We start from the raw sequence: 110118 nt of genomic DNA, 5'->3' as shown, positions 1-110118 counted from the left end.
TCGCCGATCTTCATCAAGCCCTGGACCAGCAACGGCAAGTTGCGGCCTGCGGCGATGTCGTCCGCGTGCAGCGAATGCCCGAACTGCGCCTGCAGCGTGGTCCACAGCGGCGTAGCGACCAGCAGCACCGGCAACAGGGTGGCCAGGATCCACAGCAGCAGCAGGCGCCACTGCAGGGCGGACTTCAGGGCGGCGAGGGCGGCGCCGAAGCCGCCGCGGCGGGGGGTGCGGTTCATAGGCTCACCAGCAAGGAGAAGAGGGTCTGCAGGGCGGACGCGAACTGGCCGGAGAGCCGGCGCGCGACCGAACCATTGCCTTCCAGCGTGCGGCTGTCGTCGAACTTGCTGGCGTCCAGGTACACCTTGTGGTCCGGATCCAGTTGTACCGACACCGCCTTGCCGGGCTTCGTCCAGGTGAAGCGTTGCCACGGACGCGTGCCGTCGAAGCGTGCGGTTTCGCTGCTGCCATCGGCGAATTTCACCAGCAGCGCCTGCGGCACGTCGGCGCCGGCGCGGCGCACCAGCACGACCGTGCGGTACGGGAACGGGCCTTCGCTGTCCTTCGCCCCGGGATGCGCCTTCTTCCAGGCTTCGCGCTTGTCGGCGACCGCCTTGTCGATCGCCTTGCTGGTCAATTCGACGCGCTTGCCCTTGTACTGCACGTAGCCGGCCTGCGGCAGCACTTCGCTGCTTGAGAACGAGGCGATGCTGTCATCGACCGGATGCACGCCGTACACCTGGCTGGCGAAGATGCGCTCCACCGTCGATCGTTGGCCGGTGCCCTCGATGAGCGCCTCGCGCAGGTCGGCGATGCTGGGATGGCGGAACTTCCAGCGCGCGTAGTAGAGCTTGAACGCGCGCTCCAGCGCCGGCGTGCCGACCGCCGCCTCGAGGTCGCGCATGGTGGTGGCGGTGCGCGAGTACACGGTGCCGTAGCTGCCGCCGGACATGCGGTTCCACGAGTTCTGGCCGAGTGGATCGGCCGGATGCTCGGTCATCGCGCCCAGGCGTTCGTAGTCGAACACCGGCAGGCGCAGGTCGATGCCCAGCTTCTTCATGAGTGGCGTGCCGAGGTGGATGTCGCGCTTGGCGGCGCGCAGCATGCGCTGGTCCCAGTACTCGTTGAGGCCTTCGTCGAGCATCGGCTCCTCGAACTCGTTGGAACCGAGGATGCCGTAGAAGTAGCCGTGGCCGAATTCGTGGATGGTGACGAAGTCGAGGAGGTCGCGGGTGGTGGAGCCGGGCGGGACCTCGTCGAAGCTCGATGCGGTGAAGAACGTCGGGTATTCCATGCCCCCGGCTTCGTCGGCGTTGTGCGGCGGGATCACCACCGTCACGGTGCGGTACGGATACGGGCCGAGCGTGCGCGAGAAGTACTCGAGCGACTCGATGGTGGCGTCCAGCGCCGGCTTGGCGTTGTTCTCGTATTCGGGCGTGTACAACACCCGGACCGTCACCTTGGGGCTGCCGGCACCGGTGTAGTAGCCGACCAGCGGCTTGGCGTAGCGCTTGTCGGCAGTCCAGGCAAAGTCGTGCACGTCGCCCTGGACGAAGCGGTGGGTGACCTTGCCGTCCTTCTCGACCCGCGCGCCGGTCTGTTCGCCGGTGGCGCCGACCGTGTAGCCCTTGGGCACGGTGATGCGCACGTCGTATTCGCCGTAGTCGGCGTAGAACTCGCTGTGGGCGTGGAACTCGTGCGCGTTCCAGCGTGGCGCGGTGGCGCCGCGTTCGCCCGGCAGCTCGAGCACGCCGATCTTCGGGAACCACTGGCCGACGAGGTGGAAGCTGCCGTAATAACCGGTGCGCGCGATCACCCGCGGCAACTGGTCGAAGAACTCGATGTCCAGGGTGGTACTGGCACCGGGCGCGACCGCCTGCGGCAGGTCCAGCCGCACCACGGTGCGGTCGGTCCCCGGACCGCCGTCGGGTTGCACGAAGCTCCATTTCACCGGCGCGCCATCCTGGGCGACGTCCTGCAGCTTGACGTAGCCCCAGTTGCCGTCCTTGACGTCGACGCCGCTGCGGAACTTGTCGTTGCCCTCGCGCAGTTCGGTCATGAAGGTGCTGCCCGGGCCCTCGAACGCATTGAGGTACAGGTGCAGGTACACGCTGCACACCGGCTGCGCGCTGCGATTGCGCCAGGTCAGTTGCTGCTTGCCGGCCACGGTGTGCTTGACCGGGTCCAGGGCGGCGTCGATCGAGTAGCGGACCACGCGGTCGGACAGGGTGGCCTCGTTGCCGCTGCGCGGCCCGCCCCAGGCATCGGCCGCGCTGGGGGTAGCAACGGCGGCGGCATCGCGTCCGGCCAGCGGGATTGCCGCACAGGCGGCGGGCCCTGCGGCAGGCTCCGCGGCCCGCGCGGACAGTGGCAGCCCGGCGACCAGCGCCAAGGCCAGGAGCATTCGCACATGCGGCATCGATCGTTCCCCCGGAGACACGAAACCGCAAGCGTGCGGCAATCGCCGCGACACGGCAATCCGGACCCGTGGCCGATGCGCGCGAGGCCGCGACGCGGTATGGTCGGCGGTCGATCCAGCCCGGAGACCGCCATGACCCATTCCGGCAGCTGCCACTGCGGCAGGATTGCCTTCACCCTGGAGGGCGAGGTCAAGCAGGTGATCGACTGCAACTGCTCGATGTGCCGCCGGCGTGGCGGGCTGCTGGCGTTCTTCCCGCGCGAGGCGCTGGTGCTGGCGTCGAAGGAAGGCGACTACGGCACCTACCGCTTCAACAAGGAACACATCGCGCACCACTTCTGCCCGACCTGCGGGATTTCGCCCTTCAGCGAGGCGACCGATCCGAAGACCGGCCGGGCGATGGCGGCGGTCAACCTGCGTTGCCTGCCGGACGTGGACCTGGCGGCCCTCGAGATCAGGCAGGTGGACGGCGCGAGCTTCTGAGGTGCGCGCCGCCGTCGTGGCGGCAATCGCCGCTCAGTCTTCCTCTTCCTCGAATTCGACCAGCGCGTCGAGGTCGAAGGCCAGTGCTTCGACCGCCTCGCGCACCTTGCGGGCGGTGGATTCGTTGGGCGCCTCGATCTCCAGTTCGTGCGCATCCGGGCCACGGATGTCGCTCAGCCCGGCGGAACTGGAATCCGAATCGTCCATGCGATCCATCATGTCGGCGACTTCCTCGACGTGTTCGATCCCGTCCAGGCTCTGCAGCAGGTTGATCACGGCACGGGCGTCGTCTTCGCTCCCGGTCAGGCGCAGTCGCAGGGTCGGCATCGGGGCTTCTCGCTGTGGGGTGCGAGGAGCCTAGGCAGGCGCAAGCTAATGCGGCGTGACGGGCGGGCCGGGCATGTGCAGGTCCGCGGAAGCGCGCGCTCCTTAGCGATGGCGGGCCGCGGCCGGGGTTGCTATTCCGCGGGTTGCGCCGGCGGTGGCGCGCGCACCGGCAGCGGTACGTTGCACAGGTCGATGTGGCCGGCCGGGACCTTGTACCAGGCATCCTTGCGGTTGCGGCGCGATTCGACCACCTGGGCGAACACGGGCGTGTCGGTACGCAGCAACTGCAGCGGGGTGCGTTCGGCCTCGGGCAGGTCGGCCGCCAGCGCGATCGACCTGATCGGCGTGCGCAACCCGGGCTCGTCGTAGAACCCCATCGGTTGCGGCCCCCGCGGGGTCACGCTCAACAGTTCCATTCCCTGCACGACGCGGCCGACGACGGTGATGTTGCGGTCGAGCTGGCGCGGCGACTGGCCGTCTACCACGTACAGCTCGGTGCCGTTGCTGGAATCGGCGGCGACGTCGCGGCCGGCGCCCAGCGTGCCGTAGCAGTGCGCGAGCCAGGCCTGGCCGGACTTCGGGTCGCGCGCGACGGGAAAGCCGCCGGAGAAACCGATCTCCGGCGCCCAGCCATCGCTGTCGGGCAGGCGGTCGAAGGCCAGGCCTTCGGATTCCCGGGTGAATTCTGCCGGCAGCTGCGCCTTCGCGTTGCCGATCGGCTTGCGCGCCTTTTCGTCTTCGGTCGGATCGCCGAACTGGACCACGAAGTTGTCCTGCGAGCGGTAGATGCTGAGGCCGTCCCAGTAATGCTCGTGCGCCAGCGTGCGGATGTTGGCGACGTGCGCCGGCGCGAACGCGGGCGCCAGTTCGATCACCACGCGGCCGCCGGCAAGCTCCATGTACAGCGTGTTGGCCGGATCCAGCGCGCGCCAGTCGGACGGGCTCGAGCCATCCAGCAGTTCCTGCATCGACTTGGGCGGTGGCACGACCGCCGCCGCCCCGGGCGATTGCGCCGATGCCGCGGGCAGCACGATCGACAACGACGCCCACAGGGCGAACAGCAGGGCGGACGACAGCGGGCGCAGGTTCGACACGGGCGGCTCCTTCGGCGGCGATGCGCCGATTCTGGCGCAGCGCCGCCGATGCCGCCATGCGGCGCGGACCCTCAGTGCCGGGTATGCGTCTTGTCGCTGTCCGGTTTGCGCCCGGAACCGGACTTGTTGCCGCCGCCGTCCTGCTTGTTGACCGTGGCCCAGGCAATCCGCTCGGCATCTTCCTTCGAGCGGCCTTCCTTCTTCTCGCTTTGTTCGATGTGCTGGGCCTGGCGCTTCTGCTTGTCGGTGTAGCTGGATTTGTCGCCGCGTGGCATGGGGTTCTCCTGCGGTCGCGAGGGGGTGCGACATCGGCACCGTAGGTGGCCGACCGTCAAGCGCGGGAGAGGAATCCGTAAAGACGGCGTAGGCCAGTGTTGGCGTGGCATGACTATGGGCACATTCGCTATACCGAAGTCCGTAATAGCATTGCCTGCAACCTAGCTGGAGGCCGCCATGGCCACATCTCCTCCCTCGCCAGCCGCACCTCCGGACGACGACCTGGCCGTGCAGCAGCTGCGCAAGTTCCAGAAGGAACTCAGCGCCGGTACCGTCTCGCTGGCCTTATTGGCAGTGCTGGCCGCGGCAAGCGAGCCGATGTACGGCTACCAGATCGCCAAGCGACTCGAGCAGGTGGGCGAGGGCGTGCTCGCCGGCAAGCAGAGCGCGCTGTACCCGGTGCTGCGCAACCTCCAGGGCGCCGGCCTGCTCGACAGCTTCGTCGAGCCGTCCGTGGCCGGCCCGCCGCGCCGCTACTACCGCATCACCGACACCGGACGGGAGGTCCTGCGCGCCTGGACCGACGCCTGGTGCGCCACCCGCGATTCCGTCGATTCCGTCCTCCAGGGGCCCCGCGCATGAACGCCACGCACCATTCGTCGTTGCCGACTTCCATTCCCCAGTACCTCGCGCAGTTGCGCGCCGCCCTGGCCGGCGCCGATCCGGCGCTGGTGCAGGACGCGCTGTACGACGCCGAGGAATACCTGCGTTCGGAACTCGCCGAGCATCCCGACCAGTCCGAAGCCGACGTCATCGCCGCGGTCGCGGGCAGCTACGGCGCGCCCGGGGAGGTCGCCGACATCTACCGCGACACCGAGGTCCGGGTGCAAACCGCGCTGCGTGCGCCGCCGCCGCCGCCGCGGCACTCCGCGCTTGGCCGCTTCTTCGGCGTCGCCGCGGATCCGCGTACCTACGGCGCGCTGTTCTATTCGATCCTGGCGCTGGCCACCGGGACCTTCTACTTCACCTGGGTGGTGACCGGGATCTCGCTGTCGCTCGGCTTGTCGGTCATCATCATCGGCATCCCGTTCGTGATCCTGTTCCTGGGTTCGGTGCGGCTGCTGGCGCTGGTCGAAGGCAGGATCGTCGAAGTGATGCTGGGCGAGCGGATGCCGCGGCGGCCGGTGTACGCCGCGCGCGAGCGGCCGGTGCTGGCGCGCATCGGCGAGATGTTCACCGACCCGCGCACCTGGACGACCCTGCTGTACATGCTGGCGATGCTGCCGCTGGGCGTCGTGTACTTCACCCTGGCGGTGACCTTGCTGGCGACCTCGCTGGGCCTGGTGATCGCGCCGCCGCTGGTCTTGCTTGGCGCATTCGACGGCTGGTCCCTGTCCGGCGGCTGGCTCGGCTACTGGGAACCGGCCACCACGCTGGGCGCGTGGGAACTGCCGATCGCCTTCGCCTGCGGCGTGGTGCTGCTGTTCGCCACGCTGCACCTGCTGCGGGGCATCGGCCGCCTGCACGGGCAACTGGCCAAGCACCTGCTGGTGCAGTCGGCATAGCGGATGGATGCCCGGCGGGTGCGATCCCGCCGGGCTGCTCCGCCTTACTCCGGGTGCCACTCCATGCCGAGGTACAGCGCGCGCCCATCGCCGGGCAGGAAGTTCGTCGCATCCAGTCCGTGCGCGTCGGCGACGACGTTGCTGCTGGCGACCCAACGGCGGTCGGCGAGGTTGCGGGCATCGGCGAACCAGGACCAGCGCGTCCCGACCCTGCCGCCAATGCGCACCCCGTAGAGCGCGTATCCCGGGGCCTGGAAGGTGTTGGCGTGGTCGACGAAATAGTCTTGCGGCGCCCACTCCAGGTTGGGCGCGAGGTAGAAGCGTTCTCCCGGCGACCAGCGCAGGGTGGCGCGCAACTGTTGCGGTGGAATGCCGGCCAGCCGGTTGTCGCCATGCACGGGGTCGCCGTCGAAGCGGAAATCGTTGCGCAGGTAATTCAGCGATAGCGTCCATGCCGGCAGCGGCGTCCAGGCCAGGCCCAGTTCCAGCCCCTGGTGGCGGGTGCGGCCGGCATTGACGGTGCCCAGCGGATTGCCGTCGGCGTCGTCGAGGGCGAGCAGCTCGCCGTCGATCCGGGCGCGGTACAACGCGGCATCGAGCGACAGCGCGCGGCGGCGCACGCGCAGGCCGACTTCGGCGGTGGTGGCGCGTTGCGCGTCGACCTGGGTCACGCCCGGCCCGCCGCTGAGCTCGCCGAAGCTGGGCGGCTCCAGGCTGCGGCTGGCGTTTGCGAACAGTTGCATGTCGTCGTCCAGCAGCCAGCGCACGCCCAGTTTCGGGCTGGCGCCGGAGTAGGACACGTCGAAGCCCTCGTCGCACAGTGGTAGCCCGCAGCTGCCGGCGGTCAGCAGCATGTCCCGGGAGCGGCGCCGCGACTGCAGCGCCTGCGCGCCGATCGCCAGCACCCAGCGCGGCGCCAGCCACCACTGGTTCTCGACATAGGCCGCGGCGTTGCCGGCGCGCTGGTCGAAGCGGTTGCGGGGCGCACCGGCCTGGCCGCCATCGTTGGCGAAGCGCTGGTCGTCGATGTCGCCGCGCGCCAGCGAGACGCCCGCGACCAGCACGTTGCGGTGCCCGCCGAGGCTGCCTTCTCCGCGCCATCGGAGATCGACGCCGGCGTCCCGCGAATCCTGCTCCAGGACCTGGAAGATCGGATGGTGCAGGGACTTGTCGGCGTACCAGGCCGACAGCGACAGCGATCGCGTCGCCGAAGGCGTCCAGGCGAGCCTGGCCGCGACGCGATCGAGGCGGTAGTCGCGACGCTGGTCGAGCGCCACGCTGCCGGCGTTGGCGGCGTCCGGTTCGTCCATGGCCTGCGCAAGCGTCAGGTTGCCCGGCAGTTCCGAGCGCGTGTCGACATGGGTGACGTACGCGCGGCCCTCGATCGTCTCGCCGAACCGATAGCCGGCATTGCCGAACAGGCGCACGTTCTGCTGGCGCGCATGCTCGCGCGCGCCGTCCTGCGACAAGCCGCTGAGGCTGAGGTAGCCATCGGTGCGATCGCCGGCCCCGGCGAAAGCCGCCTGCGCGCGCCGGTAGCCGAAGCTGCCGCCTTCGATGCGCAGGGTCGTCGCCGGCGCGTCGTAGCCGGTCGGCGAAACGAAGTCGATCGCGCCGCCGAGCATCGCGGCGCCGTGTTCCAGCGCGTTCGCGCCGCGGTACACCTCGATGTAGCGCGCCGCCAGCGGCTCGATCGCCTGGAAGTCGAAGCTGCCATCGGCGAGGTTGAGCGGCACGCCGTCCTGCAGCAGCGCGATGCCGCGGCCGTGGAAGGTGCGCTGCAGGCCGGAGCCGCGGATCGACAGCCGTGCTTCCTCGGCACCGAAGCGCGGCTGCACGAACACCCCGGGTGCCTGGCCAAGCGCATCGGCAAGGGTACTGACGCGACCGTAGCGATAGGCTTCGCCATCGACCAGCGCGGTGCCGCCCGCGCGCTCGTCCAGGCGGCGCCGTGCCTGCGCGATGCTGTCCACGGTAATCGGATGCGGGGGTTCGGCGCGGACTTCGACCCGCTCCAGGGTGGTGACCTGGTCATCGGTCTCGGTGGCAAGCGCCAGCGAGGCGGGCAGGCAGGCCGCGGCGACGACGGCCACGACCCGCAGCGACGCACGCGGCGTCGCGAAACTGGGATTCGACATGGGAACTCCGGAATGCAATGCGCGCGGCATCGCCGCGCGTGGGAACGACGCGAGGTCGGACGTTTGCGGTTCTAGAGCGCCAGGGGCGGGCCGCGGGATCCGAGGCCGCAAGGATGCAGGGTGGTACGAACCGCCGGGCGATGCCATGTGCAAAGACACGGCGGCAGGCGTTGCGGAAGGAAAAACGCGACCAGCGCGAGCGCGGCCACCACTGCCGCAAGCAGCGGGCAATAGGCGCAATCCTCGCCGTGCCCCGGAGGGGTCGGCGTTCCACCGTCGTTGCCAGCGACGGGCTGCCCGATCGCCGGCGGCGCGACATCCCGAAGCCCCGCGGTCGTGCACATCGCGGCCCATGCCGATTGCGCGGCTGCGCCTGCCGAGTCGGCGCGGGCGCCCTGCAGGCGGCCGAGCGTCGGCAACGTCGCCAGCAGCAGCATGGCGACGAGCGCCAGCCGCGCCATCGGGCGCTGCAGTGCGGGGGAGCGGATCACGCCGCCATTGTAATCGGCGCGCCGGCGGGGGTGCGCGCGGTGCCGGGTCAGCCGGCGTGCCGGGCGATGAAGTCGCGCACCTGCGGGTACACCTGCGTGCGCCAGCGGCGGCCGCTGAAGATGCCGTAGTGGCCGGCGCCTTCGACCGTCAGGTGTTCGCGGTCCTGCTGCGCGATGCCGCTGCACAGCGCGTGCGCGGCGCGGGTCTGGCCCTGGCCGGAGATGTCGTCGAGTTCGCCCTCGATCGTCAGCAGCGCGGTGCCGCCGCCCTCGCGGGAGCGGATCGCCGCCGGGTTGACGCGTTCGCCACCGACCTCCCACAGCCCGCGCGGCAGCAGGTGCTGCTGGAACACGATGCGGATGGTGTCGAGGTAATACTTCGCCGGCATGTCCAGCACCGCGTTGTACTCGTCGTAGAACCGGCGGTGCGCGGCGGCATCCTCGAGGTCGCCCTTGACCAGGTCCTGGTAGAAGTCCCAGTGCGACATCGCGTGGCGCTCCGGGTTCATCGCCATGAAGCCCGTGTGCTGCAGGAAGCCCGGATACACGCGGCGGCCGCGGCCGGGGAAATTGGCCGGCACGATCTGGATGACGTTGCTTTCGAACCACCACAATGGCTTCTGGGTGGCGAGGTTGTTGACCGCGGTCGGCGATTGCCGCGCGTCGATCGGCCCGCCCATCAGCACCAGCGAACGCGGCGTGGCTTCGCCGCGCGCGGCCATCAGCGAGACCGCGGCCAGCACCGGCACCGTCGGCTGGCAGACGCCGATCACGTGCAGTTTATCGGCACCTATATGGCGGATGAATTCCTCGATGTAGCCGACGTAGTCGTCCAGCGAGAAGGTGCCGTCCTCGGCCGGCACCATGCGCGCGTCGACCCAGTCTGTGACGTAGACCTTGTGGTCGCGCAGCAGGGTGCGCACGGTGTCGCGCAGCAGGGTGGCGTGGTGGCCGGACAGCGGCGCGACCACCAGCACCGGCGGATCGTCCTTGAGCTCGCGCAGGTTGCCGGCGTCGTCGGTGTAGCGCTTGAAGCGCAGCAGCCGGCAGAACGGCTTGCGCACGACCTCCTTCTCGATCACCGGGCAAGACTGGCCGTCGATCTCGACGGCATGGATGCCGAACTCGGGCTTCTCGTAGTCCTTGCCGATCCGGTACAGCAGCTCGTAGCCGGCGGCGATCCGGGGCGCCTCCGGTACGGTCGCCAGCCAGCTGCCGGAGGCGGAGAACATCTTGGCGCCGGCTTCGGCCCAGAAGGTGTAGGGCGCCATGCCGGCGCGCCAGAGTTCATGGAATTGGTAGAGGAGCATGGGCGGTCCGGAGGGTGCTGCGCCGCAGCATAACGCATGCCATCGGCCGGATTCGTGATCCCTGCCGCCGCGGGCGGGTCAGCCCGGCAGCTCCAGCGCCGTGGCCCGGTGGCGCAGGACCGGTGCCAGCCAGCAGTGCGAGCCGAGCGCGGCGAAGCCCAGCGCCTGCAGCCGGCTGCGGTAGAAGCGCGCCGGGCGCGACTGGAACTCGTGCTCGTCGCCTTCGGCACCGTCTTCGCGGGTGAAGGTCTCGAGGAAGGCGATGCCGCCGCACAGTTCCGCCAGGCCAGGCAGGCCGCGATCGAGTTCGCGGGCGGGGAGGTAGTGCAGCACGTCGCTGCAGACCAGCAGGTCCACCGGCGGGCAGGGCCGCAGCAGGGCGAAGTCGCCGAAGCGCGCCAGGTGCAGGTTGCGGCGGCTGCCGTAGCGCGCAATCGCGTATTCGCTGGCATCGAACCCGAGGTAGCGCGCCTTCGGCCGAAGTTTCAGCAAGGGCGTGCGCCAGGCGCCTTCGCCGCAGCCGATGTCGAGCACGCTGCGCACGGGACGCTCGAGGTGGTACTCGGCGGTGGCCACGGCCAGCGCGACCTTGCGCGCCAGCCGCTGCGCGCCGCCGATGCCGCCGCGCCGGTACCAGTGGTCGAAATACTCGCGGTCGTAGTGCTTGTCCATGCCGCCATTGTAGGAGCGCCTTGCGGGCGCCGGCCCGTTCCGCGCACGCTCGGCCGCGCCTCCACCGCGCCCTCGCCGCCGGCCGATCGGGCAACATATGCCGGATTCCCCGCAACGGAGCACGCCGCATGGCCTACCTGTGGACCAAGACCGCGCACCTGGTGTTCGTGATCGCATGGATGTCGTGCGTGTTCTACCTGCCACGGATCCTGGTCAACCTGGCCGAAGCCGGCGACGACGCGGCGGTGCGCGCGCGGTTGCTGCTGATGGGGCGGCGGCTGTATCGCTTCGGCCACAACATGTTCGGGCTCGCGGTGCTGCTGGGGCTCGTGCTGTGGTTGCACTTCGGCATCACTGGCGGTTGGCTGCACGCCAAGCTGGCACTGGTGGCGGCGCTGCTGGCCCATTTCATCGTCGCCGGGCGCTGGCTCAAGGGCGTGGGCGCCGGGCGCGGCCTGCCGTCCGCGACCGCGTTGCGCTGGTTCAACGAGGTGCCGGTGGTGGTGCTGGTGGCTGTCGTGTACCTGGTCCTGGCCAAGCCCTTCTGATTCGCCTGGCCGTTTCCGGCGGCGCGTCGGGCCGGCAGCCGGGGCAGCCAGCCCGGGCAAGCTCCGTTGTCGCAGCACGCATTTACCTGGATGGGGGCTTGCCGCGGTCCGTCGTGGGTGCCATCCCTGTCGCGACAGCGTTGCGTATACGCGCTCGCGCGTGCTGCCGACCTCGGCTATCTTCCCGTGATCCTGCGATGAGGTGCCGATGAAGCTGGTCTCCCTGTGGTTCCGGATCCCGTTCTGGCAGCGCGTGCTCGCCGGCTTCGTGCTGGGCGCGCTGGCCGGGTGGCTGTTCGGGCCGGATGCGGAGACCTGGTTCGGGCCGCTGGGCGACCTCTATGTCACCCTGATCATGATGATCGCGGTGCCGCTGGTGTTCTTCGCGGTGATCAACGCGGTATCGCGGCTGCATGGTCAGAAGTCGATCGCGGCGCTGGCCGGGCGCACCTTCGCCTGGTTCGCGCTGACCGCGGTGCTGGCCGTCGGGGTCGGTCTGGCCTTCGGCCTGGTGCTCAAGCCGGGCATCGGCGTCGGCGTGCTGCAGGTGGCATCCGATTACCAGCCCAGGGAAATCCCCGGCGCGCTCGACGTCATCCTCAATCTGGTGCCGTCCAATCCATTCCAGGCGCTGTCCGGCGCGGCCCCGGCCAAGACCGTCGACGGCATGAAGGTGCTGGTACCGCGCAGCGGGACGGTGCTGCAGGTGATCTTCTTCGCCGGGCTGGTGGGCTTTGCGATGGTGAGGCTGGGTGAGCGCGTGGCCGCCACGCGCAAGCTGGTCGGAGAGGCCAGCGACATCATGATCCAGGTCACCCGCTTCGTGCTGGAGTTCACCCCGTTGGGCACGTTCGGGTTGATAGCGGCGCTGGTCGGTGGCTACGGCTTCGAGCAACTGCGGCCGCTGCTGAGCTTCGTCGTCGCGTTGTACCTGGCATGCGCCTTCCACATCGTGTTCGTGTACGGCGGCCTGCTGCTGGCGCACGGCCTGAATCCGCTGAAGTTCTTCCGCGGCGCCGCCCCCGGGATGCAGGTGGCGTTCGTCGCCTCCAGCAGCTACGCGGCGTTGCCGGCGTCGCTGCGCAGCGCGACCCACAACCTCGGCGTGGACCGGGACTACGCCGCGTTCGCGGTGCCCCTGGGCGCGACAATCAAGATGGACGGCTGCGGCGCGGTCTATCCGGCGCTGGCGGCGGTGTTCATTTCGCAGTACGCCGGCATCGACCTGTCGTTGTCGCAGTACCTGATCATCGCGCTGGCCTCGGTGCTGGGCAGCTTCGGCACCGCCGGCGTCCCGGGCACCGCGGTGATCATGGCAACCGTCGTACTGAGCGCCGCCGGCTTGCCGCTGCAGGCCATCGGCTACCTGTACGCCATCGACCGGGTGCTGGACATGATGCGCACCATGACCAACGTGACCGGGCAGATGCTGGTGCCGGTGCTGGTGGCGCGCGAGACCGGGTTGCTGGATCGCGGGATCTACGAAGCCGCATCGAGCAACCTGGGGATCGCGGAGGGCGAGGTGGCCGAACCGCACCCGGTGCGCGACGCGGCTTGAGGCACCGGTCGCAAAGCGAGCTTCACGCCGGCAGCCGCGGCCGCGCCAGCCCCGCCGCCAGCAACGCGGCGGGCAGCGGCAACAGCAAGCCGAGCACGGCCATCCAGCGTGGGTGCAGCGGCATCTGCATGATCATCCCGACCACGCCCGCCATGACCAGCAGTGCGACCAGCGTCGCCGCGATGCGCGGATGCGCGCGCGCGATCCGGGCCGCGACCCAGCCGCCGAGGAACGCGCCCAGCACCCACGCCACCACCACCAGCGCCAGCGCGGCAGCTGGTTGCGTGGCCATGATCCGTTCGAGCTGCTGGGGCACCATCGGGTCCAGCCCGGGGGGCGGCGGATACAGCACGTGGCCGAGGACCTCGATGCCCATGATCGCGAGAAAGGTCACCACCATGCCGGCCAGGGCGCCAAGCAGCGTGCGCAGCATCGGTCTCTCCAGCGAAAGCCCGCGCCGAGCATCGCGCGGCGGGGCGGCCACCGCAAGCGCCCGGCCTGCGCATAATCGCCGCAACTCCAACGGAGCACGGCCATGAGCGGACGCCAGCGCGAACTCGAGTTCCGGTTCCTCGCCGAGCCGGCCGACGTCAACTACGGCGGCAAGGTCCATGGCGGCGTGGTGATGAAGTGGATCGACCAGGTCGGTTACGCCGCGGCGGTCGGCTGGAGCGGCAAGTACAGCGTGACGGTCGCGGTGGGCGGCATCCGCTTCGTCGCGCCGGTGCGGATCAGCGACGTGGTGACGGTGTCGGCCAAGCTGGTCCATACCGGCACCAGCAGCATGCATTTCGCGGTCGACGTCAGCGCGCGCGACCCCGGCGTGGACGGCGGCGAGGACAGCGAGCGGCTTTGCACGCATTGCGTGATCGTATTCGTCGCGCTCGATGGCGTCGAAGGCAGGCCGACCCCGGTGCCGGCGTGGACGCCGCAGTCGGACGACGACAGGCGACTGGCGGAGTACGCGACCCAGGTGATGGCCCTGAGCAAGGGCATCGAGCAGACGGTCGCGCGCTATCGCGAACCGGAAGGCTGAGTCCGACAGCGCGCCGGCGTCCGGCGCGTTGGTCCGCGGGCCTGTCCGATGGCGGCAGGGACCAGCGTTGGCGGAAGGGCGGGCGCCACTGCCCGGCGGAGGCAGGACGATGGCCAGGCGGAGACTTTGGGCATTGGGGCTGGTGGCCGTGCCGTTGCTGGCGGGTGCGCAGGCTACCGACGCGATCGGCGCCGGCGAACGCGCTGCGATTTTCAAGGCCGCCGGCGCCGTCCAGCGCGGTGATGCATGGGTTATCTGCGTGGAGGACCCCCGCGGCGACGGCGCCAGCATCGACCAGGTGAGCGACCTCAATGGCGATGGCCGCCCCGAGGCCGTGGTCAGCGAAGGCGGCAGCTTCTGCTACGGCGCCGCCGGGACCGGCTTCCAGCTGGTGGGCAAACAGGCCGATGGCAGCTGGAAGCACATCACCGGGGACAACGGCATTCCGGAATTCCTCGAATCCCGCGGCACCGACGGATGGCCGGACATCTCCATCGGCGGCCCCGGTTTCTGCTTTCCGGTACAACGCTGGAACGGAAAGGAGTACGCCGTCGACCGCCACGAATACGAGGGCAAGCCCTGCGAGCCCGGTTGACTGGCTCATGCACGGCCCTGCAACGAAGAAGGCCGCCTCGCGGCGGCCTCACTGATGGCGAATCAGTACAGCCCTCAGATTCCGGCGACGCGACGGGCTTCCATGTACTTGCCGCTCCAGTAGCCGGTGTCCAGGCGCGAAACGGTGACATCGCGGCCGGTGCGCGGCGCATGCACGAACTGGCCTTCACCGACGTAGATGCCGACGTGGTCGACGCGACCGCGGCGGCCGAAGAACACCAGGTCGCCCGGCGAGAGCTTGGCGCGCTCGACCATTTCGCCGCTCTTGGCCATGTCGCGGGAAACGCGCGGCAGCTCGATGCCCAGGGTGCTGCGGAACACGTAGCCGACCAGCCCGCTGCAATCGAAGCCTTCGGTGCCGGTGCCGCCCCAGCGGTACGGCGTACCCAGCAGCGCCAGCGCGCGCTTGAGCACGCTCTGGATGCGGCCGCCGGTAGACGGCTCGGAAGCGGTCGCGGCCAGCGGGCGCGAACCGATCAGGCGGTTGATGTCGCCGGCGAACATCATCGCGCGCTCGGGCATCGGCATGGCGTCGCTGACCACCGGCGCGGCCAGGATCGACGACGCGGCGGTCTCGGCCATGGCGGCCGTCCCGGTGGCGCTGGCGGCGGTGGCGGCGGGGACGGACGCAGCTTCCTGCGCGAACGCCGGCAGGGCGGCGGCGCAAAGCAGGCTGCAACAAAGGAGTCGGGTCAGGCCCGCGGAACGGCGGGTGGCGGCAGGGCGGCCAGGCAGGTCGGATGTCGTCACGCGTTTTTCACTGGTGTCATCGTGGCGTGATGGTGCCGCACGAATCCGCCCGGCAGGTTCAAATTTCGTTAGTGGAACGTGAAAACCGCCGTGATTGCGCGCACAGATTCAGGCACGCGGCCTGTTCAGTTCAGTGCAGGACGCGTTTGGCACCACTGTAGTGATCGCGCCAGTAGGGACCATCCAGCCGGTCCAGCCGCACCGTGCCGCCGCTGCTGGGCGCGTGCACGAAGCGTCCTTCGCCGACATAGATGCCGACATGGCTCACTTGGCTGCCACTGCCGAAAAACACCAGGTCGGCAGCGGTCAGGCGTTCGGGCGCGATCCGCGGGCCTTGCCAGGCGGCGAGGTCGCGCGAAGTGCGCGGCAGGCGCAGGTCGAGCATGTCGCGATAGACATAGTTGACCAGCCCGCTGCAATCAAAGCCGCCTTCGGGCGTGTTGCCGCCATAGCGGTAGGGCGTGCCGACCAGGCTGATCGCCCGCATCAGCACGGCGTTGCTGGCGGCCGGATCGGCCGGGGCGTTGCTGGCCCAGTGGCGCGAAGGGGCGGGCGCCCCGGTGCGGACCGCGTCGTGACCGCCGCAGGCGGCGAGGCTGCCGACAAGCGTCGCCAGCAACAGCGCAGGCCACCGGTGCGCTGGCAAGCAGGCGGGCTTGCCGGGATAATGCGCGGCCCCTTCGGGCCTGGTCGGGACGGGTCTGCTCACGGCGCCAGCTTGGCGTCATCACGCCGTAACGACAAGTCCCCGGCCGCCGGCGCCGTCCCGCGACGCCGCGCCTCGCCCCTTGCCGCATCGCGGCGCCCCTCGGAGTCCTGCCGCAATGAAGATCGAGAAAGACCGCGTCGTGCGTTTCCACTACAGCGTCGCCGAACAGGGCGCAGAGCCGACCGAAAGCTCCGAGGGCCGCGAGCCGCTGGCGATCCTCGCCGGCCACGGCAACATCATCCCGGGCCTGGAGAAGGCAATGGACGGGCATGAAGCCGGCGACAGGTTCGCCGTCGACGTGCCCGCGGCCGAGGCCTACGGCGAGCGGCGCGACGGCCTGTCGCAGCGCGTGCCGAAGAAGCATTTCGGCGGCCAGCGGCTGGAGCCGGGCATGCAGGTGGTGCTCAATACCAACTTCGGGCCGCGCGCGGTCACGATCGAGAAGGTCGGCATGAGCGTGGTCGATGTCGACCTCAACCATCCAATGGCCGGCAAGGACCTGCATTTCGACATCGAGGTGGTCGAGGTGCGCGAAGCGACGGCCGAGGAACTCGAGCACGGCCACGTCCATGGCGACGGCGGCCACGCGCACTGATCGCGGACGCCGGTTTCCCGTGTCCCACGGACGGCCCGCATCGCGGGCCGTTCGCGTTGTGGCCACCAGGTCGCCGTGCCGGAGGCGCCGGTGACTTCCGGCCCTGACCGCGGCACCGCCACGGCAGTTCAAATGTCGCATCGCAGCGGGGGAAACGGCATGCAGGCGGCAGCGCAGGGCTTCGAGGAACAGGCTGCTTCGCAGGCGGGAACGCCGCCGGGTGCGCGGTTGGCGCCGGTGGCCGCCGGCGAACGCATCGTGGCGCTCGACGTGGTCCGCGGTTTCGCGCTGCTCGGCATCTTCCTGATGAATGTCGAGTTCTTCAACCGGCCGATCGCCGACCTGGATGCCGGGCTGCCGCTCGCCGTCGCACCGGGCCTGGATTATTGGGCCGGCTGGTTCGTGCACGTGTTCGTGCGGGGCAAGTTCTGGACCATGTTCTCGCTGCTGTTCGGCATGGGTTTTGCCGTGATGCTGACCCGCGCCGAGCGCGCCGGTGCCGCGTTCACCGCGCCCTACCTGCGTCGCACGCTGGCGCTGGGCGTGATCGGGGCGTTGCACTTCGTTTTCCTGTGGGCCGGCGACATCCTCTTCAGCTATGCGCTGGGCGCGTTGCTGCTGATGGTGGTGTTCAACGCGCGCCCGCAGGTCCTGTTGTCGCTGGCGGCGGCGTGCGCGGTGCTGGCGACGGGCTCCGCGCTGGGGTCGAAGCTGGTCCATGCGCCCATGCCCTGGCAGCTGTTCGTGGCGATCGGCGGGCCGTTGCTGATGCTGGGCACGGTTGCGGCCGTCCTGCGGCGATGGCCGCTCGCGGGCATGCGCAATGCCGGCCTGGCGCTGTACCTGCTGCCGTTCCTGGCGATGGCGACCGCTGGTGCGGTGATGGTGATGCACCCGCCGCAGGCGCGGCTGCAGGCGGCAGAACAGGCGTCGGTGACGCCGGCGCACAGGGCGGAACTGGCAAAGGCGGAGCAGGAGCGCAGGGAAAACCTGCGCAGGCACGCCGCCAGGGTGGCCGAGGAAACGCGGGTCATGCGCGATGGCAGCTATGGCGAGGCGGTGGCGCTGCGCGCGCGCGGTTTCGGCGGGCAGGCTGCGCAGGATGCGGCATTCGCCGTGATCGTGATCGGCATGTTCCTGCTCGGGGCGTGGTTCGTGCGTTCGGGGGTGATGCTCGATCCGGCCGCGCACCTGCCCTTGTTCCGCAGGCTGGCATGGATCGGGATACCGCTTGGGGTCGGCGCGAGCCTGGTCGCCGCGGCGATCGCCACCCACCACGTGCGTGGCCAGAACGATGGCGCGTTCCAGCTGGCGACGGGGCTGGCGATGCTGGGCAACCTGCCGGCGAGCCTGGGTTACATCGCGGCAGTGGTGCTGGCGTTCCATGGTCGTTGCCGGCGCATCGTCGCGATGCTGGCGCCTGCCGGCCGCATGGCGCTCACCAACTACCTGCTGCAGTCGCTCGTCGGCACCCTGTTCTTCTACGGTTACGGGCTCGGCCACTGGGGCATGGGGCGCGCCGGCCAGCTGCTGTTCGTGTGCATCGTGTTCGCCGTGCAGGTGCTGCTGTCGCACTGGTGGCTGTTGCGCTACCGCTACGGGCCGATGGAATGGCTGTGGCGCGGCTTCACGTACTTGCGCTGGCCGCCGCTGCGGCAACCGGCCGCGGCATGAACGGTGCCGGCGGTGGCTTGCGCGCAGCGGCCTGCGCATGTACGAAAACGGCCCGCTTGCGCGGGCCGTTCCGTATTGCGGTACCGCCGTGGATCAGTTGACGCCAACCGCGCTCCAGGCCGAGGCGACGCCGTTGTACTGCGCCGAACCGGTGCCGTAGAGGTCGCGTGCCGCATTGAGCGTGGCGGTGCGGGCGCCGGCGTAGTTGGTGTTGGAGGTCATGTAGCCGGTCAGTGCCAGGTACCAGATCTTCTCCGCGGCGGCGCGGCCGATGCCGCCGGCGGACGTGTTGCCGTTGCACACCAGCTGGGCCGGGGTCACGTTGAAGCCGGCCGGCGTGGTAGCACCCTCGGCGAGCAGGTAGAAGAAGTGGTTGCCGATGCCGGACGAGTAATGCACGTCCATCGAACCCACGTTGGGGCTGTAGCAGTCCGGCGACGCCCCGTCCAGGCTCGGCTTGAACATGTAGCGCAGGGCGGCCGTTCCGGACGGATTGTTGACGTAGATCTCCTCGCCGATCATGTAGTCCGGGGTGTCGTTGGCATTGTTCGAGTAGTACTCGACCATCGTGCCGAAGATGTCGGAGGTGGACTCGTTGAGGCCGCCGGATTCGCCGGAATAGGTCAGGTTGGCTGAACGCGAGGTCACGCCGTGCGACATCTCGTGGCCGGCGACGTCGATGTTGACCAGCGGGTAGTACGAACCGCCGCCATCGCCGAAGGTCATGCAGAAGCAGCTGTCGGACCAGAACGCGTTGACGTAGTTGCGGCCGTAGTGGACGCGGCTCAACGCACCCTTGCCGTCGTTGGCGATGCCGTTGCGACCGTGCACGTTCTTGTAATAGTCCCAGGTCTCGGCGACGCCGTAGTGCGCGTCGGCGCCGACGGTGGCGCGATCGGCGGTAGTGTTGCTGCCCCAGCTGTTGTCGGCATCGGCGAAGGTCGTGCCGCTGCCGCTGGTGCGGTTCTTGAGGTCCGTGGTGTAGCCGCCGCCACGGGTCAGGTCCTTCATCTGGTAGGTGCCGTCGCTGCACTTGGCGGTATTGATGCCCACATTGCCCGAGAACAGCGACTTGCCGGTGCCGCTGGCGCTGGTGTTGCAGGTGGTGCCTCCACCGCCCGGCTTGCCCTTGCGGGTAACGCGATTGGCGGTGTGGATGGCGTCATAACGGTCGAGGACGCGGCCATTGCCGGCATCGACGAAGAAATGCATCTCGGTCGGCGTCTGGTCGGCGCGGATGCCGCGCATCGTCACTTCCCAGGCCAGGACCGGGCTGGCGCCGCGGGCGTAGATGACCTTGCGCGCGCTCGGCGTGCCCTCGAAGCCAAGGCCGAAGGCCGCGCCGGCCTCGGTGATCGCCTGCGCCTTGCCCAGCCGGCCCGTGACGCCCGGACGCATGCTGGTCTTCAGGGTCTGGCTGGCGCCCTTGAACTGGCCATTGCGCGAATGCACGACCACGTCGCCGCCGATCACCGGCAGGCCGCGGAAGGTGCGGTCGAAGCGCGCGTGCTCCGTGCCGTCCTTGCCGACGACGACCGTGCGGGCAACGAAGCCGTCGGCATCAGCGCGGTGCAGGACCGCGGCATGGGCATCGATCAGGCCGAGCGCGCGGCCCGCGGCCTGGGAGTTGATCGGCTGCGCGGCGAGCGCGGAAGCAGGAACGGCCAGCGCGGCGACGATCGCCACGCTGAGGAGACGGTTTTGCAGATGCATTCGAAGAACCCCTGGAGTCTGGCGGATGAGCCGGCGGAGCCGGCGGCGACATGCACGCTCCGGTCCGCGGCAGCGGCGCCGGAGCGACCTTTCGGCCGGTCCGGTGCAGGACTGCTGCACGGAGGCGTTGGGGCAGGCGAAAATAGGCGGGATTTCGAACCCGTGTCATGCTGCATTGCAGCGAGATGGGTATGTAAACGCATACATCTGGTCGCATTCCCCCGGAATCGGGAAGCGGTGGCGCTATCGCGAGGAGGGTTTGCTGCAATGCACAATCGTGCAGGGGAGGTGCTCGTGGTGGGCGGCGGGGTGGTCGGCCTGGCGTGCGGACTGGCATTGCTGGAAAGCGGGCGGGGCGTGCGCATCCTGGAAGCCGGTACCGTGGGCTGCGGCAGTTCGCACGGCAACTGCGGCACGCTGACCCCAAGCCACTCGCTGCCGCTGGCGGCACCGGGTACCGTCGGCCGGGCGTTGCGCTGGATGCTGGCGCCGGATGCACCGCTGTACCTGAAGCCGCGCTTCGATCCGGCCCTGTGGTCGTGGCTGCTGCGCTTCGCCGCGCGATGCAACCCGCGCGACTGGATGCGTGCCGGCGCGGCCAAGGCGGCACTGCTGCAGGCTTCGCGCGCTGCGTTCCCCGGCTGGCTCGCGCGGCACGGCATCGACTGCGAATTCGAGGAGTTGGGGACGGACCACGTGTTCCGCGACGGCGCGGCGCTGGAGCTGTTCACCCATGAACTGCAGGCGCTGGCCGAGCTCGGCATCGCCAGCGAGGTCATCGACGGCTCCGCCTACCTGCGCGACGAGCCTGCGCTGCGCGACGGTGTCGTCGGCGTGGTCCGCTTCCCCAGCGACGCCAGCCTGCGGCCGGACCGATACGTCGCCGGCCTGGCGCAGGCGTTGCGCGCCGCCGGGGGCGAGATCGTGGAGCGGAGCGCAGTGACCGGGCTGGTCGCGGACGACGGAGGCTGGCGTGTTGCGACCGCGGCAGGCGAACACCGCGGCCGCGACGTGGTGCTGGCCACCGGCGCCTGGTCGCCGCGACTGGCGCGGCTGCTACCGGAGGCGTTGTCGCCGTTGCGGCGGGCGATGCAGCCGGGCAAGGGCTATTCGATCACCTACGACCGCCCGGCAATCGCGCCCCGGCGTCCGCTGGTGCTGCACGAACGCAGTGTCTGCGTCACCACCTGGGGCAGCGGCTATCGCCTCGGCAGCACGATGGAATTCTCCGGTTACGACGACGCGCTCAACCCGCGACGCCTGGCTGCGCTGGAACGCGGCGCGCGCGAATACCTGCACGAAGGCGTCGGCCCGGTGAAGCATGAACAGTGGTACGGCTGGCGTCCGATGACGGTCGACGACCTGCCGATCCTCGGGGCGGTGCCGGGCAGCCCCGGCCTGTGGCTGGCAACCGGCCATGGCATGCTCGGGGTCAGCATGAGCACCGGCACCGCCCGCATGATTGCCGACCTCGTCACCGGGCGCGCGCCGGAGATCGATCCTGCGCCCTATCGACTGGAGCGCTTTGCGTGAGCACGACGCCCGCGCACGGCGCCGACTTCGACCTGGTCGTCCTGGGCGGCGGCTCCGGCGGCCTGGCGGCTGCGTTCCGCGCGGCGGAGCACGGCGCGCGGGTCGCGCTGCTCGAGCCCGGCGCGCTCGGCGGCACCTGCGTCAACGTCGGCTGCGTGCCGAAGAAGGCGATGTGGCTGGCCGCGGACCTGGCGCAGAAGCTGGTGCTGGCGCGGCAACTGGGATTCACGCTTGCCGACGCCACGCCGGTGCTCGATTGGCCGGCCTTCATTGCCCACCGCCAGCGCTACATCGGCAACATCCACGCCAGTTACCAGCAGCGGCTGGACGCAGCCGGAATCGCGCTGTTGGCCACGCGTGGCCGCCTGGTCGCCAGCGACACGGTGGCCTGCGCCGATGGCGTACGGCTGCGTGCACCGCAGATCCTGGTCGCCACTGGCGGGCGCCCGCAACGCCCGGATATTCCCGGCGCGGACCTGGGCATGGATTCGGACGGGTTCTTCCGCCTGGTGGCCGCGCCCGGGCGCGTCGCGATCATTGGCGGCGGCTACATCGCGGTGGAGCTCGCCGGCGTGCTGCAGTCCCTGGGCAGCCGGGTCGGCCTGTTCGTCCGCGGTCGCGGCTTGCTGCGCGGCTTCGATGACGACCTCACCACGCAACTGGTCGAGGACTACCGGCAACATGGCGTCCGTGCGCACTTTGGCAGCGAAGTCCTGTCGGTGCGCGCGCAGGGCAATGCGCGGGTGCTGCGCGACGCCGACGGCAACGACAGCGATGCCTTCGACGCGCTGGTCTTCGCCACCGGCCGGCGCCCCAACAGCGACGGCATCGGCCTGGAGGAGGTCGGCGTCGCGCTGGGCCCGCGCGGCCATGTCGTGGTCGACGATTTCCAGCGCACCGGCGTCGCCGGCATCCACGCGCTGGGCGACGTGACCGACCGGATCGAACTGACTCCGGTCGCGATCGCGGCGGCCCGCCGGCTCATGGATCGGCTGTTCGGCGGCCAGCCCGGCGCCCGGCTGGACTACGCCGACATCGCCACGGTGCTGTTCTCGCATCCACCGCTGGGCAAGGTCGGCATGACCGAGGCCGAAGCGCGCCAGGTTCACGGCGACGCGGTGCGCGTGCATCGGGCCGGATTCCGGCCGATGCTGCACGCGCTGGCCGATTCGCCGCAACGCAGCCTGTTCAAGCTGGTTTGCGTGCCTGAAGGCGGCGGCGAGGCTGCGCGCAACCAGCGCGTGGTCGGCATCCACCTGCTGGGCGAGGGCGCCGACGAGATCCTGCAGGGCTTCGCGGTGGCGCTGAAGCGCGGCATCACCCTGGCCGACCTGCACGACACGGTCGCGATCCACCCGACCGCGGCCGAAGAAGTGGTGCTGATGCGATGAACGATCGCTTGCCGACGCCGCCGCCGCCGGGCGACGTCTTCATCCTGCATCGGGGCAGCGTGCCGTTGCTGGTGAGCCTGCCGCACGACGGCAGCGCGATCCCGGACGCGATTGCCGCGCGGATGACGGGTTCCGCGCGGCTTGCGCCGGACACCGACTGGCACGTGGCGCGCCTGTATGCGGTCGCGCGCGAGCTCGGCGCCTCGGTGCTGGTGCCGCGCCATTCGCGCTACGTGGTCGATCTCAACCGCCCGCCCGACGATGTCTCGCTGTACCCGGGGCAGAACACCACGGGTTTGTGCCCGATCGTGCAGTTCTCCGGCGAGCCGGTTTATCGCGACGGCCAGGCGCCGGACGCCGGGGAGATCGCCGCGCGCGTCGATGCGTACTGGCGTCCGTACCACGCGGCGCTGCAGGCCGAGATCGCGCGGATCCGGGCCGCGCATGGCCGCGTGGTGCTGTGGGAAGGGCATTCGATCCGTGGCGAGGTGCCGTTCCTGTTCGAAGGCCGCCTGCCGGACCTCAACCTCGGCACCGCGTCCGGCGCGAGCTGCTCGCCGGGGCTGCAGGCCCGGCTCGAGGCCGTTCTTGCCGCGCAGTCGCGTTACGACTGGGTGGCGAACGGCCGCTTCAAGGGCGGCTACATCACCCGCCACTACGGCGCACCGGCCGACGGAATCGACGCGGTGCAGCTGGAGATCAGCCAGCGCATCTACATGGACGAGTCGAGCTTCGCCTGGGACGAGGCGCTGGCTAGCCAAACGCAACGCACCCTCCGCGCCCTGCTGGAAGCCACGACATGACACGCGACGAAGACCTGCCCCGCAGAAAGCGGCAGCCGATGGGCATCGGCCAACGCCTGTTCGCGCTGTTCGTGTTCGCGTTCCTGGCCTATCTGGTCTGGCTCGCGCTCACCGGCCAGTACGACACCGAGGTCAACCGCTTCGCGGCCTGGCTGCACCGGCGGTTCGACGCACTGCAGCGCCTGTTCTGACCCAACCTCCCTGGCCCCAGGTCCGGGTACGGCGTGCGCCGCACCCGGACCAGTGGTCAGTTGCCCGCGACCTGCTTCGCGTCCGGGCCGATGTACTTGTCGAGGAAGGCGGCGAGACGCGTGTACATCGTCTCGCGATGCTCGGGCTTGTAGAAGCCGTGGCCCTCGCCATCGACCACCAGGGTTTCCACCGGCGTGCCGGCGGCGGCGAATGCGTTCGCCTGCGCATCGAACTGTTCCATCGGCACGCGGCGATCGTCCTTGCCCGCGATCAGGAACACCGGCACCTTGATCCTGTCGACCAGGCGCGCCGGGGAATTGGCCAGCAGCACCGCCTGGTCGTCTCCCAGCACGCGCGACAGGTAGCGCCGGCCGGACTTGCTGTCCGGGATGTCGCCGGCCTCCTGCATCACGGTCAGGTCATACACGCCGACGTAGCCGACCGCGCACTTGTACAGATCGGGATAGCGGATCGGGTTCATCAACGCCGCATAGCCGCCGAAGCTGGCGCCGAAGCTGCAGATGCGCTGCGGATCGGCGAGCTTGTGGTCGATCGCCCAACGCACGCCGTCAGCGATGTCGTCCATCATCTTGCCGCCCCATTCGCGGTAGCCGGCCTCCTCGAAGTCGTTGCCGCGACCGCCCGAACCGCGGAAGTTCACCTGCAGCACGGCGTAACCGCGGCTGGCCAGGAACTGCGCATCCGGGTCGTAACCCCACCGGTCATACGGCCCATGCGGGCCGCCGTGCGGCATCACCACCAGCGGGTGCGGGCCGGCGCCCTTCGCGGTCACCAGGCCGAACAGCGTCTTGCCGTCGCGCGTGGTGAACTCGATGGGACGGGTGGACGCCATTTGCGCCGGCTTGATCCACGGTTCGATCTCGGCGATCAGCTGCGCCTTCACCGCGGTGCGGTCGAACACGTAGTAGGCGCCGGGATTGCGATCCGACCAGACGCTGAACAGCACCTTCTTCCCGTCGCGGCTGGCATCGGTGATGGTCAGCATCTCGCCGGGAAACTGCTTGAGCAGGGCCAGGTGCAGCTGCGCCCATTCCGACTTCGGGTCCAGGTACTGGATCGACGGGGCCGCGGCGTCGAAGACCGCGGCGAACGGCGGACCGTCATGGCCTTCGTACATCAGGTAGGCGATGTCGACGTCGTCGCGGCCCGCCAGTTTGGTGCGGGTCCCGGCCGCCAGGTCCAGCTTGTACAGCTGGCCGGGTTCGCCATGGTCGGACACCACCGCGTACACCGTGTTGTTGTCGGGCGCGAACCAGGTCGTGCCGACGGAACGGCCGGCCAGCGACTTGGGCATGGGCTGCCATTGGGCGTCGGCGCCAGGGCGGTAATGCAGCACCGGTTCGTCGTTGTCGTCGCTGGTGGTCATGATCCGGGCGCGACCGCTCTGGTCGAAATCGAACCCTGCCGGCTCGCCGTAGCGCTCGACTTCCTCGCGGTGGCCGGTCCGGGTGTCGACCTTGTAGGTCACCGAAGGGCCTTCCTCGCCGCAGACATATTGCCAGCACGTGAAGTCGACGAGGACCTTGCCGGGCTCACTGTCCAGCACCTTGACGACACTGGCGAAGCCCTGGTCCTTGCGCCGTCCGCGGACGGAGCCGGAATCGGGCACGTAGGCAAACAGGGTTTCCTGGTCCTTGCCGCGGATGTCGGTCGACATCAGTTCGCCATAGCTGACCGGCTGCGCCTTGAGCGGCTGCATCCGCGCGCGCGACACCACCAGTTGCGTGTCGTCGCTCCACAACACGTCCGAGACATGCTGCTGGCTGCCGAAGCGCAGGACCTGGGTCTTGCCGCTGCCGTCCAGGTCGACCACCTGCAGCTGCGTTTCCGTGCCCTCGGCGTTCGGCACGGCAAGTGCCACGCGATCGCCGGCTGGCGACAGCGTTACCGAGTAGATCTCGGCATGGCGGGCGAAATCCTTTACTGGCAATGCCTGTGCATGCGCGCCGTTGGCGGACAGCACAAACAACGCACCAGCCGCGGCCGCGGCAGTCCATCGATTCATTGGATCCCCATTGGTGATGCCCGCTCCCCGGGCGCGACCAGAGTAACGGCTGATGCGGGGGGCGCCAAATGGCCTGCCGTCCACGAGGTGCGCGGCTTCGGTCTTGCAGTGTCATCTGGCCGCCCTTGGCTTCGAGCCGCGTCAGGCAGTCTTGTCCGACGCGATGATGCCCGTGCCGTCGCCACGGCCGATGAGTCCTGACAGCCACCACTGCAGGGTTCTCAGACTTCGAGCGTGGCCAGGTCGCCCTTGGCTTCGAGCCGCGCCAGGCAGTCTTGTCCGACGCGATGTTGCCCGTGCCGTCGCCACGGCCGATGAGTCCTGACAGCCACCACTGCAGGGTTCTCAGACTTCGAGCGTGGCCAGGTCGCCCTTGGCTTCGAGCCACGCCTTGCGATCCCCTGCGCGCTTCTTCGCCAGCAGCATGTCCATCAGCGAACGGGTCCCGGCGTCGTCGTCGACGGTGAGCTGGACCAGGCGCCGGGTATCGGGGTGGATGGTGGATTCGCGCAGCTGCGACGGGTTCATCTCGCCCAGGCCCTTGAAACGGGTGACATGGACGGTGCCCTTGAGCTTCTCGCGTTCGATTCGCTCCAGCAGCAGGCGCTTCTCCTCCTCGTCGAGCGCGTAGAACACCTGCTTGCCGACGTCGACGCGGAACAGCGGCGGCATCGCCACGAAAACGTTGCCAGCGGCGACCAGCGCCGGGAAATGCCGCAGGAACAGTGCGCTCAGCAGGGTCGCGATGTGCAGGCCGTCGGAGTCGGCGTCGGCCAGGATGATGACCTTGCCGTAGCGCAGGCCGGAGACGTCGTCCTTGCCCGGGTCGCAGCCGATGGCCACGGCGAGGTCATGCACTTCGGTCGATGCCAGCACGCTGCCGGACGCGACTTCCCAGGTGTTGAGGATCTTGCCGCGCAGCGGCAGGATCGCCTGGAAGTCCTTGTCGCGCGCCTGCCGCGCCGAGCCCCCGGCCGAGTCGCCCTCGACCAGGAACAGCTCGGTTCGCGAGAGATCCTGGGAGATGCAGTCGGCGAGCTTGCCGGGCAGGGCTGGGCCCTGGGTGACCTTCTTGCGGGTGACCTGCTTTTCCGTCTTCAGGCGCGCCGACGCGCGCTCGATCGCCAGTTGCGCGATCCTGCCGCCCAGTTCGACGTGCTGGTTGAGCCACAGCGAAAACGCGTCGTGGGCCGCGCCCTCGACGAAGCCGGCCGCCTGCCGCGACGACAGCCGCTCCTTGGTCTGGCCGCTGAACTGCGGCTCGGTCATCTTCAGCGACAGCACGAATGCCACCCGGTCCCACACATCCTCCGGCGCCAGCTTGACCCCGCGCGGCAGCAGGTTGCGGAAGTCGCAGAACTCGCGCAACGCGTCGGTGAAACCGGTGCGCAGTCCGTTGACGTGGGTGCCGTGCTGCGGCGTCGGGATCAGGTTGACGTAGCTTTCCTGCAGCAGTTCGCCGTCGGGTACCCAGGCCACCGCCCAGTCCACGATTTCGGTATTCCGGTCCAGCCGCCCGACGAACAGCTCCGGCGGCAGCAGCTCGATGCCGGCCAGTTCGCCCTTCAGGTAATCGCGCAGGCCGTCCTCGTAGCGCCACTGGCTGCGCTCGCCGGTGGCGACGTCGTGCAGGCGCACGGTGAGCCCCGGGCAAAGCACGGCCTTGGCGCGCAGCAGGTGCTTGAGCGCGCGCAGGTTGAACTTGACGGTATCGAAGTACTTCGGGTCCGGCCAGAAGCGCAGGCGGGTGCCGGTGTTCCTGCGGCCGACGCTGCCGATGGTTTCCAGCGCGCTGGCGCGCTCGCCGTCGGCGAAGCGCATCCGGTACTCGTTGCCGTCGCGCCTGATGAAGACCTCGACCTGCGTGGACAGCGCATTGACCACGCTGACGCCGACGCCGTGCAGGCCGCCGGAGAACGTGTAGTTGCGGTTGCTGAACTTGCCGCCGGCATGCAGCCGGGTGAGGATCAGTTCGACGCCGGGGATCTTCTCCTCGGGATGGATGTCCACCGGCATGCCGCGGCCGTCATCGGCGACTTCGCAACTGCCGTCGGCGTGCAGCACCACCTCGAGTTCGCGCGCATGGCCGGCCAGCGCCTCGTCGACCGCGTTGTCGATCACTTCCTGCGCCAGGTGGTTGGGGCGGGTCGTGTCCGTGTACATGCCGGGCCGGCGCCGGACCGGGTCCAGCCCCGACAGCACTTCGATGTCGGCGGCGTCGTAACGGCTGTTCATGCGATCGAACCCATGCGGTTGCGGGCAACCCTGGCAAGGCGGGAGGCGCATTGTCGCGTATCGGCGGCGGGCGCGTTAAGACTCCGTTGTTCAGTTGCGAGCAGGCTGGCGGTCGCTAGGGTCGCCACGTCGTCGAGGGGCGCGACGGTGACCGCAGGGGCCAGCGCAACCGGAATTCCGGTGCCATCCGTGCGCGATCCCTGAAGTTCGATACAAGCACTCGTTGAACCAATCATCCTCGCGTCCGATGACGCTCGATCCAATGACCTCATGGAGATCCCGCCGATGACCCAGCGCAAATTCCTCATCCCGACCCTGCTCGCCACCGCCCTGGCCACGCCGTTCGCGTTCGCCCAGAGCGCCGGCACCCAGGCGCAGGCCGACGCCAATGCGCAGGCCGACGCAGTGCAACAGGCAACCGCGGACGCCAAGGCCGCCGGTGAGAACGTCGGCGACGCCGCCAGCCAGGCCGCGACGACCGGCGCCAGGGCGGCCGACCAGGCCAGCGACCAGGCCGGCGCGGCCGTCTCCGGCAATGCCAGCGCCAGCGCCAACGCGGCCGTCACCGCCGGCAGCGACGACGATGCCACCGCGACCGAGCCCGAAGAGGAGGAAGACGGTTCGCAGTAAAGCCATCCGCGGGCCCGCCGGCAGGTTTGGCGGCCACCCGTGCCACGATGCCCCGGGAATCCCGGGGCATCGTCTTTTTCGTCGCAGGAACAATGGTTTGCACGGCAAGCGAGTCCACGACGACGGGCACGAATGCCCGGCTTGCCTGTAGAATGGGGCTTTCCAGCGAGCCGCTGCCGCCATGACCGCCTCCAGCCCCGTCACCCCGCTCATCTTCGTCACCGGTGGCGTGGTTTCCTCGCTCGGCAAGGGCATCGCCGCCTCCTCGCTGGCGGCCATCCTCGAAGCGCGCGGGCTGCGCGTGACGATGATGAAGCTCGACCCCTACATCAACGTCGATCCGGGCACGATGAGCCCGTTCCAGCACGGCGAGGTCTACGTCACCGACGATGGCGCCGAGACCGACCTGGACCTGGGCCACTACGAGCGCTTCGTCAACACCCGCCTGTCCGGCCGCAACTCGATCAGCACCGGCAAGATCTACGAGGCGGTGATCCGCAAGGAGCGCCGCGGCGATTACCTCGGCGGCACCGTGCAGGTGATCCCGCACGTCACCGACGAGATCAAACGCTGCATCGATGCGGCCACCGCGGGCTTCGACGTGGCGCTGGTGGAGATCGGCGGCACCGTCGGCGACATCGAATCGCTGCCGTTCCTCGAGGCGATCCGCCAGATCCGCACCGAGCGTGGCCCGGACATGGCGCTGTTCATGCACCTGACGCTGGTGCCCTTCATCGCCGCCGCCGGCGAGCTCAAGACCAAGCCGACCCAGCACTCGGTCAAGGAACTGCGATCGATCGGCATCCAGCCCGACGTGCTCGTGTGCCGCAGCGAGCAACCGCTGCCCGACGGCGAACGCCGCAAGATCGCGCTGTTCACCAACGTGCCGGAGAAGGCGGTCATCTCCGCCGTCGACCTGGACAACATCTACAAGATCCCGATGTGGCTGCATTCGCAGCACCTGGACCAGATCGTGGTCGAGCGCCTGCACCTTGGCGACAAGGCCGCCGCCGACGCCGACCTTTCGCAGTGGGAGGCGGTGGTGGATGCGGCCGAGCATCCAGTCGATGCGGTCACGATCGCGGTGGTCGGCAAGTACGTGGACCACCAGGACGCCTACAAGTCGCTGTCCGAGGCCCTCAAGCACGGCGGCCTGCGCCAGCGCACGAAGGTGACGCTGAAGTGGCTGGAATCCAGCGAGATCGAGCGCGACGGCGCCGGCGTGTTGCAGGGCGTGGATGGCATCCTCGTCCCCGGCGGGTTCGGCGATCGCGGGTTCGAGGGCAAGGTGCTGGCGGCCCAGTTCGCGCGCGAATCCGGGACGCCCTATTTCGGCATCTGCTACGGCATGCAGGCGGCGGTGGTGGACTACGCGCGCCACGTGCTCGGCCTGGCAGACGCCAACAGCACCGAAAACGACCGGCAGACGCAGCACCCGGTGATCGGCCTGATCACCGAATGGCGCACCGCCAGCGGCGACGTCGAGCGTCGCAACGAGGACAGCGACCTGGGCGGCACCATGCGCCTGGGCCTGCAGGAGCAGCGGATCCGCCCCGGGACCCTGGCGCACGCGCTGTACGGCGCCGACGTGGTCGGCGAGCGCCATCGCCACCGCTACGAATTCAACAACCGTTACCGCACCCAGCTCGAGGACGCCGGCCTGGTCATCAGCGCCAAGTCGATGGACGACACCCTGGTGGAAATGATCGAGCTGCCGCAGTCGCGGCACCCGTGGTTCCTGGCCTGCCAGGCGCATCCGGAATTCCTGTCGACGCCTCGCTCGGGCCACCCGCTGTTCATCGGCTTCATCCGCGCCGCGCGCGAGCACAAGGCACAGGCCGGCGGCAGGCTGCTGAAGGAGGCGAGCGCGTGACTGTCCTTGCCCATTGTGGGAGCGGCTTCGGCCGCGAGTTCCTGACACTTCTTTTCCGGGCCGAAAGGCTCGCGGCTGAAGCCGCTCCCACAGGAAACCCGGCATGAACCTGTGTGGATTCGAGGTCGGCCTCGAGCATCCGTTCTTCCTGATCGCCGGTCCCTGCGTGATCGAGTCGATGCAGCTGCAACTCGACACCGCCGGCACCCTGAAGGAAATCACCGGTTCGCTCGGCATCCCCTTCATCTTCAAGTCCAGCTTCGACAAGGCCAACCGCACCTCCGGCACCAGCTTCCGCGGCCCCGGGCTCGAGGAAGGCCTGAAGGTGCTGGCGGAGGTGAAGAAGCAGGTCGGCGTTCCGGTGCTCACCGACGTGCACGAATACACGCCGATGGACGAGGTCGCGGCGGTCGTCGACGTGCTGCAGACGCCCGCGTTCCTCTGCCGGCAGACCGATTTCATCCAGAAGGTCGCCAGCGCCGGGCGCCCGGTCAACATCAAGAAGGGCCAGTTCCTGTCGCCGTGGGAAATGAAGCACGTCACCGACAAGGCCAAGGCCACCGGCAACCAGGAGATCATGGCCTGCGAGCGCGGCGTGAGCTTCGGCTACAACAACCTGGTCAGCGACATGCGTTCGCTCAGCGTGATGCGCGACACCGGTTGCCCGGTGGTGTTCGATGCCACGCATAGCGTGCAGTTGCCCGGGGGCGCGGGTGGCAAGTCCGGCGGCCAGCGGGAATTCGTGCCGGTGTTGTCGCGCGCCGCGATGGCGGTCGGCATCGCCGGCATCTTCATGGAGACCCACCCGGATCCGGACAAGGCGCTGAGCGACGGCCCCAATGCGTGGCCGCTGGGCAGGATGCGCGCGCTGCTGGAAACGCTGCTCGAGATCGATCGCATCACCAAGCGCAACGGTTTCCTCGAGGCATCCGCGTAACGCGTCGTGCCCGCATGCATCCGGCGTCCCCGGCTGGCGAAGGACCCGCCGGTCCCGGGGTTGGCGGGCCAGCCGGCCCCCGGGGACCACGGAACTACAACTTCCCTCCATCAAATCGACACCATGACCACCATCGCAAAAGTCCACGCCCGCGAAATCCTCGACAGCCGCGGCAACCCGACGCTGGAAGCCGAAGTCACCCTCGGTGACGGCAGCTTCGGCCGCGCGCTGGTGCCCTCCGGCGCCTCCACCGGCAGCAAGGAAGCGGTGGAACTGCGCGACGGCGACCGGACCCGCTACGGTGGCAAGGGCGTGCGCAAGGCGGTGGCCAACGTCAACACCGCGATCGCGCAGGCGCTGGCCGGCTTCGACGGCGACCAGGCCGCTCTGGACCGGCGCCTGGTCGATCTCGACGGCACCGAGAACAAGGGTCGCCTCGGCGCCAATGCGCTGCTGGGCGTGTCGCTGGCCAATGCCCATGCGGTGGCGGCCTCGCGCAGGTTGCCGTTGTGGCAGCACCTGGCCAATGGCCGCGACGTGTCGTTGCCGGTGCCGATGATGAACATCATCAACGGCGGCGCGCACGCCGACAACAACGTCGACCTGCAGGAGTTCATGGTGTTGCCGGTCGGCTTCGACTCCTTCTCGGAGGCCTTGCGGTCGGGCACCGAGATCTTCCATGCGCTGAAGTCGGTGCTGAAGGGCAGGGGCCTGTCGACCGCGGTCGGCGACGAGGGTGGTTTCGCGCCCGACCTGCGCAGCAACGAGGAAGCGCTGGAAACGATCCTGGAAGCGATCGGCAAGGCCGGCTACAAGGCCGGCGAGGACGTGATGCTGGGGCTGGATGTCGCCTCCAGCGAATTCTTCGACAACGGCAAGTACAACCTCACCGGCGAAGGCAAGCGCCTGACCGGCGAGCAGTTCGTCGAGTTCCTGGCCAACTGGGCGGCGCAGTACCCGATCGTCACCATCGAGGACGGCATGGACGAGGGCGACTGGGCCGGCTGGAAGCTGCTGACGCAGCGGCTGGGCGACAAGGTGCAGCTGGTCGGCGACGACCTGTTCGTGACCAATCCGAAGATCTTCAGGGACGGCATCGAGCAGGGCGTGGGCAACGCCATCCTCATCAAGGTCAACCAGATCGGCACGCTCACCGAGACCCTTGAAGCGATCGCGATGGCCGATGCCGCGCGCTACGCCTCCGTGGTTTCGCACCGCTCCGGCGAGACCGAGGACACCACCATCGCCGACATCGCCGTCGCCACCACCGCGACCCAGATCAAGACCGGCTCGCTGTGCCGCAGCGACCGCGTGGCCAAGTACAACCAGCTGCTGCGGATCGAAGAAGCGCTGGGCAGCGCCGCGAAGTACGCCGGGCGCGGCGCGTTCGTCTCGCTCAAGCGCTGACCACGAAGCCGATGCGCGGGCTGCGGATCGTCCTGCTGCTGTTGCTGGTGCTGCTGGCGTGGCTGCAGTACCGGCTGTGGTTCGGCGGCGGCGGCCAGCGCGAGGTCCAGGTGCTGCAGCACCGGGTGCAGCAGCAGGCGCGCGACAACGCCGGCCTGCAGCAGCGCAACGATGCGCTCGCCGCCGAGGTCGAGGACCTCAAGTCCGGCGAAGCCGCGGTCGAGGAGCGCGCGCGCAACGAACTGGGCATGATCAAGCCGGGCGAGACCTTCTATCGCGTCGTCGAGCCGCAGCCGGCGACGGCCGAACCGGCGCCCGCGGAACCGGCGCAATGACCCTGGACCAGGCCCGCGGCGGGCTCTGGGCGATCGTGCCTGCGGCCGGCGCGGGCACGCGTTTCGGCGCCGCGCTGCCGAAACAGTACCTGGAGGTGGAAGGCGAACCGCTGGTCGCGCACGCCCTGCGCGCGCTGCTCTCGCATCCGGCGATCGAGGGCGCGGTCGTCGCGCTGGCGGACGGCGATCCGCACTGGCCCGGCTGGACCGAGCTGGAGGGCAAGCCCATCGTCGCCTGCCTCGGCGGCGCGACCCGTGCCGATTCGGTGCTGGCGGCGCTTGCCGCGCTGCCGGCGAGCGTGCGCCCCGACGATTTCGTGCTGGTCCACGACGCGGCGCGCCCCAACCTGTCGCAGGCCGACCTGCAGCAACTGCTCGAGCGCGGCCGCGCCGATCCGGTGGGCGCGATCCTCGCCGCGCCGGTGCGCGACACCCTCAAGCGCGCCGGCGACGACGGCGGCATCGACGCCACCCAGCCACGCGAGCACCTGTGGCGCGCGCTCACGCCGCAGCTGTTCCGGCGCCTGCAGCTGACGCGCGCGCTGGAAGCCGCGCAGCGCGACGCCGTGGTCGTCACCGACGAGTCGATGGCGATGGAGCGCCAGGGCCACCGGCCGCTGCTGGTCGAGGGCAGCGAGGACAACCTGAAGGTCACCACTCGCGCGGACCTGGCGCTGGTGGCGTTCCTGCTGCGCAGCGCCGCCGCCGGGGAGGACTGACGCATGTTCCTGGGGCACTTCGCGGTCGCGCTGGCCGCCAAGCGCGCGGTCCCGGCGACTTCACTGGGTACGCTGGTGCTGGCGGCGCAGCTTGCGGACCTGGCCTGGCCGGCGCTGCTGCTCGCGGGCGTGGAAACCGTTCGGATCCAGGTCGGTGCGACCACGGTGACGCCGTTGCTGTTCGACCACTATCCCTGGTCGCACAGCCTGGCCACGCTGGTGCTGGCGGGCCTCGTCCTGGGCGGCTGCCATTTCCTGTGGCGTCGACGCCCGCGCGATGCCTTCGTGCTGGCATTGCTGGTTCCGAGCCATTGGCTGCTGGATTGGGTGGTGCACGTGCCCGACCTGCCGTGGACGCCCGCCCCAGGGTCGCCACTGGCCGGGCTCGGCCTGTGGAATTCGATGCCCGCGAGCCTGGCGATCGAATTGGGCTTGCTCGCGCTGGGCGCACTGATGTACCTGCGGATTTCCCGGGCGCGTGACCGGATCGGGAACTGGTCCATGGCGGTGCTGCTGGCGTTCCTCGTGCTGGTGTACGCGGGCAACGTGCTTGGCCCGCCACCGCCGGGCATCGGCGCGCTCGCCGCGGTGGGACTGGCGCAGTGGCTGCTGGTGGCATGGGCGGCGTGGGCGGACGCGCATCGGCGTGTGCGAGGATCGGCGCTATGAACGGCATCCGCATCGGCCAGGGATTCGACGTGCATGCCTTCGGCGACGGCGACCACGTCATGCTGGGCGGAGTGCGCGTGCCGCACGATCGCGGGCTGCTCGCGCACAGCGACGGCGACGTCGTCGTCCACGCCTTGTGCGACGCCCTGCTCGGTGCGCTTGCGCTGGGCGACATCGGCCGGCACTTCCCGCCTTCGGATCCGCAATGGAAAGGCGCCGACAGCCTGGCGTTCCTGCACCATTGCGACGGGCTGGCGCGCGCGCGCGGCTGGCGCGTGGGCAATGCCGACGTCACCGTGGTCTGCGAGCGGCCCAGGGTCGGGCCGCACGTCGAGGCGATGCGCACCACGCTGGCGGCTGCGCTGGGGATCGCGCTGGATGCCGTGAGCGTCAAGGCCACGACCACCGAGGCGCTCGGCTTCACTGGTCGCGGCGAAGGCATCGCGGCACAGGCGATCTGCCTGCTCGTGCGCGCGTGAGCAGCGAGGCGGGTCCACGCGACGCATGGCCGCAGGCGCTGGGGCCGCCGGTATTGTCGGCACGGATCCGCGCCACGCCCGAGGATTTCCTGGTGGAGGAACTGGACGCATTCGCGCCCAGCGGCAGCGGCGAGCACCTGTTGCTCGACATCCAGAAGCGCGGCATGAACACCGCCTTCGCCGCGAAGCGGATCGCGGAGTGGGCCGGGATCGCCGAGGCCGGGGTCGGTTACGCCGGGCTGAAGGACCGCCACGCCGTGACCCGACAGCGCTTCAGCGTGCACCTGCCCAGGAAGGTCGCGCCCGACATCGCCGCGCTGGAAGGCGAGGGGTTGCGGGTGCTCGGCCACGCCTGGCATGCGAAGAAGCTGCCGCGCGGGGCCCTCGCCGGCAATCGCTTCGAACTGGTGCTGCGCCAGGTCGACGGCAACCGCGATGCCATCGATGCAAGGCTGCACGCCATTGCCGCGCGCGGCGTGCCCAACTACTTCGGCGTGCAGCGCTTCGGCCGCGGCGGCGACAACGTCGGCAATGCGCTGGCGATGTTCGGTGGACGCCGGATGGCGCGCGCGCAACGCACGCACCTGCTGTCGGCTGCGCGTTCGCAGCTGTTCAACCGGGTGCTCGCGGCGCGAGTGGCCGCCTGCAACTGGGACCAGGCGCTGGAGGGCGAAGCGTGGATGCTCGACGGCAGCCGCAGCGTGTTCGGACCGGAATCGTTCAACGAGACGCTCGCGCGGCGCCTGGCGGAATTCGACATTCATCCGAGCGCGCCGTTGTGGGGGCGGGGCGGGTTGCGCACGGCCGCCGCCGCGCTGGAACTGGAAACCAGGGCGCTGGCCGATGCGCAATCGCTGGCGTTGCGCGCCGGCCTGGAAGCTGCGGGGCTGAAGCAGGAGCGCCGCGCCACCCGCCTGCTGCCGCAGGCGCTGGAATGGGCATGGCAAGGGGCGGCAATCCTGCAACTGCGTTTTTCGTTGCCGCCGGGCGCCTACGCGACCACCGTCCTGGGCGAACTTGGCGCGATCACCGACGCCGCGGGGCAGGCCGCGCAAGACGCCTGAACCCGGCGGGTGTCAGCGCTTCAGCAGCACCAGCACCGCACCATTTCCGCCCTGCGCGGGTGGGGTCGAATGGAAGGCCAGCACGTCGGCACGCTGGCGCAGGACGCGATCCACGAGGTTCTTCAGCACCGGCACGCCACTGTCCGAATGCAGGCCCTTGCCGTGGATGACGCGCACGCAACCCAGGCCGGCATGCAGCGAGGCCTTGATGAAATCGCGCAACAGTGCCTCGGCGCGAAGGGCGTCGGCATGGTGCAGGTCCAGTTCGTCCTGCGCCGCGTACAGGCCGCGGCGCAGCCGCTGCAGCAAGCGCGGCGGGATTTCGGCGCGGCGGTAACTGAGTGCATCCCCGGCCTCCAGCACGTCGGCCTGCAGCGCCCGCCGGAATTCGCCCAACGCCTGGGCGTCGTCGCGCGCGGCCATGCGAGGCAGGGCGCGTGGTGGCGGCTTGCGCGGGAGCGCCGCCCGGGGCGGCAGTTCGCGCACCGGGCCGATGGCATCGCGGAACAGCGACGCGTCGTCCTGCGGTGGCGCCGGCGGCGGTTCCCCGGGCGATGGCATGCGGCGTTTTCCCATGGCGCCAGCCTAGCGTGGCGCGGCTGCGACTGCATGGTGCCGACGGCCGGCGCGCATCCGCTATCATGGACGCTCACGCTCACGCCTTCATGGTTCCACGTCCGGGGGCAAGTCAGGATTTCATGCGCGTACTGGTCAGCAACGACGACGGTGTCGACGCACCCGGCATCCGGATCCTCGCCCGGGGACTGCGCGAGGCGGGGCACGAAGTACTGGTCGTCGCCCCGGACCGGGATCGTTCCGGCGCCAGCAATTCCCTGACCCTGGATGCGCCTGTGCGGGTGCTCCAGCGCGACGAACACACCTGGTGCGTCTACGGCACGCCTACCGACTGCGTGCACGTGGCCATTACCGGCATGCTGGAACTGGAACCGGACATGGTCGTGTCGGGAATCAACAACACCGCCAACCTCGGCGACGACGTGATCTACTCGGGCACCGTCGCCGCGGCGATGGAAGGGCGATTCCTCGGGCTGCCGGCGGTTGCGATGTCGCTCGCCACCCGCGGCCACCGCGGCGAGCACTACGAAACCGCCGCGCGCGCCGCGGTCGAGATCATCGCCCGGCTGCAAAAGGATCCGCTGCCGGCCGACACCATCCTCAACGTCAACGTGCCGGATGTTCCGTGGTCGGAAGTGCGCGGCTTCGAGGTCTCGCGCCTGGGCAACCGCCACAAGTCCGAGCCCTGCGTGCAGCAGGCGGATCCGCGCGGCCGCACCTGGTGGTGGATCGGCGCGGCCGGCCCCGAGCAGGACGCCGGTCCGGGGACCGACTTCAACGCGGTGCGCAGCGGCCATATCGCGATCACGCCGATCAACGTCGACCTGACCCGCTACCAGGCGCTCGAACAGGTTTCCAGTTGGGTCGAAGGCCTGGGAACCGAACTCGGCGAGGCCGCGGAATGACCGCGCGCCTGCGCCTGCAACCCGAAGCGGTCGGCCTGGGCATGACCAGCCAGCGCGTGCGCGATCGCCTGATCGAACGGCTGCGGGCCGGTTCCCATCCCGGCGGGGGCATCCGCGACGAGCGCGTGCTCAACGCGATCCGCACCGTGCCGCGGCACCTGTTCATGGACGAAGCCCTGGCCACCCGCGCGTACGAGGACACGGCGTTGCCGATCGGGCACGGCCAGACCATTTCCCAGCCGTGGGTGGTGGCGAAGATGACCGAAGCCCTGTTCGCCGATGGCGCGCAACCGAAAAAGGTGCTGGAAGTCGGTACCGGCTCCGGCTACCAGGGCGCGATCCTCGCCGCGCTCGGATTGGAGGTCTACACGGTCGAGCGCATCGGCGAGCTGCTCCGCACTGCGCGCAAGCGCTTCCGTACGCTTGGCCTCAACGTGCGCAGCAAGCACGACGACGGCCGCATCGGCTGGCCGGAATGCGCGCCGTTCGATGCCATCGTGGTCACCGCCGCGGCCCCGGCGCTGGTCGAGGCGCTGACCGCGCAACTCGCGCCGGGCGGCACGCTGGTCGCGCCGGTCGGCGCCGGCAGCGGGCAGTCGCTGCTGCGGCTGCGAAAGGATGCCGACGGCGCGGTCAGCCAGGACAACCTCGGTGCGGTGGTGTTCGTGCCGCTGCTCTCCGGGATGATCGATTGATGCCGCGCAACGCCTGCGCCGGGGGCCGACGATGAAATTGTTCGGCCCGATCTACGAGCGCGCGCTGGCCTGGGCGCGCCACCCGCGCGCGCCGGCGTTGCTGACCGGCCTCAGCTTCGCCGAGGCGGTGTTCTTCCCGGTGCCCCCGGAAGTGATGCTGGCGCCGATGGCGCTGTCGCAGCCGAAACGTGCGTTCCGCTTTGCATCGTTGAGCCTGCTGGGTTCGCTGGCTGGCGCGGTGCTCGGCTATGCGCTCGGCCATTACGCCTACGAGCTGGTCAAGCCGCTGCTGGTGTCCCTGGGCTGGATCGATCGGATCGACGAACAGGTCGAGTACCTGCGCGGGATCGCCGCCGATTCGCCCTGGAAGACCTTCTGGATCCTGGTCCTGGCCGGATTCACGCCGATCCCGCTGAAGTTCTTCACCTGGGCATCGGGTATCGTCGGGGTGCCGTTGCTGCCGTTCATGGCCAGCATGGCGGTCGGGCGCGGCAAGCGCGTGTACCTGATCGCGGCCGCGATCCGCCTTGGCGGCGCGCGTGCCGAAGCGGCACTGCATCGCTGGATCGAGCCACTGGGATGGATCGCCACCGCACTGCTGGTGTCGGGCATCGGTTACCTGGCATGGAGGGCGCAGACGGGATGAGGTCGACGGGACGAGTGCTGGTGCGGATGGCTGCCCTGCTGGCGTCGGCGGCGTTGCTCGCGGCCTGCGGCAGCAGCCATGTGGTGCGCAGGACGGGGGGCGATCGCGGCCCGGTGCAGGTGTCGAAGCCGAAATACGGCGTCACCACCACCGTGCGTCGTGGCCAGACGCTCTATCGCATCGCCACCGACAACGGCATCAGCGCGCGTGACCTGGCGGCCTGGAACGGCATCGCGCCGCCGTACACGATCTATCCCGGGCAGCGCCTGCGGCTGTATCCCGGCGGGAGTTCGCGCCAGCACGCTGCCGGCAACGCGACGGTTTCGCGTCCCCCCGCCAGCGCGCCGCGCCCGGCGGCGCCGGTGGCGCCACCGCCTTCCAGTCCTTTCTCGTGGCGCTGGCCGGTCGAAGGCACCCTGCTGGCCCGCTATGCCGCGGGCGAGCCGACCCGGCAGGGCATCGACATCGGCGGCACCGCCGGTGCGGCGGTGCGCGCGGCGGCAGACGGCGTGGTCGTGTATTCGGGATCGGGCCTGGTCGGCTACGGCGAGTTGGTCATCATCAAGCACGACGAACAATGGTTGTCGGCCTACGGTCACAACCGCGCGCGCCTCGTCAACGAGGGCCAGGTGGTCAAGGCCGGGCAACAGATCGCCGAGCTCGGCCACAGCGGCGCACCCCGCGACATGCTGCATTTCGAGATCCGCTACAACGGCAAGCCGGTGGATCCGTTGTCCTACCTGCCAAGGCAATAGCCGGCCCCGGCACTATTACTACGCGCGGATCCGCCCCCCATGCGCGGCGCGCAGGCAGCTCCAGGCGCAACGTCCTGCAGCTTGCAGGCGCATCGGTCTTGCTGTTGCACAAGTGCGACGAGTCCGTCGAGGCTCCTGCGCAAGCTGGCCGCAAGTCACGCCGAGGGCGCGTCAGTGTCCGCCCTGCGGAAAGACGAAAGCGGCCACGACCCGCCGGCCCTCGCCGGCGAGCACGCTATAGGTGCGGGCCGCGGCGGCGTTCGTCATCGCCTCCAGGCCGACGCCGCGCTGCAGGCAGGCCGCAAGCGTGGCAGGGGGCGGAAACGCCTGGGCGGTGCCGGTGCCCAGCACGATCAGTTCGGGCCGCAGGGCGAGCAGCGGCTCCAGCGCCACGGGCGGCAGCGTCGCGACATCGCGGTAGGGCCAGTCCTCGACCAGCGTATCGGGCGCGATGATGAAGCTGCGCCGCAGGGTGCGTTCATTGACCAGCGCGGACCTTCCGTCCGCGGCACGCAGGAAGAACGGGTAGTCCGGGCGTTCCAGGTTGAGCTGCATGCAGGCGCTTCTCCTGCCGTGGCCGCCGTCAGGGACGCGGCAGCACGATCCGGCGGTGATCCTTCGATGGCCGGTACAGGATCGCGGTGTGGCCGATGCGCTGCACCAGCACGGCATCGGTGCGACGGGCCAGCTCGGCGATCATCGCGTCGCGGGCGTCGCGCTCGCTGCCCGCGATCTTCACCTTGATCAGTTCGTGGTGTTCCAGCGCGCCATCGACCTCGGCCACCAGCGCCTCGCTGATGCCCTTGCCGCCGACCTGCAACAGGGCTTTCAGGTCGTGCGCCTGGCCGCGCAGGAAGCGGGTCTGGGCGGCGGTCAGGGGGATGGACATCGGGTCACGCAAAAGAGGGGAATACGGCGCGCAGGGTATCATGGCGGCCCCCATCGCCCGGCGTTCCGCGCAGCCGCATGGCCACCCGCAGCAAGTCCAGCCAGCGCTGGCTCAAGGAACATTTCTCCGACCCCTACGTGAAGAAGGCGCAGGCCGAAGGCCTGCGCTCGCGCGCCGCCTACAAGCTGGAGGAGCTGGTCGCGCGCGACCGCCTGTTGAAGCCGGGCATGGTCGTGGTCGACCTTGGCGCGGCGCCGGGCGGTTGGTCGCAGTGGGTGCGGCAAGCGCTCGGGGACGGCGGACGCGGCGATCCGGGCCGGGTCATCGCGCTGGACATCCTGGAGATGCCGGCGCTGGCCGGGGTCGAGTTCCTTCATGGGGATTTCAGGGAGGATGTGGTCCTGTCGCAGCTGGAAGCCATGCTCGGCGGCCAGCCGGTCGACCTTGTTCTGTCCGACATGGCCCCCAATAAGAGCGGTATGGACGCGGTCGACCAGCCGCGGATGATGCACCTGGCGGAGCTGGCAATGGACTTCGCCGACAACCACCTTCGTCCGGACGGCACCTTCCTGATCAAGCTGTTCCAGGGCACCGGGTTCGACCAGTACGTCCGCGAGCTGCGACGGCGCTATGCCAAAGTGGCGATCCGGAAGCCGGCGGCGTCGCGCAAGCGCTCGCCGGAAGTCTATGCCCTGGCACAGGGCAAGCTTGCGCAGACCAAGACCGCCTAGCCGACAGGACTACCGCAATTCATGAACGACCTGGCCAAGAATCTGATGCTGTGGGTAGTCGTCGCCGTCGTGCTGATGGTGGTGTTCCAGAGCTTCAGCCCGAAGAGCGCCGCCACCCAGGCTCTGACCTACGACCAGTTCGTGCAGGAGGTGCAGGGCGATCGCGTCGCCAAGGTCAACATCGCCGAGGACCGCACCACGATCGCCGGCGAGCGCAAGGACGGCAGCAAGTTCACCACCTATGCGCCGGGTGACAAGGACCTGGTGAACGACCTGCTCAACCACGACGTCACCACCGTGCAGACGCCGCCGTCCAGCGGCCTGTCGCTGGGCATGATCCTGGTCAACGTGCTGCCGTGGCTGCTGTTCATCGGCATCTGGGTGTACTTCATGCGCCAGATGCAGCAGGGCGGGGGCAAGGGCGCGATGTCGTTCGGGCGCTCGCGCGCCAAGCTGCTCAACGAGGATCAGACCAAGATCACCTTCGCCGACGTCGCCGGTTGCGACGAGGCCAAGGAGGAAGTTTCCGAACTGGTCGAGTTCCTGCGCGATCCGGGACGCTTCCAGAAGCTGGGCGGCAAGATCCCGCGCGGCGTGCTGATGGTCGGCCCGCCAGGCACCGGCAAGACGCTGCTTGCCAAGGCGATCGCCGGCGAGGCCAAGGTGCCGTTCTTCTCGATTTCCGGCTCCGACTTCGTCGAGATGTTCGTGGGCGTCGGCGCCTCGCGCGTGCGCGACATGTTCGAGCAGGCCAAGAAGCACGCGCCATGCATCATCTTCATCGACGAGATCGACGCGGTCGGCCGCCACCGCGGCGCCGGACTGGGTGGCGGACATGACGAGCGCGAGCAGACCCTGAACCAGTTGCTGGTGGAGATGGACGGCTTCGAGGGCGGCGAGGGCGTGATCGTGGTCGCGGCGACCAACCGCCCTGACGTGCTCGATCCGGCGTTGCTGCGCCCGGGCCGCTTCGACCGCCAGGTGGTCGTCGGCTTGCCCGACGTGCGCGGCCGCGAGCAGATCCTGAAGGTACACATGCGCAAGGTGCCGCTGGCCGACGACGTCGTGCCGATGGTGATCGCGCGCGGTACGCCGGGCTTCAGCGGCGCGGACCTGGCCAACCTCGTGAACGAAGCGGCGCTGTTCGCCGCGCGCGAGAATGCCAAGGACGTGCGCATGGAGCACTTCGACAAGGCCCGCGACAAGATCATGATGGGCACGGAGAACCGCTCGATGGCGATGAGCGAGCAGGAGAAGACGCTCACCGCCTACCACGAGGCCGGCCATGCCATCGTCGGTCGGCTGGTGCCCGAGCACGACCCGGTCTACAAGGTCACCATCATCCCGCGTGGCCGCGCGCTGGGCGTGACCATGTACCTGCCCGAGGGCGACAAGTACTCGTACAACCGCACCGCGATCGAATCGCAGCTGTGCTCGCTGTACGGCGGGCGCGTGGCCGAGGAGCTGATCTTCGGCGACGACAAGGTCACCACCGGCGCCTCCAACGACATCGAGCGCGCGACCAAGATGGCGCGCAACATGGCGACCAAATGGGGCCTATCCGAACTCGGCCCGATCACCTACGGCGAGGAGGAGGACGAAGTCTTCCTCGGCCGCTCGGTGACCCAGCACAAGAACGTCTCCGACGAGACTGCGCGCCGGATCGACGAGGTCGTGCGCGGCATCCTCGACCGCGCCTACGACCGCACCAGGACGATCCTCACCGAGAACCTGGACAAGCTGCACACGATGGCCAAGCTGCTGCTCGAGTACGAGACCATCGACGCACCGCAGGTCGATGCGATCATGGAAGGCCGCGAACCGCCGCCGCCGATGGGCTGGACCAGGGGCGGCCCGGCGCGCGACGAGCCCAAGCCGATCATCATCGGCGGCCCGGCCGCGCAGACCTGAGGGTTGCCAGCCTGCCCTGGAGAGGCCAGAGTCCGCTCTGGCCTTTTTCGTTGATGCGAACACGATGTTCGATACCAGTCCGCAACTCGACTGCGCCGGCCGCATCCTGAAACTCGATCGCCCGCGGGTAATGGGCATCGTCAACGCGACTCCGGATTCGTTCTCCGACGGCGGCGAGCATGCGACGGTCGAGGCCGCCATCGCGCACGGGCTGGCGCTGGCGGGGGAGGGCGCCGACATCCTCGACATCGGCGGGGAATCGACCCGCCCCGGCGCCGCGGAGGTATCGCCCGAGGAAGAACTGCGGCGGGTCATCCCGGTGATCGAGGCGCTGGCGCGGCAGACATCGCTACCGCTCAGCATCGACACCTCGAAACCGGAGGTGATGCGCGCCGCGATCGCGGCCGGTGCCGGCATGCTCAACGACGTGCATGCCTTGCGCCGCGAAGGCGCGCTGGAAGCCGCGGCCGCGCTAGGCGTGCCGGTGGTGCTGATGCACATGCTCGGCGAGCCGCGCTCGATGCAGGAGGCGCCGCGTTACGACGACGTGGTGGCCGAGGTGCACCGCTTCCTCGCCGAACGCATCTTCGCCGCGGAGATGGCGGGAATCGCGAAGAAGAACATCGTCGTCGATCCCGGTTTCGGCTTCGGCAAGACCGGCGAGCACAACCTGCTGCTGCTGGCACAGCTCGGGAGGTTCCGGGAACTGGGGGTACCGATCCTTGCCGGGCTGTCACGCAAGAAGACCATTGGCGACATCACCGGCCGCGACGACCCGCGCCAGCGCGTTTCCGGTTCGGTCGCCGCGCACCTGGTCGCCGCCCAGCGCGGGGCGCTGCTGCTGCGCGTGCACGACGTCGCCGCCACCGTCGACGCGTTGAAGGTGTGGAATGCGGTGGCTGCGGTGGCGATGCCCGGTACCCGGGCGGCCGCGCCCCCGATCCGCTGGCCGGACGACGAATAACCCCTGCTTGCGGCGCCAACCCGGCGGTCGTACGCTCGGCCAAGCAACCGGGGAACTGAATGGGCCAGGTGTCCGCCGAGTCGAAGGCCAGCGTCGAAGGCGCCCTGCGCCATGCGGTGGCCGACCCGGTCCTGCTCGAGGCCGGCCGCGCCCTGGTCGACAACGACATCCCCCACGCCGAAACGCTGTTGCGCGAGCGGCTGCGGCGCTCGCCCACCGATGTCGCCGCGATCCGCATGCTGGCCGAGGTGGCGGCGCGGATCGGGCGCTACGAGGACGCCACCCACCTCCTGGAGCGCTGCCTGGAGCTCGCGCCTGGCTTCGCCGCGGCGCGCCAGAACTACGCCATGGTCCTGCATCGCAGCAACCGCCCGCAGGAGGCGCTGGCGGAGGTCGAACGGCTGCTGGCCAGCGACCCGGACAACCCCGGCTACCGCAACCTCAGGGCAGTGGTGCTGTGCCGCACCGGCGACTTCGACGAAGCGATCGAGCTGTACGAAGGGATCCTCGCCGACCATCCCGGGCAGAGCCGGGTCTGGCTCAGCCAGGGACATGCGCTGAAGACCGCGGGCCAGGCCGGGCGCGCGATCGCCGCCTACCGCCGCTGCATCGACATCGAGCCGGGCTTCGGCGATGCCTGGTGGAGCCTCGCCAACCTCAAGACCTTCCGCTTCGACGACGCCGACCTCGCCACGATGCGCGCCCAGCTGGGGCGGACGGACCTCGGCGACGAGGATCGCCTGCACCTGGATTTCGCGCTCGGCAAGGCGCTCGAGGACCGCGGCGAATACGCGGACGCCTTTGCGCACTATTCCCGCGGCAACGCGCTGCGGCTGGTGCGGACGCCGTACTCGGCCGACGCCAACAGCGCCCGCCTGCAGCGCGCCACGGAGATCTATACATCCGACTTCTTCCAGGCGCGCGCCGGATACGGCGTCGCCGCGGCGGATCCGATCTTCATCGTCGGCATGCCGCGCGCGGGCTCGACCCTGGTCGAGCAGATCCTGTCGAGCCACCCGCTGGTCGAGGGCACGATGGAACTGCCCGAGCTCACCTCGCTGACGCGGGTGCTGCGCCTGCAGGGCGCCGGGGACGGCCCCGCCCGCTACCACGAGGTGCTGGCGGGGCTGGACGCCGATGCGGTGCGCGAACTCGGCGAGCGCTACCTGGAGCGCACCCGCATCCAGCGCAAGTCCGGGGCGCCTTTCTTCATCGACAAGATGCCGAACAATTTCGCGCATATCGGCCTGATCCGGCTGGCATTGCCCGACGCGAAGGTCATCGACGTGCGCCGGCACCCGCTGGCCTGCGGCTTCTCGCTGTTCAAGCAGCAGTTCGCGCGCGGCCAGGACTTCAGCTACAGCCTTGGCGACATCGGCCGCTACTACCGCGACTACGTCGGCCTGATGGCGCACTTCGACCAGGCCTTGCCCGGCTACGTCCATCGCGTCGCCTACGAAGCGCTGGTCGAGGACACCGAAACCGAGGTGCGGCGCCTGCTCGACCATTGCGGCCTGCCATTCGCGCCGCAATGCCTGCGCTTCTTCGAAAACGATCGTCCCGTGCGCACCGCCAGCTCCGAACAGGTGCGGCAGCCGATCTATCGCGCCGGCGTCGATCACTGGACGCATTTCGAACCATGGCTGGAACCGCTGAAGGCGGCGTTGGGCCCCGTGCTCGACGCGTGGCCTGCGGCACCTGTCCCGGACCGGGACACGACACCTTGATGCACCAACCTTGATGCACCACCAGGAGGAAGGGGAGATGGGGATTTCGAAGGGGATGGGTTCCACGAGGCCGGGTTCGACCAGGACCAGGACGCTGGCGCGCCTGCCGCTGGCCGTCGCGATCTGCATGGGGGTGCAGTCGATGGCGTTCGCGCAGGACACGCAGGATGCGGCAGCGCAGGATGCGCCGGCCGACCAGGCCGCGGCGCCGGGGGCGCAGAAGGACCAGCCACGCACGCTCGGCACGGTGACGGTGACCGCGCAGAAGCGCGAGGAGAACCTGCAGGAAGTCCCGATCAGCATCCAGGCGATCGGCCAGCAGCAGCTCGAGCAGCAGGACGTGGCGTCGTTCAACGACTACGCCAAGATGATCCCGAGCCTGTCGTTCGGCACCGCCGGTGGCGGCGTGTTCTCCGGCCCGGGCTTCGCCCAGGTGTACATGCGCGGCGTCGCCAGTGGCGGCGACGGCAATCATTCGGGTTCGCGCCCGAGCGTCGGCGTGTACCTGGACGAGCAGCCGATCACCACCATCACCGGCGCGCTCGACATCCACATGTACGACATCACCCGCGTCGAGGCGCTCGCAGGGCCGCAGGGCACGCTGTACGGCGCCAGTTCGCAGGCCGGCACCCTGCGCATCATCACCAACAAGCCCGACCCGTCCGGCTTCGCTGCCAGCGCCGCGGCCGAGGTCAACGTCGTCAACGGCGGCGGCGTCGGCCACGTGCTCGAGGGCATGGTCAACCTGCCGATGAACGATCGCACCGCGCTGCGCATGGTCGGCTGGCAGAAGCACGACGCCGGTTACGTCGACAACGTGCGCAGCACCATCACCTTCCCGACCTCCGGGATCGTGGCCGACAACACCGCCTTCGTCGAGGACGACTACAACGACGCCGATACGGTCGGCGCGCGCGCGGCGCTGCGGATCGACCTCAACGACAACTGGACCATCACCCCTGCGATCATGGGCCAGCACCAGGACGCGCACGGCAGCAGCGGCTACGACCCGAGCGTCGGCGAGTTCAAGGTCATGCACGGCTACCCTGAATTCTCCAAGGACAAGTGGTACCAGGCCGCGCTCACCGTCCAGGGCAGGATCGGCAACTTCGACCTGACCTACACCTATGCGCACCTCAAGCGCGACGTCGATTCGGCGGCCGACTACACCGATTACGGCTTCTGGTACGACACCCTGGCCGGTTACGGCGCCTACATGTGCACGGACTTCGATCCGGTGTCGTTCACATGCGACCCGGCGACCTACATCAACCCATCCCAGCACATCTTCGCCACCGACGGTTACCGTACCGACAGCCACGAGCTGCGCCTGGCGTCGCCGGCGGACAACCGCGTGCGCGTGGTCGGCGGCCTGTTCTGGCAGCGGCAGTCGCACGACATCCTGCAGGACTACAGGGTCGACGGGCTTTCCGCAGTGCAGGAAGTCCCGGGCTGGCCGGACACGATCTGGCTGACCGCGCAGCAGCGCGTGGACCGCGACAAGGCGGTGTTCGGCGAGGTCTCGTTCGACATCACCCCGCGGCTCACCGCCACCGCCGGAATGCGCTGGTTCCGCGCCGACAACAGCCTGTACGGCTTCTTCGGCTATGGCGACTGGGGCTGGAGCAGTTCCTCGGGCGTGGTCATCTGCACCGTCGACCAGCAGTTCCTCGGCGCGCCCTGCGTCAACCTGGACAAGCGGGTCAAGGAAAGCGACCACATCGGCCGCTTCAACCTGAGCTGGAAGTTCGACGACGACAAGATGCTGTACGCCACATGGTCGGAAGGCTATCGCCCGGGCGGCATCAACCGCCGCGGCACGGTGCCGCCGTACACCTCGGATTTCCTCACCAACTACGAGGCGGGCTGGAAGACGGCGTGGCTGGACAATCGCGTGATCTTCAACGGCGCGGTGTTCCGCGAGGACTGGAAGGACTTCCAGTTCTCCTACCTCGGGCTCAACGGCCTGACCGAGATCCGCAATGCCAACAAGGCGCGGATCGAAGGCATGGAGCTGGAACTGCAGTGGCAGGCCAGCTACAACTTCCTGCTGTCCGGCGGTTTCGCCTGGTACGACGCCAAGCTGATGGAGGACTACTGCGGCTTCAACGGCGCCGACGGCAACCCCACCAGCGTCTGCCCGCCCGGCACCATCAATCCGGCCACCGGCGATCCCGTCGACGGACCCCAGGCAGCGGAAGGGACGCGCCTGCCGATCACCGCCAGGTTCAAGGGCAACGTCACCGGGCGCTACACATGGGACGTCGGCGCCGACGAAGCGTACGTGCAGGGGGCGGTGTTCCACCAGGGCAGCCGCCGCACCGACCTGCGCGATGCGGAGAACGCGTTGCTGGGCAACCTCGATGCCTACACGCTGTTCGACCTCTCGGGCGGGATCGCCCACGGGAACTGGAACTTCGACCTGTTCGTCAAGAACCTGTTCGACAAGCGCACGGAGCTGAGCAAGTTCGCAGAGTGCGCGACCCTGACTTGCGGCTACACGCCCTACATCCTCAGCACCCCGCCGCGGACGATCGGCGTGCGCGTGTCCAGGGCGTTCTGATCGGTAACCCCCGCGGGCCCGGCGATCGTGCCTGGCCCGCGGCGGCGGCGTTCGAATTCCGGAGACTCCTGCCCGCGGCGTCCACGGCTGCTCGATCTCCCGGGCATCCGGTACCGCGCGAGCTGGCGAGGCGATACCGGTAGGCTCCGAGAAGGTCGGGCGCGCACCGGGCCGCAAGGCACAGGCTAAGCTTGGCCACGGCGGCCCGCGTCCGGGCCGGGGAAAGCCGCATGACCGCCAGCACGCCGCTGCTCGCCACCTTCGCCGCCTACCTGTTGCTGATGGTCGGCATCGGATTCGCGGCGTGGCGTTCCACGCGCAGTTTCGACGACTACATCCTCGGCGGACGCTCGCTGGGCAGCTACGTCACCGCGCTGTCGGCAGGCGCCTCGGACATGAGCGGGTGGCTGCTGCTCGGACTGCCCGGGGCGCTGTATGCCAGCGGCCTGTCGGAGGCATGGATCGCCATCGGCCTCACCCTGGGAGCCTGGTGCAACTGGAAATTCGTCGCCGGGCCGCTGCGCGTCTACACCGAACGCTCCCATAACGCGCTGACCCTGCCGGACTACTTCACCCATCGCTTCGCCGACGACAGCCGGCTGCTGCGGATCTTCTCGGCGCTGGTGATCCTGCTGTTCTTCGCGGTGTACTGCGCCAGCGGGATCGTGGCCGGCGCGCGCCTGTTCGAGAGCGTGTTCGGGCTGCCGTACGCGCAAGCGCTGTGGTGGGGCGCGGCGGCGACGATCCTGTACACCCTGGTCGGCGGATTCCTGGCGGTCAGCTGGACAGACACCGTGCAGGGGACGTTGATGATCTTCGCGCTGCTGCTGGCGCCGATGTTCGTGCTGATCGGCAATGGTGGCTGGCACGAGACCCGCATCCTGATCGAACGGGTCGATCCGGCGCGCCTGCAGTGGATCGGCGCTGGCGGCGGGATCGCGGTGGTGTCGGCGCTGGCCTGGGGCCTGGGCTATTTCGGCCAGCCGCACATCCTCGCCCGTTTCATGGCCGCCGACGATTTGGGGACGATCCCGAAGGCGCGTCGCATCGGCATGGCCTGGATGATCGCGTGCCTGCTCGGCGCGGTCGCGGTGGGCCTGTTGGGCATCGGCTATTTCGCCGGGCACCCGGGCCAGGCCGCGGACATGGTGCGCGAGAACCCCGAGCGCGTGTTCATCGCGCTGGCGCAGGCGCTGTTCAACCCTTGGGTCGCCGGCGTGCTGCTGTCGGCGATCCTGGCCGCGATCATGAGCACGCTGTCGTGCCAGTTGCTGGTGTGTTCCAGTGCGCTCACCGAGGACCTTTACCGCGGCTTCCTGCGTCCGCGCGCCAGCCAGCGCGAGCTGGTGTGGTTCGGCCGGGCGATGGTGCTGGCGGTGGCGTTGCTTGCGATCTGGATCGCGCGCGATCCGGACAGCCGCGTGCTCGGCCTGGTCAGCTACGCCTGGGCCGGGTTCGGCGCCGCGTTCGGCCCGGTGGTGCTGTTCTCGCTGTCGTGGAAGCGGATGACCCGCAACGGCGCGCTGGCCGGGATGCTGGTCGGCGCGGTCACCGTGATCGCCTGGAAGCTGGTCGCCGTGGAACGGATGGGCAGCGCGCTGTACGAAATCGTGCCGGGATTCATCGCCGCATCGCTGGCGATCGTGGTCGCCAGCCTGCTCGATCGCGCGCCGCCGGCGCCAGTGCAGGCGACCCACGATGCCGTTCGCGCGGAGCTCGACGCGAGCGGATACTGACCCTCGTCATTTCGAGCGTGGCGCGGAACCCCCGCGGCAGCACCGACCGTTCGCGCTCGCAGCGTGCCCTCGCGCCGACCGCGGGACATCCGGAAGCAACGCACTCTCCGACACGATGACCATCGACACCCGTCCCCGCGCCATCGCCTTGATGGGCCCGACCGCCTCGGGCAAGAGCGCGCTCGCGCTGGAGTGGGCGCAGCGGCTGGGCGGCGAGATCGTCAGCGTCGATTCCGCGCTGGTATATCGCGGCCTCGACATCGGCGCGGCCAAGCCGAGCCCGGCAGAGCGCGCCCGCGTGCCGCACCACCTGCTCGACCTGCGTGATCCCTGGCAGGCGTATTCGGCGGCCGAGTTCGCGCGGGACGCGCGCGTTGTGATCGAAGGCATCGTCGCACGCGGCCGGCTGCCGGTCCTGGCGGGCGGAACCGGGCTGTACTTCCGCGCGCTGCTGCACGGGCTGGCGGAGATGCCGGCCGCCGACCCGGATGTGCGTGCCCGGATCTCGCGTGAAGCCGGCACGCGCGGCTGGGCGGCACTGCATGCCGAGTTGGCGACGATCGACCCGGTCGCCGCGGCGCGCATCCACGAGACCGACGCGCAGCGTATCCAGCGCGCACTGGAAGTGCACCGCATCAGCGGCCGCACGATCAGCGACTGGCAGCGGGACGCCAGCCGGAGCCGGTTGCCGTTGCGGGTACTGCCGTTGGTGCTGGCGCCGGACGATCGCGCCGTGCTGCACGCCAGGATCGAACGGCGCTTCGACGCGATGCTGGCGCAGGGCTTCCTCGACGAAGTCCGTGCCCTGCGCGCGCTGCCGCAGTTGCGCGCGCACCCGGCGCCGCTGCAACTGCCGGCTCTCCGCGCGGTCGGCTACCGCCAGGCCTGGGAATACCTCGACGGGGCCACCGATGCGGGCGGATTCCGCGACCGCGCCATCTTCGCCACCCGCCAGCTCGCCAAGCGCCAGCTCACCTGGCTGCGCGGCGAGTTGGGTGCGCGCTGGTTCGATCCGGAGGCCGGGCGGACGGGCCTGGAGCGCGCGCTCGACGCGTTCCTGGAGTGCGCCGGCAAAGGCTGAACGGGACGCGGTTCGCACCCCGCGCGGCAGGGCATGCGTTACCATCGGGCCGTTGCCGCCACGGGGAGTGGGTCGGGCGATGCGGCCTCGGCACAAGATCGGGCCGGAATAACAAATATAGAAAATCGGGGAAAAACGATATGTCCAAGGGGCAATCCTTGCAGGACCCGTTCCTGAACGCACTGCGGCGCGAGCGCGTGCCGGTCTCGATCTACCTCGTCAACGGCATCAAGCTGCAGGGCACGGTCGAATCCTTCGACCAGTTCGTGGTGCTGCTGCGCAATACCGTCAGCCAGATGGTCTACAAGCACGCGATCTCGACCGTGGTGCCGGCGCGCAACGTGCGCGTGGGCCCGACCGGCCCGGCCTCCACCGGCGAGGCGGACGAGGACGCCGGGGGCGGCGACGAAGCCGAATAGGCGGCGGTCCCCCGAGCACGGGCGCCGGTCGAGGGGAACCGCCCGCAGCCCTTGATTCATCGGGCCTGGCACCGCATCTAGTGATGCCAGGCCGCAGCGGAGATTCCCGCCCTTGTTCGAACGTTCCCGCAAGGGTGAAAACGCGCTGCTGATCCAGCCGCATGCCGGCGGCCCGCCGGACGAAGGCGCGGTGGAGGAGTTCGCCGACCTGGCGCGCTCGGCCGGCGCCACCGTCGCCGCGCTGGTCAATGCACGCATCGACCGCCCGAATCCGTCGACCCTGATCGGCAGCGGCAAGCTCGAGGAGGTCAGGGCCGCCTGCGACGCCACCGGCGCCGACCTGGTGCTGGTCAACCATGCGTTGTCGCCTGGCCAGGAGCGCAACCTCGAGAAGGCACTGGAGCGTCGCGTCGTCGACCGCACCGGGTTGATCCTGGACATCTTCTCGCAACGCGCGCGCAGCGCCGAAGGCAAGCTCCAGGTCGAACTGGCCCAGCTCAGCCACATGGCCACCCGCCTGGTCCGCGGCTGGACCCACCTGGAGCGCCAGCGCGGCGGTTCGATCGGCCTGCGCGGCCCCGGCGAAACCCAGCTGGAAACCGACCGCCGCCTGCTGCAGAAGCGCGTCGAACAGCTGCAGAAGCGGCTCGACAAGGTCGAGGTGCAGCGCACCCAGATGCGGCGCGCGCGCGTGCGCAGCGAATTGCCGCGCGTCGCGCTGGTCGGCTACACCAATGCCGGCAAGTCGACCCTGTTCAACGCCCTCAGCGGCGCCGACGCCTACGCCGACGACCGCCTGTTCGCCACCCTGGACCCGACCGTGCGCCGGATCGCATTGCCCACCGGCAACGTGGTGCTGGCCGACACCGTCGGCTTCGTCCGCGACCTGCCGCACGAACTGGTGGCCGCGTTCCGCTCGACCCTCAGCGAGGCGCGCGAAGCCGACCTGCTGCTGCACGTGATCGACGCCGCCGATCCTCTGCGCGATGAACGCATCGCGCAGGTCGATGCGGTATTGGCGGAGATCGGCGCCGGCGAGATCCCGCAATTGCTGGTCTACAACAAGATCGACAGGATCGACGGCGGCGAGGGCGCGCGCCACGACCTGCCCGGCGGCATGCCGGGCCACGGCGTGCGCGAGCGCGTCTGGATTTCCGCGCGCGAGGGGTTGGGGCTCGACGTGCTGCGCAACGCCCTGGGCCAGCGCCTGGGCCTGCGCCGCATCCATGGCGAAGTGCAGCTGCCGCCGGAGGCTGGCCGCCTGCGCGCGCGCCTGCACGCCCTCGGCGCGGTGCGCGGCGAAACCCATGACGAACAGGGCTGGCGGCTGAGCCTGGACCTTGCCCACGCCGACGCCATGCGCATCGCCGCGCATGCCGATGGCGCGCCGCTGCGGGCGCTTTTGCTTGAGGCTGGCGGTAGCCCCCCCTAGAATCATCACGGGATCCAAGGGATCCAGTTGCGGCCCAGGGAGGGACCGCGCGGCGACCGGCGTTGATGCCGGTTGTCGGGACCGGCCCGGATGATTGCCGGGCCGCACGCGGAGGTCGGGCACGATGCCCGGTTTCCCGCCTCAACCACGGAGCAGGCATGGCCTGGAACATTCCCGGCGGGTCCGGCAAGGACGGCCGCAACCCGCGCCAGCGCGGCAATGGCGGCAACGCCGTCGAACGCCTGCTCGAGCCGCTGCGCGGCCTGTTCGGCGGCGGTGCCGGCGCCGGCCGCTGGATCGCGATCGCGCTGGTGCTGTGGCTGGCCTTCAACTGCTTCGTGCTGGTGGCCGAGCAGCAGCGCGGCGTGGTGTTGCGCTTCGGTCAGATGGCGCGGGTGATGCAGCCCGGGCCGCATTTCAAGTGGCCGTGGCCGGTGGAGCGCGTGTTCAAGGTCAACGCGACCCAGATCAAGACCTTCAGCGACACGCTGCCGGTGCTGACCAGCGACGAGAACATCGTCAGCGTCGAGGTCAACGTGCAGTACCGGGTCGCCGATCCGGAGCTGTACCTGTTCGGCACCCGCGATGCCGACCAGATGTTGCAGCAGGCCACCCTCAGCGCGGTGCGCGAGCAGGTCGGCCGCTCCGACCTGGACACCGTGCTCAGTGCCCGCGCCGCGCTGTCGGTATCGGCCAAGCAGCGCCTGGAAGCGGCGCTCAAGGCCTACAAGACCGGCCTGGCGGTGACCGAGTTGAACCTGCCCAACGCGCGTCCGCCGGAAGAGGTCAAGCCGGCCTTCGACGACGTCAACAGCGCGCAGCAGGACAAGGACCGGCTGACCAGCGAGGCGGAAGCCTACGCCGCCAAGATCGTGCCCGAGGCGCGCGGCCAGGCTGCGCGCGTGCGCACCGTCGCCGAGGGCTACAAGGCGGCGTCGATCGACCGCGCCACCGGTGACGCCACCCGCTTCTCGCTGCTGCTGGACCAGTACCAGGCCGCCCCCGAGGTCACCCGCAAGCGGTTGTGGCTGGAGACGGTGCAGCAGGTCCTGTCCGAGAACCGCAAGGTGGTCGGCGGAGACGGCAGGCAGTTGATCTACGTGCCGATGCCGTCGGGTGCGGGTGGGTCGACCGCCACCGCGCCACCGCTGCTGCCGGCCGACGTCGTCGCGCCGGCGGTGGATGCCGCCGGCAACCAGCGCCCCGCGCGCAGTCCGCGCCCGAACGGCCGCGAGGAGTCAATGCCATGAAGTTTTCCGTCTGGGTCCCGGTCGTCGTCGCCGCGCTGCTGGCGCTGCTGGGCTCGGTCTACGTTGTCAACGAAGGCCACACCGCGATCGTCCTGAACCTCGGGCGCCTGGCGCGGACCGACATCGGCCCCGGCCTGCATTTCAAGGTGCCGCTGGTGGAAAGCGTGCGCGTCTTCGACCGTCGCCTGCAGGTGCTCGATGCCGAGCCCGAGCGCTACCTGACCTCGGAGAAGAAGGACGTCAGCGTCGACTTTTTCGCCATCGGCTACATCGACGACGTGCGAGCGTTCTACCGCGCCACCGGCGGCGACGAATCGATCGCCGTGCAACGGCTGGCCCCGATCATCAAGGACGCCCTGCGCAACGAGATCAATGCGCGCACGCTCAAGCAGGCGGTCTCCGGCGATCGGTCCGCGATCGTCGATGCGCAACTGGCGGCGATCAACCGCGGCGCGGCCAACCTGGGCATCCGCATCGACGATCTGCGGATCAAGCGCATCGACCTGCCCGAGGGCGGCGACGTGATCCGCGACGTCTACAGGCGCATGAGCGCGCAACGCCAGCAGGTCGCCAGCAAGCTGCGCGCCGAGGGCGACGAGGCGTCGCAGAAGATCCGGTCCGAAGCCGACCGCCAGCAGGCAGTGATCATCGCCGAAGCCGAGCGCGATGCGCAGAAGCTGCGCGGCGAAGGCGACGCGGAGGCCGCCCGCATCTATGCCAGGGCCTACGAGCGCGACCCCGCCTTCTACGCCTTCCACCGCAGCCTGGAGGCGTATCGCAAGTCGTTCGCCGACGGCAACGCGGTGATGGTGCTGGAGCGCAACGACCCGTTCCTGCAATACCTGCGCAGCGACCGCTGACCCTTGGCCGCTGCAGGCACGCCGGATCACGTCCCGGCACGAATCTCCCGGAGCCGCCGATGAGCGACCTGTGGTCGGCGTTGTGCCTGGTGGCGGTGCTGGAAGGGCTGTTCCTGTTCGCGGCGCCAGCGGCCTGGAAGCGCGCCGCCGAACAATTGCATGCCTTGCCCAACCGTCACGTCCGCGCCATCGGCGGCATCGTCGTGGGCGCCGGCCTGCTGGCGCTGTTCCTGGTCCGCGGCGCCTAGCCGTCCGGCCCGGCGGCCCCCTGGCAGCGCGGGCCGCGGCGGGATTGCCGACGCGGCTGGCCCCGTCGGCCCAAAACCCGGATAATGCGCAAAAGCCGGCCGGGGACCGCCCCGCCGGCTTTTTCCGTGTCTGTCCATTGGTGTGGGAGCGGCTCCAGCCGCGGGCTTTACCGACATCCGGCGGCACGGAAGCGCTCGCGGCTGAAGCCGCCCCACACAGTGCAATGCAGCCGGAGTCGTGCCATGGGTCAGTCAGTCGTCGTTCTCGGTGCCCAGTGGGGCGATGAAGGCAAGGGCAAGATCGTCGACCTGCTGACGCAGGACATCGGCGCGGTCGTGCGCTTCCAGGGCGGCCACAACGCCGGCCACACGCTGGTGATCGGCGGCAAGAAGACCGTGCTGCACCTGATCCCGTCCGGCATCCTGCGCGACGATGCGCTGTGCCTGATCGGCAACGGCGTGGTGTTGCACCCCGGCGCGCTGAAGAAGGAAATCGGCGAGCTCGAGGCCAACGGCGTCGAAGTGCGTTCGCGGCTCAGGATCAGCCCGGCCACGCCGATCATCATGCCGTACCACATTGCCCTCGACCAGGCACGCGAGAAGGCCGCCGGCGGCGCCGCCATCGGCACCACCGGGCGCGGCATCGGGCCCGCCTACGAAGACAAGGTCGCGCGTCGCGGCATCCGCGTGGCCGACCTGAGCTATCCGAAGGAACTCGCCGAGAAACTGCGCGCCACGCTCGACTACCACAACTTCGTGCTGACCCAGTACCTCAAGGTCGAGCCGGTCGACTTCCAGCAGACGCTGGACGAAGCGCTGGCCTTCGGCGAATACATCGAGCCGATGAAGTCCGATGTCGCCGGCACCCTGCACGAACTGCGCAAGCAGGGCAAGCGGGTGCTGTTCGAAGGCGCGCAGGGCTCGCTGCTGGACATCGACCACGGCACCTATCCGTACGTCACCTCGTCCAATACCACCATCGGCGGCGCGCTCGCCGGCGCCGGCGTCGGTGCGGACGCGATCGACTACGTGCTCGGCATCGCCAAGGCCTACGCCACCCGCGTCGGCGGCGGCCCGTTCCCGACCGAGCTCGACGACGCCGTCGGCCAGGGCCTGCGCGATCGCGGAGCCGAATACGGCGCCACCACCGGCCGCCCGCGCCGCTGCGGCTGGATGGACATCGTCGCGCTCAAGCGCGCGGTGGCGATCAACGGCATCAGCGGCCTGTGCATCACCAAGCTCGACGTGCTCGACGGCATGGACAAGCTGAAGATCTGCATCGCCTACGAATACCGCGGCAAGCGCACCGAGTACGCGCCGCTCGACGCTGCCGGCTGGGACGAATGCACGCCGGTGTACCTCGAGTTCCCCGGCTGGCAGGAAAGCACCCACGGCATCACCGAGTGGGACAAGCTGCCGCCCGCCGCGCGCGCCTACCTGCGCGCGCTGGAAGAACTCGCGGGCAGCCCGCTTGCGATCGTCAGCACCGGTCCCGACCGCGACGCCAACATCGTGCTGCGCGATCCCTGGGGCTGAACGGTTCAGCCGGCAGGCGAGGCACGACTGGCTGTTTCGTGTTGCAGGCCGGTGCCGCTCGGCCCCGAGTCGATCGCCGCGGGCCGCGCGGCGGCCGGGGCGGTTGAAGGGATGGTTACTTGCCCCCTGACTTGCGCTAGCGTGGGCAACCGCACGCGGCCGCCAGACCACACCCGAATGAACGAGCTCGATCGCCGGCCTTCCACGCTCGCACCCATTGCCGATGCGGACTACCGGCTGATGGTGGAAACGGTCAGCGACTACGCGATCTTCATGCTCGACCCGGCGGGCCTGATCCGCTCCTGGAACATCGGTGCGCGGCGGCTTACGGGCTACGCCGCCGACGAGGTGATCGGCCACAGCTTCGAGATGTTCTATCCGCAGGACCAGCTCGACATCGGCTTGCCACGACACGAACTCGAGGGTGCGCTGCGACTGGGACGGATCGAGGACGAAGGCTGGCGCTTGCGCAAGGACGGAAGCCGCTTCTGGGCCAATGTCGTGATCACCGCGCTGCGCGACGGCGAGGGCGGCCACCGGGGTTTCGCCAAGGTCACCCGCGACCTCAGCGCGCGGCGCGAACACGAGGAGCTGTTGCGCCAGAGCGAGGAGATGTTCCGGCTGATGGTCGAAGGCGTGCGCGACTACGCAATCTTCATGCTCGATCCGCAAGGCCACATCATCAGCTGGAACCTCGGCGCGCAGATCACCAAGGGATACACGGCCGAGGAAATCATCGGCCAGCATTTCTCGGTGTTCTATCCGCAGGAGCAGCGCGATCGCGATTGGCCGGGGCAGGAACTGGTGCTGGCCCTGCGCGACGGTCGCCTCGAGGACGAAGGCTGGCGCCTGCGCAAGGATGGCAGCCGCTTCTGGGCCAACGTCGTGATCACCGCGCTGTACGACGGCAATGGCCGGCACCGGGGTTTCGCCAAGGTCACGCGCGACCTCACGCGGCAACGGCGCATCGACATACTGGAACACGAGGGCCGCCACCTGCAGCAATTCATCGCGATGCTCGGCCACGAGCTGCGCAACCCGCTGGCCGCGATCGCCAACGCCACCGCCCTGCTGCAGGCGGTGGAACCGCCGCCGCCCCGGTTGCGCGACCTGCGCGCGCTGATGTCGCGACAGGTCGCGCACCTGCGACGGCTGATCGACGACCTGCTCGATGTCGGCCGCATCGTCAGCGGCAAGGTGCACCTGGAACGCACGCCGCTGCGCCTGCAGCAGGTGGTCGAGGAGTCCGTGGAAGCCAGCGCGCCGGAACTGGACAAGCGCGGGCAGCAGCTTGTGATCGACGTGGAACCCGAGCCGCTATGGGTGCTGGGCGACAAGGTGCGGCTGGTCCAGGTGCTCAACAACCTGCTGCACAACGCCGGCAAGTTCACTCCCGAAGGCGGGCTCGTGCGGATCGCGTTGCGACGCGAGGGCGGCAACCAGGCCGCGCTGCATGTCAGCGACACCGGTTGCGGCATCCCGCCGCAGGAGCTGAACCGCGTGTTCGAACTGTTCCGGCAGGGGGAGCAGGCCGCGACGCCGGGCCATGGCGGGTTCGGCATCGGCCTCAACCTGGTACACCAGGTGGCGCTGCTGCACGACGGCGACGTCAGTGCTTTCAGCACCGGAAGGCCCGGCGAGGGCGCCGAGTTCATCGTCCGCCTGCCGCTGGTCGACGCGCCTGCGGAAGCGGGTTCCTGACCGATCCCCGCGCCTATGCGTCGTTGCGGTGCAGCGAAGGGGTTTTCGCACGCGACCAGCCGCGAAGGCAAAGATGCCAGCCAGCTGAACGGTTCACCGGCAGCGCCGGCGGTTTCACGTGATTGACATGCCCGTTGGTCCACTTTGGTCCGTGGCGACTCTGCCAAGGAACATTTCCCCCACCACGGAGACACAGCAATGACGGATATCAAGAAGGACCACAGCATTGGTGAAGGCACTGGCGCCGGTGCGGGCGCGATCACGGGTGCGGCCGTGGGTTCGGTCGCGGGACCGGTGGGTACGGCAGTCGGCGCGGTGGTCGGCGCGGTGGTCGGCGCGAAGGCCGGCGGCGCGGTCGCCGAGGCGGTCAACCCGACCGAATACACCGAGCATTTCCGCAGCACCTACGAGACGGCCCCGTACTACAGCGCCAATCGCACCTGGAATGATTACGAGCCGGCCTACAAGTACGGCTACGATCGTTACGGCGAGTTCCGCGGCCAAAAGTTCGACGACATCGAATCGAACCTGGAGCGCGACTGGGATGCCACCCGCGGCCGGTCGCAGTTGGCCTGGAACGAAGCGCGTGGCGCCGTGCGCGATGGCTGGCATTACATCGAGCGTGCGATGCCGGGCGATGCCGATCGCGACGGCCGTTGATCGCCAGCATGCAATGACGCAAAGCCCCGCTTCGGCGGGGCTTTTCCTTGCGCTGACGGGAAACCCCGGGCCGCAACGCCGTCCGGCACCGGGCCGGGCACCTCAAATCCCGGCGGAATTCGTCACCTCGACCTCCATCGTCCTCATCACCGCGATCGCGTTGCGGTTGCGCCTGGCGGTGTTGGATGCGGTGCAGTCCTGCGGCACGACCGCAGCGAAGCCACGCATCCTGGCGTCGAACGCGCTGGCCAGCACGCAGGAATCGCCGGCGATGCCGGTAAGGATCACGCGGCCCACGCCAAGCTGGCGCAACAGCACCTCCAGCGGCGTGTTGTAGAACGCCGAATGCTGCGGCTTGAGGATCGCGTAGTCGTCTTCCTCGGGTGGCAACGTGCGTGCCAGCGGCGCGCCCAGGACGTTGTCCTGCGAACAGATTGCGACGAGCTGGCCGAAGTCCTCGCGCCATTGGGTGAAGTTGTCGTTGACGTAGATCGCGGGGATGGCCTTTGCCTTGAGGCGGCGCTTGAGGCGGGCGATGCGGCGGGCGGCCGGCAGCGCCTGGCGCAGCAGGCCGGCACCGCCGGGAAAATCCAGCGCATTGATCATGTCGATGATGATCAGTGCGCTATCGGGCTTGCGGCGCCTGGGCATGGGCGACGCCGCGTCAACCCAGTTCGGCCTTGCGTTGCGCCATGCGCTCGCCGAGCTGCTGCAGTTGCGCCTTGTCCATGAGCTCGCGTGCGCGCGGGAACATTTCCTTTTCCTCCTCGTCGGCGTGATGCTCGACAAGTTCCTTCAGCACCTTCGCCCTGCCCCCGAACTGGTCGGACTGCACGTCGGTGTCCAGCAGGTCGGGCAGCACCAGGTCACCGGCGGCGCGGTGTTCCTCCAACGCCTCGAAGAACATCTTGCCGTCGTCGGCCTTGTCGCTGGCGGCCTTGAATGCCGGATAGAAAATTTCCTCCTCGATCGTGGTGTGCACCCTGATCTCGGTGGCGATCTTCTGCAGCAGCTCGGTACGGGTCTTGAGGGCGCGGTTGGTGGTATCGGCCAGTTCGGTGAGCAGCGCCTTGACCGTCTTGTGGTCCTGCTTCAGCAATGCGATTGCATCCATCGGGAATCTCCATGGGGGGAGTGCCGAATCCTCGCGTCACGCTTCGCAAAGCAACGTGAACATGTCCATGCGGACGGTGCGTCGCCCGCAACGGGATCCGGTGCGTGGATGTAGCTCCCGTGGCGGTGCCGGCCGAGCGGAGCCGGCGCCAGCCCGTTGCCGGCAAGCCCCGGTCCGCCCCATTCACCGCGCCACCACCTGCGCGCGTACACGCTGGGCGCCTGTCCCGAAAGCAGGAGGCCCCATGAACCGCCTCGTTCCAGTCGCCATCGTCGCCCTGGCGACGGCAGGCTGCGCCAGTATTCCCGCGGTCCAGACCGACCACGATCCGGCCGCCGACTTCTCCCGTTACCACAGCTATGCCTGGCGCGAAAAGCCCAGCGGCGGCACTGCCCTGGCGATGCAGCGGATCGTCTCGCGCATCGACGAGCAACTGCAGTCCAAGGGCTGGCGCGAAGTGGACGCGGCCACTGCCGACGTCGCGGTCGCCGCGCACGTCGCCACCCACCAGGAACACCGCCTCGACACGTTCTACGACGGCCCGATGTGGAACGGCTGGGGCTGGTACGGACCGTGGGCCTGGGGCCCGCCGATGGCCTACCAGCGCACCCGCGTGACCAGCTACACCGTGGGCACGCTGGTGGTCGACATGTTCGACGCCCGCAGCAAGCGCGCAGTGTGGAGCGGCATGGCCGAGGACACCATTCCCGGTACCCCGCAGGGGATCAACGCGGACATCGACGCCGCGGTGGCGAAGATGTTCGCCGGCTTCCCGCCGGGTTCGGCCCCGCCGCGATAACGGAGAAGATGATGTCCGAGGAAGCCAGGACCCCGCTGGACCATGTCAACCAGACGGTGTCGCAGCTCAAGGAGATGCGCCACTACTCCAAGAACAACGTCGAGTTGCTGACGGCGCAATGGCTGAAGTTCGACGGCGAGCTGAAGAAGCTCGGGGAAGCCGGCACCATCGAGAACCTGATGACGCGGCAGGGCGAGTTCCACGATGCCCTGGAGGCCGCGATCAAGGAACTGGAGGAACTCGGGGAGAAGTTGCAGCCGCCACCGGCCGAGTAGGCGTTCGGCTGCCCGCGCGGGCGATCGCCGCCCGGGCGCGAGTGGTCCATACGGAGACGCGGAAACGAAGAGGCCCCGCACGCGCGGGGCCTCCTGGTGGTGCCGGACCCGGTCAGGACACGTTCGGCTCGCTGAACGCCTCGATCTCGCCGGCAAAGGCCTCGATCGGCACGCAGCTGCAGAACACGTTCTTGTCGCCGTAGACGTTGTCCACGCGCGCGACCGGCGGCCAGTACTTCTGCTGCTTCAGCGTCGGCAGCGGGAACGCGGCCAGTTCCCGCGGGTAGGCGTGCGACCAGTCGGAGGCCGAAACCTGGGTCGCGGTGTGCGGTGCGTGCTTGAGCGGATTGTCCTCGCGATCCATGCGCCCGTCCTCGATCGCACGGATCTCGTCGCGGATCTGGATCATGGCGTCGCAGAAGCGGTCGAGTTCGTGCAGCGATTCGGATTCCGTCGGTTCGACCATCAGCGTGCCGGCGACCGGGAAGCTCAGCGTCGGCGCGTGGAAGCCAAAGTCGATCAGGCGCTTGGCCACGTCCTCGGCGCTGATGCCGGTGGCGTCCTTGAGCGGGCGCAGGTCGAGGATGCACTCGTGGGCGACCAGTCCGTTGCGCCCGGTATAGAGCGTCTCGTAATGCGGCGCCAGCTTCTTCGCGATGTAGTTGGCGTTGAGCAGCGCGACCTGGGTGGCCTTGCGCAGGCCGGTATCGCCCATCATGGCGATGTACATCCAGCTGATCGGCAGGATCGAGGCGCTGCCGAAGCTCGCGGCCGACACCATCGCACCCTGGCCCACGCCCTGCGTGCGCACGCTGCCTTCCGATGCCCTGGGCAGGAACGGCGCCAGGTGCGCCTTCACCGCGCACGGACCAACGCCCGGGCCGCCGCCGCCGTGCGGGATGCAGAAGGTCTTGTGCAGGTTGAGGTGCGAGACGTCCGAACCCCACTTGCCGGGCCTGGCGACGCCCACCAGGGCATTCATGTTGGCGCCGTCGGTGTACACCTGGCCGCCATGTGCGTGCACGATCTCGCAGATCTCGACCACGTCCTCCTCGAACACGCCGTGGGTGGACGGGTAGGTCATCATGATCGCGGCGAGGCGGTCGGAATACTTTTCCGCCTTGGCGCGGATGTCGGCGACGTCGACATTGCCGTTCGCATCGCACTTGGTGACCACCACGCTCATGCCGCACAACTGCGCAGAGGCGGGGTTGGTGCCGTGCGCGGATTCCGGGATCAGGCAGACGTCGCGCTGCGGCTCGCCGCGCGAACGGTGGTAGGCGCGGATCGCCAGCAGCCCGGCGTATTCGCCCTGCGCGCCGGAGTTGGGCTGCAGGCTGACCGCATCGTAGCCGGTGCATTCCACCAGCATCGCTTCCAGCCCGTCGATCAGGTCCTTGTAGCCCTGCGCCTGCTCGGCCGGGGCCATCGGATGGATGTTGCCGAACTCCGGCCACGTGACCGGGATCATCTCGGCGGTGGCGTTGAGCTTCATCGTGCACGAACCCAGCGGGATCATGGTGCGATCCATCGCCAGGTCCTTGTCGGCAAGCGCACGCATGTAGCGCAGCAGTTCGTGCTCGCTGTGGTGGGTGTTGAACACCGGATGGGCGAGGAAGCCGCTGGTGCGGCGCAGCGCGTCCGGGACCAGCGACGGCGCGCCGGCATCCAGCGCCTCGATCGAGGGCAGCCGGGCATCGTCGGCGCCGAACACGCGCCACAGCAGGATCAGGTCGTCGCGGGTGGTGGTTTCATCCAGCGAGATGCACAACGTGCCGTTGCCGCGCACCCGCAGGTTGGCGCGCAACCGTTGCGCGCGCGCCAGGATCGCGTCGCTGTGGTCGCCCGGGTCGATGCACAGGGTGTCGAACGCGCTGTCGTGGACCACCGCATGGCCGAGCTGGCGCAGGCCGGCGGCCAGGATCGCGGTGTAGCGCTCGACCCGCCGGGCGATGCGGGTGATGCCTTCGGGGCCGTGGTAGACGGCGTACATCGACGCCATCACCGCCAGCAGCACCTGCGCGGTGCAGATGTTGGAGGTGGCCTTCTCGCGGCGGATGTGCTGCTCGCGGGTCTGCAGGGTCAGGCGGTAGGCGGGCTTGCCTTCGGCGTCGATCGACACGCCGATGAGGCGACCGGGCATCGAGCGCTTGTAGGCGTCGCGGCAGGCCATGAAGCCGGCATGCGGGCCGCCGAAGCCGAACGGCACGCCGAAACGCTGGGTGTTGCCGACCACGATGTCGGCGCCCATCTCGCCCGGCGGCTTGAGCAGCGCCAGCGCGAGCAGGTCGGTGGCGACCACGAACAGCGCGCCGTGCGCATGGATGGCTTCGGCATCGCGGGTCCAGTCGGCGATCCAGCCGCTGGACGCCGGGTACTGCACCAGCACGCCGAAATAGTCGCCGGCGGCGAGCGCGGCGTGGAAGGCGTCGGTCGAACGCACCACGTTGACGGTGAAGCCGAGCGGCTCGGCGCGGGTGGCCAGCACTTCGAGGGTCTGCGGGTGGGTGTCGCCGGCGACCAGGAACACGTTCGACCTGGACTTCGCGGAGCGCCTGGCCAGGGTCATCGCCTCGGCCGCGGCGGTCGCCTCGTCGAGCAGCGAGGCGCTGGCGATTTCCATGCCGGTGAGGTCGGCGCACATGGTCTGGAAGTTGATCAGCGCTTCCATGCGCCCCTGCGAGATCTCCGCCTGGTACGGCGTGTACGCCGTGTACCACGCCGGGTTCTCGAGGATGTTGCGCAGGATGACGTTGGGCACGTGGGTGCCGTAATAGCCCTGGCCGATGAAACTGCGGAACACCTGGTTGCGGTCGGCGATCGCGCGGATCTTCGCCAGCGCCTCGACTTCGCTCATCGGCGACGGCAACGCCAGCTTTGCCGCGGACTTGATCGACGCCGGGACGATGGCATCGGTCATCGCGTCCAGCGAGTCGTGGCCGATCGCGGCGAGCATCCGCGCGATCTCGGCGTCATTGGGGCCGATGTGGCGCGCGATGAAGGCGTCGTGGTCTTCCAGCGAAAGCAGGCTGGGGGCGCTGGACGAAGCGGGCTGGGTCATGTCGGGCGTCTCTGGGGCCGCGGGCGCGGCGGGGCGTGAGCGTTGGAAACCGGCGCCCCTCTGTCCTTTTGCCTGAGAGTTTGGAAGCGGCCGGGTGGGGAGGGAAGGCCCCGGCGCACGCTTCTTGCCCCTTCGGCGCCGGATCCCGCCAATCGGCGGTCCGGTCTCTCCAGAGTGTGTGCACGCGGCGGTCGTGGGGCCTGAGCGATTACGGGCGTTTGCGCCTTCGGCAGCGGGGATGCCCCCGCTTCTCCCACCGCGTGCTGCGGGCGAATTATACCCGCGGCATGCTGCCGCGCCCCGCGCGCCTGGGGGGAACGGCCGGTTCCGGGCATCGGCCGGGTAGCCGCCCCTGCACATGGCCGTCGCTGGGGACCGGGCGTGAAGCGGGGCGCCGGTTGATCGGAGTATCGGGCCGGGGCGCGAGGCGTCTGGGGCGGCCTCTCGAGCCGTTCCGCGGCCCGGACACGCCGGATGCCGGTCTTTGCGGGGCGCGCGAAGCATTCGGCTTAACATGGCGGTCGATGGATCGCCCTCCCTTCCAGCTCCGGCAGATCGACCATGTCGTCCTGCGGGTCCGGGACCTCGCGGCGATGCAGGCCTTCTACTGCAATGTCCTGGGCTGCCGGGTCGAGCGCCGGCAGGACGCGATCGGACTGGTGCAACTGCGCGCGGGGGCTTCGCTCATCGACCTGGTCGACGTGGAAGGAACCCTCGGTCGGTTGGGGGGTGCGGCACCCGGGCCGGAGGGCCGCAACATGGACCACCTGTGCCTGCGCGTGGATCCGTTCGACCGCGCGGCGATCGCCGCACACCTGCGCATGCACGGCGCGCGCATCGGCGACTTCGGCTCGCGCTACGGCGCCGACGGCGAGGGGCCGTCGCAGTACCTGTTCGACCCGGAGGGCAATCTGGTCGAGTTGAAGGGGCCGCCCGATCCCCCGGACATGGCCGCCACCTGATGCCCAGGGCAACGGCGCCGTTGTCGATCCGCCGCCTGGCGATCCTGCTCGGTGGCCTGGCGATGTTCGGGCCATTCTCGATCGACACGATCTTCCCGGCCTTCCCGCAGATCGGCGCGCAGCTGGGCGCCGACAAACTGGCGATGCAGCAGACGATCAGCGTGTACCTGGTCGCCTATGCGCTGATGAGCGTGGTGCACGGGCCGTTGTCGGATGCGATCGGGCGGCGGCGGGTGATCATGGGGGGGCTGGCGGTGTTCGCGCTGGCGTCGGCAGGCTGCGCGCTGGCCACCAGTTTCCAGATGCTGCTGGCGTTTCGCGCGCTGCAGGGGTTGTCGGCGGGCGTCGGCATCATCGTCGGCCGCGCGGTGATCCGCGACGTGCTGCACGGCGACGACGCGCAGCGGCTGATGAGCCAGGTGTCGATGATCTTCGGCATCGCACCCGCGATCGCGCCGATGATCGGCGGCTGGGTGCTGGGCTGGAGCCGCTGGCCGATGATCTTCTGGTTCCTGGTGGCGTTTTCGCTGGCGCTGCTGCTGGCCACCTGGCTGGGACTGCCGGAAACGCATCCGCCCGCGGACCGGCTCGCGCCGAAGCCGCGCCTGCTGCTGCGCGATTACCTGGCGATCTTCGTCAACCCGCGCTTCCAGCGGCTGGCCGCGGCCGGCACCTTCAACTTCGGCGCGCTGTTCCTGTACATCGCCTCGGCGCCGGCGTTCGTGCTCGACCTGATGGGCCTGGACGAGCGCGGCTTCGGCTGGTTCTTCGTGCCGATGATCGGCGGCATGACGCTGGGCGCCTTCGTCTCCGGGCGCATCGCCGGCAAGGTCAGCGGGCTGGTGCAGACGCGCATCGGATTCGCCTGCTGCGGCGTCGCGACGCTCTGCAACCTCGGTTACAACATGGCCGTGGTGGAACCGTCGGTGCCGCTGGCGGTGTTGCCGATGATGCTCAATGCGTTCGGGATCGCGCTGGTGTTCCCGATCCTGACGCTGGCGATCCTCGACATGTACCCACGCCAGCGCGGCAGCGCGTCCTCGTTGCAGGCCTTCACCGGGCTGGTCGCCAATGCGCTGATCGCCGGCGTGCTGTCGCCGCTGCTCAGCCACGGCGGCATGCCGCTGGCGCTGGGGGCGGCGGTGTTCACGTTGCTGGGATGGGCGGTCTGGCGCTGGGAAATCCAGGTCGGCGCGCGCATGCCGCCGGGCGATCCCGAATACGCCGCCGCGCTGGAACCTACCGAGCGGATGTGAGCCCGGACGTTAGCGACTGGCGAAGCGCCGCATCCACAGGTACACGGGCAAACCTGCCAGCAGCAGCACCGCCCCCCAGGCCTGTGCCTCGAGGCCGATGCCGACCAGCGCATACAGGCTGTACGCCAGCGCGAACGCGGCGACCGACCGGCCCTTGCCCCCGCCCTTGGCCAGCCACGCGGCGGTACCGACGCAATACGGCAACAGCGTCCCGGCGGTCGCCAGCAGGATCGAGAACGTGAACAGCTGGACCAGCGAACGGCTGAAGTTGGCCGCGACCAGCAGCGATGCCAGCGACGCGCCGACCACGACGCCGAATACCGGCGTACCGCCCTTGTCGAGCCGGGCGAAGGGTTTCGGCATCAGCCCGTCGCGTGCGGCGGCGAAGGGGATCTGCGCGGTGATGAGCAACCAGCCATTGAGCGCGCCGAGGCAGGACACCGCGGCGACCAGGGCGATGCCGGCGCCGGCCCAGGGCCCCCACAACAGGCTCGCGGCATCCGCCATCGGCGCGGTCGACGCCTCGAGCTGCGCTGCGGGGACGATGCCGATCACCGCGGTCACTGCCAGCACGGTGGCGATGCCCGCCAGCAACGTGCCGAGCAGGGTGGCGCGCGGGATCGTGCGTTCGGCGTCCGCGATCGCGCCGGCAGGCACGGTTGCGGCCTCGAGGCCGAGCAGCGCCCACAGGGCCAGCGCCACGGTGGCGTTCACTGCCGACGGCATGGATTCGCCGCTCGGGTTGAACGGCACGAAGCGCACGGGATCGACGTACCAGACCGCGACGCCGGCGAACAGCAGCAGCGGGACGAACTTCAGCACGGTGAGCAGCAATTGCGCCCGGCCTGCCTCGCGCATGCCCAAGAGGTTGATGCCGGCGCACAGCCACAGCGCGCCGAGCGCGAGCATGGCCGAGCGCAGCGGAGTGGCGATCGTCGCCGGCCACAGCGCGCCGACGCTGCCAGCGAAGGCCACGGCGAGCGCGGCGATCCCGCACCAGTTGGAAACCCAGTAGCTCCAGGCCACCACGAAACCCGGCAACTCGCCGAAGGCATTGCGCGCGAACACGTAGGGGCCGCCGGTCTGTGGCCAGCGCATCGCCAGCCGGGCGAACGTCCAGGCCAGTGCCAGTGCACCCGCCAGGGTGATCGCCCAGCCGCCCAGGCTGACGCCACCGTATTGCGCCATCGCTGCCGGCAACAGGAACACGCCGCTGCCGATGATGCAGCCAACCACCAGCGCGGTGGCGGACCAGAGGCCGAATGGGCGGGGGTGGGGCATGGTGCTGGCCGGGGGCTGGTGCGGCAGCTCAGGCATGCGGAGATCCCCCGGTTTCCGGCAAAGACGTCACGCGCGCCCGGCTGCGGCCATGCGATAGGCGGCGCGCAGTATTTCGTGGAACAGGTGGACGCCGGTTTCGCGCAGCGGGTTGAGCCGGCCCGGCACGTAGCTGCCCGAGGCGAAGCCGCGTTGCACGTCCTCGCAGATGCCGATGTCCTCGTGCTGGACGTCGTCGCTGAAGGCGAGGTCCGCCTCGCGCCTGGCGCCGTCCGCGGCGTCGGCGTAATAGCTGTCGAACACCACCCGGCAGCGGTCCACGCCCAGCGGCACCACGATGTTGGTCTGCAGCCGGCCGGGCAGGATGTTGAGCATGGTGTTGGGCCAGAGCCAGTAGTACAGCGCGTCGCCGTTGCCGTACAGGCCGGGGGCGCTGCCGTTGTCTGGCACGACCAGCGGGCTCCACTGCAGGCAGTGCCAGCGCGACAACTCGGTGCGGTAGCTGCGGTAGTCGAGCAGGCGGTTCAGCCCGGGATGCACGAACGGGACGTGGTAACCCTCGAGATAGTTGTCGACGTAGACCTTCCAGTTGCAGCCGATGTCGTAGGCGACGCGATGGTGCCCGCCGTAGTGGTCGAGCCCGCGATCGGCCCCAAGCCGCGCGCCGATGCCGGCGACGAAGGCCTCGAAGTCGGGCGCATGGGCTTCGTCCACCGCGGCGAACACCAGGCCCTGCCAGACCCTTACCGCGAGTTGCGGCAGGCGCACGTCGGCGACGTCGAAGCCGGCCGCGTCCTTCATTTCCGGCGCCGAGCGCAGCTGGCCTTCCAGGGTGTAGGTCCAGCCGTGGTAGCGGCAGCGCAATGCTTTCGCACCTTGGCCGTCGCACTGCGCGATCGGTCCGGCGCGGTGGCGGCAGACGTTGTGCATCACCCGGATTCCGCCATCGGTGCCGCGCACCGCGATCACCGGCAAGCCCGCGAGGTCGGCCACCACGTGGTCGCCGGCGTCGCGCAGCTGCGAGGCGTGCGCGACCAGTTGCCAGGCACGGTCGAAAATCGCATGGCGGTCGATGCCGGCCATCGCCGGTTCGGTGTAGAACCGCGCGGGCAGTGCGGTGGCGGTTTCCGGCGGCTGCGGCGCGAGGTCGTCCATGGACGGAGTATGGACTGCCTGGTGCCCGAAGGAAGGCCGGTCCGGCATCGGCTTCCGCGGCGGATCGCCCGCCAGCCCGTCGCCTGGCCCGCCGGGGTCGGCGCGATACGGACAGCGTGTTGCAGGCATGGTTTCTGCCGATGCCTGATTGCCGCCAGATCTATGGCGCTATTGCACGCGTGCCGTGCTGCCAATCTGCACGACCAAGGTCTGCGCCGTGCCGGCGGTACCGTCCGCGCGGAGCCTGACCACCGTGTAGGTTCCGGTCGGGATGCGGCGGATGGTGAATTTTCCATCCTCGTTGATCTTCACTTCGCGATGGAACCCGGTGTCATCGCCGCGGACGACGATCGTTTCGCCGGCAACCGCGGTGCCGACAATGTTGCCGGAGCTCGATTGCGCCTGCGCGGTGGACAGCAGGCCAAGCCCGAGGGCAAGGCCAAGGAGCACGGATTTCGGCTTGCCAGGGAGCATTGCGTGACCTTCCATTCCAGGGGAGGGCGAGGTTGGCGGGCTTCGAAACCTCCCGCAAGTGACTTTTGTCCCGGCAACGAAAAGGCCGGCTTGCGCCGGCCTCGGGGGGAGCGGGATCGCGCCGCCTATTTGACCCGTGCGGTGACTCCCACGTGGACTTCGACCCGCTGCGGGGTGCCCGCGCTGCCGTCGGCCGCGTTCCGGGTGACCACGTAGATACCGACGGGGACGCGACGAATCGCGTATTTGCCGTCCTTGTCGATCTTGAGTTCGCGGTGGAATCCGTTGCCGACGCCATCAACGACGATGGTTTCGCCGGCGACGGCAGAACCGGCGATGTGGCCGGAAGAGGACTGGGCCTGGGCAACGGCGGTGGCGCCGAGCAGCAGGCTCGCGGCAATGGCGAGGGCACGGGATTTCGTGTTCATGGCATGCACCGGAGTACTGGAGATGCAGCCACTATATCGCCGCCACCGCCACCCGCGCCGCGGCACGGCGAACGCCTTTAGCGGGCGGTCATGCGATCGCCACCGGCCGGAACGGCGCGCTCCTGGCGCGGCTCAGGCCTTTCCGGGAACGGGTTTGTCCGGGGTTGCGGCCGGCGGGAGGTTGACCGGCGTCCCGGTCCATCCGCAGCTGCGTCCCTCGTTCTGCTGTTCCAGCCATTCCTGCAGCGGGGCAAAGTATTCCAGCACCGCCGAGGCGTCCATCTGCTCGCCCCCGGTAAGCTCCTTCAGCGTCTGCTGCCATGGCTGGCTGGCCCCCTTCTCCAGCATCGCCAGGTACTTCTCGCCGGCGGCCTTGTTGCCGTAGAAGCTGCACTCGTACAACGGTCCCTTGTAACCGGCCGCGTCGCACAGTGCCTTGTAGAACTGGAACTGCAGGATGTCCGCCAGGAAATAGCGGGTGTAGGGCGTGTTGCCCGGTACGTGGTACTTGGCGCCCGGGTCGAAGAATTCCTCGCCGCGCGACTGCACCGGGGCCACGCCCTGGTACTTGGCCTTAAGGTCCCACCACGCCTTGTTGTACTGGTCCGGCTTGATCGAGCCATCGAACACGCCCCAGCGCCAGCGGTCGATCATCAGCCCGAACGGCAGGAACGCCACCTTGGCCAGCGCCATCCGCATCTGCGCGTTGATCAGGGCTTCGTGCGACTGCTGCTGTTCGCCGACCAGGCCGATCGAGCGCAGGTAGTCGGGCGTCATGGCCAGCACGATGGTGTCGCCGATCGCCTCGTGGAAGCCGTCGTGCGCGCCGGCCTGGAAGATCGGCGGCAGCTTGTTGTAGGCCAGGTAGTAATAGACGTGGCCCAGCTCGTGGTAGATGGTGGTGAAGTCTTCCTCGTTGGGCTTCATGCACATCTTGGTGCGCACGTCGCCGGCCATGTTCATGTCCCATGCGCTGGCGTGGCAGACCACGTCGCGGTCCCGGGGCTTGATGAACTGGGTCTTCTCCCAGTAGCTGTCCGGCAGCTTCTGCATGCCCAGCGACGCGTAGAAGTCCTGCGCACGGGTCGCCATCTGCCGGGCGCTGTCCAGTTGCGCGCTGCGTTCGATCTCGACGAGGTCGTCGGTGTCGGGGATGCCGGCGTGCCTGGCCAGTTCGTCGGTATAGTCCTGGCGATACTGCTGCTGCAGCGCGCCGGTGATGTCCAGGCTGCCTGCGTTCTGGTACGGCTGCAGCAGGTCCCACAGGTTGCTCCAGTCCTGCTGCCACATGTTGCCCATCAGGTGCGCGGGGAGCATTCCGCCGCCGACTTCGCCCTGGTCCTTGCCGTATTTCGCGTCGAGCCGGGTGCGCGCGTAGCAATGCAGCTGCTCGTACAGCGGCTTGACCTGGCCCCAGAGGCGGTCGGTTTCGGCGGCGATCTGCGCCGGCGGCATGTCATAGCCCGAGCGCCACACCTCTCCGGCATCGGCGAAGCCCATGTCCTTGGCGCCTTCGTTCACCAGCTCGACGAAGCGGGTGTAGTCCTTGCGCATTGGCTGGGCGATGGTGTGCCAGCCGCGCCAGGCGTCGAGCTGGGTGGCGTAATCGCGGCTGCTGCGCAGCACGTCCTCGAGTTCGCCGAGCTGGCGGCACTCCTTCGCGGCGCCCTCGCCGGTGCAGTACTCACCCGAGCCGTACATGCCTTCCATCCTGGTGGCGATGCGGGTGAGCTCGGCCAGCTTGGCCGGATCGCGCGGCGCCGGCATCGCCGTCATCAGCTTCAGCAGCATGATCGAGCGCGCGGTCTCGGGCGACATCGACTGGCCCTCGAACCTGCGTGCCTGCTCGATCCAGCCGTTGAGCTGGGTCAGCCAGCGTTCGTTGGCCTTGGCTGCCAGCAGTTCGCTGTCGTCGTTGATGTAGGTCGAGGAGATCCATTGCGCCGCGCTGAGCTCGGCGTAGGTGTCGCGCATCTCCTGGTTGACCCGGGCGATGAACTGGTCCGCGGTCTCGTTGGCCGGCGCGGTGCTGGCGGCCGCCGAGGGCGCCTCGCCGGCCGGCGAGGGCGTGCGCTTGCAGGCGGTGAACGACAACGTGGCGACGATCGCCAGCGCGAGCGTGCTGGCGAGCATCGGGGCGCGGCGGGACTTCACGGGCCAGTGCTTCATGTGGCGATCCTCTGCGGTGGCCGCGACGACGCAGCGGGCGGCGGAACCGGCAGGCTAGTGCCGCGCCCGCGATGACGCAAGCACGATCCATGCCGCGGCGTCGATGGCCGGTGCGTTCAGCGCTGGGCCTTGGGCGGACGCAACCGGCGTCGATCATCGACCAGGCCGCGCCCCGCCAACCATGCCCACGCGCCATCGGCATCGTGCTCGAAGTAGGCGCGGGCCGAGCCAAGGCGGAAGGTGTAGCCCCACGCGTCCATGTCCTCGAGGATGCGGTTGCGACCGGCGCCGGGGATTTCGTCGGCGAGCAGGGCCTGCAGCACCAGCACGGCGTCTTCTTCCTCGATCGAATCGGTGGCGTCGGTGTGCACCGCGGCGCGGCGTTCTGGCGGGAGCACGATCAGGTGCGCGGCTTCGTGCAGCAGCGAGTGCACGGGCGTGTCGCCGCGCGCGTGCACGACGTTGCCGACGATCCCGGCCTCCGGCTCGCCCCAGTAGCTGCCGGGGATCGGGGCGCCGTCGGCGGCATGCGCGAGCCGAAGGCCGTAGCGGGCGAGCAGGGCGGCGGCATCGGCGAAGGCGATGTCGCGCAGCAGTAGGACGGCGCCTGCAGTTGCAGGAGCGCCTGTGTGAGGGGCCGTTGTGGGAGCGGCTTTAGCCGCGAGCTTTTCCTTGGTCATGCAAAAAGCTCGCGGCTGAAGCCGCTCCTACAAAAGACGGGGAACGCTCAGGCGGTCGCGGCGCGGCCTTCGGGCAAGGACACCGAGATGTCGAGCACGTCGTGTTCGCCGTCCTTGACCAGGTCGACCTTGACCGCGTCGACATCGACGTTGACGTACTTGCGGATCACCTCGAGCAGTTCGCGGCGCAGCAGCGGCAGGTAATCCGGGCCGCCGTGGGTGCTGCGCTCCTGCGCGATGATGATGCGCAGGCGATCCTTCGCGATCGAGGCGGTGTTCTTCTTCGCCTTGAGGAAATCGAACATGCCCATGCCTCAACCCCCGAAGAGCTTGCTGAAGAAGCCCTTCTTCTCCGATTGGGTGAAGCGCATGGGGCGCTCCTCGCCCATCAGGCGCGCGACCGCGTCGTCGTAGGCCTGGCCGGCCGGCGATTCCATGTCCAGGATCACGGGTTCTCCCTTGTTGGAGGCGTTGAGCACGTCGCCGGATTCCGGGATGACGCCGATGGTCTTCAGGCCGAGCACTTCCTCGACGTCGCCGATGGAGAGCATCTCGCCGGTCTCCACGCGCGTTGGGCTGTAGCGGGTCAGCAGCAGGTGTTCCTTGACCCGCTCGCCGGCCTCGGCGCGGCGGGTCTTGGACGCGAGCAGGCCGAGGATGCGGTCGGAGTCGCGCACCGACGAGACTTCCGGGTTGACCACGACCACCGCCTGGTCGGCGAAGTACATCGCCAGGAAAGCGCCTTTCTCGATCCCGGCCGGCGAGTCGCAGACGATGTAGTCGAAACCGTCGGCGGCGAGGTCGTCGAGCACCTTCTGCACGCCTTCGGTGGTCAGGGCGTCCTTGTCGCGGGTCTGCGAGGCGGCCAGCACGAACAGGTTGTCGAAGCGCTTGTCCTTGATCAGCGCCTGCTTCAGCGAAGCCTCGCCGTGGATCACGTTGACGAAGTCGTATACCACCCGGCGCTCGCAGCCCATGATCAGGTCGAGGTTGCGCAGGCCCACGTCGAAATCGATCACGGCCACCTTCTTGCCATGGCGGGCGAGGCCGCAGGCGAGGCTGGCGCTGGTGGTGGTCTTGCCGACGCCGCCCTTGCCGGAGGTGACTACGATGATTTCTGCCAAAACACTTCTCCTTGGTGTTGGTGCCCAGTCTGCCGGCTCAGTCGAACGCGGCGATCCTGAGTTCTTCGTTGTCCAGCCAGATCTGCACGGGTTTTCCGCGCAGTTCCATGGGGATGTCTTCCAGCACCTTGTAGTGGCCGGCGACGGCGACCAGTTCGGCGTGGAACTCGCGGCAGAAGATACGTGCCTTTTCGTTGCCTTGCGCGCCGGCCAGGGCGCGGCCGCGCAACGCGCCGTAGACGTGGATCGAGCCGTCGGCGATCACCTCGGCGCCGGCGCCGACGGTCCCCAGCACGCTGAGATCGCGGTTCTCGGCATACAGTTGCTGGCCCGAGCGCACCGGCGTGAGCTGCACGAGGCCGGGCTCGCCGCCCGGATGCTGGGCCCGGGCCGGCGCGTTGGCGGTAATCGCGGCCTTGGCCGGGGCGGCTTCCGCCGTGATCTCCCTGGCCGCGGGCTTCGCCGCGGGCGCAGGTGCGCTGGGCGTTCCAGCCGCTGGTTCGTACTGGGCGCGGAACTTGGCCAGCAGCGGCAGGCCGAGCTGCTGGGCGAGGGCGTCGTTCTCGCTGGTGCCGTAGGCCAGCGCCACCGGCAGCACGCCGGCCTCGCGCAGGCCGTCGAGCAGGGTCCGCGCGGTCGCCAGGTCGGGGGTGCGGGCAAGGCCGCCGAAATCCACCACCACGGCGGCACGCGCGAACAGCTTGGGTGCCCGGGCCACGCGGTCGCGCATCTCGGTCGCCAGCCGTTCGACATCGAGCGTGCGCACGCGCAGGTTGGCGATGCCGACCTGGCCGATCTTCAGCTCGCCGGCCGGTTCGTAGTCGCCCTTGGCTGCCGCCATGTCAGGTACCCGTGGCGCGATGGGCGGACGCGCGATGGGCGCGCGGCGCGGCGATCCACGGAACGTCGGGCAGGTGCCCGCCGTAGGTGTCATGGACCCAGGGATAGCTGCACAGGTCCTTCAGCAGCATCGCGGCGCGATGGCCGGGGGCGTCGCCGGTCGTGGCCATCACGTGCTGGCCGACCTCGCGGAAACCGAAGCTGCCATGGAACAACAACGCCGGGTCGTTGCCGTCGTCGAGGAAAACCTCGCAGGCCAGCTGCGGGTAACGCAGTTCGGCATGGCTCTGCACGTCGGCGTAGAACGCGCGGCCGACGCCGCCACCGCGGCGGCGGCTGGCGACCACGATCCGGTCGATGTAGAAGAAATCCGGATAGTGCTCGCGGAACCAGCGGAAATTGTCGCTGTCGTGGTTGGCCGTGGAGGAGAACCCGACCAGGAACCCGGCCAGCGTGCCGTCGCGCTCGGCGACGCGGAAATAGTCGGCGTCGGTGTAGAAGCGGCGGAGTCGGGCCGCGTCGAGCGGCAAGATGGCGGGGCCGGCAGCGTTGTTGAGGGCAAGGACGGAATCCAGCTCGTGCTCGCGCACGTCGCGGATGACGATCGACATTCCTGACTCCGGCTTGGGAACGGTCTGCAAAAAAATTCTGGTCCGGCGGGTGGCCCAGCGGTGGCGACCCGCCAGCGTGCTGCGCCGGCGTGGATTATCGCATGGCCCGGTGCGCCGGGGCGACCGCGCGGGCATCGGCGGCATGACTTTCGTGGGACTGCGCAGGCCGCGCATTGCGCCTAAGATGCCGCATGTTCGCGCACCTGAACCATAGCCGCCTGCTGCGCTATGCCGGCCTGTTCACCTGGGCCGTGATCGGCATGCCCCTGTTGCTGTTGTCGCTGCTGCCGAGCGACCAGGCCGGCGGGCTGGACGGGGATGCCGTCGCCGTCGCCCACATCGGCTGGCAGGCCTGGGCCGCCTACGCCGCATTCGGCCTGTGCTACGGCTGGCTGACGCGGGCGTTGGGCAGCCGTCGCGTGGGCGCCTTCGATTACCTGCTGTTGCTGGTGCTGACCGCCAGCGCGGTGGCGATCAGCTACTACAGCGCCAGCGGCCTGGGCAGCATCCTGCTCATGGTCGCCGCCTGCGTGTTGCCGTGGCTGCTGCCGCTGCCGCTGGGCGTGGCCTGGCTGGTGCTCAGCGAATTCCTGGTGGTGCCGGTGTACGTGCGCTGGCTCGACATGTCCTGGGTCGAGGCGTTGATGCAGTCGCTGCTGTACGCGGGCTTCTCCGGCTTCGTGTTCGTCACCAGCCTGGTGGCGCGGCAGCAGGCGCAGGCGCGCGAAGACCAGCGCCGGCTCAATGCGGAACTGCGCGCGACCCGCGCTTTGCTGGCCGAAAGCGCGCGGATCAACGAACGCACGCGCATTTCCCGGGAACTGCACGACCTGCTGGGCCACCACCTCACCGCGCTGAGCCTCAACCTCGAGGTCGCCGGCCACCTGGTCCAGGGCAAGGCGCAGGAACACGTGAGCCAGGCCCACACCCTGGCGCGGCTGCTGCTCAGCGACGTGCGCGAGGCGGTCAGCCGGCTGCGCGAGGGTGATGCGATCGACATGTCGGCGACGCTGCGACCGCTGGCCGACAACGTCGCCGGGCTGCAGATCACGATGGAGATGCCGCAGCCGTTCCTGCTCGAAGACCCCGAGCGCGCGCACGTGCTGCTGCGCTGCACCCAGGAAATCATCACCAATGCCGTGCGCCATGCCCAGGCCGGCGAATTGCGTCTGGATTACCGTTACGATGGCCGCATGGTGCGGCTGCACGCACGCGACAACGGTCGCGGCGCCGAGGCACCGGTCGCGGGCAACGGCCTGCGCGGGATGCGCGAGCGGCTGGCCGCCTACGGTGGCCGGGTCGACATCGACACCCGGCCGGGCCGCGGCTTCGCGGTCGACCTGCGGTTGCCGCTGGAGGAGGGCGTCGCCGTCCCCGCGCCGGTACCCGCCATGGGGCCGGCCGAGGCCGCGGTGGCGCTGAAATGAACCATCCGGGCCATCCCGGGACAACGCCCCCCGGGGGAGAGGCTGCATGATCCGCATCTGCCTGGTCGACGATCAAACCCTGGTACGCCAGGGCATCCGCTCGCTGCTCGCCCTGGCCGAGGGCATCGAGGTCGTGGCCGAGGCCGGCGACGGCAAGCAGGCGGTCGAGCTGATCCCGCAGGTCAAGCCGGACGTGGTGCTGATGGACATGCGCATGCCGGTGATGTCCGGACTCGAGGCGCTGCAGGCGCTGGCCCGGATCGACGCGCTGCCGCCGACCATCATCCTCACCACCTTCGACGACGACCAGCTGGTGCTGGCCGGGCTCAAGGCCGGGGCCAAGGGTTACCTGCTCAAGGACGTCTCGCTGGAGCAACTGGTGGGCGCGATCCAGGCGGTGGCCGCGGGCGGCTCGCTGGTGCAGCCGGCGGTGACCCAGCGCCTGCTGTCGGGGCTGGAGCACATGCGCAACGATTTCGTCAGCCTCGACCGGCCCGACCCGCTGACCGACCGCGAGACCGAGATCCTGCGGCTGATGGCATCGGGCTTCTCCAACAAGGAAATCGCCAATTCGCTGGGCGTGGCCGAGGGCACGATCAAGAACCACGTCTCCAACATCCTGAGCAAGCTCGGCGTCCGCGACCGCACCCGGGCGGTCCTCAAGGCCTTCGAGCTGCAACTGGTCTGAGCTTGTCCGTGAGCTGGCCTTCTCCGGCGCCGAACCGCGCCGGGAGGCTTTGACGGCGGATGTCACGCACCGGGATCGCTCTGGCAGGATTGCGACGTTCCGCGGGTGCGATGGTCGAAAAAGCCCTGCAAGCCAGTCTCGACGCGCGCGGCGGCGCGCTGGAAACCCTCGGTGGACGACTTCCTCGCAGCGCGGCGGCGCGCTACGATTAGAGGTCTGCGCCCCCGGCTACCGGGCCGGGCCGGGCCGGCCCTGGAGAATCCTGAATGACCCGTTTGATCGAAGTGCTGATTTCGCTGGCGATCGTCGCCGTGCTGTTCCTGCTGGTGGCGCTGGTGCTGCCGTCCAGCCGTCATCTGACCGAGAAGGTCGAGACCAACCGCAAGATGACGATCGTGTACGACACGCTCAACAGCCTGCGCCGCTTCCGCGACTGGAATCCCCTGGTGCTGCGCGATCCGCGCATGAAGCTGCAGCTGTCCGGCCCGGATTCGGGCGTCGGCGCGCGCCTGGATTACACCTCCAGCAACCCCCAGCTCGGCACCGGCAGCTGGGAGATCACCGCGACCGAGCCCAACGCCAGCGTCAGCTACGCGATCGTCAATCCGCAGCGCGGGCACGACAAGCGCAGCGTCTTCACGCTCAAGCCGACCGGCCGCGCCGGCCGCAACGTCGAGATCACCCAGAGCTACGACGTCCAGTACGGCTGGGACCTCCTCGGCCGCTACGCCGGCATGTATGTCAGCCGCCATGTCGGTGACGACATGCAGCTGGGCCTGGAGCGCCTGTCGAACATGCTGGCGCAGGTGCCCAACGTCGATTACCGGATGCAGGGCAGCAAGCTCGCCGACCTGAAGATGGTCGACGTGCCGGCCGAGGACCTGCTGCTGGTCAGTGCCGGTTCGATCGAGCGCAACAACCAGAAGATCAAAGATTCGATGAAGGCCAACATGGAGTGGATCAACCGCACCATGGCCGCCAGTGGCCTGGTCGCCGCCGGCCCGATGCGGATCATTTCCACCGAACTGGGCCGCGAGACCTATACGTTCGACGTCGTCCAGCCGGTGCGCAGGGGCGCCGCCGCCAAGGCCGACGCGGACACGACCGAAAGCGACGACGGCGAGGCCGCTGCTGCGCCGGCGCCCGTCGCCAGCACCGGCCCGCTCAGCGGCATCAAGCTGCAAGGCCCGGTGAAGTACGAGCACACCGAAGGCGGTCGCGCCGCCACCGGTTCCTACACCGGCTACATGGCCGAGCTGGAGGCCGTCCGCAACGCCGTTCGCGCCTGGGCGCTGACCCAGGGCGAGGAAGCCATCGGCCGTCCGTACGAGGTCTACAAGAACGGCATCGACAATGCGTTCACCGCCGACGGCCAGTACCAGGTCTACTGGATGCTGAAGCCGTAAGTCGCGGGCTTCGCGCCACCGCGTGACCGCCGCGCGCCGCGTCCCTGACGCGGCGCGTTGCGTTTCAGCCCGCCCCGCCCGCGATCCCGCGATGGAGCGCGGGCGCACCCGACAGGAGGATCACAGCGCATGCATGCAACCTCGTCCGCTCCGGGGGTACCGCGCCCGCAACGCTGGCTCGCCGCCGCCGGGGCCGTGTGCGCCGCCGCGGCCGTGGCGTTGTCGGCGTACGCGGCGCATGCCAGCGAAGGCCCGGCGCAGACGCGCCTCCAGACCGCGGCGGTGTTCGCATTCGGCCACGGCCTGGCACTGGTGCTGCTGGCGCCCGCGACCTGCCGGCGCCTGGGGCGCTGCGCGTTGCTGGCCTTGTCGCTGGGCGTGCTGCTGTTCTGCGGCAGCGTGGTGTCCGGGGTGTTGGCGCAATGGCCGACCACGCTGGCGCCGCTCGGCGGAATGCTGCTGATCGGCGGCTGGCTGCTACTGGCACTCGACCTGTCGCGGCGCTGACGCCATGCCCCGGCACGCACGTGGATTCGATACCGAAGCGGCGTTCGCGCACCTGGCGCGGCGCGACCGCAAGCTCGGCGGCTGGATGCGGAAGCTCGGCCCGATCGCGGCCGATCCACGCTGGCGCAAGCCGTTCGACCCGGTCGATGCGCTGGCGCGCGCGATCCTCTACCAGCAGCTCAGCGGCAAGGCCGCGGCGACGATCGTGGGCCGGGTCGAAACCGCCATCGGCAGCGATCGTTTCCACTGCGACACGCTCGCGCGCTGCGACGACGCCACGATCCGCGGTTGCGGCGTTTCCGGCAACAAGCTGCTGGCGTTGCGCGACCTGGCGCTGCGTGAATCGCGTGGCGAGATCCCCGACCTGCGGCGGATGTCGACCATGGACAACGACGACATCGTCGCGGCGCTGGTGCCGGTCCGCGGCATCGGCCGCTGGACGGTGGAGATGATGCTGATGTTCCGGCTCGGCCGCCCGGACGTGCTGCCGGTGGACGACCTCGGCATCCGCAAGGGGGCGCAGGCCGTGGACAAGGCCGAGACCCTGCCGGCGCCCAGGGCCCTGGCCGAACGCGGCGAGCGCTGGGGTCCCTACCGCACCTACGCCAGCCTGTACCTGTGGCGGATCGCCGATGCCGGCGCCGCCGCCAAGGCGACGACCAGGCGTTCGCAGGACTGACGCTTCGACCGGCACCGGGCGTCCGGCCTGGGTCCGCTGCGGGACCGACGCCACGCAATGCACGACGCCCCGCAGTCGCGCCGTCCCGTTGACAACGCAATCGCCGCAACGCAACATACGCGCCCACCCGCCCGGGTGGCGGAATTGGTAGACGCACTAGCTTCAGGTGCTAGCGGGGGCAACTCCGTGGAGGTTCGAGTCCTCTCCCGGGCACCATCTTGTTTCGATTCGCCTCGGCGGTCGATGGATGACACGGAACCCCGCCAGCGGCGGGGTTTTTTGTTGGCGCGCGTTGCGCGCGACACAAGTCCTGCCGGTTGCGGGGCGCGCACGCAGGCGGCGGCCGACACGGGCCATCGACAGCCGCGGTGTACCATCGCCGCGATGACCAAGCCACCCAGCAAGCGCGGTAGCGGCCGCGGCGGCAAGACGCCGCGCAAATCCACCGGCGGCAAGTCGCCCTCGCCTGGACACGGCCGTAAACCCCACGCCAAACCGTCGCATCCGTCCTGGTTGCCCGATCCCGGGCTGGCGCGGGCCATGGGCCCCGGGCCCGGCAGGACCACGGCGGAGGACGACGGCGGGATGCGTGACCCGCAGGCCGGGCGCGAGGCTGCACGCTACCAACAACCGATCGCCAGCCGCGAGATGATCCTGCAGGTGCTGGCGGCGCATGACGGGCCGATGGATGCGCAGGCGCTGGCGGAAAGACTCGCGCTTACCGCGCCCGATCGCTTCGATGCCCTGAACAAGCGCCTGGGGGCGATGCTGCGCGACGGCCAGTTGCTGCAGAACCGGCGCGGTGGCTTCGTCCCCGCGGAACGCGCGGACCTGATTTCCGGAACGATCATCGCCAACCCCGACGGCTTCGGTTTCCTGCGCCCGGATACCGGCGCCGGCAAGGGCGACGACCTGTTCCTGCCGCCGTTCGAGATGCGCAAGGCGATGCACGGCGACCGCGTCCTCGCCAGCGTCACCGGCGTCGACCACCGTGGCCGCCGTGAAGGCGCGATCGTCGAGGTGCTGGAGCGCCGCATCACCCGCCTGATCGGCCGCTACACGCTCGAAGCCGGCATCAGCTACGTGGTGCCCGACGACCGCCGTATCCAGCGCAACCTGATGATCCCGCCGGACGCGCGCCTGGATGCGCGCCACGGCCAGCTGGTGGTCGCCGAAATCGTGCAGCCGGCCGACGCGCAGCGCCCGCCGATCGGCAAGGTGCTGGCGGTCCTGGGCGACAAGCTCACCGCGTCGCTGGCGGTGGAAGCGGCGATCCACGGCCACGAGATCCCGCACGAGTTCCCGCCGGAGGTAATGGCGCAGGCGACCGCGGTGCCGTTGCAGGTGCAGGATGCCGACGTCCACGGCCGCGTCGACCTGCGCACGATGCCGCTCCTCACCATCGACGGCGAGGACGCCAAGGATTTCGACGACGCGGTCTGGTGCGAGCCCAACCGCGACGGCTTCCGCCTGGTCGTCGCGATCGCCGACGTCTCGCATTACGTGCGCCCGGGCACGCCGCTGGACGACGAGGCGCAATTGCGCGCGACCTCCGTCTACTTCCCCGGGTTCGTGGTGCCGATGCTCCCGGAAACGCTGTCCAACGGCATCTGCTCGCTGATGCCGGAAGTCGAGCGGCTGTGCTTCGTCTGCGACATGCAGGTCGGCCGCGACGGCACCGTCAGCGGGGCCAGGTTCTACGAAGCGGTGATGAACTCGCATGCGCGCCTTACCTACACCCAGGTCTGGAATGCGGTCGGGGACGGCATCCCCGGGGAGGATCGCGACGCGGCGCTGGCGAGGATCGGCCCGCTGCTGCCGCAGGTGCAGCGCCTGCACCAGCTGTACCAGCTCCTCGACAAGGCGCGGGCCCGGCGTGGCGCGATCGAGTTCGAGACGTCCGAGGTGCGCTTCGTGCTCGGTCCGCAGGGCGAGGTGACCCAGGCCGGAATGCTCCAGCGCAACGACGCGCACAAGCTGATCGAGGAATGCATGATCGCGGCCAACGTGCAGGCCGCCGAATTCCTGCTGGAAACGCGCATCCCGGCGCCTTACCGCGACCACGACAAGCCGCCGGAAGCCAAGTACGCCGACCTGGAGGAGTTCCTCAAGGAATTCAAGCTGCGGCTGCCGCCCTGGGGCAAGCTGCAGCCGCGCGACTTCCGCGCGCTGCTGGAAAAGATCCGCGAGCGCCCGGAGGCGGCGCTGCTGGAATCCGTGATCCTGCGCAGCCAGTCGCTGGCGGTGTACGCGCCGGACAACATCGGCCACTTCGGGCTGGCGCTGGCGGCGTACGCGCACTTCACTTCGCCGATCCGGCGCTATCCCGACCTGCTGGTGCACCGCGCGATCAAGCACGCGCTGGCCGAGCGCAAGCCCGACCAGTTCGCCTACACCCCGCATGCGATGTCGGCGTTGTCGCTGCAGTGCTCGGAACGCTCGCGCCGGGCCGACGAGGCTTCGCGGGAAGTCGACGAGCGCTATCGGGCCGCCTGGATGGAGCAGCACGTCGGCGGCCAGTTCGACGGCACCATCAGCGGCGTCACCAGCTTCGGCCTGTTCGTGGAGCTTGACGATTCCAAGGTCAACGGCCTGGTGCACGTGACCCAGCTGCCGAACGACTTCTACCACTTCGACCCGATCCGCAAGACCCTTACCGGCGAGCGCCGCGGGCGCGAGTTCCGGCTCGGCGACCGCGTGCGGATCGTGGTGCTCAAGGCCAGCCTCGAGGAACGCAAGATCGATTTCCGGCTGGTGGAGGACGGTGGCGTCGGGCAGCGCGAAAGCGCGTCGCCACCGCCACGCGGCCAACCGGCGAAACGGAAGAAGGCGAGGTAATGATGCCGCCGGTTGTCGCCGCGGCGCGGGGGTGGCGCGTGCTTCCCCGCTAGCGGCTGCAAGCTGCGGGGCGCGGGCGAGGAGCTGGCGAGCGACACAAGCCACGCCGCCTGGCCCGCTGCAAGCTGGTCCATCGGACCGTTGGGCCGGGCTGGACGGCGCAGGCCCGCGCACATCCGGAGCGGGCACTAGGGCAAAATGGCCCCATGAGCAAGGACAGCCAATGGATCGCCGGGATCAACGCAGTCGCTTCGGCGATCGAGCACGATGCCGACAACGTGCGCGAGGTGCTGCTTGAAGCGGGGGCGAAAAACCCGCGTATCACCGAGATCGAGGGCAATGCCCGACGCCTTGGCATCGACGTGCGGCGGGTCGCGCAGCAGGCACTGGATGGTGTCGCCGGCGGCCTGCGCCACCAGGGCGCGGTCGCGCGCTACGCCGCGGCCCGGACCTGGGACGAACACGAGTTGCCGGGCCTGGTTGAAACCGCGCAGGGCAGGGCGCTGGTGCTCGTCCTCGACGGCGTGCAGGATCCGCACAACCTCGGCGCCTGCCTGCGCAGCGCAGCCGCTGCCGGCGTCACCGCGGTCGTCATTCCCAAGGACAAGGCGGTGCAGGTCAACGCCACCGTGCGCAAGACGTCCGCCGGCGCCGCCGACAGCATCCCGGTGATCCGCGCCACCAACCTGGCGCGTTGCCTGCGCGAGCTGCAGCAGCTGGGCGTGTGGATCTACGGCCTGGCCGGCGAGGCGTCCGCATCGCTATATGCGATCGATCTCAGGGGCAACGTCGCGCTGGTACTGGGCGGCGAGGCCGACGGCCTGCGCCGGCTGACGCGCGAACATTGCGACCAGCTGGTGAAAATCCCGATGCCGGGCCAGACCGAAAGCCTCAACGTCTCGGTGGCCACCGGCGTGGCGCTGTTCGAAGCGGTGCGGCAACGGCAGGCCTGATCGGCGTCGCCAACGGACAACGCAGGGAGGGGACGGCAATGGCATTGAACCTGGCGTGGTACGACTGGGTCGGCATCGCCGGCACGCTGATGGTGCTGGGTGCATTCGCGTTGTTGCAGGCTGGCCGCGTGTCCGGCACCGGCATCGTCTACCAGTTGCTCAACCTGTTCGGCGCCGGCGGCGTGCTGCTGTCGCTGCTGGGCACGTTCAACGTGTCGGTGTTCCTGCTCGAGGCCACGTGGGTACTGATCAGCGGCTACGGCATCGCGCGTTCGGTCAAGGCGCGACGCGGATCGGCCCGCGACTGACCGGCGGCGGCTTCATCCGCGGGAGCAGCTTCCAAGGCCGCGGCGGAAGGTCAGCCCGCCAGCCAATGGGGGCCGCTATGTCGCCTGGTCGCCGGCCGGCGTGATCACGGTGCCGCCGTCGCCAGCGGGCATCCGTGTGCCCGGCGCTGGCCGCGACCACGTATTGGCGACCTTGCAGAACAGTTCGGCGGTGCGTTCGGCGTCGTAAACGGCAGAGTGCGCCTCGTCGCTGTTCCAGTGGAAGCCCGCGGCCTGGACGGCGCGCGCCAGCACCGTCTGCCCGTAGGCGACGCCGCCAAGCGTCACCGTATCGAACACGCTGAAAGGGTGGAACGGATTGCGCTTGTGCTGCACGCGCGCCACCGCGGCGTTGAGGAAGTTGAGGTCGAAGTGGGCGTTGTGCCCGACCAGGATCGCACGCTGGCAGCCGTGCCTGCGCACCGCGGCGCGCACCGCGGCGAAGACATGGTCGAGGGCTTCCTTTTCCGGCTTGGCCATGCGGAACGGGTGGTCGAGGATGATGCCGGTGACTTCCAGCGACTTGGGGTCGATCTCGGTGCCCGGGGCGGGCTGCAGGTGCGCGCAGGCGACCTCGCCCGGGACGAAATTGCCCGCGTCGTCGAGTTCGACCGGGATCGCGGCGATTTCCAGCAACGCGTGCCGGTTCCAGTCGAAACCGCCGGTCTCCACGTCCACCACCACCGGCAGGTAGCCACGGAAGCGTTCGGCCATGGGCCTGAACGGCGGCGCGGAGGGGATGGGGGCATCGGCATCGGTCATCGCGCAAGCGTAGCAGGCCCCTGTGGGAGCGGCTTCAGCCGCGAGCTTTCCGGGTGACGCAGCCACCACGCAGGGCTCGCGGCTGAAGCCGCTCCCACAAGGGCCGGGTTGCGGCGAGCCTGGCCGCAGGCGTCAGGTCGCCGTATTGGTCTCGTCGCGCTTGTCGCGCGGCGGCAATGCGTCGTCGCCGTGGACCAGGAACCAGACGTTCTCGGCGATGTTGGTGGCGTGGTCGCCGATGCGCTCGATGTTCTTGGCCATGAACAAGAGGTGCGTGCACGGGGTGATGCTGCGCGCGTCCTCCATCATGTAGGTCAGCAGTTCTCGGAACAAGCCGGTGTACTGGGCGTCGAGGTCCGCGTCGCGGGCGCGCACCCGTTGCGCCGCGACGGCATCGTCGTCCCGGTAGGCGACGAATACGTCGCGCGCCTGCTGCACCGCCAACGCCCCCAGGGCGGACAGGCCGCGCGTGTGCGGAAGCGGGGGCGAGAGGTTCAGCGCCATCGAGCGCTTCGCGACGTTGGCGGCGTAGTCCCCGATGCGCTCGATGTCTGCGGCGATCCGCAGCGCGGCCAGGATCTCGCGCAGGTCGCGCGCCATCGGCCCGCGCAGCGCGAGCTTCATCACGTCCTGGCTGATCTCGTGTTCCAGCGCGTCGATCGCCTCGTCGTTGCCGACGATGCGTTCCGCGGCCTTGTCGTCGCGGCGTTCGACCACGTCCAGCGCGGCCTCCAGTTGCGCCGCGGCCATTTCGCCCATGCGCAGCAGTTCGCCCTTCAGCCGCTGCCGCTCGTCGTCGTGGCTCTTGACGATGTGGTCGTGGGGTTGCGTGATCATGTTTGCGGTTCCTTACCCGAAGCGGCCGGTGATGTAATCCTCGGTCTGCTGCTTCGAGGGGTTGGAGAAGATCGTTTCGGTGCTGTCGTGCTCGACCAGGTCGCCCAGGTACATGAAAGCGGTGTAGTCGGACACGCGCGCGGCCTGCTGCATGTTGTGGGTCACGATCAGGATCGTGTAGTCGCGCTTGAGCTCCTCGACCAGCTGCTCGATGCGGCTGGTGGAAATCGGGTCCAGCGCCGAGGTGGGCTCGTCGAGCAGCAGCACGTCGGGTTTCAGCGCAACCGCGCGCGCGATGCACAGGCGTTGCTGCTGGCCTCCGGACAGGCCCAGCGCGTTCTGGCCGAGCTTGTCCTTGACCTCGTCCCACAACGCGGCCTGGCGCAGCGCCGACTCCACGCGCGCGTCCATGTCGGCCTTGGACAGCCGCTCGTGGTGGCGGATGCCGTAGGCCACGTTCTCGTGGATGGTCATGGGGAACGGCACCGGCTTCTGGAACACCATGCCAACCTTGCTGCGCAGCCGGTTGATCGGGTACTTGGGGTCGAGCACGTTGTCGCCGTCCAGCAGCACCTCGCCGGTCGCGCGTTGCTTCGGGTACAGCGCGTAGATCCGGTTGAACACGCGCAGCAGGGTGGACTTGCCGCAACCCGAAGGCCCGATCAGCGCGGTCACGCGCTTCTCCGGGATGTCCAGGGAGATGTCCTTGACCGCGCGGAAGTCGCCGTACCAGAAGTCCAGGCCGCGCGCGGCCAGCTTCACCGGCAGGGCAGCCGCGGTAGCGGGGTCGCGCGCGGGAGTCGCGAGGTTGAGGCGGGCGTCATGCATGGCCGGCGTCCGGAATGCGGGGGAAGAAGGGGCGGGGGTGGCGACGGCGTCAGTCATGGGACACCCGGTTGCGGGACACGATCGCGCGCGCGGCCAGGCTGACCAGCAGCACGAACAGCGTCAGGATGAAGGCGCCCGCCCATGCGAGCGTGTGCCAGCTCTCGTACGGGCTCATCGCGTACTGGAAGATGACCACCGGCACGTTGGCCATCGGCGCGGTGATGTCGGTGGTCCAGTACTGGTTGTTGAGCGCGGTGAACAGCAGCGGCGCCGTCTCGCCGGAAATCCGGGCAAGGGCGAGCAGGATGCCGGTGACGATGCCCGGCAGCGAGGAGCGGTACAGCACCTGCACCGTCACCTTCCATTGCGGCACGCCCAGCGACAGCGCGGCCTCGCGCATCTGCACGGGGACCAGTTGCAGCATCTCGTCGGTGGTGCGCACCACCACCGGGAGCACGATGAAGGCCAGCGCGATCGCGCCGGCCAGCGCCGAGAAATGACCCATCTGCGCGACCACCAGCGTATACACGAACAGGCCGAGCACGATCGACGGCGCCGACAGCAGGATGTCGTTGACGAAGCGCACGGTCTCCCCGACCCACGACTTGCGCGAATACTCGGCCAGGAAGGTGCCGGCGAGCACGCCGACCGGCGCGCCGATCAGGATCCCGAGCAGGCTCATCACCGCGCTGCCGAAGAACGCGTTGAGCAGGCCGCCTTCCTCGCCCGGCGGCGGCGTCATCTGGGTGAACAATGCCAGGTTGAGCGATGCCAGTCCGTTGCTGAAGGTGGTCCACACGATCCACACCAGCCAGAACAGGCCGAAGACCGCGGCCAGGATCGCCAGCACCTGCGCCAGCGCGTTCTTGACGCGACGGATGCCGTACAGGGACGCGTCCATCCTCAGTTGCCCTCGCGCCTGGACAATTGCCGCAGCATCAGCCGCGCCGCGGACAGCACCACGAAGGTGACCAGGAACAGCACGAAGCCCAGCGCGATCAGCGAGGAGCGGTACATTTCCGAATCGGCTTCGGCGAACTCGTTGGCGATGGTGGCGGCGATCGAGTTGCCCGGCATCAGCAACGACGCGGTGAGCTCGTGCGCGTTGCCGAGCACGAAGGTCACCGCCATGGTCTCGCCGAGCGCGCGGCCCAGGCCGAGGAAGATGCCGCCGATCACCGCCGAGCGCGTGTACGGCAGGACCACGTCCCAGACGACTTCCCACTTGGTCGAGCCGAGCGCGTAGGCCGATTCCTTCAGCCGCCCCGGCACGGTCAGGAACACTTCGCGCATCACCGAGGCGATGAACGGGATCACCATGATCGCCAGCACCAGCCCGGCGGTGCCCATGCCCAGCCCGAGCGGCGGACCGGCGAAGAACCGCCCGACCAGCGGCCACTGGCCCAGGTGCGCATCGACCCACGGATAGACGTGTTCGGCCAGCACCGGCACCAGCACGAACAGGCCCCACATGCCGTAGATGATCGAGGGAATGCCGGCGAGCAGTTCGATCGCCGCGCCCACCGTGCCGCGCATCCACTTGGGCGCGATCTCGGTCAGGAACATGGCGATGCCGAAGCTCACCGGCACCGCGATCACCATCGCGATCAGCGCGGTAACGACGGTGCCGTAGATCGGCACCAGCGCGCCGAACTGCTGCCCGACCGGATCCCAGGTGTTGGACCAGAGGAAACCGATGCCGAACTTCGCGAAAGCCTCGCGGCCGCCCCACAGCATCGACAGCGCGGCGGCGCCGAGCGCGAGCAGCACCAGGAGGCCGGCGGCGGTCACCAGCCAGCGGAAGCCGCGGTCGGCGAGTGCGTCGCGCGAGTTGCGCGCGTCGGCCAGGGGCAGGGCGGTGGCGTTCATGCGCAGCTGGTTCCGCCGTTACTGCTGGAACTCGGCCGACCAGTAAGCCTCGACCTGCTGCACCAGCGACGGCGGCAGTGGCACGTAATCCAGCGCCTGTGCCTGCGCCTGGCCGTTCTCCAGCGCCCACTTGAAGAACGCGAGCGCGTCGGCCGAGCGCTTCGCGTCTTTCGGCTGCTTGTACATCAGGATGAAGTTGGTGGCGCTGATCGGCCACGCGTCCGCGCCCGGCGCATTGGTGATCACCAGGCTGAAGTCGCGGGCGTTGGCCCAGTCCGCGGTCGCGGCCGCGGCCTGGAAGCTGCTGGCGCTGGGCTGGATCCAGTTGCCGGCGGCGTTCTGCAGGGCGGTCGCCGCCATGCCGTTCTGCGCCGCGTAGGCCAGTTCGACGTAACCGATCGAACCCTTGATCTGCTTGACGTAGGCGGCGACGCCCTCGTTGCCCTTGCCGCCGATCCCGCCCGGCCATTGCACCGAAGTGCCTTCGCCGACCCTGGCCTTCCACTGGGGGCTGACCTTGGACAGGTAGTTGACGAAGTTGAACGTGGTGCCCGAACCATCGGAGCGGTGCACGACGTTGATCTTGCCCGAGGGCAGCGGCACGCCGGGGTTGAGGGCCGCGATCTTCGGATCGTTCCAGGCGGTGACCGTGCCCAGGAAAATGTCGGCCAGCAGCGGACCGCTCAGGCGCAGTTGGCCGCTCTCGACGCCGTCCAGGTTGACCACCGGCACCACGCCGCCGATCGCCGACGGGAACTGGCCGAGGCCGGCCGCGGACAGTTCCTCGCTCGACAGCGGCTTGTCCGAGGACCCGAAGTCCACCGTCGCCGCCTTGATCTGGGCGATGCCGCCACCGGAACCGATCGACTGGTAGTTGATCTTGTGGCCGGTGGCCTTGTTGTAGTCGTCCGACCACTTCGACAGCAGCGGATAGATGAACGTGGCCCCGGCCCCCGTGATCTGCGCAGCGACGCGGTCGCCGGCCTGGCTGGCGGCGGACGCCGGCGAGGCATCGGTGTTGGCGGGAGTCGTGCTGCCGTCGGCGGCCGGCTTGCAGGCGGCGACGGCCAGGGCAACGGCGAGCGAGAGGACGGCAAGGCGGATCGGCGATTTCATGCGCAACTCCATGGCGGGCGTAGGCCGGGCAGGTCGGCGGACCCGGCCATGAAATGATGTTTTTGTTACACGCCGATGACACAGGCACCGCGAAGCGCGCAGGGCGGCTGAGGTTGTTCAGCTTGCAATCACGGCGCGAGTGAGTCCGGGACGATCCAGCACTCCACTCAGGGCGTCGACGAGTTTCACGGGCGGGACTTCCCGGAGTTCTGGCGGAAATCCGCCCTTCGCCGTGCGGAAACTTGCGTGGGGAAGCAGGTGGCCCGCTGTTCGCGGGACACGCCGCAAGTACGTCCATGTAGGCTCATCGGCGGCATCCATGTCGCCGAAGGTCCCGCGAACAGCGGGCCACCTGCTTCAGCACAGTTGCTGGGCGCCGAGGAGCAAGAGCAGCCAAAACCCTGAACATCCAACCCTGCGAAGTCGCCGTCCGGCGGGCTGGGGGTGCGGAGAGCAGGCCATGGATGGCCTGCGACCCGACTTAGAGACAGGATGTCGTCAGGAGGGCGAAGCACCCCCAGCCCGTCGGGCGGCGACTCTGGCCGAAGCTGCTCGACCAAGCTCATGTGTTGTCGCGATTTGAAAGCAGGATGCCGTCAGGAGGGCGCAGCACCCCCAGCCCGGCGGGCGGCGACTCCGGCCGAAGCCGCCCCGGATTGCCGGACGGGCATTCCGAGCGAATCCCGCGAATAAAAAAGCGCGGGCCCGAAGGCCCGCGCAATGGCTTCCATCACGGGGGTTGGCTGGCTCAGTACTGCATGTTCTGCGACCAGTAGGCCTCGATCTGCTGCACCAGCGCGTCCGGCAGCGGCACGTAGTCGAGCGCCTTGGCCTGCGCGTCGCCGTTGGCATACACCCACTGGAAGAATTCGCGCGCCTGCCTGGCACTGGCGGCGTTCCTGGGCTGCTTGTACATCAGGATGAAGTTGGTGGCGGTGATCGGCCACGATTCCGCACCCGGTGCATTGGTCATGACCAGGTAGAAGTCCTTCGAATCGCCCCATTGCGCACTGGCCGCCGCCGCCGAGAAGGTCTCGTCGGAGGGAACCACGTAGTTGCCGGCGGCATTCTTCAGGCGTGCGTAGGCCATCTTGTTCTGCAACGCGTAGGACAGCTCGACGTAGCCGATGCCGCCATTGATCTGCTTGACGTAGGCGGCCACGCCCTCGTTGCCCTTGCCGCCGATGCCGGTCGGCCACTGCACCGAAGTGCCTTCGCCGACCTTGGCCTTCCAGTCGCCGCTGACCTTTGACAGGTAGTTGACGAAATTGAAGGTGGTGCCGGAACCGTCGGAACGGTGGACCACGGTGATCTTCTTCGACGGCAGCTTGACGCCGCCATTGAGCGCGACGATGCGCGGATCGTCCCACTTCTTGATCTTGCCGAGGAAGATGTCGGCGAGCAGGTCGCCATCGAGCTTCATTGCCCCGGCCGGCACGCCGGGAACGTTGATCACCGGCACCACGCCGCCGATCACCGAGGGGAACTGGGCCAGGCCGAACTTTGCCAACTCTTCCGGCTTGAGCGGGGCGTCCGAGGAACCGAAGTCCACCGTGCCGGCCTTGATCTGGGCGATGCCGCCGCCCGAACCGATCGACTGGTAGTTGACCTGTTTGCCGGAGGCCTTGGCGTAATCGGCCGACCACTTGGACATCACCGGATAGATGAAGGATGCCCCGGCGCCGGTGACATCGGCGGCCTGGGCATTGGCGGCGAAGCCGATCGCGAGGGCGATGGCGACGGCGCGGAACTTGCGGGATTCGAACACGGGGTGGCTCCTGGGTGGGATGCGTGCATTGCATCGCGACCCGATGACCGCGGCATGTCGTTCCGGTTGCAGCACCGTGACAGCGTCGCTGCGCGCCGGCGTGCGGGGCGTGCTTCATCGTCCGATAACCGCTTGCGGGTCCATGCTGCCGCCTGCCACCCCGGCCCAGGAGCAAACATGACGACCTACAAGATCGGATATTTCGTCGGCAGCCTCGCCAAGGGCTCGATCAACCGCCTGCTGTCCAAGGCGCTGGTGCGCCTGGCTCCGGGGCAACTGGACATGGTCGAGATCCCGATCCGCGACCTGCCGCTCTACAGCTACGATTACGACGCCGACTATCCGCCGGTGGCGCGCGACTTCAAGCAGGCGATCGCGGCGGTCGACGGGGTGCTGTTCGTCACCCCGGAATACAACCGCTCCATCCCCGGCGGCCTGAAGAACGCCATCGACTGGGCGAGCAGGCCGTGGGGGCAGAACTCCTTCACCCGCAAGCCCAGCGGGGTGATCGGTACTTCGCCCGGCGCGATCGGCACCGCGGTCGCGCAGCAGGACCTGCGCAGCGTGCTGTGCTTCTGCAACTCGCCGCTGATGAACACCGTGGAAGCCTACATCCAGTTCAAGCCGGGGTTGATCGAGGAGGATGGCGCCGTGACCAACCCGTCGACCGAGGAGTTCCTGCGCAAGTACATGCAGGAGTTCCACCTGTTCGTCGAGCGGGTGCTGACGGTCCTGCCGCGCGAAGGCTGAGCGGATCCCGCGGAACGACAACGGGCGCGACTCTCGTCGCGCCCGTCGCTGGACCCGCGTGGGCGGGATGCCTACCAGAAGAACTGCGCGCGCGCCTCCAGGATGCCGGGATCGTCGCTGATGCCAGCGCGGTCGCTGTTGACCTTGACATAGTTGAGCATGAACTTGAAGTTCGAGCGCAGGTACCAGTTCACGCCGGCGGTGAGCGTGTCCATCTTGCCGCCGAGCACGCCGGCATCGTTGAGGTCCATGGTGTCGTAGCGCAGGCCGAGCTGCCACATGCCCGAGCCCGGATTGTCCGGAAGCGGCGTGGTCGGGGTCCCGGCCTTGTAGCCCCAGGTTTCGCCGGTCACGTTCCATACGCCGCTGACGTAGCCGCTGGTACCGGTGAAGTCGTCCGAGCCGGTGCCATAGCGCGAGACCTTGGAGGACATGTATTCCGCCTGCAGCTTGAGCGGGCCATTCACCCACAGCCCTTCCACGCCCAGGGTAGCGATGCGGTCGGTGTCCCGCATGCTGCCGGTATCGATCAGGCGGGCGGACATGTCGGCGTCGGGTCGGGCGCGATAGCGCAGGGTGTCGGCGTCGGTGTCGTAATCCACGTACGACAGGCCCAGGTGCAGGATGCTGCCCTTCTCGTTGATCGGCGCCCAGAAGCCGCGCGCGCCGTAACCGCTGCCGTGGGCGCGGTTGCGGGTCAGTTCGTGGCCGAACACGCTGCCGGTGATGCCCCAGTTGCCCGCGCCGTAACCGGCGCCCACGCCGAGACGACGTGATACCGCGAAAGTGTTGGTCACCATCGCCTTGGAGATGAAGTCGTTGTTCTTCGTCGAGGACAATTCTTCGAGGCTGTTGGGCTGCTTGAACTGGCCAACCTGGATGAAATGGCTGCTGTTGCCGCCGAGCTTGTACTTGGCGAATGCGTCGAGGAACTTGCCGTCGCCGGAGGCGTCGTAGCCCAGCGCCCATTCGAAGTTGCCCGGCCCCTTGCCCTTGAGCCCGAGCTCGGCGCGGCGCAGGCCGAAGTCGGCATCGAGGCCGTCGCCGGGGTCGCCATCGAGGTCGAGGACGTCGCTGTCGTACCAGTAAGCGTCGGTCTGGAGCAGGCCTTCGAAGCTGACATCGGAATCGGCGATGTTGTCGATCGCGATTTCGGCGTGGGCCGCCGGGGCCGCCAGTGCGGCCAGCAGCGCGAGGGAGAGGGTATGCGCGGAGAGTTTCATTGGATTGCCCTGGGGCGATTGGGAGGGACGCCGCGCAGCGTAGGGCGTGAATCTTTCGTTATTGTGACAGGGCTGTCTTGTGGCGCCGCGGTTGCATGCCGATGACAGTCAGGGATCGTCGGTCTTGTCCGGCCAGCGGCACAGGTCGCGGATCGGGCAACGCGGGCATTCAGGCTTGCGCGCCTTGCAGGTGTAGCGACCGTGCAGGATCAGCCAGTGGTGTGCGTCGCGGCGGTATTCGTCGGGCACCACGTCGAGCAGCGCGTCCTCGACCGCGCGTACGGTCTTGCCCGGCGCAAGCCCGGTGCGGTTGGCGACGCGGAAGATGTGGGTATCGACCGCGATGGTGGCTTCGCCGAACGCGGTATTGAGCACCACGTTGGCGGTCTTGCGGCCGACGCCCGGCAAGGCCTCGAGCGCTTCGCGGGTGCGCGGTACTTCGCCGTGGTGGCGTTCCAGCAATTGCCGGCACATCGCGATCACGTTCGCGGCCTTGGCGTTGTACAGGCCGATGGTCGAGATCTGGCGCTTGAGGCCTTCCTCGCCCAGCGCCAGCAGCCGCTCGGGCGTGTTGGCGAGCGGGAACAGCCGCTTCGTGGCCTTGTTGACGCCGACATCGGTGGCCTGCGCCGACAGGATCACCGCGACCAGCAACTCGAACGGCGTCGAGTACGCCAGCTCCGTGGTCGGCTTCGGGTCCAGTTCGGCCAGGCGCGCGAACAGTTCCCGGACCTCGTCGGGGCGCAGCTTGCCCGGGCGTCGCTTGATGGTGCGCTTGCGGTGCGGCGCGGCCTTCATTGGCCGCGTGGTCCCGCGGCCCTGGCCTTGGCGCGGGCCAGCGCGGCCGCCGCCGCGGGGGGCAGGGACGGGGATTCCGCGGGCACCTTGCCATCGCCGGCGGCGCCCGTAACGGGTCTGCGGCGTTCGGCGCGTTCGCCCAGCCTGCGTGCGAGTCGCGCTTCGCGGGCGCGGAAGCGTTCGCGCGCAGCCAGTGCACGTTGGCGCTGGATGCGCGCGCCCTGCAGCTCTGCGCCGCAGCTGGTGCTGCAGTGCCCGCAGGCGATGCCGGCGTCGAGCAGCCCCAGCGCGATCGCCGCATCGACGTCGTCCCTGCGCAACGCGGCCTGCACGGCATGCGCCCGTGCGCCGGAGGCAACATCGCAACCGCAGGCGGCACAGGACATCGCGGTGTCAGCGCCCGACGAAGGTGGGCTTGCGCCGTTCCAGGAAGGCGGTGGTGCCTTCGCGCATGTCGTCGGTGGCGAACATCAGGCCGAATTGCGCGGCTTCGTAGGCGAGGCCTTCCTCGATGCCGCACTCGCCGCCGTAGTTGACGCAGTCGAGCACACCGCGCAACGCCAGTGGCGCGGCGGCGGCGAGCTGCTGCGCCAGCGCCATGGTCTGGGTTTCGAGGTCGGCCGCCGCGACCACGCGGTTGACGATGGCCAGTTGCAGCGCGCGGGCCGCATCGATCGGCGCGCCGGACAGGCAGAGCTCCAGCGTCGCCGCGCGGCCGGCCAGGCGCAGCAAACGCTGGCTGCCACCGAAGCCCGGGATCAGGCCGAGGTTGACCTCGGGCTGGCCGACCTTGGCCGTGTCGGATGCGATCCGCAGGTGGCAGCACATCGCCAGTTCCAGTCCGCCGCCCAGGGCGAAGCCGTTGACCATCGCGACCACCGGCTTGGACAGGGTTTCGACCGCCCGCATCATCCGTTGGCCACGCAGCGAGAAATCGCGACCCTGCACCGGGGTCAGCGCCGCCATCTCGGCGATGTCCGCGCCGGCGACGAAGGCCTTGGGGCCGGCGCCGGTCAGGACCACCGCGCGGACGCCCGGATCGCCCGCGGCGGCGTCGAAGGCGGCATGCAGCGCGTCGAGCGTGGCGCCATTCAACGCGTTCAGCTTGTCGGGTCGGTTGACGGTCAGGAGGCGCACTGCGCCGTGGTCGCTGCTCAACAAGGGTGAATCGATCATGAGTGCTCGCCGGATTCGTGGAAACGACTGCGCGCGGCGCGGAACTCGGCGCTGCGACAGCTGGTCGGAGGGGGGTCGTCAGTGGCGGTTAAGCCCTGCGGCCGCTATCCTAGCGCGTCACTGTGTCTGGTTCTCCAAGGGGCGGCCGAGGCCGCCCCGTCCATGACCCGGTCCTGGTTTTCCATGACCAGATCCCTGCAAGCTCCAACCGGAGGTCTCACCGAATGAAGTTGCGTTTGCTCGCCGCCACCCTGGCGGCCCTGACCCTGACCTCTGGCCTGGCCATTGCGCAGGACACCACTTCCGCCAAGGGCAAGCTCAGCTACGCCCTGGGCTATCAGCTCGGCCGCGAAGCGATCGAAAGCGGCGAGGCGCTCGACCTCAACACCATGACCAAGGCGCTGCAGGACGGCTACGCGAAGAAGGATCCCGCCGTGCCGGTGGACCAGATGCGCACCGCCTACCAGGACATGCAGAAGCGCATGCAGGCCAAGGCCAAGGCCGCATTCGACAAGGCCGCCGCCGAGAACAAGACCAAGAGCGACAGCTTCATCGCGCAGAACAAGGCCAAGGCCGGCGTGAAGGTCATGCCCAGCGGCGTGCAGTACCGGATCATCGAAACCGGCAACGGCGCCAAGCCGACCCAGGCCAGCACCGTCAGCCTGGAAGTCGCCGGCCCGTTCCCGTGGGGCCAGCGCCCGACCCCGGCGCAGCCGGCACAGAAGATGCCGTCGACCAAGGTCAGCGAGATCGAGATGCCCGCGATCCGCGAAGTGCTGACGCAGATGCCGGCCGGCTCCAAGTGGGAAGTCACGCTGCCGTCGGACAAGGCCTTTGGGGCCGATCCGCGCAGCCCGTTCCCGCCGAATGTCGCGGTGGTGTTCGAAGTCAAGCTGGTCAGCGTGAACTAAGCGGCACACCGCTTTCCGAGGACCTAGGACCCGGCCGGTACAATGGCCGGGTTTTTTGTTGCCGCCGTTTTCCGCGGCGACCCCGCGCAACCCAGGGCAGGACCGTTCGATGAACCATGCTTTCCGTGCCGTGCTCAGCCCCTGCATCGGCATCTGCAGCCTGGATGATGCCGGCCTGTGCCTGGGTTGCCATCGCAGCGCACCGGAAATCGCGGCGTGGACGCGGATGGACGACGAGCAGCGGCTGCGCTTGATGGAACTGCTGCCGTTGCGCGCGGCCGGCGCGCTTCCCGGAGGCGTGTGATCTCCTTGCCGCCCGCGCTGGAGCGTCTGCAGGCCGCGCTGCACCCGCTGGCTGCGATCCCGCAGGGCGCGGCCTGGAACCTCGACGAAGTTGTCGACCTGCTGCCCGCCGCCGGCGCGGTGCCGGCCGCCGTGCTGGTGGGGCTGGTGCCGCGCGAGCGCGACGTGGGCGTACTGCTGACGCGGCGCACCGAGGCTTTGCGCCACCACGCCGGGCAGGTCAGCTTCCCCGGCGGGCGGATCGAGCTTTCCGATGCCGATGCGCGCGCTGCGGCGGTCCGTGAAACCAGCGAGGAGATCGGCCTGGCGCCGTCGCAGTTGCTGCCGCTGGGCTGGCTGGATCCGCTGGCCACCGTTACCGGATTCACGGTACTGCCGCTGGTTGCCGCCGTCACGCCGGATTACGTCGCGCGCCCGGATCCTCGCGAGGTCGCCGAGGTGTTCGAGGTGCCGCTGGACTACCTGATGTCTGCCGCCAACCTGCGCAGCGTGCAGCTGGACTGGCGCGGCCGGCCGCGCACGGTACTGGAATTCGTGGACAGGGGAGTGCCGGGCCAACGCATCTGGGGCGCGACGGCTTCGATCCTGTTCAACCTGCGGCAACGGATGGAGGGTTTGTGACGGCCGGATGGACGACGCTGGTGCAGGCGGAGACCCTGTCGATCGCGCTCGGGCGCGCGGACCTGGCGATCATCGATTGCCGGTTCTCGCTGGTGAATCCGGCGGCCGGCGAACTGGCTTACCAGCAGGGCCACCTGCCCGGGGCCGTGTATGCCCACCTGGATCGCGACCTCTCCGACCATCGCAAGCATGGGCAGGGCCGCCATCCGTGGCCCGATGCCGCCGACTTCACCGCGAAACTGGGTACCTGGGGCATCACGCCCCGCCACCAGGTCGCGGTCTACGACGATGGCGATGGCGCGCATGCGGCGCGCGCCTGGTTCATGCTGCGCGAACTGGGCCATGAAAAGGTCGCCGTGCTCGATGGGGGCTGGGCGCGCTGGACCGCGCTCGGCTTGCCGGTGGACAGCCGCATCCCGGCGCCGCTGGCGGTGAAATACCCGGCGCAGTTCGATGTCGGCCGGCTGCTCGACGCCACGCACGTACAGGAGCGGCTGGCGCAGGGCGACCTGCTGATCGACGCCCGCGCGGCCGATCGCTTCCGCGGCGAGAACGAGCACATGGATCGCATCGCCGGCCACGTGCCGGGCGCGCGCAATCGCCCTTATGCCACCAACCTGGTCGATGGGCGCTTCAAGCCACCGATGCAGCTGGCGGACGAATTCCGCGAACTGCTGGGCGAACATGCGCCGGCGCAGACCATCGTGATGTGCGGCAGCGGGGTCACTGCCTGCCACCACCTGCTGGCGCTGGAACGCGCCGGGATCCGCGGCGCCAGGCTGTTCACCGGCTCGTGGAGCGGCTGGATCGCCGATCCGTCGCGGCCGGTCGCCACCGGGCCGGCCTGAGGACTTCCCGTGGGAGCGGCTTTAGCCGCGAGCTCTTGCCGGCAGCCATGGCCCGCCTGCAAAAGCTCGCGGCTGAAGCCGCTCCCACGGTTCTATGTTGACGCGGGCAGCGCCTTGGTTACTTGCCCAGCTTCGCCATCAGCTCGCGCAGCGCGGCCTGGGTGTCGGGCGCGAACCAGGCGTCCACGAAGCGCTGCAGCCCGATGCGTTCGGGTGCCAGCGCGGCGACGAGGTCGGCGCGTGCAATCCGCCGGGTCATCAACATCGGCTGCCGCGGCAGCGCCAGCAGCTGTTCCAGCCAGACGCGCGCGCGCACCGCGACATGCTCGATCTCCACCAGCTCGTCGACCAGGCCCAGCGCCAGCGCACGCTCTGATTCGACCAGGTCGCCGGCGACCAGCAGCCGTTCGGCGCGATGCTGCCCCACCACGCGTGCCAGCAGGTGCTGGATGCCTTCCGGCGCGACCAGTCCGACCTGGGTTTCGTTCAGGCCGATGGCGAACGGACCGCTCGCCATCACCCGGTAATCGCAGCACAGCGCCAGCACGCAACCGCCGGCGGGTGCGTGGCCACCGAGCGCGGCCACCACCGGCACCGGCGACTGCGCAAGCGCGCGCGCTGCCTCGAAAAAGGCCTCCCACGCGGCACGCAGCGCTGCCCGGTCGTCGCCGAGCGAGACCAGGAAAGGCACGTCGAGGCCGGCCGAAAACACCTTTGGCCCGCCCGACAGCACCAGGCCCTGCACCCCCTCGGCGATCGCCTCGGCGATGGCGGCAGAAAGCCCGGCGCACAGTTGCGGGTCCAGGGCGTTGACTGGCGGGCGCGCCAGCCTGAGTTCGCGCACCGCGCCGTGGTCGATGCATTCGACCAGGTGCCCGCCAGCGGGCATGTTCAAGGCTTCATCCCCTCGGGCCAGCGGTAGCGCACGGTGTAGCCCAGCACCGCCTCGCCACCGGCCGGGACCGGCACCGCGAATTCCGCGTGCTGGGCGTCGCGCCTCGTCGCGGGCACGCTGCTGGCGATGATTTCCCAGTCGCTCCAGCGCGGCAGCGGTTCGACCACGCTGACGGTGGCGTCGGTCTTCTTCGCATTGCGCAGCGTGACGGCGAACGATTCGGTCATGTTGCGACCGCCGCGATCGACCTGGAAGGCCTTGCGCACGCGTTCGGCGGAGAGGTCGAAGGCAGTGCCGACCTGCAGGTGGATCTCGGCGCCGTCGGGCGTATGCGCGAGCTGCGACTCGCCGAGGAAGTCGCCGCCGTCGAACACGCGCACGCGCCCGGCCGGCAACGGGCGGCCGAGGCCGGAGGCCCTGGTGTTGGCGAACGACACCGTCGCCTTCACCGGTTGCGGGCCGACGTCGTTGTTGTAGCCGGGATCGAGCAGGGGCTGCGGCGGTTGCCAGACATCGGCCTGCGGCGTGGTCTCGTAGGCGCGCTCGCAAGCCACCGCGGGCAGGCGTGCGAACAGCGGCACGCGCTCGATCGCGCCGTCGGCCAGCGTGGTCTTCGCCGGGATCGGATAGGCGTAGTACTCGCCGGAAACGCGCGGCTGCGGCATCGGCGGCGCCGATGCCACGCGCGCAAACGTGGCGGAATCGGCGGCGGCCTCGAACATTTCCGGCGCTTGCCCGCGCACGCGCTCGGGTTCGCCGGCCACCAGCGTCAGCGCCGCGTCGCGGAAGCCGACACCGGAGCGGTTGGCCACCAGGGCCGCGCCGTCCAGCGCCAGCCTGCAGTCCTTGCCAGGCGCCAGCACCGCGAGGTATTCGGCGCGCCAGGCCAGGCCGCCGGTGGGGTAGGACAACGCGAAGTCCGCGGCGCCGGCGCGTTGCGCCTGCAATTGCCAGCGTAGCGTGGGTTGCGCTGGCGGCTGCCGGTCGGCTTCCAGCAGGCTGAAGTTGTCGTACTCGCGGATCACCTTGGTGCGGCCGTCGGCCAGCGCAAGCGTGAGGCCGTTGCCGGCCGCAACCAGGATCCCGCTGTCGCTCTGCTTGGCACCACCGGAGGTGTGCTCGACCGCCACCCGCTGCCCGAGCGCGGTCGCCAGCACCGCGGCGGCGTTGGCGGGCGCCGCCAGGTAGCGCTGGCCACGGATCGCGATCCCGGGATCGGCCGGCCGCAGCGACACGGCGGCAATGTCCAGCGCCCGCGGCAAGTGGCCCAGGGTGATGGTGTTGGCGCCGGCCTCGAGGTCGTAGCGCAGCGTGTTGGCGACCAGGGCATAGCCGGGCATGTCGCTTGCCGGCGTGCCGCCGCGCGCGGCGAGGGCGTCGTAATCGCCGCTGTACACGGTCAGCCGGAGCGCGCCATTGGCCACGACGCTGCCGGCCTGGTCGGCCTTGGCCGCAGCCGCGGGCTTCGTGGCGACGGCGGCCGGTGCGGCGCTGTCGGGCGCGCGCGACGGCGAACAGGCTGCGATCGCGCAGGCCAGCAGGGCCAGCGGCAATGGGCGCGTTGTCAGGGGCAGTGGCATCGGCGACTCCGGCAATGGCTTGTCGCTATCATAGGCCGATGAAGATGACTCGCACGCCGTTGCCGTGGTTGCTGCTGTCGTTGTGCCTGCTGTCGGTGGCGGCCTGCGCCCGCGACCGTGATTGCATGCCGCAGGTGCGCGATGGCTGGGTGCGCATGCCGCCCGGGCCGATGGCGGGGGCGATGCCGATGATGGCCGGGTTCGGCCGGATCGAGAACCGCTGCCCGATGCCGGCGACGATCGTGTCGGCCAGCAGTCCCGCATTCGGTGACATCTCGGTGCACGAAACCCGGATCGTCGACGGCGTCAGCCGCATGCGCCCGGTGCCCGACCTGCGCATCGCGCCCGACGACGCGGCCGTGCTCAAGCCCGGCGGCCTGCACCTGATGCTGATGCAGCCTCGCGCGCCGCTGAAGGCGGGCAGCAGGGTCGCCGTCGCGTTCAAGCTGCAGGACGGCCGCACCGTGCTGGGCGAATTCGTGGTGCGCGGCGCCAGCGCGCCGGAGTAATTGCCGACGAGCCCGCGCCTGATCGGCAAAAGGGTCGGAGCGAAGATTCGTGGCCCGGTTACGCGCCCGGGTGCCGCTGGCCCGGGGCGAAATTCGCGCAAAGGGGTCAGCGCAAAGGGGTCAGAGCGAAGTTTCGCGACCCGTGGGTTCGCCCGTGGGCCAGTTGCCTGGCGCGAAATTCACTCTGACCCCTTTGCGCCCGCGATTTCGCGCACGGCCGCGGGCAGCGCCACCGGCTTGCCGCTGGCGCGATCGACCCAGACCATCACCACGTGCCCATCGGCATGCAGCGCCGCGCCGTCGACCGAGACGATGCGATGGCCGATGGTCACGCTGCTGTTGCCGATGCGTTGCGCGAACAACTCCACCACGACCTGCGCCGGATAGGCGATCGGCAGCCGGTAGTTGATCTGCACCGCGGCCAGCAGCGGCGCCATGGTGTCGCTCATCCAAGGTTTGCCCAGGCTGACGAACCACTGGATCCGCGCTTCCTCGAGGTAGGTGAGGAAGTTCGAGTTGTTGACGTGGTCGAAGGCGTCCAGGTCGCGCCAGCGTGGGGCGATGGGCAGCCGGAACAGGACCGGCCCGGGCGTTGCGCCGGCGTCGACGCCGCTCATGCCGCGGATTTCCGCTTCGCCGGCCTGGCCTCGGCGCCCAGCGACTTTGCCAGGAACTGGCCGGTCCACGATCGCGGCATCTTCGCCAGTTCCTCCGGTGTGCCCTGGGCGATGACCTGGCCGCCGCGATGGCCGCCTTCCGGGCCCAGGTCGACGACCCAGTCCGCGGTCTTGATCACGTCCAGGTTGTGCTCGATCACCACGATGGTGTTGCCGTCGTCGCGCAGCTTGTGCAGCACCGCGAGCAGGTGTTCGATGTCGTGGAAGTGCAGGCCCGTGGTCGGTTCGTCGAGGATGTACAGGGTGCGGCCGGTGTCGCGGCGCGAGAGCTCCTTCGACAGCTTGACCCGTTGCGCCTCGCCGCCGGAAAGCGTGGTCGCCGGCTGCCCGAGCTTGACGTAACTCAGGCCGACGTCGAGCAGGGTCTCGAGCTTGCGCGCGATCGAGGGCACCGGCTCGAACAGTTTCAGCGCATCCTCGACGGTCATCTCCAGCACGTCGTGGATGCTGAAGCCCTTGTACAGGATCTCCAGCGTCTCGCGGTTGTAGCGCTTGCCGTGGCAGACGTCGCAGGGCACGTACACGTCCGGGAGGAAATGCATCTCCACCTTGATCAGGCCGTCGCCCTGGCAGGCCTCGCAGCGGCCGCCGCGCACGTTGAAGCTGAAGCGCCCGGGCGCGTAGCCGCGCGCGCGCGCCTCCGGCACCTGCGCGAACAGTTCGCGCAGCGGCGTGAACAGCCCGGTGTAGGTGGCGGGGTTGGAACGCGGCGTGCGACCGATCGGCGACTGGTCGATGTCGACCACCTTGTCGAACAGGTCCAGGCCCTCGATGCCGCGGTGCGGCGCCGGCTTGTGCGAGGCGCCATTGATCTCGTTGGCGGCCAGCGCGTACAGCGTGTCGTTGACCAGCGTCGACTTGCCGGAACCGGAAACGCCGGTGATCGCGGTGAACAGCCCGGCCGGGATCTCCAGGTCCACGTCCTTGAGGTTGTTGCCGGTCGCGCCTTCGAGCCTGAGCAGCATCTTCGGGTTCGGCTTGTGGCGCGTGCGCGGGACTTCGATCCGGCGCTTGCCCGACAGGAACTGCCCGGTGACCGAGCGCGGCGCCTTCAGGACGTCGGCGTAACTGCCCTGGGCGACGACTTCGCCGCCGTGCACGCCGGCGCCCGGGCCGATGTCGACGATGTGGTCGGCCAGCCGGATCGCGTCCTCGTCGTGCTCGACCACGATCACGGTGTTGCCGAGGTCGCGCAGGCGGGTGAGGGTGCCGAGCAGGCGCTCGTTGTCGCGTTGGTGCAGGCCGATCGAAGGTTCGTCGAGCACGTACATCACCCCTACCAGGCCGGCGCCGATCTGCGAGGCCAGGCGGATGCGCTGCGCTTCGCCGCCGGAAAGCGTGTCGGCCTTGCGTTCCAGGGTCAGGTAATCGAGGCCGACGTCGACCAGGAAGGTCAGGCGTTCGCGGATTTCCTTGACGATCTTGCCCGCGATCTCGCCGCGCCAGCCGGGCAGCTGCAGCTGGCCGAAGAACGACAGCGCCTGGTCGATGGGCAGCACCACGATCCGCGGCAGCGGGGTATCGCCGACGAATACGTTGCGCGCACTGCGGTTGAGCCGCGCGCCATCGCATTCGGTGCAGGCGCGCTCGCTGATGTACTTGGCCAGCTCCTCGCGTACCGCCGCCGATTCGGTCTCGCGATAGCGGCGCTCCAGGTTCGGCAGGATGCCCTCGAACTTGTGCCGGCGCTGGCTGCGGCCGCCGGCATCGGTGAGGTAGGTGAAGCCGATCAGCTCGCCCTTGCTGCCGTGCAGGATCGCCTCGCGCACGTATTCGTCGAGTTCCTGCCACGGGGTGTCGACGCTGAACGCATAGTGCCGCGCCAGCGACTGGATCAGCTGGAAGTAATAGGCGTTGCGCCGGTCCCAGCCGCGCACCGCGCCCGCGGCCAGCGACAGTTCCGGGTGCACCACCACGCGCGCCGGATCGAAGAACTGCGACACGCCCAGGCCGTCGCAGGTCGGGCAGGCGCCGACCGGCGAGTTGAACGAGAACAGCCGCGGTTCCAGCTCCGGCAGCGAGTAGTCGCAGACCGGGCAGCTGTACTTGGACGAGAACAGCAGCGGCGCAATGTCGGCGTGATCCAGCGACTGCACCTGGGCCATGCCGTCGCCGAGCTTGAGCGCGGTCTCGAAGCTTTCGCTCAGCCGCTGACGGATGTCCTCGCGGACCTTGAAGCGGTCGATCACCGCCTCGATCGTGTGCTTCTGCCGCAGCGCCAGCGGCGGCACCGCGTCGATCTCGTGCAGCACGCCGTCCACGCGCACGCGCACGAATCCCTGCGCGCGCAGCTGCTCGAACACCTGCGCATGCTCGCCCTTGCGGTCGCGCACCACCGGTGCCAGCAGCATCCAGCGCTGCCCGGCTTTCGCCGGGTCCTGCTCCAGCGCCAGCACCTGGTCGACCATCTGGCTGATGGTCTGCGCCTCGAGCGGGTAGCCGTGGTCGGGGCAGCGCGGGACACCGACGCGCGCATACAGGAGGCGCAGGTAGTCGTAGATCTCGGTGATGGTGCCGACGGTGGAGCGCGGGTTGTGCGAGGTGGATTTCTGCTCGATCGAGATCGCCGGCGACAGCCCTTCGATGTGGTCGACGTCCGGCTTTTCCATCACGCTCAGGAACTGCCGGGCGTAGGCCGACAGCGATTCGACGTAGCGGCGCTGGCCCTCGGCGTAGATCGTGTCGAAGGCGAGCGATGACTTGCCGGAGCCCGACAGGCCGGTGATCACGATCAGCTTCTCGCGCGGCAGGTCGAGGTCGATGTTCTTGAGGTTGTGCGTCCGCGCGCCGCGGATGCGGATGAAATCCATCGCCATCGTGGGATGTGGCCTCGGCTGCGGGGAAGGGTGGGGAGGGCCGCCGGCTGGGCCGGGACCGAACAAGTGAGCGTAGCGAGCCACCGATCTGGGGGCAAACCCGGCCGTATGCCAGTCTGCCCGCACCGCGTCGCAGGGGGTGCGACCGCCCGTTGTTCAGTTCCGGGTTTCCTGGCCTCGGGCGGTGCGGCCTGCAGCCTTGGGGCTTCCTGCCCTGCCTGCCGCCTTTCGGGCGCTTCGTGGGGTGCGGCCTGCGGCCGTTCGGGGCTTCGTGGGCGCGGCCTCCCGCCCTGCGGGCCTGGGGACATTCGTACCCGGGCCCGCGCCACCGTCGTCCCGGTGCAGGCCGGGGCTGGCGGCCATTCGAATACCAGGGTCTCCGTACTCGTCGCGTCCGGTGGTCTGCCTCGGCTGGCCTTCGCCCGGTCCCGGTAGTTGCTCCAACCCACTGAAACCCCTACAATTCCGCTTCTGTCCGCCCTCGATGGCGTGGCAGCAAAGAAGAACTACAGAAGATCCAGGCCCTCGAAGGCCGCGAAATCAGGAAACACCAACATGTACGCAGTACTGGTCACCGGCGGTAAGCAATACCGCGTGATGGAAGGCGAGACGCTCCGCGTCGAGCTGCTGGGCGAGCACGAGGCCGGCAATGAGATCACGTTCGACGACGTGCTCATGCTCGGCGACGGCAACGGCATCAAGCTCGGCGACGCGCTCAAGGGCGCCAGCGTGACCGCGAAGGTCGTCGGCCACGGCCGCGCCGACAAGGTCCGCATCGTCAAGTTCCGACGCCGCAAGCACCATCGCAAGCAGATGGGCCATCGGCAGCACTACACCGAAATCCAGATCACCGGGATCTCCGATTCCGGCGACAAGAAGTAAGGAGAAGCCGTCATGGCACACAAGAAGGCTGGTGGTTCTACCCGCAATGGCCGCGACTCCAATCCCAAGTACCTCGGCGTGAAGATGTACGGTGGCCAGGCGATCGATGCCGGCAACATCATCGTCCGCCAGCGCGGCACCCAGTTCCATCCGGGCATGGGCGTCGGCCTGGGCCGCGACCACACGCTGTTTGCGCTGGTCGACGGCAAGGTCGAGTTCTCGGTCAAGGGTCCCAAGAAGCGTCGCACCGTGAGCGTGGTTGCAGTCGACTGACCGCGCGCGGCGTTTCTACGAAAGCCCCGCCGCGTGCGGGGCTTTTCGTTGGTGGCGCCGAATCCCGATAGACTCGCCAACCGGCGCTGTGCAGCAGTCCGAACCACCCACCTCCCTTTACGGCTCCCCATGAAACTCGTCGACGAAGCAGAAATCACCGTCATCGCCGGCAACGGCGGCAACGGCTGCGTGGGCTTCCGCCGAGAGAAGTTCATCCCGCTCGGCGGGCCGGACGGCGGCGACGGCGGCAATGGCGGTGACGTCTGGCTGCAGGCCGACGAGAACCTCAACACCCTGGTCGACTTCCGCCACCAGCGCCAGTTCAAGGCGCAGCGCGGCGAGAACGGCATGGGCAGCCAGATGTACGGCAAGGGCGGCGAGGACAAGGTCATCACCGTCCCGGTCGGCACGGTCGTGGTCAACGTCGACACCGACGAGGTGATCGGCGACCTCACCGCGCATGGCGATCGCCTGCTGGTCGCGCGCGGTGGCAAGGGCGGCCTCGGCAACATGCATTTCAAGAGTTCGACCAACCGGTCGCCGCGGCAGTCCACGCCGGGCGCGGAGGGCGAGCAGCGCACGCTCAAGCTTGAACTGAAGCTGCTGGCCGATGTCGGCCTGCTCGGCTTTCCCAACGCCGGCAAGAGCACCTTCATCCGCGCGGTCTCGGCGGCGACGCCGAAGGTCGCGGATTATCCGTTCACCACCCTGTACCCGAACCTGGGCGTGGTCAGCGTCGAGCCGCACCGCAGCTTCGTGATCGCCGACATCCCCGGCCTGATCGAGGGGGCGGCCGATGGCGCCGGCCTGGGCGCGCAGTTCCTGCGCCACCTGCAGCGCACGCGCCTGCTGCTGCACCTGGTCGACATCGCGCCGATGGAAGGCGGCGTCGAAGGCATCAGCGCGATCGAGCAGGTGCGCGCGATCGAACGCGAACTGGGCAGGCACGATCCGGAACTGCTGCGCAAGCCTCGCTGGCTGGTGCTCAACAAGGCCGACCTGATGTTCGAGGACGAGGCCCGCGCGGCCGCGCAGGCGATCGTCGCGGAGCTGGGCTGGACCCAGCCGTGGTACCTGGTGTCGGCGATCGCGCGCGAAGGCACCTGGCCGATCATGCTCGACGTGCAGGCGTTCTTCGACCGCTTGCGCGAAGAGCAGGCGGAGCAGGCGCGGGCCGGCGGTGCCGGTGAGGGCTGAACCGATGCGCCTGCAAGCCGGGGGCCGGGCAACAAAAAACCCGGCGGTGGCCGGGTTTTTCGGTGTTGCGCCAGCGGCTGCCGGATCAGGCGGCCTTGAGCGCCTTGATGCGTGCGCTCAGGCGGCTCTTGTGGCGGGCGGCCTTGTTCTTGTGGATCAGGCCACGCGCGCTGAAGCGGTCCAGGATCGGCTGGGCGACGGCGAACGCGGCCTGCGCGCCCGCGGCATCGTTGGCGTCGAGCGCCTTGAGCACCTTCTTGACGGCGGTGCGCAGCATCGAACGCTGGCCGGCGTTGCGGGCATTGCGCACGACGGTCTGCTTGGCGCGCTTCTTGGCGGACTTGATGTTGGCCACTTGGAATCCTGGAAACTGGGTGAGGTGAAGGGGAAAGCCGCGGGTTTCGCCCCGGGCAGACAGGAAAGTATGGGCGATTCATGGACTTGCGTCAACAAGGTGGCCGCTGCCGGAGCCCGGGCGTGAGCGCTCGCCGGCCCGGCCCGGAATCGGGCCTGGATCCGACGGCGGCGGTCCCGCGCCGGGTCGGCCTGCTGCGCTCGACCGCCGTGTTCAGCACCATGACCTTCTTCTCGCGCGTCTCCGGCCTGGTCCGCGACCAGGTCTACGCGGCGGTCTTCGGCGCCAGCCCGATGATGGACGCGTTCGTGGTCGCCTTCCGGATCCCGAACTTCATGCGACGGCTGTCCGCCGAGGGCTCGTTCTCGATGGCGTTCGTGCCGGTGCTGGCCGAATACAAGGCGCGGGGCGACCATGCCGCGGTCAAGCTGCTGGTGGATCGCGTTGCCGGCACCCTGGCCGCCTTCCTGCTGGTGCTGACGGCGGTGGCGGTGCTGGCCGCGCCCTGGATCATGCCGGTGTTCGCGCCGGGTTTCGGCGCCGGGACCGAGCAAGGCCGGTTGGCGGCGCAGATGCTGCGGATCACCTTCCCGTACGCACTGTTCATCTCGCTGGCGTCGCTGGCCGGTGGCATCCTCAACAGCTACCAGCGCTTCGCCGTGCCGGCGTTGTCGCCGGTGCTGATGAACCTGTCGATGATCGCCGCCGCGCTGTGCCTGGCGCCGTACATGCGCGAGCCGGTGCTGGCGCTGGCCTGGGGCGTGTTCGCAGCAGGCATCCTGCAACTGGCGTTCCAGCTGCCGTCGCTGGCCAGGCTCGGCCTGCTGCCGCGGCCGCGCTGGGGGGTCAGGGCCCCGGGCGTGCGCAAGATCATGAAGCTGATGGTGCCGACCCTGTTCGGCGCCTCGGTGGCGCAGGTCAACCTGCTGCTCAACACCATCGTGGCTTCGTTCCTGGTCGGCGGCAGCGTGACCTGGCTGTACTACACCGACCGGCTGCTGGAATTCCCGCTGGGCATGTTCGGCGTTGCGATCGGCACTGTGATCCTGCCGCACCTGTCCGGACGCCATGCCTCGACCGACCCGCAGGGGTTCTCGAAGGCGCTGGACTGGGGTTTCCGCCTGTGCCTGCTGATCGGCGTGCCCGCTTGCCTGGGCCTGATCCTGTGCGCCGAGCCACTCATCGCCACCTTGTTCCAGCACGGCAACTTCTCGGCGCACGACACCGCGATGGCGCGCATGAGCCTGGTGGCGCAGGCGACCGCGGTGCCCGCGTTCCTGCTGGTGAAGGTGCTGGCGCCGGCGTTCTACTCGCGCCAGGACACGAAGACGCCGGTCAAGGCGGCGGTGGTGGCGGTGGCGGGGAACGCGTTGTTCACCGCGGCCTTGCTGTTCGGGCTGCTGGTGCTGACCCAGCGCGGTGCGGCGGCGCTGGCGGCGTCCGGTGGGCAGGTCTTCGAAGCGCTCGGCCGCGTCTCCGGCGCGCATGCCTGCCTGGCGCTGGCGATCGCGCTGGCCGGCTGGCTCAACGCGATCCAGTTGTGGTGGTACCTGCGGCGCGCGGCGGTGTATGAGGTGCAGCCGGGCTGGCGCCATTTCCTGCGGCAACTGGCGGTGGCAGCGATCGGCATGCTCGCGGTGGTGCTGGCCCTGCTGTGGCTGTGGCCGGACTGGACGACGTGGCCGTGGTGGCAGCGGATCTGGCGGCTGGCGGTCGTGGTCGGGGCTGGCGCCATCGCCTACGGCGCGTTGCTGTGGTTGCAGGGCATCCGCGCGCGCGACCTGCGTCATTGAGCAGCCAGGCGCCGCCGGACTGCCGGGCGCCCGGCCTGCGGCCCCGGCTTGGAGGAGGCGGCGCGCGGCTATACTTTTCGGTCATTCCCAACGAAAGACCGGCCTGCGACGGCAGGGCCGACCAACTCCCGCACGCATGAACCTGTTGTTCCGCGACGTCGACGGCGGGCCGCTGTGCCCGCAGGGCAGCGTGGCCTGCATCGGTGCCTTCGACGGCCTGCACCTGGGCCACCAGGCGTTGCTGCGCCATGCGGCCGCGCGCGCTCGCGCGCTCGGCGTGCCGACGGTCGCGGTGACTTTCGAGCCGCTGCCGCGCGAGTACTTCGCCCGGCCGGTGCCGCCGCGCCTGATGCTGGCGCGGGCGAAGGTGCTCGGCCTGCGCGCGCTGGGCGCGGACGCCGTGGGCCTGCTGCGCTTCGGTCCGCACCTGACGGAGATGAGCGCGGAAGCCTTCGTGCACGAACTCCTGGTCCGGCGCCTGGGGGTGCGCGAGACGTGGGTCGGGCCCGGCTTCCGCTTCGGCCAGCATCGCGGCGGCAACCTGGTGACGCTGCAGCGGCAGGGCGGGCGCCACGGTTTCGACGCGGGCGCGATCGCCCCGGTGCTATTGGACGGGGAAGCCGTCTCCAGCACCCGCATCCGCGCGGCGTTGCAGGCGGGGGACTTCACCGCTGCGGCCCGCCTGCTGGGGCGTCCCTACGCGATCGGCGGCCACGTCGTGCGCGGCCGCCAGCTGGGCCGCACGCTCGGTTTCCCGACCGCCAATCTGCGCTTTGGCGGCAAGGTGCCGCCG

At 69.2% G+C, this 110118-nt stretch carries 106 protein-coding genes, 1 tRNA gene, 4 pseudogenes and 1 riboswitch (2 of these 112 running past the window's edge); of the genes and pseudogenes, 64 read left to right on the top strand and 47 right to left on the bottom strand.

Going from position 1 to position 110118, the window contains the following annotated elements; translation table 11 throughout:
- Window positions 1-236, bottom strand: the beginning of a protein-coding gene (locus MQC88_RS04490; RefSeq protein WP_243319407.1) for a hypothetical protein. 715 nt of this gene lie to the left of the window's left edge; only the first 236 of its 951 coding nucleotides appear in the window; the start codon lies at window positions 234-236; its stop codon lies beyond the left edge, outside the window.
- Window positions 233-2401 (bottom strand): M1 family metallopeptidase, encoded by a 2169-nt coding sequence (locus MQC88_RS04485; RefSeq protein WP_243319406.1) that lies wholly within the window; start codon window positions 2399-2401, stop codon window positions 233-235. The genes MQC88_RS04490 and MQC88_RS04485 overlap by 4 nt, the downstream gene beginning before the upstream one ends.
- Before the next feature lie 147 nt (window positions 2402-2548).
- Here MQC88_RS04485 and MQC88_RS04480 point away from each other — a divergent pair, with 147 nt between their 5' ends.
- Window positions 2549-2899, top strand: coding sequence for a GFA family protein (locus tag MQC88_RS04480; RefSeq protein ID WP_425491547.1), 351 nt, complete (start codon window positions 2549-2551; stop codon window positions 2897-2899).
- A gap of 33 nt (window positions 2900-2932) precedes the next feature.
- Here the strand turns inward: MQC88_RS04480 and MQC88_RS04475 are convergent, their stop codons facing one another.
- The 3 genes and pseudogenes from MQC88_RS04475 to MQC88_RS04465 form a co-directional block, all read right to left on the bottom strand.
- Window positions 2933-3226, bottom strand: coding sequence for a hypothetical protein (locus tag MQC88_RS04475; RefSeq protein WP_243319405.1), 294 nt, complete (start codon window positions 3224-3226; stop codon window positions 2933-2935).
- A 131-nt stretch (window positions 3227-3357) separates the two neighbouring features.
- Window positions 3358-4320 carry a peptidylprolyl isomerase gene (locus MQC88_RS04470; protein ID WP_425491546.1) on the bottom strand — a complete coding sequence of 321 codons (963 nt, stop codon included), beginning with the start codon at window positions 4318-4320 and terminating at the stop codon, window positions 3358-3360.
- Between the two features lie 104 nt (window positions 4321-4424).
- Window positions 4425-4595, bottom strand: a pseudogene (locus MQC88_RS04465) (HupB); the annotation flags it as partial.
- A gap of 178 nt (window positions 4596-4773) precedes the next feature.
- On the opposite strand from MQC88_RS04465, the gene MQC88_RS04460 reads away from it, so the two are divergent.
- Window positions 4774-5178 (top strand): PadR family transcriptional regulator, encoded by a 405-nt coding sequence (locus MQC88_RS04460; RefSeq protein ID WP_243319403.1) that lies wholly within the window; start codon window positions 4774-4776, stop codon window positions 5176-5178.
- Entirely contained in the window at window positions 5175-6101 is a 927-nt protein-coding gene (locus tag MQC88_RS04455; RefSeq protein ID WP_243319402.1) for a sensor domain-containing protein, read from the top strand. Before MQC88_RS04460 ends, MQC88_RS04455 begins: the two co-directional genes overlap by 4 nt.
- A 44-nt stretch (window positions 6102-6145) precedes the next feature.
- Here MQC88_RS04455 and MQC88_RS04450 read toward each other — a convergent pair whose 3' ends face one another.
- From MQC88_RS04450 to MQC88_RS04435, 4 genes are all read right to left on the bottom strand, one after another.
- Entirely contained in the window at window positions 6146-8239 is a 2094-nt protein-coding gene (locus MQC88_RS04450) for a TonB-dependent receptor family protein (protein ID WP_243319401.1), read from the bottom strand.
- Window positions 8240-8310: 71 nt separating this feature from the next.
- Window positions 8311-8730, bottom strand: a complete 420-nt coding sequence (locus tag MQC88_RS04445; RefSeq protein ID WP_243319400.1) for a DUF2946 family protein — start codon at window positions 8728-8730, stop codon at window positions 8311-8313.
- Window positions 8731-8777: 47 nt separating this feature from the next.
- Window positions 8778-10040: a polyhydroxyalkanoate depolymerase gene (locus MQC88_RS04440; protein WP_243319399.1), complete on the bottom strand. Its 1263-nt coding sequence runs from the start codon at window positions 10038-10040 to the stop codon at window positions 8778-8780.
- Between the two features lie 78 nt (window positions 10041-10118).
- Window positions 10119-10712 (bottom strand): class I SAM-dependent DNA methyltransferase, encoded by a 594-nt coding sequence (locus MQC88_RS04435; RefSeq protein ID WP_243319398.1) that lies wholly within the window; start codon window positions 10710-10712, stop codon window positions 10119-10121.
- Between the two features lie 128 nt (window positions 10713-10840).
- Between MQC88_RS04435 and MQC88_RS04430 the strand changes: the two genes are divergently transcribed.
- Both MQC88_RS04430 and MQC88_RS04425 read left to right on the top strand, forming a co-directional pair.
- Window positions 10841-11260 (top strand): CopD family protein, encoded by a 420-nt coding sequence (locus MQC88_RS04430; RefSeq protein WP_243319397.1) that lies wholly within the window; start codon window positions 10841-10843, stop codon window positions 11258-11260.
- A gap of 208 nt (window positions 11261-11468) precedes the next feature.
- Window positions 11469-12818 (top strand): dicarboxylate/amino acid:cation symporter, encoded by a 1350-nt coding sequence (locus MQC88_RS04425; protein WP_243319396.1) that lies wholly within the window; start codon window positions 11469-11471, stop codon window positions 12816-12818.
- A gap of 22 nt (window positions 12819-12840) precedes the next feature.
- Here MQC88_RS04425 and MQC88_RS04420 read toward each other — a convergent pair whose 3' ends face one another.
- A complete protein-coding gene (locus MQC88_RS04420) occupies window positions 12841-13251 on the bottom strand; it encodes a hypothetical protein (protein WP_243319395.1) in 411 nt (136 codons plus the stop codon).
- Window positions 13252-13353: 102 nt separating this feature from the next.
- Between MQC88_RS04420 and MQC88_RS04415 the strand changes: the two genes are divergently transcribed.
- Both MQC88_RS04415 and MQC88_RS04410 read left to right on the top strand, forming a co-directional pair.
- Window positions 13354-13854, top strand: coding sequence for an acyl-CoA thioesterase (locus MQC88_RS04415; protein WP_243319394.1), 501 nt, complete (start codon window positions 13354-13356; stop codon window positions 13852-13854).
- Window positions 13855-13963: 109 nt separating this feature from the next.
- Window positions 13964-14449 carry a hypothetical protein gene (locus tag MQC88_RS04410; RefSeq protein WP_243319393.1) on the top strand — a complete coding sequence of 162 codons (486 nt, stop codon included), beginning with the start codon at window positions 13964-13966 and terminating at the stop codon, window positions 14447-14449.
- 74 nt (window positions 14450-14523) lie between these two features.
- On the opposite strand, the gene MQC88_RS04405 is transcribed toward MQC88_RS04410, so the two are convergent.
- Both MQC88_RS04405 and MQC88_RS04400 read right to left on the bottom strand, forming a co-directional pair.
- Window positions 14524-15219 carry a C40 family peptidase gene (locus MQC88_RS04405; RefSeq protein WP_425491545.1) on the bottom strand — a complete coding sequence of 232 codons (696 nt, stop codon included), beginning with the start codon at window positions 15217-15219 and terminating at the stop codon, window positions 14524-14526.
- A 130-nt stretch (window positions 15220-15349) separates the two neighbouring features.
- A complete protein-coding gene (locus tag MQC88_RS04400) occupies window positions 15350-15838 on the bottom strand; it encodes a C40 family peptidase (RefSeq protein WP_425491544.1) in 489 nt (162 codons plus the stop codon).
- A 205-nt stretch (window positions 15839-16043) separates the two neighbouring features.
- Here MQC88_RS04400 and MQC88_RS04395 point away from each other — a divergent pair, with 205 nt between their 5' ends.
- Window positions 16044-16523 carry an FKBP-type peptidyl-prolyl cis-trans isomerase gene (locus MQC88_RS04395; protein ID WP_243319392.1) on the top strand — a complete coding sequence of 160 codons (480 nt, stop codon included), beginning with the start codon at window positions 16044-16046 and terminating at the stop codon, window positions 16521-16523.
- A 159-nt stretch (window positions 16524-16682) separates the two neighbouring features.
- Window positions 16683-18197 carry a DUF418 domain-containing protein gene (locus MQC88_RS04390; RefSeq protein WP_243319391.1) on the top strand — a complete coding sequence of 505 codons (1515 nt, stop codon included), beginning with the start codon at window positions 16683-16685 and terminating at the stop codon, window positions 18195-18197.
- A 93-nt stretch (window positions 18198-18290) separates the two neighbouring features.
- Here the strand turns inward: MQC88_RS04390 and MQC88_RS04385 are convergent, their stop codons facing one another.
- Window positions 18291-19904 carry a M4 family metallopeptidase gene (locus MQC88_RS04385; RefSeq protein WP_243320275.1) on the bottom strand — a complete coding sequence of 538 codons (1614 nt, stop codon included), beginning with the start codon at window positions 19902-19904 and terminating at the stop codon, window positions 18291-18293.
- A 243-nt stretch (window positions 19905-20147) separates the two neighbouring features.
- On the opposite strand from MQC88_RS04385, the gene MQC88_RS04380 reads away from it, so the two are divergent.
- The 4 genes from MQC88_RS04380 to MQC88_RS04365 are packed head-to-tail and all read left to right on the top strand — an operon-like array spanning window position 20148 to window position 23828.
- Entirely contained in the window at window positions 20148-21443 is a 1296-nt protein-coding gene (locus MQC88_RS04380) for an NAD(P)/FAD-dependent oxidoreductase (RefSeq protein WP_425491543.1), read from the top strand.
- Entirely contained in the window at window positions 21440-22834 is a 1395-nt protein-coding gene (gorA, locus tag MQC88_RS04375) for a glutathione-disulfide reductase (protein WP_243319389.1), read from the top strand. Before MQC88_RS04380 ends, gorA begins: the two co-directional genes overlap by 4 nt.
- Entirely contained in the window at window positions 22831-23637 is an 807-nt protein-coding gene (gene hutG, locus MQC88_RS04370) for an N-formylglutamate deformylase (protein WP_243319388.1), read from the top strand. Before gorA ends, hutG begins: the two co-directional genes overlap by 4 nt.
- Window positions 23634-23828, top strand: a complete 195-nt coding sequence (locus MQC88_RS04365; RefSeq protein ID WP_243319387.1) for a hypothetical protein — start codon at window positions 23634-23636, stop codon at window positions 23826-23828. The genes hutG and MQC88_RS04365 overlap by 4 nt, the downstream gene beginning before the upstream one ends.
- Before the next feature lie 56 nt (window positions 23829-23884).
- Here MQC88_RS04365 and MQC88_RS04360 read toward each other — a convergent pair whose 3' ends face one another.
- Together MQC88_RS04360 and parE are read right to left on the bottom strand one after the other, a co-directional pair.
- Window positions 23885-25855 (bottom strand): alpha/beta hydrolase family protein, encoded by a 1971-nt coding sequence (locus MQC88_RS04360; protein WP_243319386.1) that lies wholly within the window; start codon window positions 25853-25855, stop codon window positions 23885-23887.
- A 345-nt stretch (window positions 25856-26200) separates the two neighbouring features.
- Window positions 26201-28090, bottom strand: a complete 1890-nt coding sequence (gene parE, locus MQC88_RS04355) for a DNA topoisomerase IV subunit B (protein WP_243319385.1) — start codon at window positions 28088-28090, stop codon at window positions 26201-26203.
- 285 nt (window positions 28091-28375) lie between these two features.
- Between parE and MQC88_RS04350 the strand changes: the two genes are divergently transcribed.
- The 9 genes from MQC88_RS04350 (at window position 28376) to truD (ending at window position 36203) form a co-directional block, all read left to right on the top strand.
- Complete coding sequence (locus tag MQC88_RS04350; protein WP_243319384.1) at window positions 28376-28720, top strand: hypothetical protein; 345 nt, start codon at window positions 28376-28378, stop codon at window positions 28718-28720.
- Between the two features lie 181 nt (window positions 28721-28901).
- Window positions 28902-30593 carry a CTP synthase gene (pyrG, locus tag MQC88_RS04345; RefSeq protein ID WP_243319383.1) on the top strand — a complete coding sequence of 564 codons (1692 nt, stop codon included), beginning with the start codon at window positions 28902-28904 and terminating at the stop codon, window positions 30591-30593.
- Between the two features lie 103 nt (window positions 30594-30696).
- The gene (kdsA, locus tag MQC88_RS04340; RefSeq protein ID WP_243319382.1) at window positions 30697-31530 is read left to right on the top strand and encodes a 3-deoxy-8-phosphooctulonate synthase; all 834 of its coding nucleotides are present in this window, start codon (window positions 30697-30699) and stop codon (window positions 31528-31530) included.
- 123 nt (window positions 31531-31653) lie between these two features.
- The gene (gene eno, locus MQC88_RS04335) at window positions 31654-32937 is read left to right on the top strand and encodes a phosphopyruvate hydratase (RefSeq protein ID WP_243319381.1); all 1284 of its coding nucleotides are present in this window, start codon (window positions 31654-31656) and stop codon (window positions 32935-32937) included.
- Between the two features lie 11 nt (window positions 32938-32948).
- Window positions 32949-33272: a cell division protein FtsB gene (gene ftsB, locus MQC88_RS04330; protein ID WP_243319380.1), complete on the top strand. Its 324-nt coding sequence runs from the start codon at window positions 32949-32951 to the stop codon at window positions 33270-33272.
- The gene (gene ispD / locus MQC88_RS04325; RefSeq protein WP_243319379.1) at window positions 33269-33991 is read left to right on the top strand and encodes a 2-C-methyl-D-erythritol 4-phosphate cytidylyltransferase; all 723 of its coding nucleotides are present in this window, start codon (window positions 33269-33271) and stop codon (window positions 33989-33991) included. Before ftsB ends, ispD begins: the two co-directional genes overlap by 4 nt.
- 3 nt (window positions 33992-33994) lie before the next feature.
- Window positions 33995-34660: a hypothetical protein gene (locus MQC88_RS04320; RefSeq protein WP_243319378.1), complete on the top strand. Its 666-nt coding sequence runs from the start codon at window positions 33995-33997 to the stop codon at window positions 34658-34660.
- Complete coding sequence (gene ispF, locus MQC88_RS04315) at window positions 34657-35139, top strand: 2-C-methyl-D-erythritol 2,4-cyclodiphosphate synthase (RefSeq protein ID WP_243319377.1); 483 nt, start codon at window positions 34657-34659, stop codon at window positions 35137-35139. Before MQC88_RS04320 ends, ispF begins: the two co-directional genes overlap by 4 nt.
- Window positions 35136-36203, top strand: a complete 1068-nt coding sequence (truD, locus tag MQC88_RS04310; RefSeq protein ID WP_243319376.1) for a tRNA pseudouridine(13) synthase TruD — start codon at window positions 35136-35138, stop codon at window positions 36201-36203. Before ispF ends, truD begins: the two co-directional genes overlap by 4 nt.
- A 12-nt stretch (window positions 36204-36215) precedes the next feature.
- On the opposite strand, the gene MQC88_RS04305 is transcribed toward truD, so the two are convergent.
- The gene (locus MQC88_RS04305) at window positions 36216-36779 is read right to left on the bottom strand and encodes a Smr/MutS family protein (RefSeq protein WP_243319375.1); all 564 of its coding nucleotides are present in this window, start codon (window positions 36777-36779) and stop codon (window positions 36216-36218) included.
- Between the two features lie 122 nt (window positions 36780-36901).
- Here MQC88_RS04305 and surE point away from each other — a divergent pair, with 122 nt between their 5' ends.
- The 4 genes from surE to MQC88_RS04285 are packed head-to-tail and all read left to right on the top strand — an operon-like array spanning window position 36902 to window position 39780.
- Window positions 36902-37684: a 5'/3'-nucleotidase SurE gene (surE, locus tag MQC88_RS04300; protein WP_243319374.1), complete on the top strand. Its 783-nt coding sequence runs from the start codon at window positions 36902-36904 to the stop codon at window positions 37682-37684.
- Window positions 37681-38379, top strand: a complete 699-nt coding sequence (locus MQC88_RS04295) for a protein-L-isoaspartate(D-aspartate) O-methyltransferase (RefSeq protein ID WP_243319373.1) — start codon at window positions 37681-37683, stop codon at window positions 38377-38379. The genes surE and MQC88_RS04295 overlap by 4 nt, the downstream gene beginning before the upstream one ends.
- Window positions 38380-38410: 31 nt before the next feature.
- Window positions 38411-39025, top strand: a complete 615-nt coding sequence (locus tag MQC88_RS04290; RefSeq protein WP_243319372.1) for a YqaA family protein — start codon at window positions 38411-38413, stop codon at window positions 39023-39025.
- Window positions 39022-39780 carry a peptidoglycan DD-metalloendopeptidase family protein gene (locus tag MQC88_RS04285; protein WP_243319371.1) on the top strand — a complete coding sequence of 253 codons (759 nt, stop codon included), beginning with the start codon at window positions 39022-39024 and terminating at the stop codon, window positions 39778-39780. The genes MQC88_RS04290 and MQC88_RS04285 overlap by 4 nt, the downstream gene beginning before the upstream one ends.
- A gap of 171 nt (window positions 39781-39951) precedes the next feature.
- Here MQC88_RS04285 and MQC88_RS04280 read toward each other — a convergent pair whose 3' ends face one another.
- Together MQC88_RS04280 and yhbY are read right to left on the bottom strand one after the other, a co-directional pair.
- Window positions 39952-40335 carry an Mth938-like domain-containing protein gene (locus MQC88_RS04280; RefSeq protein WP_243319370.1) on the bottom strand — a complete coding sequence of 128 codons (384 nt, stop codon included), beginning with the start codon at window positions 40333-40335 and terminating at the stop codon, window positions 39952-39954.
- A 28-nt stretch (window positions 40336-40363) separates the two neighbouring features.
- On the bottom strand, window positions 40364-40669 hold the full coding sequence (yhbY, locus tag MQC88_RS04275) for a ribosome assembly RNA-binding protein YhbY (protein WP_243319369.1): 306 nt from the start codon (window positions 40667-40669) through the stop codon (window positions 40364-40366).
- Window positions 40670-40746: 77 nt separating this feature from the next.
- Between yhbY and rlmE the strand changes: the two genes are divergently transcribed.
- From rlmE to MQC88_RS04200, 15 genes and pseudogenes are all read left to right on the top strand, one after another.
- Window positions 40747-41400, top strand: coding sequence for a 23S rRNA (uridine(2552)-2'-O)-methyltransferase RlmE (gene rlmE, locus MQC88_RS04270; protein WP_243319368.1), 654 nt, complete (start codon window positions 40747-40749; stop codon window positions 41398-41400).
- A gap of 21 nt (window positions 41401-41421) precedes the next feature.
- Window positions 41422-43242, top strand: a pseudogene (gene ftsH, locus MQC88_RS04265) (ATP-dependent zinc metalloprotease FtsH); the annotation flags it as partial.
- Between the two features lie 133 nt (window positions 43243-43375).
- The gene (gene folP, locus MQC88_RS04260; RefSeq protein WP_243319366.1) at window positions 43376-44275 is read left to right on the top strand and encodes a dihydropteroate synthase; all 900 of its coding nucleotides are present in this window, start codon (window positions 43376-43378) and stop codon (window positions 44273-44275) included.
- A gap of 59 nt (window positions 44276-44334) precedes the next feature.
- Window positions 44335-46002 carry a tetratricopeptide repeat-containing sulfotransferase family protein gene (locus MQC88_RS04255; protein WP_243319365.1) on the top strand — a complete coding sequence of 556 codons (1668 nt, stop codon included), beginning with the start codon at window positions 44335-44337 and terminating at the stop codon, window positions 46000-46002.
- A gap of 37 nt (window positions 46003-46039) precedes the next feature.
- Complete coding sequence (locus MQC88_RS04250) at window positions 46040-48565, top strand: TonB-dependent receptor (protein ID WP_243319364.1); 2526 nt, start codon at window positions 46040-46042, stop codon at window positions 48563-48565.
- Between the two features lie 230 nt (window positions 48566-48795).
- The gene (putP, locus tag MQC88_RS04245) at window positions 48796-50301 is read left to right on the top strand and encodes a sodium/proline symporter PutP (RefSeq protein ID WP_243319363.1); all 1506 of its coding nucleotides are present in this window, start codon (window positions 48796-48798) and stop codon (window positions 50299-50301) included.
- 115 nt (window positions 50302-50416) lie between these two features.
- On the top strand, window positions 50417-51382 hold the full coding sequence (gene miaA / locus MQC88_RS04240) for a tRNA (adenosine(37)-N6)-dimethylallyltransferase MiaA (RefSeq protein ID WP_243319362.1): 966 nt from the start codon (window positions 50417-50419) through the stop codon (window positions 51380-51382).
- Between the two features lie 140 nt (window positions 51383-51522).
- A complete protein-coding gene (gene hfq, locus MQC88_RS04235) occupies window positions 51523-51801 on the top strand; it encodes an RNA chaperone Hfq (RefSeq protein ID WP_243319361.1) in 279 nt (92 codons plus the stop codon).
- A gap of 112 nt (window positions 51802-51913) precedes the next feature.
- The gene (gene hflX, locus MQC88_RS04230) at window positions 51914-53233 is read left to right on the top strand and encodes a ribosome rescue GTPase HflX (RefSeq protein ID WP_243319360.1); all 1320 of its coding nucleotides are present in this window, start codon (window positions 51914-51916) and stop codon (window positions 53231-53233) included.
- Between the two features lie 158 nt (window positions 53234-53391).
- Window positions 53392-54483 carry an FtsH protease activity modulator HflK gene (gene hflK / locus MQC88_RS04225; protein ID WP_243319359.1) on the top strand — a complete coding sequence of 364 codons (1092 nt, stop codon included), beginning with the start codon at window positions 53392-53394 and terminating at the stop codon, window positions 54481-54483.
- Complete coding sequence (gene hflC / locus MQC88_RS04220; protein ID WP_243319358.1) at window positions 54480-55343, top strand: protease modulator HflC; 864 nt, start codon at window positions 54480-54482, stop codon at window positions 55341-55343. Before hflK ends, hflC begins: the two co-directional genes overlap by 4 nt.
- Window positions 55344-55402: 59 nt before the next feature.
- Window positions 55403-55591: a DUF2065 domain-containing protein gene (locus MQC88_RS04215; RefSeq protein WP_243319357.1), complete on the top strand. Its 189-nt coding sequence runs from the start codon at window positions 55403-55405 to the stop codon at window positions 55589-55591.
- Between the two features lie 243 nt (window positions 55592-55834).
- The gene (locus tag MQC88_RS04210; RefSeq protein WP_243319356.1) at window positions 55835-57127 is read left to right on the top strand and encodes an adenylosuccinate synthase; all 1293 of its coding nucleotides are present in this window, start codon (window positions 55835-55837) and stop codon (window positions 57125-57127) included.
- A gap of 177 nt (window positions 57128-57304) precedes the next feature.
- Window positions 57305-58828: a sensor histidine kinase gene (locus tag MQC88_RS04205; RefSeq protein WP_243319355.1), complete on the top strand. Its 1524-nt coding sequence runs from the start codon at window positions 57305-57307 to the stop codon at window positions 58826-58828.
- 198 nt (window positions 58829-59026) lie between these two features.
- Window positions 59027-59488: a glycine zipper domain-containing protein gene (locus tag MQC88_RS04200; RefSeq protein WP_243319354.1), complete on the top strand. Its 462-nt coding sequence runs from the start codon at window positions 59027-59029 to the stop codon at window positions 59486-59488.
- A 102-nt stretch (window positions 59489-59590) separates the two neighbouring features.
- Here the strand turns inward: MQC88_RS04200 and MQC88_RS04195 are convergent, their stop codons facing one another.
- Complete coding sequence (locus tag MQC88_RS04195; protein WP_243319353.1) at window positions 59591-60139, bottom strand: cysteine hydrolase family protein; 549 nt, start codon at window positions 60137-60139, stop codon at window positions 59591-59593.
- Between the two features lie 13 nt (window positions 60140-60152).
- The gene (locus tag MQC88_RS04190) at window positions 60153-60602 is read right to left on the bottom strand and encodes a PA2171 family ribosome-binding persister protein (RefSeq protein ID WP_243319352.1); all 450 of its coding nucleotides are present in this window, start codon (window positions 60600-60602) and stop codon (window positions 60153-60155) included.
- Window positions 60603-60846: 244 nt separating this feature from the next.
- Here MQC88_RS04190 and MQC88_RS04185 point away from each other — a divergent pair, with 244 nt between their 5' ends.
- On the top strand, window positions 60847-61401 hold the full coding sequence (locus MQC88_RS04185) for a DUF4136 domain-containing protein (RefSeq protein WP_243319351.1): 555 nt from the start codon (window positions 60847-60849) through the stop codon (window positions 61399-61401).
- 11 nt (window positions 61402-61412) lie between these two features.
- Complete coding sequence (locus tag MQC88_RS04180) at window positions 61413-61676, top strand: hypothetical protein (RefSeq protein WP_243319350.1); 264 nt, start codon at window positions 61413-61415, stop codon at window positions 61674-61676.
- A gap of 112 nt (window positions 61677-61788) precedes the next feature.
- Here the strand turns inward: MQC88_RS04180 and gcvP are convergent, their stop codons facing one another.
- Window positions 61789-64737: an aminomethyl-transferring glycine dehydrogenase gene (gcvP, locus tag MQC88_RS04175; protein ID WP_243319349.1), complete on the bottom strand. Its 2949-nt coding sequence runs from the start codon at window positions 64735-64737 to the stop codon at window positions 61789-61791.
- Window positions 64738-64787: 50 nt separating this feature from the next.
- Window positions 64788-64920: riboswitch (glycine riboswitch) on the bottom strand.
- Between the two features lie 341 nt (window positions 64921-65261).
- Here gcvP and MQC88_RS04170 point away from each other — a divergent pair.
- Entirely contained in the window at window positions 65262-65699 is a 438-nt protein-coding gene (locus MQC88_RS04170) for a VOC family protein (protein WP_243319348.1), read from the top strand.
- Window positions 65699-66955 carry a multidrug effflux MFS transporter gene (locus MQC88_RS04165; RefSeq protein WP_243319347.1) on the top strand — a complete coding sequence of 419 codons (1257 nt, stop codon included), beginning with the start codon at window positions 65699-65701 and terminating at the stop codon, window positions 66953-66955. The genes MQC88_RS04170 and MQC88_RS04165 overlap by 1 nt, the downstream gene beginning before the upstream one ends.
- A gap of 9 nt (window positions 66956-66964) precedes the next feature.
- Here MQC88_RS04165 and MQC88_RS04160 read toward each other — a convergent pair whose 3' ends face one another.
- From MQC88_RS04160 to MQC88_RS04115, 10 genes are all read right to left on the bottom strand, one after another.
- Window positions 66965-68236: an amino acid permease gene (locus tag MQC88_RS04160; RefSeq protein WP_243319346.1), complete on the bottom strand. Its 1272-nt coding sequence runs from the start codon at window positions 68234-68236 to the stop codon at window positions 66965-66967.
- Window positions 68237-68302: 66 nt separating this feature from the next.
- Window positions 68303-69388, bottom strand: coding sequence for an aromatic ring-hydroxylating oxygenase subunit alpha (locus MQC88_RS04155; RefSeq protein ID WP_243319345.1), 1086 nt, complete (start codon window positions 69386-69388; stop codon window positions 68303-68305).
- Between the two features lie 168 nt (window positions 69389-69556).
- Window positions 69557-69862 (bottom strand): carboxypeptidase-like regulatory domain-containing protein, encoded by a 306-nt coding sequence (locus tag MQC88_RS04150; RefSeq protein ID WP_243319344.1) that lies wholly within the window; start codon window positions 69860-69862, stop codon window positions 69557-69559.
- Window positions 69863-69987: 125 nt separating this feature from the next.
- Window positions 69988-70290: a carboxypeptidase-like regulatory domain-containing protein gene (locus MQC88_RS04145; protein WP_243319343.1), complete on the bottom strand. Its 303-nt coding sequence runs from the start codon at window positions 70288-70290 to the stop codon at window positions 69988-69990.
- Between the two features lie 132 nt (window positions 70291-70422).
- Window positions 70423-72459 (bottom strand): M2 family metallopeptidase, encoded by a 2037-nt coding sequence (locus tag MQC88_RS04140; RefSeq protein WP_243319342.1) that lies wholly within the window; start codon window positions 72457-72459, stop codon window positions 70423-70425.
- 116 nt (window positions 72460-72575) lie between these two features.
- Window positions 72576-73139 (bottom strand): hypothetical protein, encoded by a 564-nt coding sequence (locus tag MQC88_RS04135; RefSeq protein ID WP_243319341.1) that lies wholly within the window; start codon window positions 73137-73139, stop codon window positions 72576-72578.
- Between the two features lie 47 nt (window positions 73140-73186).
- Window positions 73187-73450 (bottom strand): cell division topological specificity factor MinE, encoded by a 264-nt coding sequence (gene minE, locus MQC88_RS04130; protein ID WP_243319340.1) that lies wholly within the window; start codon window positions 73448-73450, stop codon window positions 73187-73189.
- Window positions 73451-73453: 3 nt separating this feature from the next.
- Window positions 73454-74263, bottom strand: a complete 810-nt coding sequence (gene minD / locus MQC88_RS04125) for a septum site-determining protein MinD (protein WP_243319339.1) — start codon at window positions 74261-74263, stop codon at window positions 73454-73456.
- 37 nt (window positions 74264-74300) lie between these two features.
- Window positions 74301-75104 (bottom strand): septum site-determining protein MinC, encoded by an 804-nt coding sequence (gene minC, locus MQC88_RS04120; protein WP_243319338.1) that lies wholly within the window; start codon window positions 75102-75104, stop codon window positions 74301-74303.
- Between the two features lies 1 nt (window position 75105).
- Complete coding sequence (locus tag MQC88_RS04115) at window positions 75106-75714, bottom strand: GNAT family N-acetyltransferase (protein ID WP_243319337.1); 609 nt, start codon at window positions 75712-75714, stop codon at window positions 75106-75108.
- A gap of 191 nt (window positions 75715-75905) precedes the next feature.
- On the opposite strand from MQC88_RS04115, the gene MQC88_RS04110 reads away from it, so the two are divergent.
- The 9 genes from MQC88_RS04110 (at window position 75906) to MQC88_RS04070 (ending at window position 84520) form a co-directional block, all read left to right on the top strand.
- Window positions 75906-77141 (top strand): sensor histidine kinase, encoded by a 1236-nt coding sequence (locus MQC88_RS04110; RefSeq protein ID WP_243319336.1) that lies wholly within the window; start codon window positions 75906-75908, stop codon window positions 77139-77141.
- Window positions 77142-77187: 46 nt separating this feature from the next.
- Window positions 77188-77829, top strand: a complete 642-nt coding sequence (locus tag MQC88_RS04105; RefSeq protein WP_243319335.1) for a response regulator — start codon at window positions 77188-77190, stop codon at window positions 77827-77829.
- Window positions 77830-78095: 266 nt separating this feature from the next.
- Window positions 78096-79235 carry a polyketide cyclase gene (locus tag MQC88_RS04100; RefSeq protein WP_243319334.1) on the top strand — a complete coding sequence of 380 codons (1140 nt, stop codon included), beginning with the start codon at window positions 78096-78098 and terminating at the stop codon, window positions 79233-79235.
- A 129-nt stretch (window positions 79236-79364) separates the two neighbouring features.
- Window positions 79365-79742 carry a DUF423 domain-containing protein gene (locus MQC88_RS04095; protein ID WP_243319333.1) on the top strand — a complete coding sequence of 126 codons (378 nt, stop codon included), beginning with the start codon at window positions 79365-79367 and terminating at the stop codon, window positions 79740-79742.
- 4 nt (window positions 79743-79746) lie between these two features.
- Window positions 79747-80421, top strand: coding sequence for a DNA-3-methyladenine glycosylase family protein (locus MQC88_RS04090; RefSeq protein WP_243319332.1), 675 nt, complete (start codon window positions 79747-79749; stop codon window positions 80419-80421).
- A gap of 129 nt (window positions 80422-80550) precedes the next feature.
- A tRNA-Leu gene (locus MQC88_RS04085) sits at window positions 80551-80637 on the top strand.
- Between the two features lie 168 nt (window positions 80638-80805).
- The gene (rnr, locus tag MQC88_RS04080; RefSeq protein WP_243319331.1) at window positions 80806-83259 is read left to right on the top strand and encodes a ribonuclease R; all 2454 of its coding nucleotides are present in this window, start codon (window positions 80806-80808) and stop codon (window positions 83257-83259) included.
- A gap of 206 nt (window positions 83260-83465) precedes the next feature.
- On the top strand, window positions 83466-84212 hold the full coding sequence (rlmB, locus tag MQC88_RS04075) for a 23S rRNA (guanosine(2251)-2'-O)-methyltransferase RlmB (RefSeq protein ID WP_243319330.1): 747 nt from the start codon (window positions 83466-83468) through the stop codon (window positions 84210-84212).
- A gap of 38 nt (window positions 84213-84250) precedes the next feature.
- Complete coding sequence (locus tag MQC88_RS04070) at window positions 84251-84520, top strand: CBU_0592 family membrane protein (protein ID WP_243319329.1); 270 nt, start codon at window positions 84251-84253, stop codon at window positions 84518-84520.
- 75 nt (window positions 84521-84595) lie between these two features.
- On the opposite strand, the gene rnt is transcribed toward MQC88_RS04070, so the two are convergent.
- The 7 genes from rnt to pstS (MQC88_RS04035) form a co-directional block, all read right to left on the bottom strand.
- Window positions 84596-85300, bottom strand: a complete 705-nt coding sequence (rnt, locus tag MQC88_RS04065) for a ribonuclease T (RefSeq protein WP_243319328.1) — start codon at window positions 85298-85300, stop codon at window positions 84596-84598.
- 132 nt (window positions 85301-85432) lie between these two features.
- Complete coding sequence (gene phoU / locus MQC88_RS04060; protein ID WP_243319327.1) at window positions 85433-86137, bottom strand: phosphate signaling complex protein PhoU; 705 nt, start codon at window positions 86135-86137, stop codon at window positions 85433-85435.
- A gap of 12 nt (window positions 86138-86149) precedes the next feature.
- Window positions 86150-86965: a phosphate ABC transporter ATP-binding protein PstB gene (pstB, locus tag MQC88_RS04055; RefSeq protein WP_243319326.1), complete on the bottom strand. Its 816-nt coding sequence runs from the start codon at window positions 86963-86965 to the stop codon at window positions 86150-86152.
- Window positions 86966-87014: 49 nt separating this feature from the next.
- The gene (pstA, locus tag MQC88_RS04050; protein WP_243319325.1) at window positions 87015-87866 is read right to left on the bottom strand and encodes a phosphate ABC transporter permease PstA; all 852 of its coding nucleotides are present in this window, start codon (window positions 87864-87866) and stop codon (window positions 87015-87017) included.
- A gap of 2 nt (window positions 87867-87868) precedes the next feature.
- Window positions 87869-88834, bottom strand: coding sequence for a phosphate ABC transporter permease subunit PstC (gene pstC, locus MQC88_RS04045; protein ID WP_243319324.1), 966 nt, complete (start codon window positions 88832-88834; stop codon window positions 87869-87871).
- Between the two features lie 18 nt (window positions 88835-88852).
- On the bottom strand, window positions 88853-89950 hold the full coding sequence (gene pstS, locus MQC88_RS04040) for a phosphate ABC transporter substrate-binding protein PstS (protein ID WP_425491542.1): 1098 nt from the start codon (window positions 89948-89950) through the stop codon (window positions 88853-88855).
- Between the two features lie 748 nt (window positions 89951-90698).
- The gene (gene pstS, locus MQC88_RS04035; RefSeq protein WP_243320273.1) at window positions 90699-91685 is read right to left on the bottom strand and encodes a phosphate ABC transporter substrate-binding protein PstS; all 987 of its coding nucleotides are present in this window, start codon (window positions 91683-91685) and stop codon (window positions 90699-90701) included.
- 210 nt (window positions 91686-91895) lie between these two features.
- On the opposite strand from pstS (MQC88_RS04035), the gene MQC88_RS04030 reads away from it, so the two are divergent.
- Window positions 91896-92468: an NADPH-dependent FMN reductase gene (locus MQC88_RS04030; protein ID WP_243319322.1), complete on the top strand. Its 573-nt coding sequence runs from the start codon at window positions 91896-91898 to the stop codon at window positions 92466-92468.
- Between the two features lie 71 nt (window positions 92469-92539).
- Here MQC88_RS04030 and MQC88_RS04025 read toward each other — a convergent pair whose 3' ends face one another.
- The 4 genes from MQC88_RS04025 to MQC88_RS04010 form a co-directional block, all read right to left on the bottom strand.
- Window positions 92540-93691 carry an OprO/OprP family phosphate-selective porin gene (locus MQC88_RS04025; RefSeq protein ID WP_243319321.1) on the bottom strand — a complete coding sequence of 384 codons (1152 nt, stop codon included), beginning with the start codon at window positions 93689-93691 and terminating at the stop codon, window positions 92540-92542.
- Between the two features lie 108 nt (window positions 93692-93799).
- A complete protein-coding gene (nth, locus tag MQC88_RS04020) occupies window positions 93800-94489 on the bottom strand; it encodes an endonuclease III (protein ID WP_243319320.1) in 690 nt (229 codons plus the stop codon).
- Entirely contained in the window at window positions 94486-94821 is a 336-nt protein-coding gene (locus MQC88_RS04015) for a hypothetical protein (protein ID WP_243319319.1), read from the bottom strand. The genes nth and MQC88_RS04015 overlap by 4 nt, the downstream gene beginning before the upstream one ends.
- A gap of 61 nt (window positions 94822-94882) precedes the next feature.
- The gene (locus MQC88_RS04010; RefSeq protein WP_243319318.1) at window positions 94883-95665 is read right to left on the bottom strand and encodes an enoyl-CoA hydratase-related protein; all 783 of its coding nucleotides are present in this window, start codon (window positions 95663-95665) and stop codon (window positions 94883-94885) included.
- A gap of 224 nt (window positions 95666-95889) precedes the next feature.
- Between MQC88_RS04010 and MQC88_RS04005 the strand changes: the two genes are divergently transcribed.
- From MQC88_RS04005 to MQC88_RS03995, 3 genes and pseudogenes are all read left to right on the top strand, one after another.
- Window positions 95890-96576 (top strand): FKBP-type peptidyl-prolyl cis-trans isomerase N-terminal domain-containing protein, encoded by a 687-nt coding sequence (locus MQC88_RS04005; protein ID WP_243319317.1) that lies wholly within the window; start codon window positions 95890-95892, stop codon window positions 96574-96576.
- Window positions 96577-96685: 109 nt separating this feature from the next.
- Window positions 96686-97500 (top strand): annotated as a pseudogene (locus MQC88_RS04000) (NUDIX hydrolase).
- The gene (locus MQC88_RS03995) at window positions 97497-98348 is read left to right on the top strand and encodes a sulfurtransferase (RefSeq protein WP_243319316.1); all 852 of its coding nucleotides are present in this window, start codon (window positions 97497-97499) and stop codon (window positions 98346-98348) included. The pseudogene MQC88_RS04000 and the gene MQC88_RS03995 overlap by 4 nt, the downstream one beginning before the upstream one ends.
- Before the next feature lie 118 nt (window positions 98349-98466).
- Here MQC88_RS03995 and MQC88_RS03990 read toward each other — a convergent pair whose 3' ends face one another.
- Window positions 98467-99237: an enoyl-CoA hydratase/isomerase family protein gene (locus tag MQC88_RS03990; RefSeq protein WP_243320271.1), complete on the bottom strand. Its 771-nt coding sequence runs from the start codon at window positions 99235-99237 to the stop codon at window positions 98467-98469.
- Window positions 99238-99239: 2 nt separating this feature from the next.
- Window positions 99240-100823 (bottom strand): DUF4139 domain-containing protein, encoded by a 1584-nt coding sequence (locus tag MQC88_RS03985; protein WP_243319315.1) that lies wholly within the window; start codon window positions 100821-100823, stop codon window positions 99240-99242.
- A gap of 38 nt (window positions 100824-100861) precedes the next feature.
- Between MQC88_RS03985 and MQC88_RS03980 the strand changes: the two genes are divergently transcribed.
- Window positions 100862-101332: a copper chaperone PCu(A)C gene (locus MQC88_RS03980; RefSeq protein WP_243319314.1), complete on the top strand. Its 471-nt coding sequence runs from the start codon at window positions 100862-100864 to the stop codon at window positions 101330-101332.
- A gap of 179 nt (window positions 101333-101511) precedes the next feature.
- On the opposite strand, the gene MQC88_RS03975 is transcribed toward MQC88_RS03980, so the two are convergent.
- Together MQC88_RS03975 and uvrA are read right to left on the bottom strand one after the other, a co-directional pair.
- Window positions 101512-101949 (bottom strand): acyl-CoA thioesterase, encoded by a 438-nt coding sequence (locus MQC88_RS03975; RefSeq protein WP_243319313.1) that lies wholly within the window; start codon window positions 101947-101949, stop codon window positions 101512-101514.
- Window positions 101949-104825 (bottom strand): annotated as a pseudogene (uvrA, locus tag MQC88_RS03970) (excinuclease ABC subunit UvrA); the annotation flags it as partial. The pseudogene uvrA and the gene MQC88_RS03975, both read right to left, overlap by 1 nt.
- A 555-nt stretch (window positions 104826-105380) precedes the next feature.
- On the opposite strand from uvrA, the gene rplU reads away from it, so the two are divergent.
- From rplU to obgE, 3 genes are all read left to right on the top strand, one after another.
- Window positions 105381-105707, top strand: a complete 327-nt coding sequence (gene rplU, locus MQC88_RS03965; RefSeq protein WP_243319311.1) for a 50S ribosomal protein L21 — start codon at window positions 105381-105383, stop codon at window positions 105705-105707.
- A gap of 12 nt (window positions 105708-105719) precedes the next feature.
- Window positions 105720-105980, top strand: a complete 261-nt coding sequence (gene rpmA / locus MQC88_RS03960; protein WP_243319310.1) for a 50S ribosomal protein L27 — start codon at window positions 105720-105722, stop codon at window positions 105978-105980.
- Between the two features lie 129 nt (window positions 105981-106109).
- On the top strand, window positions 106110-107177 hold the full coding sequence (gene obgE, locus MQC88_RS03955) for a GTPase ObgE (protein ID WP_243319309.1): 1068 nt from the start codon (window positions 106110-106112) through the stop codon (window positions 107175-107177).
- An 85-nt stretch (window positions 107178-107262) separates the two neighbouring features.
- Here obgE and rpsT read toward each other — a convergent pair whose 3' ends face one another.
- A complete protein-coding gene (gene rpsT, locus MQC88_RS03950; RefSeq protein ID WP_117202729.1) occupies window positions 107263-107532 on the bottom strand; it encodes a 30S ribosomal protein S20 in 270 nt (89 codons plus the stop codon).
- A gap of 191 nt (window positions 107533-107723) precedes the next feature.
- Between rpsT and murJ the strand changes: the two genes are divergently transcribed.
- Together murJ and MQC88_RS03940 are read left to right on the top strand one after the other, a co-directional pair.
- On the top strand, window positions 107724-109325 hold the full coding sequence (murJ, locus tag MQC88_RS03945) for a murein biosynthesis integral membrane protein MurJ (protein ID WP_256451750.1): 1602 nt from the start codon (window positions 107724-107726) through the stop codon (window positions 109323-109325).
- A 136-nt stretch (window positions 109326-109461) separates the two neighbouring features.
- Window positions 109462-110118: the 5' portion of a bifunctional riboflavin kinase/FAD synthetase gene (locus MQC88_RS03940; RefSeq protein WP_243319308.1), read on the top strand. 330 nt of this gene lie beyond the right edge of the window; only the first 657 of its 987 coding nucleotides appear in the window; its start codon is at window positions 109462-109464; its stop codon lies beyond the right edge, outside the window.

The sequence above is a fragment of the Cognatiluteimonas sedimenti genome, assembly GCF_022808325.1.
GTDB lineage: Bacteria > Pseudomonadota > Gammaproteobacteria > Xanthomonadales > Xanthomonadaceae > Cognatiluteimonas > Cognatiluteimonas sedimenti.
This window is presented reverse-complemented; position numbering and strand designations above follow the sequence as displayed.

What these genes read in the sequence shown, in the direction of transcription:
- MQC88_RS04485 (WP_243319406.1), bottom strand. Translation starts at nt 2,401, where the DNA reads ATGCTCCTGGCCTTGGCGCTGGTCGCCGGGCTGCCACTGTCCGCGCGG.
- MQC88_RS04480 (WP_425491547.1), top strand. Translation starts at nt 2,549, where the DNA reads ATGACCCATTCCGGCAGCTGCCACTGCGGCAGGATTGCCTTCACCCTG.
- MQC88_RS04475 (WP_243319405.1), bottom strand. Translation starts at nt 3,226, where the DNA reads ATGCCGACCCTGCGACTGCGCCTGACCGGGAGCGAAGACGACGCCCGT.
- MQC88_RS04460 (WP_243319403.1), top strand. Translation starts at nt 4,774, where the DNA reads ATGGCCACATCTCCTCCCTCGCCAGCCGCACCTCCGGACGACGACCTG.
- MQC88_RS04455 (WP_243319402.1), top strand. Translation starts at nt 5,175, where the DNA reads ATGAACGCCACGCACCATTCGTCGTTGCCGACTTCCATTCCCCAGTAC.
- MQC88_RS04450 (WP_243319401.1), bottom strand. Translation starts at nt 8,239, where the DNA reads ATGTCGAATCCCAGTTTCGCGACGCCGCGTGCGTCGCTGCGGGTCGTG.
- MQC88_RS04440 (WP_243319399.1), bottom strand. Translation starts at nt 10,040, where the DNA reads ATGCTCCTCTACCAATTCCATGAACTCTGGCGCGCCGGCATGGCGCCC.
- MQC88_RS04435 (WP_243319398.1), bottom strand. Translation starts at nt 10,712, where the DNA reads ATGGACAAGCACTACGACCGCGAGTATTTCGACCACTGGTACCGGCGC.
- MQC88_RS04430 (WP_243319397.1), top strand. Translation starts at nt 10,841, where the DNA reads ATGGCCTACCTGTGGACCAAGACCGCGCACCTGGTGTTCGTGATCGCA.
- MQC88_RS04425 (WP_243319396.1), top strand. Translation starts at nt 11,469, where the DNA reads ATGAAGCTGGTCTCCCTGTGGTTCCGGATCCCGTTCTGGCAGCGCGTG.
- MQC88_RS04420 (WP_243319395.1), bottom strand. Translation starts at nt 13,251, where the DNA reads ATGCTGCGCACGCTGCTTGGCGCCCTGGCCGGCATGGTGGTGACCTTT.
- MQC88_RS04415 (WP_243319394.1), top strand. Translation starts at nt 13,354, where the DNA reads ATGAGCGGACGCCAGCGCGAACTCGAGTTCCGGTTCCTCGCCGAGCCG.
- MQC88_RS04410 (WP_243319393.1), top strand. Translation starts at nt 13,964, where the DNA reads ATGGCCAGGCGGAGACTTTGGGCATTGGGGCTGGTGGCCGTGCCGTTG.
- MQC88_RS04395 (WP_243319392.1), top strand. Translation starts at nt 16,044, where the DNA reads ATGAAGATCGAGAAAGACCGCGTCGTGCGTTTCCACTACAGCGTCGCC.
- MQC88_RS04390 (WP_243319391.1), top strand. Translation starts at nt 16,683, where the DNA reads ATGCAGGCGGCAGCGCAGGGCTTCGAGGAACAGGCTGCTTCGCAGGCG.
- hutG (WP_243319388.1), top strand. Translation starts at nt 22,831, where the DNA reads ATGAACGATCGCTTGCCGACGCCGCCGCCGCCGGGCGACGTCTTCATC.
- MQC88_RS04365 (WP_243319387.1), top strand. Translation starts at nt 23,634, where the DNA reads ATGACACGCGACGAAGACCTGCCCCGCAGAAAGCGGCAGCCGATGGGC.
- MQC88_RS04360 (WP_243319386.1), bottom strand. Translation starts at nt 25,855, where the DNA reads ATGAATCGATGGACTGCCGCGGCCGCGGCTGGTGCGTTGTTTGTGCTG.
- parE (WP_243319385.1), bottom strand. Translation starts at nt 28,090, where the DNA reads ATGAACAGCCGTTACGACGCCGCCGACATCGAAGTGCTGTCGGGGCTG.
- MQC88_RS04350 (WP_243319384.1), top strand. Translation starts at nt 28,376, where the DNA reads ATGACCCAGCGCAAATTCCTCATCCCGACCCTGCTCGCCACCGCCCTG.
- pyrG (WP_243319383.1), top strand. Translation starts at nt 28,902, where the DNA reads ATGACCGCCTCCAGCCCCGTCACCCCGCTCATCTTCGTCACCGGTGGC.
- kdsA (WP_243319382.1), top strand. Translation starts at nt 30,697, where the DNA reads ATGAACCTGTGTGGATTCGAGGTCGGCCTCGAGCATCCGTTCTTCCTG.
- eno (WP_243319381.1), top strand. Translation starts at nt 31,654, where the DNA reads ATGACCACCATCGCAAAAGTCCACGCCCGCGAAATCCTCGACAGCCGC.
- ftsB (WP_243319380.1), top strand. Translation starts at nt 32,949, where the DNA reads ATGCGCGGGCTGCGGATCGTCCTGCTGCTGTTGCTGGTGCTGCTGGCG.
- ispD (WP_243319379.1), top strand. Translation starts at nt 33,269, where the DNA reads ATGACCCTGGACCAGGCCCGCGGCGGGCTCTGGGCGATCGTGCCTGCG.
- MQC88_RS04320 (WP_243319378.1), top strand. Translation starts at nt 33,995, where the DNA reads ATGTTCCTGGGGCACTTCGCGGTCGCGCTGGCCGCCAAGCGCGCGGTC.
- ispF (WP_243319377.1), top strand. Translation starts at nt 34,657, where the DNA reads ATGAACGGCATCCGCATCGGCCAGGGATTCGACGTGCATGCCTTCGGC.
- MQC88_RS04305 (WP_243319375.1), bottom strand. Translation starts at nt 36,779, where the DNA reads ATGGGAAAACGCCGCATGCCATCGCCCGGGGAACCGCCGCCGGCGCCA.
- surE (WP_243319374.1), top strand. Translation starts at nt 36,902, where the DNA reads ATGCGCGTACTGGTCAGCAACGACGACGGTGTCGACGCACCCGGCATC.
- MQC88_RS04295 (WP_243319373.1), top strand. Translation starts at nt 37,681, where the DNA reads ATGACCGCGCGCCTGCGCCTGCAACCCGAAGCGGTCGGCCTGGGCATG.
- MQC88_RS04290 (WP_243319372.1), top strand. Translation starts at nt 38,411, where the DNA reads ATGAAATTGTTCGGCCCGATCTACGAGCGCGCGCTGGCCTGGGCGCGC.
- MQC88_RS04285 (WP_243319371.1), top strand. Translation starts at nt 39,022, where the DNA reads ATGAGGTCGACGGGACGAGTGCTGGTGCGGATGGCTGCCCTGCTGGCG.
- MQC88_RS04280 (WP_243319370.1), bottom strand. Translation starts at nt 40,335, where the DNA reads ATGCAGCTCAACCTGGAACGCCCGGACTACCCGTTCTTCCTGCGTGCC.
- yhbY (WP_243319369.1), bottom strand. Translation starts at nt 40,669, where the DNA reads ATGTCCATCCCCCTGACCGCCGCCCAGACCCGCTTCCTGCGCGGCCAG.
- rlmE (WP_243319368.1), top strand. Translation starts at nt 40,747, where the DNA reads ATGGCCACCCGCAGCAAGTCCAGCCAGCGCTGGCTCAAGGAACATTTC.
- folP (WP_243319366.1), top strand. Translation starts at nt 43,376, where the DNA reads ATGTTCGATACCAGTCCGCAACTCGACTGCGCCGGCCGCATCCTGAAA.
- MQC88_RS04255 (WP_243319365.1), top strand. Translation starts at nt 44,335, where the DNA reads ATGGGCCAGGTGTCCGCCGAGTCGAAGGCCAGCGTCGAAGGCGCCCTG.
- MQC88_RS04250 (WP_243319364.1), top strand. Translation starts at nt 46,040, where the DNA reads ATGGGGATTTCGAAGGGGATGGGTTCCACGAGGCCGGGTTCGACCAGG.
- putP (WP_243319363.1), top strand. Translation starts at nt 48,796, where the DNA reads ATGACCGCCAGCACGCCGCTGCTCGCCACCTTCGCCGCCTACCTGTTG.
- miaA (WP_243319362.1), top strand. Translation starts at nt 50,417, where the DNA reads ATGACCATCGACACCCGTCCCCGCGCCATCGCCTTGATGGGCCCGACC.
- hfq (WP_243319361.1), top strand. Translation starts at nt 51,523, where the DNA reads ATGTCCAAGGGGCAATCCTTGCAGGACCCGTTCCTGAACGCACTGCGG.
- hflK (WP_243319359.1), top strand. Translation starts at nt 53,392, where the DNA reads ATGGCCTGGAACATTCCCGGCGGGTCCGGCAAGGACGGCCGCAACCCG.
- hflC (WP_243319358.1), top strand. Translation starts at nt 54,480, where the DNA reads ATGAAGTTTTCCGTCTGGGTCCCGGTCGTCGTCGCCGCGCTGCTGGCG.
- MQC88_RS04215 (WP_243319357.1), top strand. Translation starts at nt 55,403, where the DNA reads ATGAGCGACCTGTGGTCGGCGTTGTGCCTGGTGGCGGTGCTGGAAGGG.
- MQC88_RS04210 (WP_243319356.1), top strand. Translation starts at nt 55,835, where the DNA reads ATGGGTCAGTCAGTCGTCGTTCTCGGTGCCCAGTGGGGCGATGAAGGC.
- MQC88_RS04205 (WP_243319355.1), top strand. Translation starts at nt 57,305, where the DNA reads ATGAACGAGCTCGATCGCCGGCCTTCCACGCTCGCACCCATTGCCGAT.
- MQC88_RS04200 (WP_243319354.1), top strand. Translation starts at nt 59,027, where the DNA reads ATGACGGATATCAAGAAGGACCACAGCATTGGTGAAGGCACTGGCGCC.
- MQC88_RS04195 (WP_243319353.1), bottom strand. Translation starts at nt 60,139, where the DNA reads ATGCCCAGGCGCCGCAAGCCCGATAGCGCACTGATCATCATCGACATG.
- MQC88_RS04190 (WP_243319352.1), bottom strand. Translation starts at nt 60,602, where the DNA reads ATGGATGCAATCGCATTGCTGAAGCAGGACCACAAGACGGTCAAGGCG.
- MQC88_RS04185 (WP_243319351.1), top strand. Translation starts at nt 60,847, where the DNA reads ATGAACCGCCTCGTTCCAGTCGCCATCGTCGCCCTGGCGACGGCAGGC.
- MQC88_RS04180 (WP_243319350.1), top strand. Translation starts at nt 61,413, where the DNA reads ATGTCCGAGGAAGCCAGGACCCCGCTGGACCATGTCAACCAGACGGTG.
- gcvP (WP_243319349.1), bottom strand. Translation starts at nt 64,737, where the DNA reads ATGACCCAGCCCGCTTCGTCCAGCGCCCCCAGCCTGCTTTCGCTGGAA.
- MQC88_RS04170 (WP_243319348.1), top strand. Translation starts at nt 65,262, where the DNA reads ATGGATCGCCCTCCCTTCCAGCTCCGGCAGATCGACCATGTCGTCCTG.
- MQC88_RS04165 (WP_243319347.1), top strand. Translation starts at nt 65,699, where the DNA reads ATGCCCAGGGCAACGGCGCCGTTGTCGATCCGCCGCCTGGCGATCCTG.
- MQC88_RS04160 (WP_243319346.1), bottom strand. Translation starts at nt 68,236, where the DNA reads ATGCCCCACCCCCGCCCATTCGGCCTCTGGTCCGCCACCGCGCTGGTG.
- MQC88_RS04155 (WP_243319345.1), bottom strand. Translation starts at nt 69,388, where the DNA reads ATGGACGACCTCGCGCCGCAGCCGCCGGAAACCGCCACCGCACTGCCC.
- MQC88_RS04150 (WP_243319344.1), bottom strand. Translation starts at nt 69,862, where the DNA reads ATGCTCCCTGGCAAGCCGAAATCCGTGCTCCTTGGCCTTGCCCTCGGG.
- MQC88_RS04145 (WP_243319343.1), bottom strand. Translation starts at nt 70,290, where the DNA reads ATGAACACGAAATCCCGTGCCCTCGCCATTGCCGCGAGCCTGCTGCTC.
- MQC88_RS04140 (WP_243319342.1), bottom strand. Translation starts at nt 72,459, where the DNA reads ATGAAGCACTGGCCCGTGAAGTCCCGCCGCGCCCCGATGCTCGCCAGC.
- MQC88_RS04135 (WP_243319341.1), bottom strand. Translation starts at nt 73,139, where the DNA reads ATGACCAAGGAAAAGCTCGCGGCTAAAGCCGCTCCCACAACGGCCCCT.
- minE (WP_243319340.1), bottom strand. Translation starts at nt 73,450, where the DNA reads ATGGGCATGTTCGATTTCCTCAAGGCGAAGAAGAACACCGCCTCGATC.
- minC (WP_243319338.1), bottom strand. Translation starts at nt 75,104, where the DNA reads ATGGCGGCAGCCAAGGGCGACTACGAACCGGCCGGCGAGCTGAAGATC.
- MQC88_RS04115 (WP_243319337.1), bottom strand. Translation starts at nt 75,714, where the DNA reads ATGTCGATCGTCATCCGCGACGTGCGCGAGCACGAGCTGGATTCCGTC.
- MQC88_RS04110 (WP_243319336.1), top strand. Translation starts at nt 75,906, where the DNA reads ATGTTCGCGCACCTGAACCATAGCCGCCTGCTGCGCTATGCCGGCCTG.
- MQC88_RS04105 (WP_243319335.1), top strand. Translation starts at nt 77,188, where the DNA reads ATGATCCGCATCTGCCTGGTCGACGATCAAACCCTGGTACGCCAGGGC.
- MQC88_RS04100 (WP_243319334.1), top strand. Translation starts at nt 78,096, where the DNA reads ATGACCCGTTTGATCGAAGTGCTGATTTCGCTGGCGATCGTCGCCGTG.
- MQC88_RS04095 (WP_243319333.1), top strand. Translation starts at nt 79,365, where the DNA reads ATGCATGCAACCTCGTCCGCTCCGGGGGTACCGCGCCCGCAACGCTGG.
- MQC88_RS04090 (WP_243319332.1), top strand. Translation starts at nt 79,747, where the DNA reads ATGCCCCGGCACGCACGTGGATTCGATACCGAAGCGGCGTTCGCGCAC.
- rnr (WP_243319331.1), top strand. Translation starts at nt 80,806, where the DNA reads ATGACCAAGCCACCCAGCAAGCGCGGTAGCGGCCGCGGCGGCAAGACG.
- rlmB (WP_243319330.1), top strand. Translation starts at nt 83,466, where the DNA reads ATGAGCAAGGACAGCCAATGGATCGCCGGGATCAACGCAGTCGCTTCG.
- MQC88_RS04070 (WP_243319329.1), top strand. Translation starts at nt 84,251, where the DNA reads ATGGCATTGAACCTGGCGTGGTACGACTGGGTCGGCATCGCCGGCACG.
- rnt (WP_243319328.1), bottom strand. Translation starts at nt 85,300, where the DNA reads ATGACCGATGCCGATGCCCCCATCCCCTCCGCGCCGCCGTTCAGGCCC.
- phoU (WP_243319327.1), bottom strand. Translation starts at nt 86,137, where the DNA reads ATGATCACGCAACCCCACGACCACATCGTCAAGAGCCACGACGACGAG.
- pstB (WP_243319326.1), bottom strand. Translation starts at nt 86,965, where the DNA reads ATGCATGACGCCCGCCTCAACCTCGCGACTCCCGCGCGCGACCCCGCT.
- pstA (WP_243319325.1), bottom strand. Translation starts at nt 87,866, where the DNA reads ATGGACGCGTCCCTGTACGGCATCCGTCGCGTCAAGAACGCGCTGGCG.
- pstC (WP_243319324.1), bottom strand. Translation starts at nt 88,834, where the DNA reads ATGAACGCCACCGCCCTGCCCCTGGCCGACGCGCGCAACTCGCGCGAC.
- pstS (WP_425491542.1), bottom strand. Translation starts at nt 89,950, where the DNA reads ATGAAATCGCCGATCCGCCTTGCCGTCCTCTCGCTCGCCGTTGCCCTG.
- MQC88_RS04030 (WP_243319322.1), top strand. Translation starts at nt 91,896, where the DNA reads ATGACGACCTACAAGATCGGATATTTCGTCGGCAGCCTCGCCAAGGGC.
- MQC88_RS04025 (WP_243319321.1), bottom strand. Translation starts at nt 93,691, where the DNA reads ATGAAACTCTCCGCGCATACCCTCTCCCTCGCGCTGCTGGCCGCACTG.
- nth (WP_243319320.1), bottom strand. Translation starts at nt 94,489, where the DNA reads ATGAAGGCCGCGCCGCACCGCAAGCGCACCATCAAGCGACGCCCGGGC.
- MQC88_RS04010 (WP_243319318.1), bottom strand. Translation starts at nt 95,665, where the DNA reads ATGATCGATTCACCCTTGTTGAGCAGCGACCACGGCGCAGTGCGCCTC.
- MQC88_RS04005 (WP_243319317.1), top strand. Translation starts at nt 95,890, where the DNA reads ATGAAGTTGCGTTTGCTCGCCGCCACCCTGGCGGCCCTGACCCTGACC.
- MQC88_RS03990 (WP_243320271.1), bottom strand. Translation starts at nt 99,237, where the DNA reads ATGCCCGCTGGCGGGCACCTGGTCGAATGCATCGACCACGGCGCGGTG.
- MQC88_RS03985 (WP_243319315.1), bottom strand. Translation starts at nt 100,823, where the DNA reads ATGCCACTGCCCCTGACAACGCGCCCATTGCCGCTGGCCCTGCTGGCC.
- MQC88_RS03980 (WP_243319314.1), top strand. Translation starts at nt 100,862, where the DNA reads ATGAAGATGACTCGCACGCCGTTGCCGTGGTTGCTGCTGTCGTTGTGC.
- MQC88_RS03975 (WP_243319313.1), bottom strand. Translation starts at nt 101,949, where the DNA reads ATGAGCGGCGTCGACGCCGGCGCAACGCCCGGGCCGGTCCTGTTCCGG.
- rplU (WP_243319311.1), top strand. Translation starts at nt 105,381, where the DNA reads ATGTACGCAGTACTGGTCACCGGCGGTAAGCAATACCGCGTGATGGAA.
- rpmA (WP_243319310.1), top strand. Translation starts at nt 105,720, where the DNA reads ATGGCACACAAGAAGGCTGGTGGTTCTACCCGCAATGGCCGCGACTCC.
- obgE (WP_243319309.1), top strand. Translation starts at nt 106,110, where the DNA reads ATGAAACTCGTCGACGAAGCAGAAATCACCGTCATCGCCGGCAACGGC.